The 94,324-nt window shown below is 59.0% G+C and carries 90 protein-coding genes, 1 tRNA gene and 3 pseudogenes; 59 read left to right on the plus strand and 35 right to left on the minus strand.

Annotated features, from left to right (window positions below; translation table 11 throughout):
• Positions 1–795 precede the first annotated feature (795 nt).
• A complete protein-coding gene (locus AC1Q6J_RS17415; RefSeq protein WP_492280472.1) occupies positions 796–2,067 on the plus strand; it encodes a hemolysin family protein in 1,272 nt (423 codons plus the stop codon).
• 15 nt (positions 2,068–2,082) lie between these two features.
• Here AC1Q6J_RS17415 and AC1Q6J_RS17420 read toward each other — a convergent pair whose 3' ends face one another.
• The gene (locus AC1Q6J_RS17420; protein ID WP_492280473.1) at positions 2,083–2,853 is read right to left on the minus strand and encodes an anti-sigma factor family protein; all 771 of its coding nucleotides are present in this window, start codon (positions 2,851–2,853) and stop codon (positions 2,083–2,085) included.
• A gap of 217 nt (positions 2,854–3,070) precedes the next feature.
• A complete protein-coding gene (locus tag AC1Q6J_RS17425; protein WP_492280474.1) occupies positions 3,071–3,562 on the minus strand; it encodes a sigma-70 family RNA polymerase sigma factor in 492 nt (163 codons plus the stop codon).
• Between the two features lie 340 nt (positions 3,563–3,902).
• Here AC1Q6J_RS17425 and fabI point away from each other — a divergent pair, with 340 nt between their 5' ends.
• The 3 genes from fabI to aroC all read left to right on the plus strand — a co-directional run bounded on the left by fabI (position 3,903) and on the right by aroC (position 6,669).
• Positions 3,903–4,724, plus strand: coding sequence for an enoyl-ACP reductase FabI (fabI, locus tag AC1Q6J_RS17430; protein ID WP_492280475.1), 822 nt, complete (start codon positions 3,903–3,905; stop codon positions 4,722–4,724).
• 146 nt (positions 4,725–4,870) lie between these two features.
• A complete protein-coding gene (locus AC1Q6J_RS17435) occupies positions 4,871–5,470 on the plus strand; it encodes a histidine phosphatase family protein (RefSeq protein WP_492280476.1) in 600 nt (199 codons plus the stop codon).
• A 116-nt stretch (positions 5,471–5,586) separates the two neighbouring features.
• The gene (aroC, locus tag AC1Q6J_RS17440; protein ID WP_492280477.1) at positions 5,587–6,669 is read left to right on the plus strand and encodes a chorismate synthase; all 1,083 of its coding nucleotides are present in this window, start codon (positions 5,587–5,589) and stop codon (positions 6,667–6,669) included.
• A gap of 40 nt (positions 6,670–6,709) precedes the next feature.
• Here aroC and AC1Q6J_RS17445 read toward each other — a convergent pair whose 3' ends face one another.
• Positions 6,710–7,219 (minus strand): MarR family winged helix-turn-helix transcriptional regulator, encoded by a 510-nt coding sequence (locus tag AC1Q6J_RS17445; protein ID WP_492280478.1) that lies wholly within the window; start codon positions 7,217–7,219, stop codon positions 6,710–6,712.
• Between the two features lie 94 nt (positions 7,220–7,313).
• Here AC1Q6J_RS17445 and AC1Q6J_RS17450 point away from each other — a divergent pair, with 94 nt between their 5' ends.
• From AC1Q6J_RS17450 to AC1Q6J_RS17460, 3 genes are all read left to right on the plus strand, one after another.
• The gene (locus tag AC1Q6J_RS17450) at positions 7,314–8,510 is read left to right on the plus strand and encodes an FAD-dependent monooxygenase (protein ID WP_492280479.1); all 1,197 of its coding nucleotides are present in this window, start codon (positions 7,314–7,316) and stop codon (positions 8,508–8,510) included.
• A gap of 130 nt (positions 8,511–8,640) precedes the next feature.
• Positions 8,641–9,807, plus strand: coding sequence for a GNAT family N-acetyltransferase (locus AC1Q6J_RS17455; protein ID WP_492280480.1), 1,167 nt, complete (start codon positions 8,641–8,643; stop codon positions 9,805–9,807).
• 55 nt (positions 9,808–9,862) lie between these two features.
• Positions 9,863–11,089, plus strand: a complete 1,227-nt coding sequence (locus AC1Q6J_RS17460; RefSeq protein ID WP_492280481.1) for an adenylate/guanylate cyclase domain-containing protein — start codon at positions 9,863–9,865, stop codon at positions 11,087–11,089.
• Here the strand turns inward: AC1Q6J_RS17460 and AC1Q6J_RS17465 are convergent, their stop codons facing one another.
• From AC1Q6J_RS17465 to AC1Q6J_RS17475, 3 genes are read right to left on the minus strand one after another with little or no spacing between them, the layout of a single operon-like run.
• Positions 11,090–11,518 (minus strand): globin family protein, encoded by a 429-nt coding sequence (locus AC1Q6J_RS17465; RefSeq protein ID WP_492280482.1) that lies wholly within the window; start codon positions 11,516–11,518, stop codon positions 11,090–11,092.
• Between the two features lie 33 nt (positions 11,519–11,551).
• Entirely contained in the window at positions 11,552–11,788 is a 237-nt protein-coding gene (locus tag AC1Q6J_RS17470; RefSeq protein WP_492280483.1) for a YjiS-like domain-containing protein, read from the minus strand.
• On the minus strand, positions 11,785–12,030 hold the full coding sequence (locus tag AC1Q6J_RS17475) for a hypothetical protein (RefSeq protein WP_492280484.1): 246 nt from the start codon (positions 12,028–12,030) through the stop codon (positions 11,785–11,787). Before AC1Q6J_RS17475 ends, AC1Q6J_RS17470 begins: the two co-directional genes overlap by 4 nt.
• Positions 12,031–12,142: 112 nt before the next feature.
• Here AC1Q6J_RS17475 and AC1Q6J_RS17480 point away from each other — a divergent pair, with 112 nt between their 5' ends.
• A complete protein-coding gene (locus AC1Q6J_RS17480; protein ID WP_492280485.1) occupies positions 12,143–13,003 on the plus strand; it encodes a LysR family transcriptional regulator in 861 nt (286 codons plus the stop codon).
• A gap of 48 nt (positions 13,004–13,051) precedes the next feature.
• Here the strand turns inward: AC1Q6J_RS17480 and AC1Q6J_RS17485 are convergent, their stop codons facing one another.
• The gene (locus AC1Q6J_RS17485; protein WP_492280486.1) at positions 13,052–14,743 is read right to left on the minus strand and encodes a methyl-accepting chemotaxis protein; all 1,692 of its coding nucleotides are present in this window, start codon (positions 14,741–14,743) and stop codon (positions 13,052–13,054) included.
• 297 nt (positions 14,744–15,040) lie between these two features.
• Positions 15,041–16,723, minus strand: a complete 1,683-nt coding sequence (locus tag AC1Q6J_RS17490; protein WP_492280487.1) for a methyl-accepting chemotaxis protein — start codon at positions 16,721–16,723, stop codon at positions 15,041–15,043.
• A 331-nt stretch (positions 16,724–17,054) separates the two neighbouring features.
• On the opposite strand from AC1Q6J_RS17490, the gene AC1Q6J_RS17495 reads away from it, so the two are divergent.
• Positions 17,055–17,888 (plus strand): DUF1194 domain-containing protein, encoded by an 834-nt coding sequence (locus AC1Q6J_RS17495; protein WP_492280488.1) that lies wholly within the window; start codon positions 17,055–17,057, stop codon positions 17,886–17,888.
• A 195-nt stretch (positions 17,889–18,083) separates the two neighbouring features.
• Here AC1Q6J_RS17495 and AC1Q6J_RS17500 read toward each other — a convergent pair whose 3' ends face one another.
• From AC1Q6J_RS17500 to AC1Q6J_RS17525, 6 genes are all read right to left on the minus strand, one after another.
• The gene (locus tag AC1Q6J_RS17500) at positions 18,084–19,322 is read right to left on the minus strand and encodes a class I SAM-dependent RNA methyltransferase (protein WP_492280489.1); all 1,239 of its coding nucleotides are present in this window, start codon (positions 19,320–19,322) and stop codon (positions 18,084–18,086) included.
• Positions 19,323–19,483: 161 nt separating this feature from the next.
• A complete protein-coding gene (locus tag AC1Q6J_RS17505) occupies positions 19,484–20,215 on the minus strand; it encodes a TlyA family RNA methyltransferase (RefSeq protein ID WP_492280490.1) in 732 nt (243 codons plus the stop codon).
• 105 nt (positions 20,216–20,320) lie between these two features.
• Entirely contained in the window at positions 20,321–22,255 is a 1,935-nt protein-coding gene (gene dxs / locus AC1Q6J_RS17510; protein ID WP_492280491.1) for a 1-deoxy-D-xylulose-5-phosphate synthase, read from the minus strand.
• Between the two features lie 396 nt (positions 22,256–22,651).
• Positions 22,652–22,903 (minus strand): exodeoxyribonuclease VII small subunit, encoded by a 252-nt coding sequence (locus AC1Q6J_RS17515; protein ID WP_024576130.1) that lies wholly within the window; start codon positions 22,901–22,903, stop codon positions 22,652–22,654.
• A gap of 237 nt (positions 22,904–23,140) precedes the next feature.
• Positions 23,141–24,070, minus strand: a complete 930-nt coding sequence (locus AC1Q6J_RS17520) for a histone deacetylase family protein (RefSeq protein WP_492280492.1) — start codon at positions 24,068–24,070, stop codon at positions 23,141–23,143.
• Between the two features lie 41 nt (positions 24,071–24,111).
• The gene (locus tag AC1Q6J_RS17525; protein ID WP_492280493.1) at positions 24,112–24,876 is read right to left on the minus strand and encodes a crotonase/enoyl-CoA hydratase family protein; all 765 of its coding nucleotides are present in this window, start codon (positions 24,874–24,876) and stop codon (positions 24,112–24,114) included.
• 138 nt (positions 24,877–25,014) lie between these two features.
• Here AC1Q6J_RS17525 and AC1Q6J_RS17530 point away from each other — a divergent pair, with 138 nt between their 5' ends.
• Together AC1Q6J_RS17530 and AC1Q6J_RS17535 are read left to right on the plus strand one after the other, a co-directional pair.
• Positions 25,015–25,962: a ring-cleaving dioxygenase gene (locus tag AC1Q6J_RS17530; RefSeq protein ID WP_492280494.1), complete on the plus strand. Its 948-nt coding sequence runs from the start codon at positions 25,015–25,017 to the stop codon at positions 25,960–25,962.
• 160 nt (positions 25,963–26,122) lie between these two features.
• The gene (locus AC1Q6J_RS17535; RefSeq protein WP_492280495.1) at positions 26,123–26,371 is read left to right on the plus strand and encodes a hypothetical protein; all 249 of its coding nucleotides are present in this window, start codon (positions 26,123–26,125) and stop codon (positions 26,369–26,371) included.
• A 71-nt stretch (positions 26,372–26,442) separates the two neighbouring features.
• Here AC1Q6J_RS17535 and AC1Q6J_RS17540 read toward each other — a convergent pair whose 3' ends face one another.
• On the minus strand, positions 26,443–28,227 hold the full coding sequence (locus tag AC1Q6J_RS17540; protein ID WP_492280496.1) for an acyl-CoA dehydrogenase family protein: 1,785 nt from the start codon (positions 28,225–28,227) through the stop codon (positions 26,443–26,445).
• 524 nt (positions 28,228–28,751) lie between these two features.
• On the opposite strand from AC1Q6J_RS17540, the gene AC1Q6J_RS17545 reads away from it, so the two are divergent.
• Positions 28,752–28,826 (plus strand) — tRNA-Gln (locus AC1Q6J_RS17545).
• A gap of 256 nt (positions 28,827–29,082) precedes the next feature.
• Here the strand turns inward: AC1Q6J_RS17545 and AC1Q6J_RS17550 are convergent.
• The 4 genes from AC1Q6J_RS17550 to AC1Q6J_RS17565 all read right to left on the minus strand — a co-directional run bounded on the left by AC1Q6J_RS17550 (position 29,083) and on the right by AC1Q6J_RS17565 (position 33,436).
• Entirely contained in the window at positions 29,083–30,942 is a 1,860-nt protein-coding gene (locus tag AC1Q6J_RS17550; protein WP_492280497.1) for an adenylate/guanylate cyclase domain-containing protein, read from the minus strand.
• A gap of 13 nt (positions 30,943–30,955) precedes the next feature.
• On the minus strand, positions 30,956–32,173 hold the full coding sequence (locus AC1Q6J_RS17555) for an MFS transporter (protein WP_492280498.1): 1,218 nt from the start codon (positions 32,171–32,173) through the stop codon (positions 30,956–30,958).
• Positions 32,174–32,276: 103 nt separating this feature from the next.
• A complete protein-coding gene (locus tag AC1Q6J_RS17560) occupies positions 32,277–32,759 on the minus strand; it encodes a cupin domain-containing protein (RefSeq protein ID WP_492280499.1) in 483 nt (160 codons plus the stop codon).
• 194 nt (positions 32,760–32,953) lie between these two features.
• Positions 32,954–33,436 carry a DUF302 domain-containing protein gene (locus tag AC1Q6J_RS17565; RefSeq protein WP_492280500.1) on the minus strand — a complete coding sequence of 161 codons (483 nt, stop codon included), beginning with the start codon at positions 33,434–33,436 and terminating at the stop codon, positions 32,954–32,956.
• Positions 33,437–34,171: 735 nt separating this feature from the next.
• Between AC1Q6J_RS17565 and AC1Q6J_RS17570 the strand changes: the two genes are divergently transcribed.
• A complete protein-coding gene (locus AC1Q6J_RS17570; RefSeq protein WP_492280501.1) occupies positions 34,172–35,167 on the plus strand; it encodes an integrase core domain-containing protein in 996 nt (331 codons plus the stop codon).
• 34 nt (positions 35,168–35,201) lie between these two features.
• On the opposite strand, the pseudogene AC1Q6J_RS17575 reads toward AC1Q6J_RS17570, so the two are convergent.
• Positions 35,202–35,327: pseudogene (locus AC1Q6J_RS17575) on the minus strand (transposase); the annotation flags it as partial.
• Between the two features lie 447 nt (positions 35,328–35,774).
• Here AC1Q6J_RS17575 and AC1Q6J_RS17580 point away from each other — a divergent pair.
• From AC1Q6J_RS17580 to AC1Q6J_RS17590, 3 genes are read left to right on the plus strand one after another with little or no spacing between them, the layout of a single operon-like run.
• Complete coding sequence (locus tag AC1Q6J_RS17580) at positions 35,775–37,793, plus strand: flavin-containing monooxygenase (RefSeq protein ID WP_492280502.1); 2,019 nt, start codon at positions 35,775–35,777, stop codon at positions 37,791–37,793.
• 41 nt (positions 37,794–37,834) lie between these two features.
• Entirely contained in the window at positions 37,835–38,605 is a 771-nt protein-coding gene (locus AC1Q6J_RS17585) for an SDR family NAD(P)-dependent oxidoreductase (protein WP_492280503.1), read from the plus strand.
• 25 nt (positions 38,606–38,630) lie between these two features.
• Positions 38,631–39,371 (plus strand): alcohol dehydrogenase catalytic domain-containing protein, encoded by a 741-nt coding sequence (locus tag AC1Q6J_RS17590; RefSeq protein ID WP_492280555.1) that lies wholly within the window; start codon positions 38,631–38,633, stop codon positions 39,369–39,371.
• Positions 39,372–39,450: 79 nt separating this feature from the next.
• On the opposite strand, the gene AC1Q6J_RS17595 is transcribed toward AC1Q6J_RS17590, so the two are convergent.
• Positions 39,451–40,245, minus strand: coding sequence for an SDR family NAD(P)-dependent oxidoreductase (locus AC1Q6J_RS17595; RefSeq protein WP_492280504.1), 795 nt, complete (start codon positions 40,243–40,245; stop codon positions 39,451–39,453).
• Positions 40,246–40,661: 416 nt separating this feature from the next.
• Here AC1Q6J_RS17595 and AC1Q6J_RS17600 point away from each other — a divergent pair, with 416 nt between their 5' ends.
• The 8 genes and pseudogenes from AC1Q6J_RS17600 (at position 40,662) to AC1Q6J_RS17635 (ending at position 48,492) form a co-directional block, all read left to right on the plus strand.
• Positions 40,662–41,954, plus strand: a complete 1,293-nt coding sequence (locus AC1Q6J_RS17600) for an ABC transporter substrate-binding protein (protein WP_492280505.1) — start codon at positions 40,662–40,664, stop codon at positions 41,952–41,954.
• A 55-nt stretch (positions 41,955–42,009) separates the two neighbouring features.
• Positions 42,010–42,891 carry a branched-chain amino acid ABC transporter permease gene (locus tag AC1Q6J_RS17605; protein ID WP_492280506.1) on the plus strand — a complete coding sequence of 294 codons (882 nt, stop codon included), beginning with the start codon at positions 42,010–42,012 and terminating at the stop codon, positions 42,889–42,891.
• Complete coding sequence (locus AC1Q6J_RS17610) at positions 42,888–43,904, plus strand: branched-chain amino acid ABC transporter permease (RefSeq protein WP_492280507.1); 1,017 nt, start codon at positions 42,888–42,890, stop codon at positions 43,902–43,904. The genes AC1Q6J_RS17605 and AC1Q6J_RS17610 overlap by 4 nt, the downstream gene beginning before the upstream one ends.
• Positions 43,904–44,671 carry an ABC transporter ATP-binding protein gene (locus tag AC1Q6J_RS17615; protein WP_492280508.1) on the plus strand — a complete coding sequence of 256 codons (768 nt, stop codon included), beginning with the start codon at positions 43,904–43,906 and terminating at the stop codon, positions 44,669–44,671. The genes AC1Q6J_RS17610 and AC1Q6J_RS17615 overlap by 1 nt, the downstream gene beginning before the upstream one ends.
• Entirely contained in the window at positions 44,668–45,378 is a 711-nt protein-coding gene (locus tag AC1Q6J_RS17620; protein WP_492280509.1) for an ABC transporter ATP-binding protein, read from the plus strand. The genes AC1Q6J_RS17615 and AC1Q6J_RS17620 overlap by 4 nt, the downstream gene beginning before the upstream one ends.
• 365 nt (positions 45,379–45,743) lie before the next feature.
• Positions 45,744–46,345 (plus strand): annotated as a pseudogene (locus tag AC1Q6J_RS17625) (alpha/beta hydrolase fold domain-containing protein).
• Between the two features lie 60 nt (positions 46,346–46,405).
• Complete coding sequence (locus AC1Q6J_RS17630; RefSeq protein WP_492280510.1) at positions 46,406–47,539, plus strand: alpha/beta fold hydrolase; 1,134 nt, start codon at positions 46,406–46,408, stop codon at positions 47,537–47,539.
• Positions 47,540–47,562: 23 nt separating this feature from the next.
• A complete protein-coding gene (locus AC1Q6J_RS17635) occupies positions 47,563–48,492 on the plus strand; it encodes a LysR family transcriptional regulator (protein WP_492280511.1) in 930 nt (309 codons plus the stop codon).
• 688 nt (positions 48,493–49,180) lie between these two features.
• On the opposite strand, the gene AC1Q6J_RS17640 is transcribed toward AC1Q6J_RS17635, so the two are convergent.
• Complete coding sequence (locus tag AC1Q6J_RS17640; protein WP_492280512.1) at positions 49,181–49,825, minus strand: TetR/AcrR family transcriptional regulator; 645 nt, start codon at positions 49,823–49,825, stop codon at positions 49,181–49,183.
• 104 nt (positions 49,826–49,929) lie between these two features.
• Between AC1Q6J_RS17640 and AC1Q6J_RS17645 the strand changes: the two genes are divergently transcribed.
• The 11 genes from AC1Q6J_RS17645 (at position 49,930) to AC1Q6J_RS17695 (ending at position 63,034) form a co-directional block, all read left to right on the plus strand.
• The gene (locus tag AC1Q6J_RS17645) at positions 49,930–50,490 is read left to right on the plus strand and encodes an FAS1-like dehydratase domain-containing protein (protein ID WP_492280513.1); all 561 of its coding nucleotides are present in this window, start codon (positions 49,930–49,932) and stop codon (positions 50,488–50,490) included.
• A gap of 14 nt (positions 50,491–50,504) precedes the next feature.
• Positions 50,505–50,951: a MaoC family dehydratase gene (locus AC1Q6J_RS17650; protein ID WP_492280514.1), complete on the plus strand. Its 447-nt coding sequence runs from the start codon at positions 50,505–50,507 to the stop codon at positions 50,949–50,951.
• A 123-nt stretch (positions 50,952–51,074) separates the two neighbouring features.
• Entirely contained in the window at positions 51,075–52,616 is a 1,542-nt protein-coding gene (locus tag AC1Q6J_RS17655) for a class I adenylate-forming enzyme family protein (RefSeq protein ID WP_492280515.1), read from the plus strand.
• Between the two features lie 105 nt (positions 52,617–52,721).
• Positions 52,722–53,894 (plus strand): ABC transporter substrate-binding protein, encoded by a 1,173-nt coding sequence (locus tag AC1Q6J_RS17660; protein WP_492280516.1) that lies wholly within the window; start codon positions 52,722–52,724, stop codon positions 53,892–53,894.
• 6 nt (positions 53,895–53,900) lie between these two features.
• Positions 53,901–54,779: a branched-chain amino acid ABC transporter permease gene (locus AC1Q6J_RS17665; RefSeq protein ID WP_492280517.1), complete on the plus strand. Its 879-nt coding sequence runs from the start codon at positions 53,901–53,903 to the stop codon at positions 54,777–54,779.
• Entirely contained in the window at positions 54,776–56,494 is a 1,719-nt protein-coding gene (locus AC1Q6J_RS17670; RefSeq protein WP_492280518.1) for a branched-chain amino acid ABC transporter ATP-binding protein/permease, read from the plus strand. The genes AC1Q6J_RS17665 and AC1Q6J_RS17670 overlap by 4 nt, the downstream gene beginning before the upstream one ends.
• Positions 56,487–57,200 carry an ABC transporter ATP-binding protein gene (locus AC1Q6J_RS17675; RefSeq protein ID WP_492280519.1) on the plus strand — a complete coding sequence of 238 codons (714 nt, stop codon included), beginning with the start codon at positions 56,487–56,489 and terminating at the stop codon, positions 57,198–57,200. Before AC1Q6J_RS17670 ends, AC1Q6J_RS17675 begins: the two co-directional genes overlap by 8 nt.
• Positions 57,201–57,595: 395 nt before the next feature.
• Positions 57,596–58,765 (plus strand): acetyl-CoA acetyltransferase, encoded by a 1,170-nt coding sequence (locus AC1Q6J_RS17680; protein ID WP_492280520.1) that lies wholly within the window; start codon positions 57,596–57,598, stop codon positions 58,763–58,765.
• A 228-nt stretch (positions 58,766–58,993) separates the two neighbouring features.
• Positions 58,994–60,112 carry a phosphotransferase family protein gene (locus tag AC1Q6J_RS17685; RefSeq protein WP_492280521.1) on the plus strand — a complete coding sequence of 373 codons (1,119 nt, stop codon included), beginning with the start codon at positions 58,994–58,996 and terminating at the stop codon, positions 60,110–60,112.
• Positions 60,113–60,132: 20 nt separating this feature from the next.
• Complete coding sequence (locus AC1Q6J_RS17690) at positions 60,133–61,311, plus strand: acyl-CoA dehydrogenase family protein (RefSeq protein ID WP_492280522.1); 1,179 nt, start codon at positions 60,133–60,135, stop codon at positions 61,309–61,311.
• Positions 61,312–61,384: 73 nt separating this feature from the next.
• Positions 61,385–63,034 carry an acetate--CoA ligase gene (locus AC1Q6J_RS17695; RefSeq protein WP_492280523.1) on the plus strand — a complete coding sequence of 550 codons (1,650 nt, stop codon included), beginning with the start codon at positions 61,385–61,387 and terminating at the stop codon, positions 63,032–63,034.
• Positions 63,035–63,072: 38 nt separating this feature from the next.
• On the opposite strand, the gene AC1Q6J_RS17700 is transcribed toward AC1Q6J_RS17695, so the two are convergent.
• Together AC1Q6J_RS17700 and AC1Q6J_RS17705 are read right to left on the minus strand one after the other, a co-directional pair.
• Entirely contained in the window at positions 63,073–63,810 is a 738-nt protein-coding gene (locus AC1Q6J_RS17700) for an SDR family NAD(P)-dependent oxidoreductase (protein WP_492280556.1), read from the minus strand.
• A gap of 99 nt (positions 63,811–63,909) precedes the next feature.
• Positions 63,910–65,115, minus strand: coding sequence for an ABC transporter substrate-binding protein (locus AC1Q6J_RS17705; protein WP_492280524.1), 1,206 nt, complete (start codon positions 65,113–65,115; stop codon positions 63,910–63,912).
• Positions 65,116–65,240: 125 nt separating this feature from the next.
• Here AC1Q6J_RS17705 and AC1Q6J_RS17710 point away from each other — a divergent pair, with 125 nt between their 5' ends.
• Together AC1Q6J_RS17710 and AC1Q6J_RS17715 are read left to right on the plus strand one after the other, a co-directional pair.
• Positions 65,241–65,999 (plus strand): FadR/GntR family transcriptional regulator, encoded by a 759-nt coding sequence (locus AC1Q6J_RS17710; RefSeq protein ID WP_492280525.1) that lies wholly within the window; start codon positions 65,241–65,243, stop codon positions 65,997–65,999.
• Between the two features lie 27 nt (positions 66,000–66,026).
• Entirely contained in the window at positions 66,027–67,178 is a 1,152-nt protein-coding gene (locus AC1Q6J_RS17715; protein WP_492280526.1) for an iron-containing alcohol dehydrogenase, read from the plus strand.
• A 213-nt stretch (positions 67,179–67,391) separates the two neighbouring features.
• On the opposite strand, the gene tnpC is transcribed toward AC1Q6J_RS17715, so the two are convergent.
• The 3 genes from tnpC to tnpA all read right to left on the minus strand — a co-directional run bounded on the left by tnpC (position 67,392) and on the right by tnpA (position 69,862).
• Positions 67,392–68,933 carry an IS66 family transposase gene (tnpC, locus tag AC1Q6J_RS17720; protein WP_492280527.1) on the minus strand — a complete coding sequence of 514 codons (1,542 nt, stop codon included), beginning with the start codon at positions 68,931–68,933 and terminating at the stop codon, positions 67,392–67,394.
• Positions 68,934–69,005: 72 nt separating this feature from the next.
• On the minus strand, positions 69,006–69,365 hold the full coding sequence (gene tnpB / locus AC1Q6J_RS17725) for an IS66 family insertion sequence element accessory protein TnpB (RefSeq protein ID WP_024922028.1): 360 nt from the start codon (positions 69,363–69,365) through the stop codon (positions 69,006–69,008).
• On the minus strand, positions 69,362–69,862 hold the full coding sequence (gene tnpA, locus AC1Q6J_RS17730; protein WP_062315319.1) for an IS66 family insertion sequence element accessory protein TnpA: 501 nt from the start codon (positions 69,860–69,862) through the stop codon (positions 69,362–69,364). The genes tnpB and tnpA overlap by 4 nt, the downstream gene beginning before the upstream one ends.
• Before the next feature lie 742 nt (positions 69,863–70,604).
• Here tnpA and AC1Q6J_RS17735 point away from each other — a divergent pair.
• On the plus strand, positions 70,605–71,729 hold the full coding sequence (locus AC1Q6J_RS17735; protein WP_492280528.1) for a recombinase family protein: 1,125 nt from the start codon (positions 70,605–70,607) through the stop codon (positions 71,727–71,729).
• Positions 71,726–72,424, plus strand: a complete 699-nt coding sequence (locus AC1Q6J_RS17740; RefSeq protein WP_492280529.1) for a hypothetical protein — start codon at positions 71,726–71,728, stop codon at positions 72,422–72,424. The genes AC1Q6J_RS17735 and AC1Q6J_RS17740 overlap by 4 nt, the downstream gene beginning before the upstream one ends.
• On the opposite strand, the gene AC1Q6J_RS17745 is transcribed toward AC1Q6J_RS17740, so the two are convergent.
• Complete coding sequence (locus AC1Q6J_RS17745) at positions 72,393–72,623, minus strand: hypothetical protein (protein WP_492280530.1); 231 nt, start codon at positions 72,621–72,623, stop codon at positions 72,393–72,395. The genes AC1Q6J_RS17740 and AC1Q6J_RS17745 overlap by 32 nt on opposite strands.
• 290 nt (positions 72,624–72,913) lie before the next feature.
• Here AC1Q6J_RS17745 and AC1Q6J_RS17750 point away from each other — a divergent pair, with 290 nt between their 5' ends.
• On the plus strand, positions 72,914–73,318 hold the full coding sequence (locus AC1Q6J_RS17750; protein WP_492280531.1) for a type II toxin-antitoxin system RelE/ParE family toxin: 405 nt from the start codon (positions 72,914–72,916) through the stop codon (positions 73,316–73,318).
• Entirely contained in the window at positions 73,257–73,607 is a 351-nt protein-coding gene (locus tag AC1Q6J_RS17755; protein WP_492280532.1) for a helix-turn-helix domain-containing protein, read from the plus strand. The genes AC1Q6J_RS17750 and AC1Q6J_RS17755 overlap by 62 nt, the downstream gene beginning before the upstream one ends.
• A gap of 317 nt (positions 73,608–73,924) precedes the next feature.
• Here the strand turns inward: AC1Q6J_RS17755 and AC1Q6J_RS17760 are convergent, their stop codons facing one another.
• Complete coding sequence (locus AC1Q6J_RS17760) at positions 73,925–74,218, minus strand: LysR family transcriptional regulator (protein ID WP_492280533.1); 294 nt, start codon at positions 74,216–74,218, stop codon at positions 73,925–73,927.
• Positions 74,219–74,568: 350 nt separating this feature from the next.
• On the opposite strand from AC1Q6J_RS17760, the gene AC1Q6J_RS17765 reads away from it, so the two are divergent.
• From AC1Q6J_RS17765 to AC1Q6J_RS17790, 6 genes and pseudogenes are all read left to right on the plus strand, one after another.
• Complete coding sequence (locus tag AC1Q6J_RS17765) at positions 74,569–74,889, plus strand: DUF485 domain-containing protein (RefSeq protein ID WP_492280534.1); 321 nt, start codon at positions 74,569–74,571, stop codon at positions 74,887–74,889.
• Entirely contained in the window at positions 74,886–76,409 is a 1,524-nt protein-coding gene (locus tag AC1Q6J_RS17770; protein WP_492280535.1) for a solute symporter family protein, read from the plus strand. The genes AC1Q6J_RS17765 and AC1Q6J_RS17770 overlap by 4 nt, the downstream gene beginning before the upstream one ends.
• Positions 76,410–76,493: 84 nt before the next feature.
• Entirely contained in the window at positions 76,494–77,234 is a 741-nt protein-coding gene (locus tag AC1Q6J_RS17775) for a haloacid dehalogenase type II (RefSeq protein WP_492280536.1), read from the plus strand.
• An 89-nt stretch (positions 77,235–77,323) separates the two neighbouring features.
• Positions 77,324–78,394 (plus strand): ketopantoate reductase family protein, encoded by a 1,071-nt coding sequence (locus AC1Q6J_RS17780; RefSeq protein WP_492280537.1) that lies wholly within the window; start codon positions 77,324–77,326, stop codon positions 78,392–78,394.
• 55 nt (positions 78,395–78,449) lie between these two features.
• On the plus strand, positions 78,450–78,680 hold the full coding sequence (locus AC1Q6J_RS17785) for a DUF2798 domain-containing protein (protein WP_492280538.1): 231 nt from the start codon (positions 78,450–78,452) through the stop codon (positions 78,678–78,680).
• A gap of 25 nt (positions 78,681–78,705) precedes the next feature.
• Positions 78,706–78,801, plus strand: a pseudogene (locus AC1Q6J_RS17790) (SOS response-associated peptidase); the annotation flags it as partial.
• 130 nt (positions 78,802–78,931) lie between these two features.
• On the opposite strand, the gene AC1Q6J_RS17795 reads toward AC1Q6J_RS17790, so the two are convergent.
• Together AC1Q6J_RS17795 and AC1Q6J_RS17800 are read right to left on the minus strand one after the other, a co-directional pair.
• Positions 78,932–79,108 carry a hypothetical protein gene (locus AC1Q6J_RS17795; RefSeq protein ID WP_492280539.1) on the minus strand — a complete coding sequence of 59 codons (177 nt, stop codon included), beginning with the start codon at positions 79,106–79,108 and terminating at the stop codon, positions 78,932–78,934.
• A gap of 301 nt (positions 79,109–79,409) precedes the next feature.
• Positions 79,410–79,694 (minus strand): TetR-like C-terminal domain-containing protein, encoded by a 285-nt coding sequence (locus tag AC1Q6J_RS17800; protein ID WP_492280557.1) that lies wholly within the window; start codon positions 79,692–79,694, stop codon positions 79,410–79,412.
• A gap of 418 nt (positions 79,695–80,112) precedes the next feature.
• On the opposite strand from AC1Q6J_RS17800, the gene AC1Q6J_RS17805 reads away from it, so the two are divergent.
• The 9 genes from AC1Q6J_RS17805 to AC1Q6J_RS17845 all read left to right on the plus strand — a co-directional run bounded on the left by AC1Q6J_RS17805 (position 80,113) and on the right by AC1Q6J_RS17845 (position 89,169).
• Positions 80,113–81,309, plus strand: a complete 1,197-nt coding sequence (locus AC1Q6J_RS17805) for an ABC transporter substrate-binding protein (protein WP_492280540.1) — start codon at positions 80,113–80,115, stop codon at positions 81,307–81,309.
• 34 nt (positions 81,310–81,343) lie between these two features.
• Complete coding sequence (locus AC1Q6J_RS17810; RefSeq protein WP_492280541.1) at positions 81,344–82,258, plus strand: branched-chain amino acid ABC transporter permease; 915 nt, start codon at positions 81,344–81,346, stop codon at positions 82,256–82,258.
• Positions 82,255–84,063: a branched-chain amino acid ABC transporter ATP-binding protein/permease gene (locus AC1Q6J_RS17815; protein ID WP_492280542.1), complete on the plus strand. Its 1,809-nt coding sequence runs from the start codon at positions 82,255–82,257 to the stop codon at positions 84,061–84,063. Before AC1Q6J_RS17810 ends, AC1Q6J_RS17815 begins: the two co-directional genes overlap by 4 nt.
• 9 nt (positions 84,064–84,072) lie before the next feature.
• Positions 84,073–84,801 (plus strand): ABC transporter ATP-binding protein, encoded by a 729-nt coding sequence (locus tag AC1Q6J_RS17820; protein ID WP_492280543.1) that lies wholly within the window; start codon positions 84,073–84,075, stop codon positions 84,799–84,801.
• 141 nt (positions 84,802–84,942) lie between these two features.
• Positions 84,943–85,863 (plus strand): ketopantoate reductase family protein, encoded by a 921-nt coding sequence (locus AC1Q6J_RS17825; RefSeq protein ID WP_492280544.1) that lies wholly within the window; start codon positions 84,943–84,945, stop codon positions 85,861–85,863.
• Between the two features lie 61 nt (positions 85,864–85,924).
• Positions 85,925–86,962 (plus strand): enolase C-terminal domain-like protein, encoded by a 1,038-nt coding sequence (locus AC1Q6J_RS17830; RefSeq protein WP_492280545.1) that lies wholly within the window; start codon positions 85,925–85,927, stop codon positions 86,960–86,962.
• 4 nt (positions 86,963–86,966) lie between these two features.
• On the plus strand, positions 86,967–87,737 hold the full coding sequence (locus AC1Q6J_RS17835; RefSeq protein WP_492280546.1) for a 2-keto-4-pentenoate hydratase: 771 nt from the start codon (positions 86,967–86,969) through the stop codon (positions 87,735–87,737).
• A gap of 168 nt (positions 87,738–87,905) precedes the next feature.
• Positions 87,906–88,487: a TetR/AcrR family transcriptional regulator gene (locus AC1Q6J_RS17840; protein ID WP_492280547.1), complete on the plus strand. Its 582-nt coding sequence runs from the start codon at positions 87,906–87,908 to the stop codon at positions 88,485–88,487.
• A gap of 451 nt (positions 88,488–88,938) precedes the next feature.
• Positions 88,939–89,169 carry a pentapeptide MXKDX repeat protein gene (locus tag AC1Q6J_RS17845; protein ID WP_492280548.1) on the plus strand — a complete coding sequence of 77 codons (231 nt, stop codon included), beginning with the start codon at positions 88,939–88,941 and terminating at the stop codon, positions 89,167–89,169.
• A gap of 183 nt (positions 89,170–89,352) precedes the next feature.
• On the opposite strand, the gene AC1Q6J_RS17850 is transcribed toward AC1Q6J_RS17845, so the two are convergent.
• The gene (locus tag AC1Q6J_RS17850; protein ID WP_492280549.1) at positions 89,353–89,511 is read right to left on the minus strand and encodes an NrsF family protein; all 159 of its coding nucleotides are present in this window, start codon (positions 89,509–89,511) and stop codon (positions 89,353–89,355) included.
• Positions 89,512–89,517: 6 nt separating this feature from the next.
• Complete coding sequence (locus AC1Q6J_RS17855) at positions 89,518–90,180, minus strand: TetR/AcrR family transcriptional regulator (protein ID WP_492280550.1); 663 nt, start codon at positions 90,178–90,180, stop codon at positions 89,518–89,520.
• Positions 90,181–90,356: 176 nt separating this feature from the next.
• Between AC1Q6J_RS17855 and AC1Q6J_RS17860 the strand changes: the two genes are divergently transcribed.
• The 3 genes from AC1Q6J_RS17860 (at position 90,357) to AC1Q6J_RS17870 (ending at position 92,515) form a co-directional block, all read left to right on the plus strand.
• A complete protein-coding gene (locus AC1Q6J_RS17860; RefSeq protein ID WP_492280551.1) occupies positions 90,357–91,292 on the plus strand; it encodes an alpha/beta fold hydrolase in 936 nt (311 codons plus the stop codon).
• The gene (locus AC1Q6J_RS17865) at positions 91,289–91,693 is read left to right on the plus strand and encodes a hypothetical protein (RefSeq protein WP_492280552.1); all 405 of its coding nucleotides are present in this window, start codon (positions 91,289–91,291) and stop codon (positions 91,691–91,693) included. The genes AC1Q6J_RS17860 and AC1Q6J_RS17865 overlap by 4 nt, the downstream gene beginning before the upstream one ends.
• 162 nt (positions 91,694–91,855) lie before the next feature.
• A complete protein-coding gene (locus tag AC1Q6J_RS17870; RefSeq protein WP_492280553.1) occupies positions 91,856–92,515 on the plus strand; it encodes a glutathione S-transferase family protein in 660 nt (219 codons plus the stop codon).
• Positions 92,516–92,553: 38 nt separating this feature from the next.
• On the opposite strand, the gene AC1Q6J_RS17875 is transcribed toward AC1Q6J_RS17870, so the two are convergent.
• Both AC1Q6J_RS17875 and AC1Q6J_RS17880 read right to left on the minus strand, forming a co-directional pair.
• Positions 92,554–92,862: a fumarylacetoacetate hydrolase family protein gene (locus tag AC1Q6J_RS17875; protein WP_492280558.1), complete on the minus strand. Its 309-nt coding sequence runs from the start codon at positions 92,860–92,862 to the stop codon at positions 92,554–92,556.
• A 748-nt stretch (positions 92,863–93,610) separates the two neighbouring features.
• Positions 93,611–94,324, minus strand: a 714-nt coding sequence (locus AC1Q6J_RS17880; protein WP_492280554.1) for an anti-sigma factor, incomplete at its 5' end; no start/stop codon positions are given.

Here is a 94,324-nt window from a genome sequence, read left to right on the forward strand (position 1 = left end):
GCGAACCACATCGCGCAGGCGCCGCATCCTGCTCCGCTTCACAAGCGCCCTCGAGAAGCGCCCCTCGCGACCAGGACAACAAGAATATATTCCTATGTAAAAGAATGTCAAGTATCGCGTCATCCTGAGGTGCGAGCCGCGTTTGCGACGAGCCTCGAAGGATGCACGGCGAAGCACGCGGACGTCCCCGTCCTCCTTCGAGGCGCGCAAGCGCGCGCACCTCAGGATGACGATCACGCGTGTGGAGACATTACGCACAATCTCACCCACGTCGTCCCCGCGAAAGCGGGGACCCATACTCCCTGAGCGATCGATGCTGTCGCGATAGCGGGTCAACTCTTTCCCCGGTTCTCAGTGAGGACGGTGGTTATGGGTCCCCGCTTTCGCGGGGACGACATCGCGTGTGTGGCGCTGTCTGCTTCATCCGGGCTACGCTTCATTACGCGCGCTCAATATTACCCGCCGTCATTCCGGGGCGCGCGTCTTCGCGCGAACCCGGAATCCACGATCGCGACAGGAAGATGGATTCCGGGCTCGCGCTTCGCGCGCCCCGGAACGACGGAGGGAGGAAATCGCGCTGCCGGTCAGGCTTCGGCGCATCCCGGAATGACGCGTGGAGAAATTGCTGCGCTCCATCCGGGCCACCCATGAGCGAGACGCGGTAAACCATGACAGCGGTATTTCCACGGTGCGGCCAGACGCAGCAGTTCGGCAAGTCTGTGTCACCTATCGTTGCACTGTAAACGCCGATAGACTTCGGCATCCGTCAGGGCGCGCTGCCACAGAAAGACTCACTTGTTACTGGAACTTGGAATCGTCACGGTTCTCATCGTGATCAATGGTCTGCTCGCGATGTCGGAGCTTGCCATCGTCTCATCCCGTCCCGCACGATTGTCCGCTCTGGTTGAAAAGGGCGTCAGCGGCTCGCGGCGTGCGCTGGCTCTGGCCTCTGATCCCGGAAAATTTCTCTCCACCGTCCAGATCGGCATTACACTCGTCGGCGTGCTGTCCGGCGCGTTTTCCGGCGCGACGCTCGGCGCGCGCCTGTCCGCATGGTTCGTGAGCAACGGATTGTCGCAAGGCGTCGCCGATGCCGTTGGTGTCGGCGCGGTTGTGACCCTGATTACCTATGCCTCTCTCATTGTCGGCGAACTGGTGCCGAAGCAGATCGCGCTGCGCGATCCCGAAGCAATCGCGGTGAAGGTCGCGCCGGCGATGGTCATACTCGCGAAAGTGTCGCTGCCGCTGGTGTGGATATTGGATCGCTCCGGCAAGGCGCTGCTGTGGGTACTCGGCCAGCGCGGCGAGGCCGAAGAAAAGGTCAGCGAGGAGGAAATCCACACGCTGGTCGTGGAAGCGGAGAATGCCGGCGTGCTTGAGCCGGGTGAAAAAGAAATGATCGCGGGCGTGATGCGGCTCGGCGATCTTCCGGTCGGCGCGGTGATGACGCCGCGCCATGAAGTCAGCACGATCAATCTGTCGGACCCGCCGGAGGCGATCCGGCTTGCGTTCAGGCACAGCTCGCATTCGCGGTTGCCGGTATTCGACGGCGAGGAAACCCTCGGCATCGTGCAGGCCAAGGACATGCTGGATGCGTACTTGTCCGATGAAGAGCCGGACATCCGGGCGCTGATCCGCGACGCGCCGGTGATTCCCGAAACGGTCGATGCGCGGGACGTGGTCGCCATCCTGCGCGACTCGCCGGTTCACATGGGGCTGGTCCACGATGAGTACGGCACGTTTCAGGGCGTCGTCACCAGCGCCGATATTCTCGAATCCATTGTGGGGAGTTTTCACACCGAGGAAGGGCCCGCCGAACCGGCGTTCGTCAGGCGCGACGACGGATCGTTTCTCATTTCCGGCTGGATGCCCGCGCTCGAATTCGCGCGCCTGCTCGACATCGCGTTGCCGTCGTCGCGGCCTTACCAGACATGCGCAGGATATCTGCTGGAGAATTTCGGCGCGATACCGTCAGTCGGACAAAGTATCAGCGCGGACGGCTGGCGGTTCGAGATCGTCGATCTCGACGGGCGCCGCATCGACAAGGTGCTGGCCACGAGGGAGTAAGAGAGATGGCAGGGCTTACAGCCCCGCCTTCTCGTTCTGGTCATAGACCAGCCGTGCGACGTGTTCGAGGCGGGTGCGATCGGAGCCGCCGCTGACGACATAACCCACGCCACGATCGGCCCAGAACAGCGCGCCGGTGCCGTCATGAGTGGCGTAGCGCATCTGCGTCGCTTCGGTGGCCGCGCGCGACGCATAGACCGTGAAGCGTTCGCCCGATGCATTTTCATACATCAGGAACGATGCGGGTCCGGTGGGGCCGGGGAGCAAACGCCCGCCGACAAGTTTGAGTCCCGTGGCGTCGAGTTCGGGCGCACGAACCTCCCAGCCGCAGCGCTTGGTGAGCCATTGCTGCAAATGCGCGCGTTCGCTGCCAGCCACATCGACCGGATGGCGCACCTCGACCACATAGAGCTTGTGCGCCTCCAGCGCATCGCCGGTGAAGCTCGCGAATGCCGACGGCCTGGCATTCGCGCCATGCGCCATCCAGCCGACGCTGCCGCCGGCGGCGAACGCCAGCAGCGACGCGGCGACGGCGCCCATCATCCAGCGGCGCGGCGTCCGCGACAACCGATCGACCGAGAGGCGGTGCGGCACCGGCTCGTCCGCGACGGAGTCATACTTCGCATGCAGCGCGTCACTCATCGTCCGCCATGACGTCACCCGCTGGGCGTCATCAGGATGCGCCGCGAGCCAGGCCTCGACCGCCGCGCGGCGCTCCACGGGGAGTTCGTTGTCCACGTAGGCGTGGAGTTCGTCCTCGGTCACCGGAATGTTGTGGTCGGTCATCAGCGTTGTCTCTCGAATTCGAAGTCTTGCAGCGGCAATGGCGTCAAGTTTGTGCGGAAGGTGGGGTGGAGGTTACGCATGGTACAGAATTGACCTCCACCCCGCGCGCCGATCGCGTGGCTCTCAGCGCGCCACCCTCTCCACGAGGAAGAGGGAGAAGAAGCGAGTCTCCCCGGTTGTCGCGCATCGATTCCATCTCGTATCGTCCCCTGCCGTTTCATTTCACCCGCCGCAGCATCGGCCGCTCTCCTTCCAGCGCGGCTTTCACATGCGCCCGCGCGCGGGCGAGGCGCGACATCACCGTGCCGATCGGCACGCCCTGAATGTCGGCGACGTCGCGGTAGCTCAGGCCTTCCAGCACCACCAGCAGCAGCACCGCGCGCTGGTCTTCCGCCAGCGTCGCGAGCGCGCGGGAAATGTCGCGGCCTTCCGCCTCGGTGCCGGAGGCGTCGGCGGTGGTGTCGTGCAGTTCCATCATCGCCGGCTGCCGCGCCAGCGAGCGGCGGCGGTTGCGGTTCAGGTTGGTCAGGATCGTATAAAGCCAGGCGCGCAGGTCGCCGCCGAGAAACAGCTTCTCGGAGCGCAGCGCCCGCACCAGGGTGTCCTGCACCAGGTCGTCTGCGATGTCGGTATCCCGCGCCAGCGCCCGTGCGTAGCGCCGCAGGGCCGGAATCATGGTCTCGACGCTGTGGCGGAAATCGTTGCTCATTCAGTTCGTCCGGTCCGGCGGCCCACAGGCCGTTCTACCCTGAAAAACACCGAAAACGCGGGAGTATTCCGCCGTTTCCACCCGTTATGGTTAGGGCCTTGCGCCGCTTGTCCGGCTTGAACGGCCGGGGGGGCTATGTCATGAGGGGCCTCCTTTCCCTCGGCAATCTGGACTAGTGATCCGGTTCTGACATTCGTATCGTATCCTTCGCAGGCGCTTTTACGAATGTCAGAACCGGAGGATCACTAGAATCATAGTTTGCTAGTGTCCTTTCGTATCCGGCGTTCGCTCGGAAGGTGCTGCTAAATGAAGCGAACGTCGGATACGGGACACTAGGTTTATGGCTGAAAATATGGGCCTGATGCGCGGCAAGCGCGGTGTGATCCTCGGCGTGGCGAACAACCGCTCGATCGCCTACGGGATCGCGAAAGCGTGCCGCGATCAGGGCGCGGAACTTGCGTTCACCTGGCAGGGCGATGCGCTGAAAAAGCGCGTCGAACCGCTGGCGAAAGAACTCGGCGCGATCACCCTCGGCCATTGCGACGTCACCGACCCCGCCACCATCGACGCGGTGTTCGCCGAGGTGAAGAAGCAGTGGGGCAAGATCGACTTCGTGGTCCATGCCATTGCGTTTGCCGACAAGGACCAACTCGACGGCCGCTACATCGAGACCACGCAGGACAATTTCACCAACTCGCTGCTGATCTCGTGTTACTCGCTGACCGCGATCGCGCAGCGCGCCGAACATCTGATGACCGACGGCGGCTCGATCCTGACGCTGTCCTACTACGGCGCCGAGAAGTGGATGCCGCATTATAACGTGATGGGCGTCGCCAAGGCCGCGCTCGAGGCCAGCGTGCGCTATCTCGCCGCCGACCTCGGCGAGAAGAACATCCGCGTCAACGCGATTTCGGCTGGACCGATCAAGACGCTGGCCGCGTCCGGCATCGGCGACTTCCGCTACATCCTGAAGTGGAACGAGGCCAACGCGCCGCTGCGCCGCAACGTGACGCAGGAGGAAGTCGGCGACAGCGCGATGTATCTGCTGTCCGATCTGTCGCGCGGCGTCACCGGCGAAGTGCATCACGTTGATTCCGGCTATCATGTCACCGGCATGAAGAACCCGCACGCGCCGGACATTTCGTTCGGCGGGAAGGAATAGCGCCAGGATTCCTGAACATCCATTCGTCATGCCCGGGCCTGTCCCGGGCACCCACGTCTTTCATAACGATCGCGCAACAGACGTGGATGGCCGGGACAAGCCCGGCCATGACAAGTTGAAAGTCTTTCGAGTAAACTGGACTCCTCATGCCATCTCCCACCGTTTACTTCGTCCGCCACGGCCAGACCGAATGGAATGCCGCGGGCCGCTTTCAGGGCACGCAGGACATTCCGCTGAACGATCTCGGCAAGGAGCAGGCGGTCCGCTCCGGTGAGCTGCTGACCGATATCCTCGCGCGCGACGAACATGATCCGGCCAAAGTCCCGTTCGTGTCGTCCCCGCTCGGCCGCGCGCGCAACACCATGGAGTTGCTGCGCGGTGTTCTCGGCGTGCCACCGCATGACTACGAATTCGACGATCGTTTGAGGGAGATCGGCTACGGCCACTGGGAAGGCTCGACCTTGCCGCAGATGGAGCTGTCGCATCCCGAGGTCTTCGCCGAACGTCAGATCGACAAGTGGGGCGTGCCGCCGCCGGGCGGCGAAAGCTACGCCTCGGTGACCATCCGCATGCGCGACTGGTACGACTCGCTGATTCAGGACACCGTGGCGGTGTCGCATGGCGGCTCGATGCGCGCGCTGCTGGTGGCGCTCGATGTCGAGACCCCGGTCGGCGCCGCGGAGCTGACGGTGGAGCAGGGCGTGGTCTACGTTTTCGCCGGCGGGCAGGTCACAAAACATAGTTAACGCTTCGTTAACGTGGCACTTTAAGCGCCTCAGATTTGACCCTAACAGGCCCGCGCGTTACGACTTTACGTCAATTTTGGCGAATAGGGGCCCGGCGGCCCGTCGGGTAATTTCCCATGTCCTTCAACACCTTCGGCCATATGTTTCGCGTCACGACCTTCGGCGAAAGCCACGGGCCCGCGCTCGGCTGCGTGGTCGATGGCTGCCCGCCGCGGATCCCGCTGACGGTTGAAGAGATTCAACTGGATCTTGATCGCCGCCGTCCCGGCCAGTCGCGGTTCACGACCCAGCGTCAGGAAGCCGACCAGGTCAAAATCCTCTCCGGGGTCATGGACACCGACAAGGGCCAGGTCACCACCGGCACGCCGATCGCGCTGATGATCGAGAACACCGACCAGCGCTCGAAGGATTATTCCGAGATCAAGGACAAGTTTCGTCCCGGCCATGCCGACTTCACCTATGAAGCCAAATACGGCCTGCGCGACTATCGCGGCGGCGGGCGCTCCAGCGCGCGCGAGACCGCGGCGCGTGTCGCCGCCGGCGCGGTGGCGCGGAAGATCATTCCCGATGTGAAGGTGCGCGGCGCGCTGGTGCAGATGGGGCCGCACAAGATCGATCGCGCGGCGTGGGACTGGAATGAAGTCGGACGCAATCCGTTCTTTTGTCCCGACAAGGCCAAGGCGGAATTCTTCGCGGAATATCTCGACGACATCCGCAAGCGCGGCTCGTCCATCGGCGCGGTGATCGAGGTTGTCGCCGAAGGCGTGCCGGCCGGCTTGGGCGCGCCGATCTACGGCAAGCTCGACAGTGATCTCGCGCTGGCGCTGATGACCATCAACGCGGTGAAGGGCGTCGAGATCGGCGCGGGTTTTGGCGCGGCTGAATTACATGGTGAAGAAAACGCCGACGAGATGCGCATGGGCAACAACGGCCCGGTGTTTCTGTCGAACCATGCCGGCGGCATTCTCGGCGGCATCTCCACCGGGCAGCCGGTGGTGGCGCGCTTCGCTGTGAAGCCGACGTCGTCGATCCTGACGCCTCGCCGCACCATCGACAAATCCGGCGCGGACACCGACATCATGACCAAGGGCCGTCACGATCCCTGCGTCGGCATCCGCGCGGTGCCGGTGGGCGAGGCGATGATGGCCTGCGTGATCGCCGATCACCTGCTGCGTCATCGCGGACAGGTCGGAAGCTAGTGGCCCGCTGAAACGGGATGCGAATGCCAGAATCGGACCGCTAGCCGCCGGTCTTCGAGGTTTTCTTTTTCGGCGTCGGCGTTTTGGCCTGTTTCATTTCTTCGGTCGCGGCCAGCATCGTTTCGTAGCCCAGCATCGTGAAGCGAACCAGAAATCGCAATTCATCGTCGGAATATTTCGACCACGCCTTGTGGATCGACTGCTGCAAGGATTCGTAGAACTTCCCGATCTTCGCCTCGCTCTCCGGAACGACCGTGATGAAGACCTTGCGGCGGTCGCTGTCGTCGCGTTCGCGGCGCACGAGACCGGCTTTTTCAAGGCGATCGATGACGCCCGTGATGGCGCCCGTGGTCAGGCCGGTCACCTCGGCCAATCGCCCTGCGGTCACGCGGCTCTCCAGATTCAAGAAATCCATGCATTCCAGATCGGAGCTGCTGATCCCGACGCGGCTGGCGACGGTCTGGCTGAAAATGACGCCCTGGGCGGACGAGCGCCGGGCGGCGTGTTCCAGTTCCTGTATCAGCGCGGCGCGCGCCTTCGATCTTGACAAGGCCGATCCTTTATCTTAGCGAGATAATATCTCAGAGACTAAGATAATTAGTCTCCGTACCTTTTTAGCACTGTGCCAACCGGCGGAGCAAGGCATGATCAGACGCTCACGCAAGGCCATTATCATCGGCGCCGGAGTAGCCGGCCCCGCCACCGCGATGCTGCTGCGGTCCGCGGGTTTCGAATCGCAGATCTTCGAGGCGCGGCCGCGTGCTGCCGGAATCGGCGGCGGTTTGCAGATCGCGCCCAACGGCATGCATGCGCTGGACGAACTGGGCCTTGCCGATGAAATGGTTCGCATCGGCGCCGTCGCGGAATCGATGCTTTTCAGCAATCAGAACGGACGCTTTCTCGGCAGCATCAACCGGGACATGCTTGAGCGCTTTGGACAGCCTGCGGTGAACGTCTCGCGGGCCGTGTTGAATGACGCGATCATGGCGCAGGTCCGCTGGGCCGGAATCGAGGTCGGCTATGGCAAGCGGCTGGTCAGGATCGAGGACCTGCCTGACCGTCCGATCACTGCGCATTTCGCCGACGGCACCACGGCCGAAGGCGATCTGCTGATCGGCGCGGATGGTGTTCACTCCGCGGTGCGCGCGCATGTGAATCCCGGCGGCTCGATGCCGTTCGATACGGGACTGGTGGGCTTCGGCGGCTTCATTCCGAGATCGGTGCTTGAGAAGGCCAAGGCCGGTCCGCATGTCATGATGACGCTCGGACAACGCGGCTCGTTCGGTTACGGCTATTGCAGCCGTGACGAAGAGGACGGAGCGATGTGGTGGGACACCCAGTCCTCCAATGGCCTGGATGCCGCCGCCTTCCGCGCGATGAGCCAGGACCAGATCAGGCAGCACATCCGCGCGTTTCATGCCGGGTGGCACGATCCGATTCCAGAGATCATCGATCACGCGCGGGATATCATCGTGACCGATACGCTCGATATCGCAACGCTGCCGCAATGGTCGCGCGGGCGGGTGGTGCTGATCGGCGATGCTGCGCATGCCACGACGCCGCATGCGGGACAGGGCGCGTCGATCGCGCTGGAAGATGCGCTCCGGCTGTCGCGCCTGCTGCGCAGGGGCGAAGAGTTCGGCGTCACCTTCGCGAAGTTCGAGGCCGAGCGCCGGCCGCGGGCCGAGCGGATTGTCGCGGCGGCCCGCCGCAACGGCGGCAGCAAGGGCGACATGAGCCGTGCCGGCGCACTGATGCGCGACATCGCGATCAAGCTGCTGTTGCCGATGTTCGCGCGCGGACAGGACTGGATGTATCAGTACAATCCGCGCGTTCGCTAACGGCGGCGGATGCGGACAGGCGGCTGACAGTCCGGCTTGCTGCCGCGAATAATTGAACCGGACTGAGGAAACAAGCCCGGCCCGCGGCGTTGATGTCTGACCAGTCTTGCCGTTGCCGATGGACACGGTCATGGACACGCGTGCCGGCTCGAGCATCACGCCGTTGACGGTGGAGGTTGTCTCCCGCGCCGAACTGGAATCCTGCGCGGTGTGGCGCGCGATGTTTGCCGATCAGCGCAAGGATCACCGCTATTACGAGATCGTCGAGGACACGCTTCGCGAAGGCATCGAATACAAGTACTTCGCGATCCGCGACGCGGCCGGCGCTGTCCAGGCGATCCAGCCGTTCTTCCTGATCGATCAGGATATCCTCGAAGGGATCAGGCCGGAACGGCGGCTCTGGGCGCCGGTGATCCGCCGGATCTGGCCGCGATTTCTCAAACTGCGGACCCTGATGGTCGGGTGCGCTGCGGGCGAGGGGCATCTTGCCCATGCCGACGGTTTGCCTGCCTCCTCCGTCGCGGCGGTGCTGGCTCACGGCATCGTGTCGCACGCGAAGACACTCGGCGCAGGGCTCGTTCTTCTGAAGGAATTTCCCGCCGCCGAGCGCGACGCCCTTGAGTGTTTCCTGAAAGCCGGCTTCTGCCGCGCGCCGAGCATGCCGATGACCGTGCTCGACATCGATTACGACAACTTCGATGCCTATGCGGTGAGCGCCATGAGCGGCAACGCGCGCAGGCACTTTCGCAAGAATCTCAAAGCCGCTGGCGGTGAGCGTTTGCGGATGAGCGTCACCAGCGATGTCGCCGGTCTGATCGACGACATCTATCCGCTCTATCTGCAAGTGTATCAGCGCTCCGGTCAGCATTTCGAGAAACTGACCCGGGACTATTTCCGTCTGCTCGGCGAGCGGATGAGGGACAAGGTTGTCTTCCATCTCTGGCACCGCGGAAACAGGCTGGTCGCCTTCAGCATGTGCATGGTGCAGGGCGACCGGCTGGTCTCGGAATATCTCGGTTTCGATTATGCGGTGGCGCTGCAACTGCATCTTTATCATCGCGTGGTCCGGGACGTCATCGCCTGGGGCATCGAACGGGGCTACAAGAGCATCGGCAGCAGTGGCCTCAACTACGATCCGAAGCTGCACATGGGACACCGTCTCGATCCGATCGACCTCTATGCCCGTCATGTCTCGCCGCTGGTCAATACCGCTTTCAGGGTGGTCCTGCCGTGGCTGCAGCCGGTGCGCTACGATGCGACGCTGAAGAAATTCCCGAACTATCGCGACCTGTGGTGAACACGGCCGGCTGCCGAGCTTGACCCGGTCAAGCCGCCGTCGCAAAAGTGAGGTGATGTCCGGCAACAGCCTCCAGAGCGTGATCGACTGGCTGATCGACGGGGCGCGGTCGGCGTCGCGCGTGGATCTGTTCATCGCTGAAACCTGCGAACGAATGGTCGCTTGCGGGATTCCGCTGTGGCGCGTCGGTGTCTTCGTCCGCACGCTTCATCCCAATATGCTCGGCCGCAATTTCGTCTGGCGCAAGGATGGGAGCGTGACCATGGGCGCGATGCCCCATGGCGATCAGGACGAAGATTACTTTCTCTCCAGTCCGCTCGCCATTGTGTTCGAGCAGGGGCAGGAAGTCCGCAGGCGGCTTGTGGATGCCGGTGCGGGCAATGTGCCGTTCTTCGCCGAAATGCGCGGCGAGGGCGCGAGCGACTACATCGCACTTCCGCTTCTGATGTCGGATGGAACGATCCATGCGGTGAGCTGGATCACGCAGCACCCGGACGGTTTTTCCGAGGCGCAGGTTGGCGACATCAGGGCGATGATGCCGGCGCTGACGCGCATGATTGAAGTGTGGCTGCTGCGGCGGACCGCTGCGGGACTGCTCGACAACTATGTCGGCGCGCGGGCCGGCGCGCGCATTCTCGCGGGGCAAATCCGCCGCGGCCATACCGAGACCATGCATGCCGCGATCTGGCTGTCGGACCTGCGCGGCTTCACGCCGCTGTCGGACCGGCTGTCGTCCGAGGCCGTGGTCGATGTTCTCAATACCTACTTCGACTGTCAGGTGCCCGCGATCCTGAATCACGGCGGCGAAGTCCTGAAGTTCATGGGTGACGGCCTGCTCGCGGTGTTTCCGATCACCGGCAAGGAGGGGGACACGGAAACGGTCTGCAAGCGCGTACTCGAAGCGGCGCGGGAGTGCAGCGCCAACGTGGCGGCGATGACCTACGCCTACGAGTCCGAGACGCTGCGCGACTTCCGGTTCGGTCTCGCGCTGCATATCGGCAAGGTTCTGTACGGCAATATCGGCGGCGGCGACCGGCTCGATTTCACCTGCATCGGGCCCGCGGTGAATCTCGCCGCGCGCATCGAGAAGATGACCAGCCGCCTCAACCGCACCGTGCTGGCGTCCACCGAATTCGCCAGCCGTGTCGATACCGGCTGGACCGATCTCGGCCTGTTCTCGGTGGCGGGCTTTGCCGCGCCTGAGCGTGTCTACGGCCTGCCGGATGAGGCCGCTGCGGCGGACACAGCGCGCCGGCCGGACTCTCCGGCCAGCGCGGGTTAGCTACTCGGCCGCGACCGCGACCGATTGCGCGGCGTTGCGCATCACGCCCGCCACCGCACCATAAGCAGCGGTCCACGCATCTCGCGCTTCCCGCGTCCAGTCATCCTTCAGTCCACGCTCGAGCGTCCACAGCAGGGCCGCGCCGACCGAGTCATAGTGCTTATCGGTGACGCCGTAATGCATATGATTGCGGCCAAGTTTCTCAAGAGCCGGAATGAGCGGCGCGAGATTGTCGAGGCCGTTGACGACGGCTGCCAGCGCCTGCATCAGCTTGCGCCGTTGCTCCACCATGTCGGTGTTTTTGAACATCGGACGGGTCGAAGCATCGATGTCGAACAGGCGTTCGTAAAACAGGCCTGCGGCGGCATCCGCGATGGGGACGACCTTGGCCCAGGTTGTCTGGACGAGATTCTTCTGATCGGGGGACATGCTTTGCTCCGTGGGAGGAAAATGGCGTGAACGTTAGACGTCTGCTTGAGCCTGATGGTTCACGGGAAAACGAACCTTTCCCGCGATCTCGCATCGGCCGATGCCGATATCCGCCAGCGCGCGGTCGCTGAATGTCATCAGCTCCGCGGCGGCCGCCGCTTCGCGATGTTCGCGCTGATACGTTGACCAGAGGCCGCGCAATACACCTGCGATGCGGGCGATGTGCCATTTGTCGTCCGGTCGGCCGATATGCGTGGTGAGATTGCTCATGACGCCCTCACACGCCGATCGAGTTCGTATGCGGACTTGTCCGCTGCTCCTGGAGCCGGACGCCTCACGGCGATGCGGCAAAGCCGCGTGACGCCCGCCACCAGCCACACCAGCGCGGTCCTGACGGCCTTTGCGCGCTCGGCCTGCGCCTGCCGGACAATCCTGGTCTTGAGCGCGGCATAGTCCACGGGCGACAGCGACGCTCTGTCGAATGAACCAATATCGAAGCGATCGGTCTGCATCGAAGCCTCCTGCGACAGCCCCGGTGGGGCGTTGCGATGGGGAAGCTTTACGCCGGGTCGGTCATCATATAAAATGAATAATAATGATATTTATGATCTTTAGGAGAGATGGATGGATCTGGCCGCGCTTCGAATATTTTCGGCCGTCGTCCGCGAAGGCGGCGTAACGCGCGCCGCGGAGCGGCTGCATCGTGTGCAGTCCAATGTCACCACGCGGATTCGCCAGCTTGAAGACGAACTCGGCGTCGAGCTTTTCATTCGCGAGGGCAAGCGGCTGCATCTGGCTCCGGCGGGGCAGGTGCTGCTCGGCTATGCGGATCGTCTTTTGGCGCTGGCGGACGAGGCGCGCATGGCGGTGCAGGACCCTCGGCCGCGCGGTGTGCTGCGCCTCGGTGCGATGGAAAGCACGGCGTCGGTGCGGCTGCCGGAAACGCTCAACGAATATCATCGGCTGTATCCGGATGTGACGCTGGAATTGCGCACCGGCAACCCGCCGATACTCGCTGCGGCGATCCTCGCCGGCGAACTCGACGCGGCTCTGGTCGCAGAGCCGATCGCCGATGCACCGTTTGAGAAAGTGTCGGTGTTCGACGAAGAGCCGGTGATCGTATCGTCGGCCACGCAGCCACGGCTCGACCGCAACGGCGAGCTTCCGCGCACCATGATTGCCTTCGAGCACGGCTGTCCGCACCGCAAGCGGCTGGAGACGTGGTACGAGCGCCGCGGACAAATGCCGGAACGGATCATCGAACTCGGCTCCTATCACGCCATGCTGGGCTGCGTCGCGGCCGGCATGGGCATTGCGCTGCTGCCGCGCAGCGTGCTTGCGACGTTCCCGGAAAACATGCGCCTGAAGGTGCATAAGCTGCCGCCCGGAGAGAACCGCGTCGAAACGGTGATGATCTGGCGCAAGGGAGCAGGTTCGCCGAACATCATGGCGCTCGAAAAGTTGCTGTCCGGCCGCCGCAAATGAAAACGGCGGCTGAGCCAGCCGCCGTTCCGGTAAAACGATGCGCGGGCTTTAAGCCGCGCGCACCGTGGTCAGGAATTTCTCGACTTCGATCTTGAGGCGGCTGCTGTCGCTGGACAGCATCTGCGCCGCCGACAGCACCTGGCCGGAGGCGGCTCCGGTTTCGCCTGCGCCGCGGCTGACATTGGTGATGCTGGCGGCGACTTCACCGCTGAGTGCCGCGGCCTGCTGCACATTGCGGGCGATTTCCTGCGTCGCCGCGCCCTGTTCTTCCACCGCCGCCGTGATGGTCGAGGAGATTTCCGAAATCAGGGTGATGGTCTTGCCGATCTCCTTGATGGTAGCGACCGATTCCTGCGTCGCGGTCTGCATGCCCGCGACCTGGGCGCTGATCTCGTCGGTGGCCTTGGCGGTCTGCGCGGCGAGGGCCTTCACTTCGGAGGCGACCACGGCGAAGCCGCGGCCAGCGTCGCCCGCACGGGCGGCCTCGATGGTGGCATTGAGCGCGAGCAGGTTGGTCTGCTCGGCCACCGCTGTGATCAGCTTCACCACGTCGCCGATGCGCGCGGCGGCCTGCGACAGTTCGGTGATGCTGGCGTCGGTCTTTTGCGCCTGACGCACGGCCTCATTGGCGACGCGGCTCGATTCCTGGACCTGACGGCCGATCTCGCCGACCGACGAGGTGATCTCTTCAGTCGCGACCGCGACCGACTGCACGTTGCTGGAGACTTCCTGCGAAGCACCGGCGGCGCTCTCGGAAGTCTTGCCGGTGACTTCGGCGGTGGAGGTCAGCGTGTTGGCGGCGGCCTCCAGTTCGGTCGACGAGGACGACAGCGAACCGACCAGTTGGCCGATCAGCGCTTCGAATTCGCGGGTGATGCTGTCCACGCGCTGGCCGCGCTGGATCTTCGCATCGGCTTCGCGCGAAGCGGCTTCGTCCGCCGCCTTCTTGGCGATCAGGGCGTCCTTGAACACCTGCAAGGTGTCCGCCATGGTTCCGATTTCGGTCTTCTCGCCCTGATGCGGCACGGTGGCGGTGAGATCGCCTTCGCCGAGCGCCTTCATCGGGGTTACGATCGAGGCGATGCCCGTCGTCACGTCACGGATCAGGTAGAATCCGGCGGCAAGGCCGAGAGCGATGGCCAGACCCAGCGAAATGACGACCATCCGGAATGCGGCATTATAGCCGTCGGTGGCGTTCTGGCCGGCGGCGTCCGCGCCCTTGTTGTTGAATTCGATGTCCTTCTTCAGGATGTTGTCGGACTTGATCCCGATCAGGTTGACGGTCATCGTGTTCAGATCATGCGCTTCGCGCGGGTAGGAGCCCGCAGCCTTGCGTGACAGCGCCATGACCTCCTGGGAGCCCTTCTTGTAGCTTTCCCACACCTCAACCCACTCGTTGTAAAGAGCGCGCTCTTCCGGCGACGTAATCATCTTTTCATAAAGATGCCTTGCCTTCATGTTGGCTTCGACGACCGTTTCCAGCGTTTTTTCCTGCGCCAGCTTTTCCTCAAGCAGCTCCGACAACATGTGCTCGCGGATCACGTTGCGATAGGTGATGACGCCGGCGCGCAGATCGCCGAGCGCGCGGATGCTGGGTAGCCAGTTCGTCTGGATTTCGGAGGCGCTGGCGTTGATCGTCTGCATCTGCCTGATGGAAAGCAGGCCCATGGCGGTCATGGCGACGAGCAGGAATGCGATCACGAGGGTGAGCTTGGCGCGGATGGAAATCCTGGAGAGCATGATGGACCTTGAGTCTTTCTGACCGGGGGCTGATGGCTGGTTGGCGACGAGGGCGATGAGGGAATGCCGACCCGCCTTCCGGCGCTTCGGATTCGTGGTTTCTAATTTCACGACGTGAAGTGAAATGTTCGTAAAGGTATTTCGCGCCGCTTTCCGAAATGCGCGCTTCACGCACGGCGTTTATGCCGATGCCTGCTGCACCGGATGCATGCGTGCATCATCCCTGTTACAGACATGAAAAAAACCGGCGGTGCTTTCGCGCCGCCGGCTTTCAAAATGTTCGCTGGGCGAATCGCGTCAGGCGGCGCGGATCGTCGCCAGGAAGTTATGCACTTCGGTCTGAAGATGCGTGCTTTCCTTCGAAAGCGACTGGGCGGCCGTGAAAACCTGGGCCGATGCGGCGCCGGTCTCGCTGTTGCCGCGGTCGACGTCCGAGATATTGGCCGCAACGCGCGCGCTCAGCTCGGCGGCCTGCTGGACATTGCGGGCGATCTCCTGGGTCGCGGCGCCCTGTTCTTCCACCGCGGCGGCGATCGTCGATGATATCTCCGAGATCAGGTTGATGGTGCTGCTGATCTCCTTGATGGTCGTGACGGAGTCGCTCGTCGCCGACTGCATGCCGGAAATCTGGGTCGTGATCTCGTCGGTCGCCTTGGCGGTCTGGGAGGCGAGCGCCTTGACCTCGGAGGCGACCACGGCGAAGCCGCGGCCAGCTTCGCCGGCACGGGCGGCCTCGATGGTGGCATTGAGCGCGAGCAGGTTGGTCTGCTCGGCGATCGCGGTAATCAGCTTCACCACGTCGCCGATGCGGGCGGCGGCCTGCGACAGCTCGCTGATGCAGGAATCGGTCTTCTCGGCCTGCTGAACGGCGAGTTGCGCGACCCGGCTCGATTCCAGAACCTGACGCCCGATTTCATTGACCGAGGAGGTGATTTCCTCGGTGGCGCTGGCGGTCGACTGGATGCTTTCCGAGACCTCGCGCGAGGTGTTCGCGGCGGAGTTCGACAGTTGCCGGGTGACATCAGCGGCGTTGGTCAGGGTGCTGGCGGTGGCTTCCATTTCGGTGGAGGCCGATGACAGCGAACCGATCAGTTCGCCGATCATGCCCTCGAAGCTGCTGGTGGCCTCGTCCAGCGTTTCGGCGCGGCGCATCTTGACGCCTGCTTCGGCCGCGGCGGCTTCGTCGGCGGACTTCTTGGCAATCATGGCATTCTTGAAGACCTGTACCGTATCGGCAATCTGGCCGACCTCGGTGCTTTCGCCCTGATGAGGGACGTCGGCGGCAAGGTCGCCGTTCGCCAGCGCCCGCATCGGGGTCAGGACCGAGCCGATGCCGCGGGCAACATCGCGCACGATCAGGATCGCGGCGCAGAGGCCGATCAGCACCATGACGGCGAGAGCCGCCACGACGATGCGAAATGCCATTTCATAGCTGTTTTCGGCGTGCTGTCCGGCGGCGGCGGCGCCCTTGTCGTTGATCTCGACGATCTTGGCCAGTACGCCGTCCATTTTGCGTCCGGCGATCGTTGCGCGCTGGGCATTGACGGCGCGCGCCTGTGCGACCTCGCGCTTGCGGGCATGAGCGACGACTTCGTCCGCAGCTTCGCGGAAGGTCTTCCAGGTCACCGACAGCTCCTTATAGAGCGCGGCTTCTTCCGGGGAGGAAATCAGCGGCTCATAGGCTTTGTTCGCGGTTTCGTAGTCCTTGGCGCGGGCATCGAGATTGCGCTGGATATCGGCCATGAACGCCTCGTCCGGCTCCGTCAGATAGTCGCGCAGTACCGCCCGGTAGCGCGCCGACTGGGTGCGCAGTTCGCCGACCAGGCGAATACTCGGCAGCCAGCTTGTCTTGATGTCCTGCGCGGAGGCGTTGATGGCGCGCATTTCGACGATGGCAAAGGCGCCCATGGCGGTGAGGGCGATGAGCAGGAGGGAGACGAGGGCGATGAGTTTGCTGCGAATGGAGAGCCGGGAGAGCATTGAAACGATCCTCTGAGGTCTTTCTGACCCCGTTCAAGACACACGGGCGAAACCAAACGCGGGAGCTTGGCCGCCGAAATGATTTCGACGCCTGGGTGGGCGTGGGTGGTGTTGGCAATTTCCAGTCGGAGACCCGTTCAGCAACGGAGCGTCCGCTTCGCGAACGTAAATAAATTCAGTGAAATGTTGGTAAATGCCCGCCGCGCAGGCAACCGGCCCGAAAAAGGGCCCGAATCTCCGGGCCTCATAAGGAGTGGGGATGGCTCAGGTTCCTGCTTTCCGTGCCGCGCGGGCCGTGTCACCATCCCGGCGTGAACGACGGAGGTCCGCCATGCGCTGGTGTGTCTCGATCGGAGCGGTGCTTGTCGCGGGCGCGATTGCCGGCGGCGATGTTCCCGGGCTGGCTGCGCCGGCCACGACGCCTGCGCCAGCCGCGACCGAGGCCAAGGTCGATGTCGAACTGATTCTCGCGGTCGACGTCTCCTACTCCATGGACATGGATGAACTGGCGCTCCAGCGCGAAGGCTATGCGCTCGCCGTCACCTCAAAGGAATTCTTGCAGGCGCTCAAGACCGGCCCGGCCGGCAAGGTCGCGGTGACGTATTTCGAATGGGCCGCGTCGAGCGACCAGAAGATCATCGTGCCATGGCGTGTGATCGACGGCCCGGAATCGGCTGGCGCGCTGGCCGAGGAAATCCTGAAAGCGCCGCTGCGCCGCGCCTCGCGCACCTCGATCTCCGGTGCGATCAATTTCGCCATGCCGCTGTTCGAGGCCAACGAATATCAGGGCCTGCGCCGCGTCATCGACATCTCCGGCGACGGGCCGAACAACAACGGCGAGCCAGTGACGATTGCGCGCGATGAGGCGCTGGCCAGGGGCATCACCATCAACGGCCTTCCGATCATGTCGAAGGAAACCAACTACGCGACCATGGATATCGAGAATCTCGACTGGTACTACGAGGACTGCGTGATCGGCGGCGCGGGATCATTCGTGGTGCCGATCAAGATCAAGGAGAAGTTCAAGGAAGCGATCCGTACCAAGCTGGTGATGGAGGTCGCGCACCGTGTGCCAGAGCTGCGTGTCGTACCGGCTGCCGCGCGCGAGCCGCGGGTGTCGTGTCTGATCGGCGAGAAGATCTGGCAGGAGCGCTGGGGGCGGTAGTGCGTCTTGGTTAGCGTTAAGCGGGACCTGTGCGAAACATTCGATGTCGTCCCCGCGAAGGCGGGGACCCATACTCTCTGAACTCTCGATTTGAGAGATGCTGGAGCGACCTTCCTGCTATCATCGCATTATTCAGTGGTTATGGGTCCCCGCCTTCGCGGGGACGACATCCCGGAAGCCGCCTGCGAGAACCGCTTACCGCGTGAATCTTGCCACCAGCTCCACATGCGGCGTGTGGCGGAACTGATCGACCGGCGTGACGCTGTCGATTTTAAATCCGCCATCGATCAGGGTACGGGCATCGCGCGCGAAGGTCGCCGGATTGCACGACACGGCAACCACTCGCGCGATCTTGCTGGCGGCGAGTTGCTGCGATTGCGCGTGCGCGCCCTGGCGCGGCGGATCGAACACCACGCAGTCGTAGTCGCGCAGTTCCTGCGGCATCAGCGGACGCCGGAACAGGTCGCGGGCTTCGGCCTTGATCGGCTTCAGGCCTTGTGTGAGCTTCACCGCGTTTTGCAGTGCCGTCACAGCGCCGGCATCGCTGTCGAACGCCGCCACCTTGAATTTCTCGGCGAGGCGGAACGCGAACGGCCCGAAGCCGCAAAACAGATCGGCGATGTGTTTCGCGCCCTTGCAGCGCTCGAACGCCAGGGCGGCAAGGGTTTCTTCGCCCAGCGCCGTCGGCTGCATGAATGAGCCCGGCGGCAGCGTCACCTGCGCCCTGCCGACGCGCACCACCGGCGGCTCGCGCATGATGACGAGTTCGCCGTGGCGCGTCAGCCGCGCGAGATTGTGCTTTTCGGCGAGCTTGGAGAGCGCCGACAACAGCGCTGTGCCGAGCGGACCCGAGCCGCGCACATCGGCGTCGAGGCCGTTATCCGCAGCCGTGATCTGGATATCGAGCGGCTTGCTCACCGGCTTCAGCAGTTCGGCGATCTCGTTCGCCGCTTCGATGGCGCCATGCATCGCCGGATCGAGGATCGGGCAGTGATCGATGGCGACGATCTCGTGGCGGCCGGCTGCTGCGAAGCCGACGCGCAGAATGCCCTGCTGGCTCTGCCGTGCATGCAGCGTCATGCGGCGGCGGCCGGTGCCGTGGGCATCGATCAGCTCAAAGACCTCGCAGCCGATACCGGCATGTGCAAGCGTGTCGACCACAAGTTGCCGCTTCCAGTTGCGGTAAGCATCCGATTGCCAGTGCTGGATGGCGCAGCCGCCGCAGATGCCGAAATGCGGACAGAACGGCGTGATGCGCTGCGGGCTCGGGGTGACGACATGGGCCAGCGCGCGGCGATCGGGATGGCCCGGCGAGGGCAGCACGTCCACGGTCTCGCCGCCCAGCGCATAGGGCACATAGATGGCTTCGCCGCTGGACACGGCAACGCCGTCGCCGAAATGGCCGACATGATCGATGGTGAGGCGCTCGGTCATGGACAACCAGAGCAGGGTGGTCCGTCATCCTGAGGCGCGAGCCCTTGCGAGCCTCGAAGGACGACGGAGTGTGATGCGCCGTCGCCCTTCGAGGCCTGCGCTTCGCTTCGGCACCTCAGGATGACGGCGTTCCTCGTGTTTCGGCTCGAAGCGATCATGCTTTATCCCCGCCTTGCGCCGATGAAGAATTCGGCGTTGCCGTCGCCGCCGGCAATGGACGAGGGGAACACCTTGATATCGGTGCAGCCCAGGGATTCCGCGAAGGCGGCGATGTCGTCGCAAACGGCCTTATGCACCGCCTCGTCGCGAATGATGCCTTTCTTGGAATGTTTCCGCTCGGCCTCGAATTGTGGCTTGATCAGCGCCAGCAGATGCGTCGGCGCGGCGGCCAACGGCAACACCGCGGGCAGCACCAGTTTCAATGAAATGAAGCTGACATCGATCACCACGATATCGGGGCGGATCTCAAGCCGCCGGCCCGCGAGCGAGCGGATGTCGGTTTCCTCCATCGAAACGATCTTCGCGTTGCCGCGCAGGCTCGGATGCAACTGCCCGCGTCCGACATCGATGGCGTAGACGAGGCTGGCGCCGTTGGCGAGCAGCACCTCGGTGAAGCCGCCGGTCGATGCGCCGACATCGACGCAGACATGATCCTCGATGTCGATGGGATATTGCTCCAGCGCGCCGCTGAGCTTGACGCCGCCGCGCGACACCCAGGGATGCGCAGGCTCGGCGGAGATGTCGGCATCCGCCGGAATCACCTCCGACGGTTTCAGGACCGGTTTGCCGTTTGCGGTGACGCCGCCAGCTTCAATGGCCGCCTGCGCGCGGGCGCGGCTTTCGAACAGGCCGCGCTCAACGAGAAGAACATCTGCGCGTTTGCGTGAGGTCATGTGTTGAGCTCTTTTCCCTCACCCCCAGCCCTCTCCCCGCCGGGGAGAGGGAGCGCATCGCATGCGGTGTGACAGCACGTATCTGCAGTGACAGCCGTGTTGCCGTCAGGCCAGCTTCGCCGTCTCGGACTTTCGATCCTTGCCGAGCGCCTCGAACACTTTCGCGACGATGCCCTTGGCGTCGAGGCCGGCCTGTTCGTACATCTTGGCCGGTGAATCGTGATCGAGGAAGGTGTCGGGCAGCACCAGCGTGCGCACCCGCAGGCCGCGGTCGAGCGCGCCGTGATCGGCCAGCGCTTGCAGCACATGGGTGCCGAAGCCGCCGATGGAGCCTTCTTCGATGGTGATCAGCACCTCGTGCTCGCGCGCGAGCTTCAGGATCATGTCGAGATCGAGTGGCTTCATGAAGCGCGCGTCGGCGACGGTGGCGGACAGACCCAGCGTCTCGAGTTCGTCGGCGGCCTTGAGACATTCGCCGAGCCGCGCGCCGAACGACAGCAGCGCGACCTTCGAGCCTTTTTTGTCCCCCTGCCGCATGATGCGGCCCTTGCCGATTGGCAGCGGGACGCCGGCTTCCGGCATTTCGACGCCGCGGCCCTCACCGCGCGGATAGCGCAATGCGCTCGGCGCGTCGTCGATCGCGACCTGCGTCGCGACCATGTGAACCAGATCGGCTTCATCCGCCGCCGCCATGATGACGAAGCCGGGGAGACAGCCGAGATAGACATTGTCGAACGAGCCGGCGTGGGTCGGGCCGTCGGCGCCGACAAGACCGGCGCGGTCGATGGCAAAGCGCACCGGGAGATGCTGGATCGCCACATCGTGGACGACCTGATCGTAGCCGCGTTGCAGGAAGGTCGAGTAGATCGCGCAGAACGGCTTGAAACCTTCGGTGGCGAGGCCAGCCGCGAAGGTCACGGCGTGCTGCTCGGCAATGCCGACATCGAAGGTGCGCTCGGGGAACGCCTTGCCGAAGATATCGACGCCGGTGCCGCCCGGCATCGCCGCAGTGATGGCGACGATCTTGTCGTCCTTCCGCGCTTCCTTGACCAGGCTTTGTCCGAACACGGCGGTGTAGGACGGCGCGTTGGATTTTGCCTTGGCCTGTGCGCCGGTTGCGACATCGAACTTGGCCACGGCGTGATATCTATCGTCGGACGCTTCGGCGGGCGCATAGCCCTTGCCCTTCTGCGTGACCACGTGAACCAGAATGGGCCCGGTCGGCGCATCGCGTACATTGGTCAGCACCGGCAGCAGATGGTCGAGATTGTGGCCGTCGATCGGCCCGACATAGAAGAAGCCGAGTTCCTCGAACAGCGTGCCGCCCGTGACCATGCCGCGGGCATATTCCTCGGCGCGCAGCGCGCGGTCCTCGAAGAACTTCGGAAGCTTGTGCGCCAGATTTTTCAGCGCCTCACGCGCCGACGCATAGGTCTTGCCGGAGAGCAGACGCGCGAGATAGGCCGACATCGCGCCGACCGGGGGCGCGATCGACATATCGTTGTCGTTCAGAATGACGATCAGGCGCGAGTGCATGGCACCGGCATTGTTCATCGCCTCATAGGCCATGCCGGCGGACATCGAGCCGTCGCCGATCACCGCGATCACATTGTTCTTGCCGCCGGTGAGGTCGCGCGCCACCGCCATGCCGAGGCCGGCGGAAATCGAGGTCGAGGAGTGCGCCGCGCCGAACGGATCGTATTCGCTCTCGGCGCGCTTGGTGAATCCCGACAGGCCATTGCCCGTGCGCAGCGTGCGGATGCGGTCGCGGCGGCCGGTCAGAATCTTGTGCGGGTAAGCCTGATGGCCGACGTCCCAGATGATGCGGTCGTCCGGAGTGTTGAACACATAGTGAAGCGCGGTTGTCAGTTCGACCACGCCGAGACCGGCGCCGAAATGGCCGCCCGTCACCGACACCGTGTTGATGGTCTCCAGCCGCAGCTCGTCGGCGAACTGGCGCAGTTGCTCGGGCTTGAGCTTGCGCAGCAGGTCCGGCGTCGGCGCGGCGTCGAGGAGGGGAGTCTTGCTCGAATTTGACACTTGAATGATCCGCAATGATTTGGGGGCGTCCGGCCCGGCATGGAAAGATGCCCGGAAAGGTCCGAAACGGTCCCGTGGCTTATACCAATTCCAAAACGATGCCAATCCGTTGGGCGGTGGCGGAAAATCCCACGTTTTGGGCATGAGGAGGATGGGAAAGCTTCAAAATTGCTGAAATAAGCCCGTTGCGGGTTCCAGAGGCGTCGTCCCCGCGAAGGCGGGGACCCATACTCTCTGAGTTCTCGATTTAAGGAGAATGCTGGAGCGATCTTCTTGCCGTTATCACTATGCGCGGTGGTTATGGGTCCCCGCCTTCGCGGGGACGACCGCAGTGAAATTGTGCGTGACATCGCACAAGTTCTTGCGTGTTAATTCTGCGTTAGCCTGCGATTCAAGTCACTGAACGTCGAGCGGCTCGGTGCCGGCAGCCTGACCAGACGCGTCGGTGGTGATCTTGTCGACACGCGCCTCGGCCTGGCGCAGCAGTTCTTCGCAGCGGCGCTTCAGGCTCTCGCCGCGCTCATAGATCGCGACCGATTCCTCGAGCGGCACCTTGCCGTCCTCGAGGCGCTTGACGATGGATTCCAGTTCCTCGATCGCGCGTTCGAAGCTGAGCTTCTTGACGTCCGCATGGGGCGTGTCGGCCATGGTCGTTTTCCGAATCCTGAATCGATGGGTGCGCCGCGGAATCTAGAAACGATTTGCGGGCGCAATATGGCGGCAGTGTAGCGTGATTTACCGCAGTGAGGAAAGAGGTTCGCGTAGCGTCATCCTGAGGTGCGAGCCGCACTTGTGGCGAGCCTCGAAGGATGCTCGTTGCTGGTTTTCTCCATGAAGCTGTCGCCCTTCGAGGCGCGCAAGAGCGCGCACCTCAGGGTGACGACTTCAGTTGTTCATCAGCGCGGCGACGTGAACGGCGACCGAATCCCGCAAGCCTTGCAGGTCGTAGCCGCCCTCCAGCACGGAGACGATTCGTCCCTCGGCGGACTTGTCGGCGATCTCCATCAGCTTGCGCGTGACCCAGGCGTAATCCTCTTCGCGCAGTTCCAGACTGCCGAGCGGATCGCGCCAGTGCGCATCGAAGCCTGCCGAAATCACGATCAGTTCGGGTGCGAACGCTTCCAGCCGCGGCAGGATCGCGAGGTCGAAGGCTTCGCGGAATTCGCGGCTGCCGTTGCCGGCGTGCAGCGGTGCGTTGACCACGGTGTCCTGGTCGCCACGTTCCTGTGTGCTGCCGGTGCCGGGAAACAGCGGCATCTGATGTGTCGAGGCATACATGACGCTCGGATCGGCCCAGAAGATTTCCTGGCTGCCGTTGCCGTGGTGGACATCGAAGTCGACCACACAGGCGCGAGCGATACCGTACTTGCGCTGCGCGTAGCGCGCCGCGATCGCAGCGCTGTCGAAGAAGCAGAAGCCCATCGGCTTTGAGGTTTCGGCATGATGTCCCGGCGGGCGGGCGCCGACGAAAGCGTTGGTCCGCTTGTTTTTCATCACCGCATCGACGGCCGCGACCGCGCCGCCGGTGGCGCGCAACGCCGCTTCCCATGTGCCCGGTGACATCGATGTGTCGCCGTCGAGATAGACGATGCCGTCCTTTGGCGCGATATGGCGCAACTCATCGATGTATTCGTTGCTGTGGCACAGCGCGACGACGTCAAGATCGGCTTCCGGCGCTTCGACGCGCACCAGCGATGTGAAGGGCTCCGCCGACAATCCCTGTTCGATCGCACGCAGACGGTCCGGTCGCTCGGGATGGCCGGGGGCCGTGACGTGATTGAGGCCCGCAGCGTGGTGATAATAAAGTGTCGGCATGGACGGATCGATCTTTCCGTGGTCGGCGATGGCCTATTTAATCAGGCTTTTTTCTTGCGCGCAAAGAATGCGCTGAACGCGTTCCGGGCTTCATCCGATTTCAGGCGTTCGCCGAAATGATGCGATTCTTCATCCATTCTGCGCAACACGTCTTCCCGTGCGGGTTTCAGCAGCTTGCGGGTGAGCGCCACGGCATCCTTCGGCAGCGCGCCGATCTCGCGTGCAACCTTGCGCGCCTCGACTTCGGTATGTCCGGGCGCAACCACCGCATTGACGAATCCGGCTTCGCGGGCTTCTTCCGCGGTCACCGTCCGGCCCATCACCAGCATCGAGAACGCGCGATGATGTCCCATGGTGCGCGGCGCGAGCAGGCTGGAGGCGGCCTCCGGAACAAGGCCGAGGTGAATGAACGGCGTCGAGAACGTCGCGGTGGTCGAGGCGAGAACATAGTCGCAGTGAAACAGCATGGTGGTGCCGACGCCAACCGCGATACCATCGACCGCGCCGATCAGCGGCTTCTCGTTATAGGCGAGCGCCTTGAGAAACTGGGTCGCGGCCATCGGACGCGAACTATCGTCATTCGCGGTGTTGGCCCTGGCGAAATCCTCGAGGTCGTTGCCCGCGGTGAAGACGCCGGAGCCGCCGGAGATCACGATGCTGCGGATGTCCGGATCGCTCTGCGCGGATTTGATCGCGTCGGCCATCGCAATGTACATGCCCTGCGTCAGCGCGTTCTTCTTGTCCGGGCGGCGCATGGTGATGATGCGCGCGTTGTCTTCGTCGGTGACAATTACGTGGTCGGTCATTGGGCGTTCCCTGAGAATAGCGAAGGCGCTGCAGCATGGAGGCGGCTGGCGCTGCCGGTTGGTTCATCCTACATCATTGGCCAGAAACGGAATAATGGCCATTCGATTTCGGCCCTCACTTCGGGAAGGGATACTGCCATGCAACTCACCGGCATCCATCATCTGACGGCGATTTCCGCGAACGCCAAGGGAAACCTGGCGTTTTATACCGGTGTGCTGGGCATGCGGCTGGTCAAAAAGACCGTCAATCAGGACGATGTCAGCGCCTATCACCTGTTTTATGCGGACGGGAAGGCCAACCCCGGCACCGACCTGACCTTCTTCGACTGGCCGGCGGCGCGGGAACATCGCGGCACCCGCAGCGTGTCGCGCACCGGCCTGCGGGTCAACGGCGAGAAGGCGCTGGCCTTCTGGCAGGACCGTCTGATCAAGCTCGGCGTCCATGTCGGCAAGGTGACGGAAATCGATGGCCGCCTGACCCTGCCGCTGGAAGACCCCGAAGGCCAGCGGCTGGTGCTGGTCGACGACGGTGGCCGCGGCGAGGCGCACCCTTGGGAGAAAAGTCCGGTGCCGGCCGAACACCAGATCCGCGGCCTTGGCCCGATCGTGCTGAACGTGCCTGATCTGGCGCGCACCGAACACGTGCTTGTGGACGTGATGAACATGACGCAGGTCCGCGATTACGCCTCGCCGGATGGCGAGCATCGCATCCATGTTTACAGGATGGGTGAGGGCGGCCCGGCGGCGGAATTGCATGTGCTCGAGCAGAAGGATTTGCCCGCCGCGCGTCAGGGCGCCGGCGGCGTGCATCATGTCGCGTTCCGAACGCCCAATGAAGAGCAGTATCACGCCTGGACGGCGCGGCTCGCGGAGCTTGGCATTCATTCGAGCGGCGAAATCGATCGCTTCTATTTCCGCAGCCTGTATTTCCGCGAGCCGAACGGCATCCTGTTCGAGATCGCGACCGACGGGCCGGGCTTCGCCGCCGATGAGCCGATGGAAAAACTCGGCGAGAAACTGGCGCTGCCGCCGTTCCTCGAATCTCGCCGCAGAGAGATCGAGGCGGGGTTGAAGCCGCTCAATTGAGCAGTCTTTCGAATTGATGAATTGTCAAGCAGTGACACGTGCGGTCGTTGCCGGTCCTCACCTGTGCGTGATGGCGTAATATTCGCGCCCGGTGATCCGAACCTGTGAGCATGACGGAGGGCATCGTGCTTTCCGTTGGAAACACTCACTGGAGAAGATCATGAAAATCTCGGTCAGCAAGTTTGCAACCGCGGCGTTTGTTGCCGCGTCAATACTCACTGTTTCGGGCGCGGCTTTCGCCGGTGCGACGATTACTGATCGGCAGTCCTGGCCGAACGAAATTCATGCATCGAGCGTGCGTGCGAACGGGTCTGTATTCGATGCGCAGGCAAGCGCGAATTATTCTGCGCCGGTCATTGCGGCAAATCCGGTCATGTATCGCGGCGGCCCGAAGAGCGGTACGCGCTGAACCCCGGAACATGAAAAGCCCGATCGCCTGTTATGCGAGGCGACCGGGCTTTTTCCTGCCGTTCAGATGAATCAGGCGGTCAGTACCGTATCCGCGCCGGTGGTCGCCGTCGCCGCATCCATGATCGTGCGCTCCAGCGCGCCGGATTGCACGGTGACGTTCTCCGCGAAGAAGCGCGCCAGCGCGACATAACGCTGCGCGTCGTTGTGGAGCGCTTCGTCGGTGCGCGCGGCCAGTGCCTCGTTCGCCAGCATGCAGCCGCCGAGCGTGGTGGAGAACATGCGCAGATAAGGCGTCGCGCCCGCGAGCGCTTCCGCCGGCGAGCTTGCGATCTTTTCCAGAAGCCACTTGCTGCTGCGCTCCACCGACGCAACCGCATCGCGCAGCTTTTCGCCGGTGGTGCCGAAGGCCGGATCGTTGGAGGCTTCGACCTTCGAGACGATATCTTTCAGTTCACCCAGCAATTCCCACACCGCTTCGCCGCCGGACATTTGCAGCTTGCGCATCAAGAGGTCGTTGGCCTGCACGCCGTTGGTGCCCTCATAGATGGTGAGGATGCGCGCATCGCGAACATACTGCGCTGCGCCGGTTTCTTCCATGAAGCCCATGCCGCCATGGACCTGCACACCGATCGCCGCGACCTCGTTGCCGATGTCGGTGGAGAAGGCCTTCGCCATCGGCGTCAGCAATGCGCCGCGTGCCGCGGCCTTCGCCTTCGCCTTCGGATCGGTGGCGCGATGCGACACGTCGATGGCGACCGCGGTCGCGTAGCAGATGGTGCGTGCCGCCGCCGTCATGCCGCGCATCAGCATCAGGTTACGCTTCACGTCCGGATACATGATGATCGGATCGGAGCCGGTGTTCTGGCTGCCGAGAGCCTTGCCCTGCTTGCGCTCCTGCGCATAGGCCAGCGCGCGCTGATAGGCGCGGTCCGCGATGCCGACACCCTGAAGGCCGACGCCGAGGCGGGCCTGATTCATCATGGTGAACATCGCGGCCATGCCGCCGTTTTCCTTGCCGACAAGATAGGCAATCGTGCCGCCCTTGTCGCCCATGGTCATGGTGCAGGTGGGAGAGGCGTGGATGCCGAGCTTATGCTCGACGCCGCTGGCGTAAATGTCATTGCGCGCACCGAGCGATCCGTCGGCATTGACGAGATATTTCGGCGCCAGAAACAGCGTGATGCCTTTCGAGCCCGCGGGCGAGCCGGGCAGGCGCGCCAGAATGAAATGAACGATGTTGTCGCTCATGTCGTGGTCGCCGTAGGTGATGAAGATCTTCGAGCCGAACAGGCGATAGGTGCCGTCGTCCTGCTTTTCGGCGCGCGTGCGCAGCGCGCCGACGTCGGTGCCGGCCTGCGGCTCGGTGAGCTGCATGGTGCCGGGCCATTCGCCGGAGATCAGTTTGCCGAGATAGATGTCTTTCAGTTCCTTGCTGCCATGGGCATCGAGCGCGTCGATCGCACTCAGCGTCAGCAGCGGGCAGAGACCGAAGGCGAGGTTCGACGCGCTCCAGATTTCATTGACGGCGGAATGCACCGCGAGCGGCAGACCCTGTCCGCCGAATTCCTCCGAGCCGGACACCGCATTCCAGCCGCCTTCGCACCAGCGCTTGTAGGCATCGGGCCAGCCTGAAGCCGTGACGACGCCCTTGTCGGTGAGCTTGATGCCTTCGCGGTCGCCGGTCTGATTGAGCGGCTCGAGCACATCGGTGGCGAACTTGCCCGCTTCCTCGATGACCGCGGCGGAGAACTCCGGATCGTAGCCATTATAATGTCCTGCCTCCACGGCGGCCAAAAGGCCGGCGCCGTGATTGAGGGAAAGCAGAATGTCGTTGATCGGCGCGCGGTAGGTCATGGCTTGATCTCGCTGTTCGGCTGGCCTCGGGCGTCGCTCGTTCCGCTGCATGGCGCTGGGCCAGGGCGGGATGCGCGCGCAAGTCTTGCTCTGATAAATCGTTGTTCGGCGGTCTCTTTCCTCGCGCATGCGGTTTCTTGTGCGGGTCCGCCTGGCGCCCCGTTGTCTTCCCACGAAAAAGACCAGCCCTCAACTGCCGTGCGAGGAGATCTCAGGTATGCCACGCAGCCTGAGTACAAGCTGGAACGCCGAGGCCTGCCCTGATCCGCCGCCGTTCCCACACCTGTCGCGCGCAATGGATGCGGGTCCGGTCACCCGGAATCGGCGCGAATCTTCCTTTTCTGGCAGCATTTTCCCGCCAAAAAGCGGGTTTCCACTTTGCCCGAAAATGCTCTAAGACCTCCGCAGCCACGGTGAATCGGTGCGGCTCAGGACTTCCGGAAGGAAGCCGGCCGGGCCACCTTCCGACAACGAGCGGCGCGAGGCGGCGAGACCGGGTCCCGCCGCGAACCGTTCAGCGCTATTGGGGCGTCGCCAAGTGGTAAGGCAGGGGATTTTGATTCCCCCATACGGAGGTTCGAATCCTCCCGCCCCAGCCAGCCAGTGCGGATTTTAGAGAATTTCTTTCCCGAGCGTAAGAAAGGCCCGCCAATGGTGGGCTTTTTAAACGCGCTAAGTCTCTACAGAGACCGGAATCGAACCGTCACCTTCCCAAATTGGTCGACATTCTCTGGCCAACCACTGAAGAATTCCCGTTTTCTGAAGTCGCGCGCAAGAGACTGGAGAATAAAACCACTGCGTGCCTGTGGCGGCACTCGTGTTCGCAACAGAGACCGTAAAGGGGCATCAGCGAAATCAGTGAGACCGATCTCCTTCCGCGTCAGTCATTCCCAGCAACTCATAGACCTCCATTCCGCCCAGCCGTCCGCGCACTTCCAGATGGCCTAACTCACGCACACGGATACGGTCTCCAGCGAGACGACGCGTTTCGGGACCGATGATGATTTCTGTCCCAAACTGTTTGTTCGCGCTCTCGAGCCGGCTCGCGACATTCACAGCGTCGCCGATCACGGTGTAGTTCAGTCGCACGGCAGAGCCGATATTGCCCACCAGCATGTCGCCTGAATTAATGCCGATCCGGATTCGCAGCGGTTCCCCGTTGTCGTCCCGGATTCGCGACTTGTGCATTGCGCGCTGGCAGGCAAGCGCCGCACGACACGACCGGATAGCGTGGTCCGGGTCGGCGGCAGGTGCTCCCCAGAACGCCATAACGGCGTCGCCGATGAATTTGTCGATGGTGCCGCCCTGTGAACTGATCTCGGTGGACATTGTGTCGAGGTAGCAGGCGAGCAGGGGAATAATGCGATCGCCCATCCTCTCCGAGAGCCCGGTAAATCCAGCGATATCCGCAAACATCACGGTCATGGAGCGAATTGTGCCGCCAGGGCGTGGTTCGACGCCTTCCTTGACAAGCGAGCGGACGAGATCGGCTGGAATGAACTTCCGGAACGCGGCGAGTCCGCCGGCCATGTCGGCGATCGCGCGGGACAGATTTTCGATCTCAGCAACTTTCGACGAATGCCGTTTGACCTGGTCGAGATCGAAGCGCTCCACATGACGGATTTCGCTGACCACCTTGATCAGCGGAGCCGCCAGGATGCGCTGCGCAAGCCAGGCTGACAGTAATCCCGCTCCGACGATCATCGCCACCAGGCCTGCGAGCAATTGCCGTATCGTGGTGTTCACTGGTCCCAAAAACTCCGCTTCCGGTATCACGGTGGCCAGTGACCATCCCGGGAAGGAGAGCGGTGTTATCGTTACCTCATAGGCTTCTCCGTCGCGGGTTGTACGGGCGCGATATGGCAAGCCCTTATCGGGATCGTACCGGCCGTCGGCCTGCCGGGCGGTTACTTTTGCGACCGGCAGCAACGGCTGATCGACACGCTGCATGTTGACTTCGTCAGCGTTGGCATCAGGTGCGGCAATCATCTCGCCGCGGCGGTCGAGAATGAAGGCCGCGCCTGATTTTCCGACCGCAAGCTGAGCCAGAAATTTGGCCAAACGCGTGTATTCAATAACGATGCTGAGGACACCCTGACGTTCCTGATAGACATCGATAGGTCCGGCGAACGCGATGGAGCGGCGTTCACCGATCGGATGTCTGGTGACGTTGAACCAGCGCGGATCCTCCGATTGCAGGCTGCTCCGAAACCACTCCTGATCGATCACCGAATAGGCTGTATCTTCAAATCGTCGATTTTCGAACTGAATGTCGCCGGTCACCATCTCGTAGCGATCGACGCGCCGCTGGAGCTTTCCTTCTGTGTTGGCGATCTCCATCATCTCCAGACCGCCATCCCCCAGTTTGTGGGCCGCAAAGAACGTGCCGTCCGGCCAACCGAAGGCGACCCATGAAATCGTTGATTGTGACTGCAACTGGGAGAGAAACACAAATTCACGTTTGTCCGCTTCGCGGGTCTCCAGCACGTTCTGCAGAAACAGGGTGCGGATTGCGGTGTGCGCGGATTGGGCTTCCGTTGCGATCGACGTCAGTTCCTTGCTGACCGCGGATACGATCTGTTCGTTGATCGTTTTGGCGAGAGTCTGACTGGTTTGCTCTGCTGTCCGCCACCAGAGAATATGCACGCTGGTAGCGCTGGCGACGATCGAAGTCAGGACCAGTGCTGAAACGGCGAAGCGGATTCCAATGCGCATGTTTCCAATCCAGCTAGGATGCGGACGGCAGCTTGAGGCGAGCGGTCAGCAGGCCAGCGACGATGAGGGATAACGCGATACCGGCCACGCAAACATTCCATCCGAAGCGGTCAAACAGCTGGCCGAGAACGGCGCTGCCGACGAGCCCCCCGAAGAAGTAGCACGCGAGGTAGAAGCCGCTGGCAACACCGCGGTTTCCGAGTGCTGCGCGCCCGACAAAGCCAGTTGCCGCGGCCTGAGCGAAGAATGTTCCGATGCCGACCATCACCATTCCACCGAGTACCGCAAGGAGATGAGGCGAGAGCAGTAATGGCAAGCCGGCGCCAGCGAGCGCGAGTGCGCCCCATAACGCGGGACGGGTGCCGAATCGTTGTGAGGCTGCACCGGCCATCAATGTTGTGATGATGGAGGGGACGAAAACGAAATAGACAAGGCCAAGTTGCATGCGGTCGAGCGACAGCGGTGCGCGAACGAGCATGAAGTTGACGTAGGTGAAGGTACCGATGAATGCGAACAGGACACAGAAGCCGATTCCAAAGGCCGCGCGGAGGGCAGGGTCGCGCAGATGGTCTGTTAAGGCGCACCAGGGCGATCGAACCGGAGCCGCATCGGGCTGCATCGGCTGGGCACGCTGGATAGTGTAGTAGACTAGCACGGCTCCAGTGAGGTTCAGCAGCGCAAAGAAATAAAAGTTGGAAGCGATGCCTAGATTGTCGGCAACTGCCGCTGAGACCAGCCGGCCAATCAGGTTACTTGCGACATTGCCCGTGATGTAAGCGGAGAAAGCGCCGCCGGAATCCATCGCGCTGCACTGTTCACCCAGATAAGCCAGCGTCAATGTAAATGCTGAGGCCATGCAAAGACCTTGCGCGATGCGCAGCAGTGTAAATACCAGAAGGTTTGGAGCCACGGCGAGTAGCGCCGTCGGGATCGAAAGCAAGCCGAGGCTCACGAGTATTCCCATGCGCCGGTCGATCTTTTGGCTGAAGAGGCCGACCGTCAACCCGGCGATTGCCATGCCCATGGTACTCGCGTTCACGGCGAAGCCCATCGCGGCGGGGGTGACGTTGTAGTGCCTTGTCAGAGTCGGAAGAATGGCCTGGGTTGCGAATAGATCAACGACTGTCAAAAACGCGGTCAACCCGATGACGAGCGAGCGCAGCAGGACACCCGGCGAATGATTGGCGGCTGTCATGCCTTGCACCGAGCGAGTGCTGGATATCTGATGCATGGTGCGTTCCTCGGATGACCGTAACGGGGATGTGACGCCCCGTAGCCTGTTGGGGCGGGGCAACGGGACGTCACATCGTGCGACGAAGCGTGGGGCGCGCTCGTCACATATGGTGGTCGTCGGGATCTCGGCGGACATCGCCGACGAAGAGCACGACGGTTTTGTCGCCAAGGTTCTTCCACCAATGCGATGTTCCGCTCTTTTCAGGGCGGATTTCGCCGGCCTTGTGGACGATCGGCGCCGCGCAATTGCTGGCGTATTCGATGATCTCGCCTTCCGCGACATAGATCAGTGCCGGACGGTCGCCGTGGCTGTGCCAGGGCACAATCCCGCCGGGTTGAATCACGAGCTTGCGGAACCGCAGCTCACGTCCCTTGATGTTGGCCGGCTCTTTTTCGAGATCGATCGAGCCGAGTGTCGTGTCGGTTACGCCGACGGCTTTGAAGTCGACCTTGTCTCGCACGTCGGGCTTGAATTTGTCCGCGGGGCAATCGCCGGCTGAAGCGGCCGAAGCGGTAGCCAGGACAATGCCGGCAGCAGCGAGGCCCTGCCAAAGTGAGCGGGTTTTGATCTTGATGTTGAACATGTGCTTCTCCTGTGAAGGCCCGGCCCTTGAAAGCAGCCGCAGCAACAGGCGCTACCATCGGCTTGCCGGATTGAATGTGGAAATGCCGGGTTGCTTCCAAGTCGATAGCAGGCCGCTATACTGTATCGAGGACGCCACCAGAATTTTTACACCCCAGGAATGTATTTCGAAGCAGCTGCCGGTAGCTAGCAAGCTCACTTGTGTCGAATTGTCGATGTGATCGACTGAACGACCGCCGTCGCCATGTTGAACTGCGCATCGCGATCCTTGATGCCGTGGCGCTTTGCGATCCAGTCGAAGTCGGTCCACACAGCCCAGATGTCGCCATTTGCGTCCTGGGTCAGCAGCAGGCGGACCGGCCAGTCGAGCCCGGCATTGGGATTGGAAGTGATAAACTGCGTGCCGAGCGGTGGATTACCAAAAACCAGAAGCGTCGACGGCTGCAGCTTGATCTTGGCATCGGCAGCCAGTTTCGACTGGTCGATCTCCATGAAGAACTTGATGCCCTTGCTCGCGATGTCTTTCTTGATCCGCGCAACGGCCACCGGGATGGACACTGCGCTTTTGACTTTGACGATTCCGTCGTCGCCTTCGGCCCTGGCGGCGGATGTCACTGGTAGCGCAAGCAGCGCCGCGGCGATGAAGGCTGCGCGGAAGTTTAGGGTGATTGCAGTCATTGGGAATCTCCGGAGTCACGCGTGTAAAAGCTGACGTCAGGGTGCTGCTGGATGCGCGGGATCAGAAATACTGACTGGCTTCTATCTCCATAGCCGCGCGCTATTGCGAGTAGCTGTCTGAAATCCTGCGAGTTTTGCCTGTCCCTGTCGCAAACCTCATCCGGCTGGCGGTTGACCGAGAATCGGGCGATGCTGTCGTGTCATGAGAGACCTTTTCAGGTTCATTGGTTGGACGGTTGTCGATCTATTTCGGTCGCGGGCAGCGCTCGAGGCCGAGATTTGGACATTGCGGCAGCAAATAAACGTTCTGCGGAGGACTACTCCTAAGAGACTCTCTTTCAGCGCCATCAACCGATTGGTATTAGTTGGTCTCTATCGATTGTTCCCTAACGTTTGCGATGCGCTGGCTATCGTGAAGCCTGACACTATTGTTCGTTGGCATCGCGCGGGTTTCCGGTTGTACTGGTGCAGGAAGTCGAGACGCCGTGGTGGCCGGCCGACGGTGCCGCTGGAAATCCGAAAGCTGATCCGAGAAATGAGCATCGCCAATTCGCTCTGGGGAGCGCCGCGGATCCACGGCGAGTTGCTCAAGCTCGGCATCGATATCGGTCAGACCAGCGTAGCCAAGTATATAGCTAGGCGAAGAGGCCCTGTCCCTCTCGGAAACCTCATCTGGCTGGCGGTTGACCGAGAATCGGGCGATGCTGTCGTGTCATGAGGGATCTTTTCAGGCTCATGGGTTGGACGGTTGTCGATCTGTTTCGATCGCGGGCAACGCTTGAGGCAGAGATTTGGACATTGCGGCAGCAAATAAACGTTCTGCGACGGACTGCTTCAAAGAAACACGCCTTCTGCGCTGTCGACCGAATGATATTCGTCAGCCTCTATCGGTTGTTTCCCAAAGTTTGCGATGCGTTGGCGATCGTCAAGCCAGACACCATTGTCCGTTGGCATCGCACCGGGTTCAGATCCTACTGGCGCTGGAAATCTCGACCTCGTGGCGGCCGGCCGACGGTGCCGCTGGAAATACGCGAGCTGATCCGCGAGATGAGCATTGCCAATCCGTTGTGGGGAGCACCACGGATCCATGGCGAACTGCTCAAGCTCGGCATCGATATCGGTCAGACGAGTGTGGCCAAGTATATGGCCAGGCGAAGAGGCCCGCCGTCTCAAGGCTGGAAGACATTCCTCCGCAACCATGCCGACGGCATCGCGGCGATGGATCTGTTTGTTGTGCCGACAATCTCATTTCATCTGCTCTATGGCTTGTTGATCATGGGGCATGGTCGACGACAGATCCTCTGGTTTGGCGTCACATCGCATCCGACCGCAGAATGGATTGCAAATCAGCTCACGGAAGCTTGCGGCTGGGAACAAGTCCCGCGCTATCTAATCCGTGATCGGGACGGTGCCTATGGTGAGATCTTCCGCCAAAGACTTCGATCAATGGGCATTCGCGATCGACCGACGGCGCCACGTTCCCCATGGCAAAACGCATTTGCTGAACGATTGATCGGTTCGATCCGACGGGAGTGCCTTGACCATGTCGTTGTGTTCGGCGAGCGGCATCTCCGTCACGTGCTGCTGTCGTATATGAAGTACTATAATGAAACGCGCACGCACCTGTCCTTGGATAAGGATGCGCCGGTATCGCGCGCCGTCAATCGCGCCGGGCACATTCTTTGTCGCTCAATCCTCGGCGGACTGCACCACCAATATGTCCGGATTTGATTTTCGACAGGCACAACGGTACCAGACCGATTCAGGCCGCGAAGTGACGGCCGGACTTGAACACACCAGCGTCGGCGGTGGTGGCGGCGATAGCGGTTGCCGTGATCATGCCGATATCGGAGATGGTTTGAAGCCTCAGACTGATTTCGCTGGCGCGGTGACACTCAAGGGCCGCCTTCTCGATTGCCTTGCGGCGCGACTGCAAATCCTCGGTCTGGCCCATGATCAAGCCGGACAACCCCATACCACTGAGGTCAGATAGGAAGCGGGACTAGCTTCTGCAAATCTATGCAAATTTCGGCGCCATTTCAGTTTAGCCCACCCCAATCGTCTGTTAGGCAACGGTGTGCTGGGAGCCCCGAATGATGACGATGCCAATCCAATCGCGACGGTTTGAGACGGACAGCGGTCTTGTTGGGCTCATCCTGTTGCTCCGCGCCAACCGCAGCCGTGAGAGCCTGACCCTCCGTGTCGCGTCGCCGCCAAGTCAGATTCGCTGAACCTGCGGATCAAGCGATGTTAGTTTTCCGCTCTTCGTCACCCTCCTATCTTCAGTCGCGCAATCAGCGCGATTTGCGCCAGAGTTGCCTGGAGAGGGACGATCGGGATGCAGGAGTTATTTCGCAAGGCCGTGCGGGATGAGAAGGTTCTGGAAGCGGCTTTAGAACACGCCGATATTTCGCCCACGCTAATGGTGCTGGTGCAGCTTACCGGTGACATAGATATCCTTAGCGAGGTCGCACCGCACATCAAAGGCCCGTGGAGCTTCATGGAGAGTGTGCCCCAAGAGCTCAAGGCGAAAGTGCGCGGTCTGCTAATAGCAGCCTTGAAGGAGCATGCGGCGTCCGATCGGACGCCAGATGTTCCTGCTCCCGACGTTTTACGGCAAATGATGACCGTAGCCGTGGGCGAGGCGGTATCAGAAGACTATGTACCTCTGCTACTGGAGGAAATGCGCTTTGACGGTAAATCGTCGCGTACCGTCGGGTGGCGGCGTGATTCAGAATCGCTGCAGAGAGATAAATATCGCGTGACGATCATCGGAGCTGGTCTCGCCGGAATATGCGCGGCTGTCCAGTTAAAGGAGGCTGGCATTCCTTTCGTAATTCTCGAGAAGAATGCAAGCGTCGGAGGGACTTGGTTCGAAAATACCTATCCGGGTTGCGGTGTCGATACGCCCAATCATTTCTTCTCGTATTCCTTCAATCCGCACAACGATTGGTCGCACCATTTTTCCAAGCAGGGAGAAATTCTGCAGTACATCGAGAGGACCGTTGAGAAGTATGGACTCCTCGAAAACATCCGTTTCGGCGCCGAGGTATTCAAGGCGTCGTTCAATGAGGGCACCAATACTTGGGATGTCGAGTACATCGACAACCAAGGTGTCCGCGAGCGGCTTACCTCCCACATCCTGATTTCGGCGGTCGGGCAACTCAATCGGCCCTCAGTTCCAAAGATCGAGGGATTGGAATTGTTCGAGGGGCCGAAGTTTCACACGGCGCGCTGGAGGAATGATTTCGATCCCTGCGGGAAGCGGGTTGCGATGATCGGCACCGGTGCCAGCGGAATGCAGGTCGGTCCCGCCATCGCGCCTGATGTGGCCGAGCTGACAATCTTCCAGCGATCCCCGCATTGGACGATGCGGAATCCGAACTATCACCGAGAGGTAAGCGAAGGCCAAAAATGGGCACTCAAGAATGTTCCATTTTTCTCTGAATGGCTGCGCTTTCAGCTTTTTTGGTCGTCGGCAGAAAGCTTTCACGACACTCTGCGTGTGGATCCGAATTGGCCTATGGCCGAAATTTCCCTCAACAAAGAGAACCATGCGGTTCGCGAGTCCCTCATCGCGTACATCCGCAGTGAAATCGGTGATGACGAGGCCCTCATTGCTAAATGCATTCCGAATTATCCGCCCTATGGCAAGCGGATGCTGCGTGACAACAACTGGTACCGCTTGCTCAAGCGCAAGAATGTAAATCTCGTGAGCGATCGCATCTCGCATGTGACCCGCAACGCGATCGTGATGGACAATGGCGATCGGCATTTTGTCGACGCACTGATATTTGCAACAGGGTTTCAAGCGGCGCGTATCATGTGGCCTATGGACATTCAGGGTCGGCACGGAATCTCGATTCGGCAGGTTTGGGGAGATGATGACCCGCGAGCTTACAAAGGCATTAGCGTTCCTCAGTTTCCGAACATGTTTGTTATGTACGGCCCGAATACCAATCCAGGCCCAGGTGGCAGTACCATCTTCTACTTCGAATGCCAGATGCGCTACATCATGCAGGCCGTGCGTGAGATAGTAGAGGGCGATCACGCGGCGATTGAGGTTCGTCAGGACGTTCATGATCGCTACAACGAGATTGTAGATGATCGTTGCCGCAACATGGTTTGGTCTCATCAAGGGGTCCGCAGTTGGTACAAGAATGCGGCCAATCGCATCACGGTCAACTCACCGTGGCGCCAGCTCGAATACTGGCAGTTGACGCGCGCATTCGACCCAGCGGACTACCACATTACAGCCCGTGCAGCCGCTCGCCTCACACAGCAAGTCTCGGTTGACTCCGCACGGAACGAGGCGTCGATGCAAGGGCAGCGGCGCAGGGTCGAGGCCGACACCTAGCCAACATCTGTGACGTGCCCTATTGCGTCGAGAGGATACGAATGGACTTGGGTATTAAGGGGTGCGTTGCGCTAATTACGGGGGGCGCGAGAGGGTTAGGTTTGGCGGAAGCAGAGGCGCTCGCTGCGGAGGGGGTCGCGATTGCCGTTAATGATGTCGATCGTGACGCAGCGGAACAGGCTGTTTCGCGTTTAAAGGAACTTGGCGTAGATGCGGCGCAGTTCGTGGGCGACGCGGCTGACGAGGTCGCGGTCCGTGAATTGACAAAGGCGATCGTCAATCGGCTCGGTCGTCTGGACATTCTGGTCAACAATGCGGGTATCGGCGTGCGTCCTTCGTATCAGATCGCCGATATGCCGGCGGATGCTTGGGATCTAATGGTCCATGTCCATATGCGAAGCACGTTTTTGTGGACCCGCGAGGCGATACCGTTCATGCGGTCGCAAGGATGGGGGCGGATCATCAATACATCATCGATGAACTATACGGGCGGCGGACGTCCAGGTGCGTCCCATTATGTGGCCGCCAAAGCTGGCATCGCGGGTTTTACGCGGACGTTGGCCAAGGAAGTCGGGTCCTACGGCATCACTGCCAATGCCATCGCGCCGGGATACGTGGAGACCGATCTCATCGGCGGTTTCACGACGGAGATGCTGGCGATCATTCGTGATCAAAATCCTGTTCGGCGACTATGCACGCCGCACGAAATCGGAAGTGCCGTGGCATTTCTGGCATCGAGAAACAGCGGGTTTATCAACGGCGAGTTGCTTTGTATCGACGGTGGTCGGCGCGAATTTGACTGGGGCGAATAGCATACGTGGCGCAGTCGTGGAGCGAGTGGGGTACCCCCTTGAGGTTCGCAATCTGCGAATTGCAAACCTAACGGGAGACGATGTCGTCGTGCGCATATGTGCAACGAGTCTCTGCCATACCGACTTGGAAGCGGTGGCTGGTCAGCTTGGCACGCCGCTCCCCTTCATACCGGGGCACGAGGCCGCAGGCACTGTGGAATGGACCGGAGCCTCCGTTGAGCGGTTGTCAGTCGGCGACCATGTCGTTCTTTCTTGGAATCCGCATTGCGGACATTGCTATTACTGCGCCCGCGAGCAATCGATTCTATGCGAGCAGTATCGAGCGAATGCAGTGCAGTCGGTACACTTCGACGGAAAGGCCCGAATTTTTGACGGCGAACGGCCCATTCATCAGTTGATGTACGCCGATCTCACGCACGGGCGCGGTGCGGACTACGTTTTCGAAGCGGCCGGCAACGAAGTGGGGTTCCAGACCAGCCTGGAGGTCGTGAGACCGGGAGGGCAGGTCGTTTGGCTCGGAAAGGTCGCCCAGCAGCAGCAGGTAAGCTTTCGTTGGGGTTCGCTGATGGGTGAAAAGAATATCGTGCGCTCGAGTTATGGAGGCAGCCGTGCGCAGGACTTCTTTCCTTCGCTTGCGGAAGCCTATTTAAACGGTGACTTGCTGCTGGACGACTACGTGACTAGCCGCATCTCACTCCCCGAGATCAACAGTGCTCTCGATCGCTTGCGGCAAGGTCTCGAAATTCGATCCGTTATCGAATTCTGATGCTTCGTTTGTGTCGCGTGCGCGTGACGAGTGGAGCCGGGATGGGAGATTTATCCACGCCATCCCGGCCAACCCTGCATCAGAACGTGTTGACTTCGCCCGATCCGCCATAGGCGGACCATCCGCCGTCTACGAAAAGCTCTGCGCCGGTAATGTAGGACGCCCAGTCGGAAAGCAGAAACGCGGCGGCTTGAGCGATCTCTTCCGGTCGCGCCATGCGTCCCAGCGGCGTTCTGTTTATAATGCGTGTCACGTCAGTTGCGCCGCCATTGATAATAGCTTCAGCCATCGGTGTGAGGACATATCCCGGGCCGATGGCATTGACACGAATTCCCGATTGGCCCCACTCAGTCGCAAAACACCGGGCGAGGTATCCGACCGCAGCCTTGGATGTGCCGTAGGCGCTGCGCCGTGGTTGGCCGTTGTATCCTGCGATGGATGTTACGACCACCATTGAACCCGAACGTTGGGCCTCCATTTCCCGTGCGGCGAGACTGCAGACGAGTTGGGTGCCGCGCAAATTGACGTCGATAACGCGTTGCCATACATCGATATCTTGTTCCGTCGCTTTTCCGAGATGATGGATTCCGGCGCAGTGAAATAGGCCATCCAAGCCACCGAGCTTGGCAACGGTTTCGCTGATCAGCCTTTCCGCTTGAGCTGGGACAGAGATATCAGCCGAGACGTGGCCCCGAGCTCCGGTTTCCTTGGCGGCTTCCGCAATCGCGTTGCTGTTGACGTCGGAGAGAAGAACTTCGGCTCCCAATTCGGTGAAGAGCTTGCAGGCAGCGTTGCCGATGCCGCTTGCTCCGCCGGTAACGAGGATTCGCTTTCCAGATAGTCCGAACGGCGGTGTTGATGATGATCCCTGCATCTTGTCCCTGAGTCCCTTTTTTGCGAGGAGGCCACCTCCAGGCGGATTTCCCCGTCCATTGAATGGCGCAAACCTGATTTGCCCGCGCCTTGGCGGCGATAGTGATACGGCTTGCCGTCGGTGGACCGACGTAATTTCGGCTGACGCGCGACGTCAGCGAAGATGAACGGTCAGGCACCGCATAAAGACTAGGCAATAGGTGCGTCGACCATGCCATTTCATGCCTTCCCGTTTCATCAGTTTTCCTGAAGTCAGAAGTCAGGCGATGTTGCTATTCTCCCAGTGGTGGCTCTCCTAGGGTTATTGGGCAGGATAGCAGGTGCCGGAGAGATCGCCCTGGAACTCCATATGGGGTGACAGGCGGATCCAGAGAGCACCGCGATCCGGATGGAATTTTCCATTTTGGGGAGAGAAACATGCGCGATATCAGTTTTTCCGCGAGCCGTAGGCGTATCTTGAAGACAGCTAGTGCGACCGCCGCGTTGGGCGCCACCGGCTTGTTGGCTGCACCTGCGATTGCACAGAATACCCCGTTGCGGATCGGTATTATTGCTCCTCGAGGCGGAATGGCTGGGACCGCAGGCGAGTGCGGCATTCGTGCAGTCGAGTGGTCGGTGGCACAATTGAATGCCGGGGACGGGATTGGCGGTCGAAAGATCGAGCTTGTCGTTCAGGAAGAAACAACGCCAAAGGAAACCATCGACCGCTATCGCAAACTGGTGTTGCAAGACAAAGTCGACAGCGTACAGGGCATAATCTCGTCGGGCGTAAGCCTGGCGCTGGCGCCGGCAGCCGAACAATCCAAGATGCTGACTCTGCTTTGGGACGGCACGACACAGGATGGCGTCAAGGAGATGATGCCGAATCCGCAATACGTGTTCCGCGCGATCGACAATGAGGTCGACGCCGTAATGTCGTCGTTGCTCGCGATCCGGCATTTCAAGGGAAAGTTCGCGCGGATCGCAGGCATCAACGCCGACTATACCTATGGCCGCAATACTTGGACCACGTTTACCGCACTGCTGAAGAAATTCGGCATTGAGCATACCGTAGTCGCGGAACAATGGGTGAAGGTCGGAACGATGGACCTCACTTCCAACGTGACTGCTCTGAAGGCCACCAATCCTGACCTGATTTTCACTTCTATGTTGTTTGCGGATTTGCCAGTGTTCATGCGTCAGGCGCACAATGTGGGACTGACAGATGGTGTCAAGTTTGTGATGCCTGCAGCGGGATGGCAGCAGACCGCTCTCAAGAAGGAGTTTACGCCCGAGAACATCGTATTCGGTCACAGTACGATGTACTTCGATAACCCAGCAGCGTCGGCTCTACAGAAAAGCTTCGTGAAATGGTACTACGAAAAATATAAAGACTATCCGCATTGGGAAGCGGATCGGGCATACTTCTGTCTTCATCTGTACAAAGCGGGCATTGAGAAGGCGATGGCGGCGAAGTCCGGATTGTGGCCGACGTCCACCGAGATCGCGGAAGCAATGCCGGGTCTGAAGATTGAATCGCTAGGCGGCCCCGCATCGATGCGGCGTGATCACATCCCCAACCAGATTATTTTCCAAGGGCTGACCACGCATAAGAACGACTATGATTTCGTAACGCTCGCCGCAACCGAGACGATGTCGACGGAGGAAATCCAGAAACCCGCCGGCGCGGACTTCTGGGAATGGTTGCAGACGAGCAATCTGAAAATCTAGTCGCATTCTTTAAGGGGGGGGGCGCGGACCGCGGTTTGCGTCGGCGAAATAATCCATGGTTACAGCGCTTAGTATCCTGATGGCAGGGCTCTTTCACGGTGCAGCGCTTTTTTTGCTGACCTCGGGATTGCAACTGATCTTTGGTGTCCAAAGGATCGTCAATCTTGCATGCGGCTCGATATATGCCCTTGGCGCGTATGTAGGCGTGTCTGCGACGACGTGGGCTTTAGCGAACGGGCTTCCGGTTCCGCTATTCCCTCTCGTGCTGTTGGCGTCCGGATTAGTGGCGGGATTGATAGGACTGCCGTTGGAGCGTGTCTTGAGCACGATCTATCGGCGACCCGAGTCATTCCAGTTGCTGCTAACGTTCTCGCTCATTCTGGTTTTTCAGGATGCAATCCGTTTCTTCTGGGGAGCGGACCCGCGCCAGTTGCCGAACGTAGCGATGATCTACGGCTCCATCCACGTCGGCGGCGTGCAGATGCCAACCTATAATTTCTTGGTTATTTTCGCCGCCATTGCTGTCGCGGCTGGTCTGACATGGTTCTTAAACCACACGACCTCCGGAAAGATTCTGCGTTCCACCGCCGAAAACCGCGAGGCAAGCGCTGCTATGGGTGTAAACGTTCGGCTGATCTATCTCCTGGTATTCACCATGGGTACCATGTTGAGCACTGTCGGCGGAGCGCTTGTTGTGCCGACCGCAGCAGCATCTCTGCAAATGGGTGTCGAACTGGTCGTTGATGCCTTCGCAGTCATTGTGATTGGCGGCCTCGGGAGCATGAAGGGCGCTGCCGTGGGCGCGCTTATCGTCGGGATGATCCGCGCTGGCGCGCTTTTCATCTATCCGGAGGTGGATATTTTGGCGACATACGCGATCGTTCTGATCGTGCTGATTTGGCGACCGACCGGCCTGTTTGGAAAGGCCGTAGCATGAAACCAGTTACATCGGCACTAAGTGCAACTGCGAAGTCAAAAGAGTCTGCGGTTCACCCCGGAATGCTCGCGAAGGTCGCTCTGTTGGTAGTCGTGGTGGGGCTAAGCGCGGCGCCTTTCGTTGCTGATGTCTACTACGTCAGCCTCGGCATCCCTTTCATGGCGTACGGAATCGCCTTGCTTGGATTCAACCTGCTCTTTGGATATGGCGGCCAACTGTCTTTCGGCCACGCACTGTTCCTGGCCATTGGGGCATATTCCGCCGCATTGGCAGTGCGGTTCACCGGCATCGCGGCATTCGAATGGATGTTGTTTTGCGCCGTGGTTGCTGCGGTGGCGGTGTCGGTGCCGTTGGCATGGATTGCAAGCCGATTTACTGGAATTTTCTTTGGAATGCTCACGCTCTCGTTTGGCATGCTGTTCTATTCGTTTCTCAATAAGTTCTACGATTTGACAGGTGGAGACAGCGGCATGAATGTTCTCCAGCCGTCGCTTCTCGGCATCGACTTCTCGCAGACCAATAAGATGGGATTTTTGGCGGGCCCATTTTATTACTATTGCTTAGCTCTATTACTCGTAGGCGCATGGATTATGTGGCGCATTGTTCGCTCGCCCTACGGTCTTCATCTTCAGGCCTCTCGCGACAACGAGGTGAAAGCAAACTATCTTGGTGTGAAGATTCGCCAGGTGCGCGCGGTCGCCTTCGTGATTTCTGCGATCTATGGTGCGGTCGGAGGCGTCATACTTGGCATAAACACGGGCCTTGCTGATCCGGAGCTTTCCTATTGGCAGCAATCCGGTCATCTCGTTTTTATGGCGGTTCTGGGCGGTTACCAGGAGTTTATAGGCCCTATCGCAGGTGCCTTGATCTTCATCCTGCTTCAGGACGAGTTGCAGGCCGCCACTCAGTATTGGCGGTTTTTTCTGGGTGTGGTGTTGGCATTGCTCGTGATTGGGATGCCGGGAGGCCTTTTAGGTACAGCGAAGCTGATTTGGGCGAGATGGAGGCGGTGATGTCCAAAGATCATCTGCTTGTCGCTGAGTGTATCTCCAAATCATATGGAAGCTTTGTTGCCATGCAGGGTGTGGACCTGCACCTCTCTGAGGGTGAGTTCGTGTCCGTCGTTGGGCCTAACGGAGCCGGTAAGACCACGCTCGTCAACGTACTTACAGGACTGCATGCACCAACTGAAGGCCGAGTTCGGTTCATGGGTCGCGATATATCCGGGCATAGTTCCGTGGATCTTTCAACTCGAGGTCTCGCGCGCGCGTTCCAGCTCGTGAGCGTATTTCCCGACATGACGGTGAGAGAGACACTCACTGTTGCGGCCTGTTCCCGTCTCGGCCTGCGCTGGAAGTTATTCGCAGATGCTTCGCGTAACCTTGGCGTCCAAGAGGTGGTTTCGGCGATCGCCGCTGCGTTTCGACTGACGAATTCGCTGGATAATCGCGCAAATTCATTGCCGCACGGCAAACGAAAGTTGCTTGATGTCGCGAGTGCTTTTGCGTTGCATCCGAAAGTGATCTTGCTGGACGAGCCGACGGCAGGTGTCTCGACCGCCGACAAGCACGGGGTGATGGAAACGCTGTTGTCGGCTGCACGCGAGATGGGAATCGGCGCCATTCTCTTGATTGAGCACGATATGGATCTCGTTCGGCGTTATTCGTCGCGGATCGTCGCCATGCAGGGCGGACGCAAGATCGCCGATCTACCTACTGAGCAATTCTTCGCCGACGACGCCGTTCTTTCCGTTGTGATCGGCAAGGAGGCGCATTCATGACTCTGCAGATCGAGGGTCTGAATGTATCGATCATGGGAAATCGTGTGCTGCACGATCTCTCGTTGCGGGTATCGCCCGGAGAACTGGTATGTCTTGTTGGTCGTAATGGTGCAGGAAAGACTACGACGTTTCGATCGGTCATGGGATTCGAGTCGATCGGAAGCGGGCAAGTATCATGGCGCGGCCAGGTATTGAACCAACTTGCAACGCATCGCATTGCTGCCGCCGGGTTAGGTTACACGCCCGAAGGCAGCGATGTGTTCGGCGATCTCACTGTTAAGGACAATATCGCGTTGCCGACTTGGACCCGCAAGTCGAATAGATCGGCGGAGGATCGGATCGAGGCGGCCTATGCCATATTTCCGAAGCTGAGATCCTATGCTCATCGAGGAGGCCAGCAGTTGTCCGGGGGGGAACGTAAAATGGTGTCCATCGCCCGCGCGCTTGCGCTAGATCCGGAGTTGCTTTTGCTGGATGAGGCATTTGAAGGACTTTCGCCGGCGATTTTACCCACCATCAGCAATGGTCTGCGAAGCATTCTCGAGCAAGGCCGCTCGGTACTGCTCGCTGAATCGAATTTCTACCATCTGCCTCGTTTTGCGGATCGCCTCTATGTGATTGAACGTGGCGCGATTGTTTTCGAAGGTACACGTGAGCAGGCCGAGGCCGATCCAGCAACCATGAGGGTTATCAAGGGAGTCGAGTAAATCGGATGGGATATCCGTCACAGCCTCCCTTAGAAGCCGTTTCGCCGAGCGGGATTGATCGGTTACTCGCTCCAGGCATGTTGCCAATTGTCGACGCCATCCGGGCCGCGAACCGCTTGGGAGTGGATCTGGCAAGCTTGCCGATAGAAGAGGCCCGCGCCAAATATGCTGCGGTTCAAAGGGGCTGGAAGCCTACCCTGCCTTTCGACGTGACAATCGAACGTTTCTCGATCCCCTGCGGCAGCTTTAGTCTTTCGGCGATACGGATAGTCCCGGCGGCGAAGGACAGCGAGCCACCGGCGCAGCTTCTCTATCTTCACGGCGGAGGATGGGTTTTCGGATCTATAGATACTCATCTATCTCCAATGGCCCATCTAGCTGCACGAGCCGGAGTGGAAGTCGTCGGGATTGACTATCGGCTTGCTCCCGAAGCGCCGTTTCCCGCCTCTTTGATTGCGTGGAGGCATGGCGCTGGTTGTACTCGACGAAGCCTATCCGTTCGGCACCGCTGCGGTTTGTCGGAGGTGATTCTGCAGGCGCCAACCTGGCGGTGGCGCTGATGTTGAATTTGCGGGATGCGGGAGCGCTGCTGCCGGACGCTGCGCTGCTGTTTTACGGTGCCTATGCGGCCGACGAGGACACGCCATCGCATCGGACGTTTTGCAATGGAGACTACGGGCTTTCCAGTGGCCGTATGGCTTGGTTCCGGAAACTATATCTTGAACGCTCGAGTACTCCGGTTGAGGCAACTGATCCGCTTGTATCTCCGCTGCATGCGGACCTTCAGGGTCTGTCACCACTCTTTATTTTGTCGGCGCAGTGTGATGCTCTTTGCAGCGAAGGCGAGTTGTTTGCGCAGCGGGCGAGAGGCTGGCGTCGCGGTTCAGGCTTCAATTCAGCCGGGGTTGATCCACGGTTTTCTGCAAATGGCGGGGATTGTCCCCGAGACGATGACGGCCTTCGATAAGGCGGCTGCTTTTATGCACTCGCAACAGCGAGCCCACGCCCAGCCGTCAGTTTGACGCGCGTGGGTAATCTCGCCAAGTCGCTCCCGCTGCTCACTGCCGCTGAGCAGCTGCAGCATCCGCCGTTGCAGCCCGATTGGGTCGACGCGCCACACTACCTCGTCAGTCTCGGAGATTTTCCGCTTGAATCCGGAGAAGTCATTGAGGAATTCATCATATCGTTCGCCGCACACGGTGATCTTTGCGACGATCGATTGCCGATCGCACTCACGCTCTGCGCCATCGGAAGCACCCATCATCGAATGGATTTCATGATTGGCGCCGGACGAGCGCTCGATCCTACTCGCTTCCGCATACTCGCTGTTGATGCCATCGGAAATGGACTGACGACATCGCCATCAACCTCGAGAACCCAACGAGGATACTCCTTTCCTCAATTTTCGATCAGCGACATGGTCCGCAGCCAAGCTTTCCTGGTGGAACGGCTCGGCATTGGACCGGTCGATCTCGTCGTTGGCGCATCGATGGGTGGAATGCAGGCACTTGCGTGGGGTGTAATGTACGCGCGTGTCGTGCGCCGGATTGTTGCCTTGACGCCCATGGCAAGGACCGCACCTTGGGCCCGCCTTGTAAACACCACAGCACGCTCAGCGCTGGAGAATGGAATACGGCGTCGGATGCACGATGATCCGTCTTCGGACCCTTGGTATGACTGGGTTCCTCTCATGCAGGCATTGGCGATGCGCACTCCTGGTCAGTTCGATGCTGAGATTTCGGGTTGCCCCGGCGATCGGGACGGTCAGGCAGCCGACCCTGGTCCATGGCTCGACCTCCGACGGTCTTGGTGGCGATCACAGGGCTTCGATCCGATAGACTGGATCTATCAATCAAGAGCCTATGATCAGCATGATGTCGGAAGGCTTGGCTCCTTCAATGGAGATACAGTTGCCGCTCTGCGCTCTATTCGTGCTCCAACCTTCATAGCTGCGCCCGCGCTAGATCTCTATAACCCGGCGGACGCGGCGATCTGGGCATCGCGCCATATTCCACATTGCTGCTACATGGAGATCGATAGCGAGTTTGGGCACATGGCCGCGACCGGTCTTGACCGGAGAGCATCCCGGGATCTGAACGATGCGGTCGCCAAGTTTATCACCAAGCATATCATGCGTCCTAGTTTGCCCGCGGAGAAATGAGGCATAACGGCGGAGAGGGTTGAATGGACATTCGTCTGATACACTATTTTATGAGCGTCTATGAAGAACGCAGCTTCGTGAAGGCTGCGGAGCGCATGCATGTCGTGCCATCGGCACTAAGTATGCAGATACGCAATCTTGAAGATGAATTGGGAACGGCTGTGTTCGAGCGCACGAAAAAGGGCGTAGAAGCAACGGTAGCGGGCCGGCGGTTCTATGAACTCTGTCAGCCAATAGCTCGCACGTTGGCCTTCGCGAAGCAGGAAATGCGTGACCTAGTTCAGGGTAACAGCGTATCCGGCTCCCTTCGCGTGGGGCTACCTTCGGCAACGAGCTTTGGAATTCTCGGCGATCTGCTCAACGAGTTTACGAGCTTGTATCCTAACGTCGATGTAACCGTCGTCGAAGCGTTCAGCCGCTATGTGACCGAACAAGTACAATCGGGTTTTCTTGACGTGGCCCTAGGTGCGCTGCCGGTGGATCATAGTGGCTTGGCATGTCGGCCAGCCCATCTAGACCACTTCGTGTTGATCTCTGGAAAGCCGATCAACGGCGCACAATTCACACCCATCGATTTGGCAGCAATGAAGGAACTTAAACTTGTCGTGCCCTCTGAACGACATCTGATGGGGGCCACGTTATTGGACTACATCACCGGGGGCGAAATTGTCGTAAAGCGCGTCATGAAAGTGGACGGATTTGTGGGAACAATCGAGAGCATCAGGCGCTCCGATTGGGGAGCTGTATGTCAGGCTATCGGGGTCATGCAATACTTGGACAGAAAAGACCTGTTTATCTATCCGATCTACAAGCCGGTCATGCAGCTTGAGTCGTATTTTCTACATCATCCCAGCCGTCCATTGACGTTGGCCGCGCGCTGCTTTGTCGAAATGCTAGAACGAAGGTTGCTCGATGTTCGCACCGCCTGGGCGAAAATTTATTCTTGGACGTGAAGGAGATAGTCAGCCCAATTTTCGTGCTTCGGCAAACAAACATTATTCATGAATGGATGCTTTCGCATTCTGGTGAGGGATTGAAACCGTCGGCACTAACGTATGTGAACTTGAGCGTACGGGGTAAAATCTTGATTTCTTTCAGGCGGTGTGAAAGCTCGGAGATCGAATGTCTCCCAATTGCGCCTGTTCGAGGCAGCATCCAACGCCTTCCGAACGTGCTGCCGCGCTCCGTCAGGCGCTACGTAGCCAGATTCGGAATTGGTCTCTCAGCCATTCGCAATAACCGGGTGTTGTTCGTCCCGATTTGATCCTGTCAGCGGTCCGGGTTTGCTGCCTCCGGCGTGTAAAGAAAATGATATTGCAATTTCAATTACATACGAGTTCGCAGTTTTATTCTGAATGGCGCGCCACTACTCATCTGCGAACCCGGATTAGGCCCATTCCGGCTAGCCAGGACCGCTCTTTCGGTCACGTCCTTGCTGCTTGATCCAGATGTCCGCGACTATGGAGCTGATACAGCCTCATCTTAAGGATTAACAATGATTGCGTGATGAACGTCTGCATCTGGTGCTGAGCGCTCCGCGAGCGGGTTAAACGTTTGACGCCGGCAGAAACGGTGTGCGCGAAATGCGTCGCTTCTGGCGCAAAAAGCGACTTGATCGCCTGATGCAGGCATCATCACGATCTATGCAGGTTTATCGACGCCGGTCCGAAGCATTGTCAAAATTTGCCGCGCTATGGATGCTGGCGTATCACGGTCTTTCTTAAACCAGAACAACGACCAAGAAAGTGCGCCAATCAGGGTAAGCCGGAGATAGCGCCGGTCCACTTTGTTGCGAAGTGGTAGATCGTCGATAAGGTTTATGAAGATCTTCTCATAATCGTCCCGCAGGGCGATGACCCGCGTCTTGATGCTCTCCGGATAGTGCCAGGGCGGCATCACAAACAGAACCTGATTTGCGCGCCGCCAGTCGAGCAGACCAGTGATATGGGCGACGCATGCAGTTTCCATCCGCAGCCAAGGATCGGTCTTGAGCGCGATCGCGTCGTTGACGCTGTTGAGTAACTCGACGCCGCCTTTCTCCCAGACTGCCCACAGCAGTTCTTCCTTTGAGTCGAAGTGATAGTACATCGATGCTGGCTGCATTTTCGCAGCCGCAGCAATGTCGCGCATCGATGCACCGTCGACCCCTTGTTTGTTGAAGAGGGTTTCCGCGACGGAAATAATTCGCTCCCGCGCCTGTTTTCCTTTTGTCAGCCCCGGCTTGTCACCTGGCATCCTCTTGTCTGCTTTAGCTTTTTTGGCTTTCGCCAATGTTATCGATGCCATCTATGCGCCTCGCTCTATAGCACTTGATTTTCTAACGATCGTTCGGTAAATGAAATTATCTAACGCTCGTTCGATAATAACACTCAACTTTCGATGAGGAAGCCATGTCGATCCCCGCTCGCCTAAATAGACTGATAAAGACCGAAAAACAGCGGCATTTCCCCAAGGATTTTATGGCCGGTTGGGAAGATTATGAGACTTGGGAAAACGCCACAGTTGGCCAGTCGGGTCCGGCGCAGCGCACGTTCGCAATCACCGAGGAAGACATTCTCGACTACAACAAGGCGTGTGGCGAGACCGATCCGCTCATGGTCGACCCGGAGTATGCGCGCAAGAACTCTCCAACTGGAGAACTGCTGCAGCATCCTGTGTTCGTAACCACGATTGCCTTCTACAGCCTCGGTGAGAAGGGTATAGGAACCTGGATCCGCACGCCGGGTGCGCGAAATCCACAGCAGCGCATCGAAATTCTCGAGCCGTTTCGGTACGGCGAGACAATTACCACGACAGTGACGACGTCTCAGAAATTCATTCAGCGTGGCAAGCCCTACCTTCAGATGTTGCTCGACTTTCATAACGAGAAGGGGGGGCTCAAGGCGCGCTGGTTGTGCTCGCTGATTCTTCCCGAGACGCAGGCGGATGTCGCCCGCTTCGCAAACGCTTGATCGAGGAGTTCTTCATGACTGTTCCGACTTTCAGCAAAATTGAAGCCAGCTATACCTTTCCGCCCGTTACGCAGTCCTATGCACAGTCCGCGATCGATCACTACGCGCTTGCCTCGCTGGATATGAATCCTGTTCACACCAACGAGGAATGGGCGTCGCGAGCCCAGGTGTTCGGGATGCCCGTCACGGTGGGGCACGGTATGATGACGATGTCCACGCTGGCCTCCGTCGTTACGCGTGCCTGGGGTGCCGTCGGTAAAAACGGCGGCTCCATTCGTTACGTCGATTCCAAGTTCACCAAGCCGGTCAAGGTCGGTGAAACCGTAACCGCCACCGGAAGGTTGAAGCAGAAGCACTTCCACGGACCAGGCAAGAACTGGGTGCAGGTGGTAATCGAGGGTAGGGACTCAACCGGTGATCTGATCGGTATTTCCGAGGTAGGTTACAATCTTCCCGATTGATTAGAACAAGGGGTCGGAATCCTTTCCGACCCCTTTCCGTTATGCGCCGTTTCATTGACACCAAAAATAACCAAACGTACGATCGTTTGAAATAAAAAGCGAATGTCGAGGGGAGAGAACGCCATGCCAAGCCGTATTGGCGACGCGTTGCACTGGTATGCGACCTACACGCCTGAGAAGACCGCCATCATTTCGAGCGCTGGATCGCAAACATACAGGCAGTTGTGGTCGCGTGTACGCCGCCTCGCGAACTCATTCGCGAAGGTCGGAATCAAGCCGGGTGACCGTGTCGCTCTCCTGATGCAGAACAGCAGCCGTTATCTCGAGCTTTACCATGTCGCCGCGCTGATGGGCGTTGCCGTGGTGCCACTAAACTTTCGCTTCGTTGCAAGCGAAATCGAATATGTCGTCAATCATTCCGGTGCGAGTTCTTTGGTGTACGACGCGCCGTTCGCCGACACTGTCAACGCGCTTCGCGACAAGATGCCGTCGATAGGCGATCGTTACATTGTCTCGGACGGTCCGGGAGCAAACGGGGTGCATTCGTATGAAGCCTTGGTAGAGGCCGGCAACGAATCCGGACCTGATGTGCTGGCCGATCTCGATGCCTGTTACTTTCAGGGTTACACGTCTGGTACGACCGGGTTTCCAAAGGGATGCGTCAATCCACACCGGGCATTTGCCGATTGCCTGCGTCGTATGGCGACGATCTACGGCATTACCGCGGAGGATCAAGAATTCGTTGCAGCGCCATTGTTTCACGAGGCGCCGGCGCTATTTGCTCTGCTTCAACTGTTCTGCGGCGGTACCGTCATCGTCTCCAGTGATAGTACTCCGGCCAATGTTTTCGGCCTGATTGACCGCTACAAGGCGACATGGGCTTTCATGGTGCCGACCATGTGGGCTGCGATGATGACGAGCGAGGAGATCGATACATTTGATCTTGGGTCGCTACGTATCGTCATCAGTGGCGGTTCGCCGCTGCTTACACACATCAAGGAGTCCATTCTCAAGAGGCTTCCCGACGCAGGTCTCAACGAGTTCTATGGCGGTACAGAAGTCGGGCTGGTCACGAATCTCGGTCCGGCCGATCAGCAACGCAAGGTGAGGTCCGTCGGTCGTCCGGTTGTCGGGATGTTCGTTGAACTGCGCGACGAGCACGGCAAGTCCGTCCCGCAAGGCGAGGTCGGCGAGATTCATATCGGCGGCGCCACGCTTATCCGCGAGTATTTCAACAATCCGGAGGCGACGGCCAGCGCCCGTAGCGGCAGCTTCTTTACGCTCGGCGACATGGGACGATTCGATGAGGAGGGGTGCCTCTACATCGTCGATCGCAAGAAGGACATGATCATCAGTGGCGGCGAAAACATCTTTCCTAACGACATCGAAGATGTCCTGCACAAGCATCCCGCGGTGAACATGGTCGCGGTTGTCGGTGCGCCCGATCCAAAGTGGGGTGAAATCGTTGTGGCTGCCGTCGTGCTGAAGCAGGGGCATTCCGCGACGGAGGCGGATCTGATTGCGCACTGCAAGGCCGGGTTGTCGAACTTCAAGGTGCCTAAGAAAATCGACTTCCGCGACGAACTCCCAATGTCTTCGTTCGGAAAAATCCTGAGGCGTGATGTCCGGCAAGCCTACTGGGAGAAGCAGGACATCCAGGTCTGACGACCCAACGGCCGCGAGACAGAGATCAAAAGCAGCACCCCGAAAGCTGCAAACAGTCTCAAAAGAGCTGAGAAACAGAAAACATACCGGAGAGGAACAATCATTATGAAGCCATCACACTATTTTCGCGGCGCGGCTTTCGCGCTCGCTGCGGCGGCGGTTACGGCTTTCGCGCAACCTGCTATAGCGCAGCAGCCTTACAAGATTGGTGCGATGCTCGACGTTACCGGTGGTGCGTCCTTCCTGGGCAAGCCCGAACACAACGCCGTCATACTTGCGGTGGAAGAGGCTAATCAGGCTGGTGGAATTCGCGGCAACAAGATCGAGTTGGTCTTCGAGGACACCAAGAGCACCGAAACCGATACCGTTCTTGCTGCTCGCAAGTTGATCAATCAGGCGAAGGTGCTGGCCATTGTCGGACCAAGTCGGACGGGCGGCGCGATGGCTGCGATACCAATCGTCACTGAGGCGGAAGTCGCACTGTTGTGCCCGGTGTCGGGTGTCGGCGTGATTCAGCCAATCGCCGAACGCAAATGGGTATTTCGCCCTGGCCAAGGCGGCGATCTTTCCGTGGCCAAGGTGCTCGATTACGCCCGGCGTGCGGGATGGAAGAAGCTCGGAATTCTCTATTCAGCGGACGCCTATGGCGAGGACGGGCGCGACAACATGCGCAAGCTCGCCACAAGCGCAGGCGTATCTCTCGATCGCGAGGAATCGTTTCCAGCCAACTCGACCGATCTTAAGCCGCAACTCGCTAAGCTAAAATCGGCTGGGGTGGACGCGATCTTCATGCATGGTCTCGGCGCGCCATCGGCCATCGTTTACAAGAATGCTCGCGAGCTCGAATTGGCGACCCCGATCATCTCGGGTCATGGCCAGGCAAACAACGCCTTCCGTAGCGCGGTCGGAGATGCAGTGATCGGGCAGCCGATCGTGGGAGCTCCTGTTTTGGTGTGGAGCGAACTGCCGAACACGCATCCCCAGAAGAAGGTATCGGAATCGTATGTTACCAAATACCAGGCGAAGTTCGGTATGGCTCCGGACATGTTCGCCGGCGTGGCCTACGACTCCGCCAACATGATTCTGCAAGCGATTCGCGAGACCAATGGCGAGCGCGCACAAATTCGCGACTGGCTCGAGAACAAGGTGAAGAACTATGTCGGCGTCACCGGTGTCTTCAACTTCAGCGCCCAGGATCACGGCGGATTGAAGAGCGACGCGCTCGTAATGATGATCGCTGGCAAGGACGGCTGGCGTCTCGCCGATTACGAGAAGTAAGCCGCCATGGATTGGGGTGCAATTCCGCAGTTCCTCGCTGGAGGACTTGCCATCGGTGCCGTCTACGGGCTGATCGGCGTTGGATTCAGCCTGATCTACAGCACAAGCAAGGTCATCAATTTTGCGCAGGGCGAGTTCGTCGTTTACGGCGGACTCGCCACCGTATCGTTGACCATATTCGACATTCCGGCGGCCGTCGCCCTCCCGCTGTCGCTGGCTGCGAGCATCGTCATGGGAGGGGCCTTGCAGGGGCTACTTTCAACGGCACGGAAAGGCAGCAATGAACTGACCTACATCATGACCACAATCGGCGTGGCTATAGCCCTGCAAGGGCTCGCTCATCAGATATGGGGTACCGACTACAAGACATTCGCGCTCTATCCGCAGGGCGCAATCAAGGTGCTCGGAGCCAGCGTCAACTATGCGACCATGACGATCCTGACCATGACTGCCGTCGTGTGCACAGTGTTGTGGGTCTTCCTGTTTCGAACGATGGTGGGCAAAGCAATGCGCGCTTGCGCCAACGACAGCCGAGCGGCCCAGACCGTCGGTATCCGGCCGCGTCGGATGGTTCTGCTTGCCTATGTGGCCAGCGCTGCCATCGGTGGCCTGGCTGGAATGCTCATCACGCCGTCGCAGATGATGTCGTACGACAATGGTGTCATTCTGGCGATCAAGGGATTTACCGCCGCCATCGTCGGCGGACTGGCCAATCCGTTCGGTGCGGTGATTGGCGGACTGGTATTGGGACTACTCGAAGGACTGGGCGTCGGGCTGATATCATCCGACCTTCAAAATGCGTACGCTTTCTTCGCGCTTCTGTTGATTCTTCTGGTTAGGCCTCAAGGTCTGTTTGGTCGAACCGAGCCGGGATCGGCCCGATGAGTGCGCGGTCTTATGCGGCTGCCGAGTGGATGAAGCAAGGGCCTGCGCTCGGCATTTTGGCGACGTTCGCCGTCATCCCGTGCGTTTCGCAGGATTCCTACGTCCTCGGTGTGTGGACGTTTCTGCTTCTCAACATTCTCGTGGTCATCGGGCTCGATCTTCTGCTCGGATATGCGGGGCAGCTCTCGCTCGGCCATGGCATCTTTGTTGCGATCGGCGCCTATGCGTCCGGCCTCCTCACCACGAAGGCGGGCTGGTCCGGCTGGGCGGCGATGCCCGTCGGCATGCTCGCTGCGGCATTGCTGGCTGCAATCGTGGCAGTGCCGACGCTTCGCCTGCGCGGATACTATCTGGCGATGGCGACGCTGGGCTTCCCCGTGATGTTCGATGCGGCGATCCGTGTCACGTCGCAATGGAGCGGCGGATCTTCCGGCGTAATCTCTATCCCTCGGCTTAAAGTCGGCAGCTACATCCTGCGCGACCCCCTCGTTTATTACTATCTTGTGCTCGCCGTTGTTGCCGTCGTTCTTCTGTTGGTCTGGAATCTGGCAAACTCCCGTCTGGGATTGAAGCTGCGCGCGATCCACGCGGACGAAACGGCAGCTTCGGCGCGGGGCATTGACGTGACCTTACTTAAGGTCGCAGTGTTCGTTGCAAGCGCCTCGATCGCCGCATTGAGCGGAAGCCTGTACGTTCACAATGTTCAGTTCGTGGCGCCCGATACGTTCGGCCTGAACTATTCGCTGACGATCGTCATTATGCTCGTTGTTGGCGGGATGGGACGCATCTGGGGCGGCATTCTCGGGGTCGTTTTGCTAGGCTGGATGCCGGAGTTGCTGCGCGAAGCTGCGACGTGGCAGCCGGTGATCTTCGGATCGATCCTCGCCATCATCATGTTATTTGCACCGAGCGGCCTTGCCGGCTTTGTCCGCAGGCGCTCCTTGCTCACCCCCGTCGACGCGACACCCGTCACACGGGTGAAATCTTCCGATGGAGAACGCGTTCTCTCCGTCAAGGACATCGAAAAGGCCTTTGGTGGCGTGCAAGCAGTCAAGGGTTTGGGCTTTGATGTCAGCGCGGGCGAGATCAAATCCATCATCGGCCCCAACGGCGCAGGAAAGTCCACCGCGCTGGCGATAGTCTCGGGTGCCATCGCAGCCGACCGTGGCAAGATCGAGTTTTGCGGGCATGCTGTTGAGGGGGAGCCGGCCTACCAGCGCGCCCGTCGCGGACTGGGGCGCACATTCCAGCACGCCCGCCTGATCCCGACGCTAACCGTCTACGAGAACATGCTGTTGGGTGCTTCCATCCACGGCCGGTCCGGCGAGATTGAAGCGAGCAGGGTTCTGCGCCAGCTTGATCTTGTGAGCGTGGCGCAAGCTTTCCCGGAGAAGACGAATCAATACGAGCGCAGGCTCACCGAAATCGGCATCGCGCTGGCGGCCGACCCGCGCCTGCTGCTGCTGGATGAGCCCGGCGCGGGCCTGTCGTCCACGGAGATTGAGTGGTTGGCCAATCTATTGCGCGAGGAGAAGCAGAAGGGGCGCGCGATCGTTCTCGTCGATCACATCATGAGCCTGGTTCTTCCGCTATCCGACAGTATCTTGGTCCTGAACAGCGGCACACCGATCATTGATGGCAGTCCAGCAACGGTGATCGCCGATCCTGCGGTCCGGAGTGCGTATTTGGGCGAGAGGAGCGACGTGCATGCTTGACGTCAGGGGACTGCAGGTCCGTTACGGCGCGCTCCTCGCAGTGGACAATCTCGATCTTCACGTTCCTGAGGGTGAGATTGTTGTTCTGATTGGCGCGAATGGCGCAGGTAAATCCAGCACGGTGAATGCTATTGCCGGGCTTATACGCCCGGAGAAGGGCGAGATCAGATTCGCTGGTGAGGATGTCTGCCGTCTCGATGCTGCGGGGCGGGTTCGGCGAGGGCTCGCCCTGGTGATCGAGGGGCGCGGCGTCTTTTCGGAGATGACGGTTCGGGAGAATATCGAGCTTGGCGCTTACTCAAAGTCGAGGTTGCGGGCAGCTCTCTTGCAGTCCGCCATCGACGAGGCGGTTGCGATGTTCCCGCGGCTGGGCGGCCGTTTCGATCAGGTTGCCGGTACACTCAGTGGAGGTGAACAGCAGATGCTGGCGATCGCACGCGCGTTGATGAGTTCGCCGCGCTTGTTGGTTCTGGATGAACCGTCCCTTGGTCTCGCTCCGCGCATTGTGGACGAAATCGCCGAACGGCTGGTTCAGCTTGCCCGAAAATCCGGCGTGACTGTGCTTGTCGCGGAGCAGAATGCAGCCCTTGGACTGGATATCGCTGATCGCGGCTATGTTCTGCAACAGGGGCGAGCGGTGCTTGACGGAACTGCATCGGAGTTGCGGTCGAATAGTGATCTGGTGCGGCTGTATCTGGGGAGCTAAGGGAATCTAGCTGCTCCTTTTAGGTAGTCGAACGTCACGTCTGCCGCCTTTGCTTGGGCGGCCGCATTTCTGCGCTTCGTCGTTTAGCTTGGGCCTGTCTAGTTGGTAGATCGGCGGACGGCACGCCGTTCGGCCGTCGTAGTAGCGTCGCCATTTCCCTCTTCGGGCTTAGAAACTCCCTGCTCTTCGAAACAATTTCCATTGATAGGAAAATAGCCGAAACGTTGCGTGGTGGCGCGAGGCCTCAGTTGGAAAGCTGACTAGGATCGCAGACGGCATCTGTAGCCGAGAAAAATCGGCGCATCCTGATTCGGACGCTTGAGTTGATTATCGTATAGAACCGAGCGAGAATGCTCGAGGCATCCCCGCAACATCTCGTAACTTTGGGTGAAACTATGACTGCATCGATCGTCGGTTGGGCGCACACGCCATTTGGGAAAATGGATGCGGAAACGGTCGAAAGCCTGATTGTCCGCGTTTCAACCGATGCGTTGGTCGACGCGGGTATCGCTCCTGGTGACGTCGATGAAATCATACTCGGGCATTTCAACGCGGGATTCTCGCCGCAGGATTTTACCGCCGCACTGGTGCTGCAGGCAGACCCCGCGTTACGATTCAAGCCAGCCACACGTGTCGAAAATGCTTGCGCGACCGGATCGGCGGCGGTTCATCAGGCCATCAAGACAATTCAGGCGGGCGCTGCCCGTGTTGTTCTGGTGGTTGGCGTTGAGCAGATGAGCCGAACGCCAGGTCCCGAGGTCGGCCGCAATCTGCTGAGAGCGTCGTATCTGCCCGAAGACGGTGAGATCGCTGGAGGATTTGCCGGCGTATTCGGTAAAATTGCCGAACAGTACTTCCAGCGTTATGGCGATCAGTCCGATGCGTTGGCGATGATCGCCGCGAAAAACCACAAGAACGGCGTAGCCAATCCATATGCCCAGATGCGCAAGGATCTCGGTTTCGAATACTGCCGTTCGGAGGGCGAGAAGAACCCATTCGTCGCCGGGCCGCTGAAGCGTACGGACTGTTCGCTGGTGTCCGATGGCGCGGCCGCGTTGGTGATAACTGATGCAGAGACTGCAAAGACAATGCGCAAAGCTGTGTCCTTCAAGGCAACGGCGCATGCACAGGACTTTCTGCCGATGTCGAAGCGTAACATCGTCGATTTCGAAGGCTGCTCTGTGGTCTGGGCGCGGGCATTGCAGGCGGCGGGTGTCGGGCTTTCGGATCTATCCTTCGTGGAAACCCACGACTGTTTCACAATCGCCGAACTGATCGAGTACGAAGCAATGGGGCTGACGCCGAAGGGGCAGGGTGCGCGCGCGATCAAGGAAGGCTGGACGCAAATTGGCGGCAAGCTGCCAATCAATCCGTCCGGCGGATTGAAGGCAAAGGGCCATCCGATCGGTGCAACCGGTGTGTCCATGCACGTGATGAGCGCGATGCAACTCACCGGCCAGGCACCTGAGGGGATGCAGCTGAAGAACCCTCAGCTTGCGGGCATCTTTAATATGGGCGGCGCGGCGGTCGCGAACTACGTCTCGATTCTTGAGCCCGCGCGCTAGGCACGGCAGGTCCAGCGGGTTTCAGCTTGCGGTTGAAATCCTATGGGCCTAAGCGCCGCGACTGTCAGTTCAGGGTTGCCGCGGAAACACCGTGGGTAATTCAGCCTAAAATTGTCGGACAATAAATAGGGAATTCCTGTAGTTCTCGCAAATTTTGCGCCTTGACAGGGAGTCTGGTGGCAGATTTAGATATTATTGTACGACAATAATATCAAGGATGCCTTTCGCATGCGCAGCGAACGCGCGGACGATTTGCAGATGAGCGTCCTGAAATCGACCGCAAATCGGGAACTCCTGGCACCGTGGGATGCTGCTCCAAGCGATTGGGGGGCGCTCGCGCGCTATCTCTCCGCGCATGGGATGAGCTTCGATCCGACAGAACCGGCGCGCCAGTTTGCCGGTGGTCTCGCAAACCGCAATTATCTGCTCACGATTAACGATCAGCCGACGGTTTTTCGTCGTCCGCCCGATGGCGAACTTCCTCCGGGTGCCCACGACATGGCCCGTGAGCATCGCATTCTATCGTGCCTGTCTCATGCGCTGTCGTTTGTTCCGAAAAGTCTGCACTACTGCGGTGACAAAGGCGTCATCGGTGTACCGTTTCAGTTGATCGAGTATCGGCCTGGCCTTGTTGTGCGCGGTGCCGATATGTCACTGCTCCAGTCCTATGCAAACGCTCCTACGATTTTGAGCGAAACCCTGGTGTCGACCCTGGCTGCGCTGCACGACGTCGATGCGCGAGCCGTTGGTCTGGAAGATTTGGGTCGCCCTCAAGGATTTGTGGCCCGCGCGATTGCCGGGTGGTCGAAAAGGGGGGCGCTCGTTGCCGGCGATACCGGCGCGCGCAAGCTTGTCGATGACATCTCGGGCTGGCTCACTCGGCAACGCTTTCGCGAGCGGCCACCGACGATCCTTCACTGTGACTTCAAGCTCGATAATTTGATCCTCGATCCGGCGACGCTTGCACCGGTCGCGCTGGTTGACTGGGACATGGGCACACGGGGGGACCCGCTGTTCGATCTCGCAACGCTTCTGAGCTACTGGGTTGACCCCGACGATCCCGCCGCCCTGTTGCAACTCAAGCAGATGCCCACGTCGCTGCCGGGGTTCTGGCGCCGTGATGACGTGGCGAAGCGCTATGCCGCGCTGACGGGTATCGATCTCGACGGCCTTCCCGCGATGCGCGTTCTTGCTCTCTTCAAGCTGGGCGTCGTTTTTCTGCAATTGCATCGGCAATTTTTGAATGGCGCTGTCAATGACGCGCGGTATGCAGACTTCGCTCATGTTGGTGAAGCACTGTTGCTCCTTGCCAAAGACATCGCTTCTGGATCGACGAAAGGAATCTGATGAATCCGCGAGACCTTGATATGAATTTCTCCGTTCCGGCGCAGGTGTTGGAACTTGCGTCCCGCGTGAAGGAATTCGTCCGCGATATTGTCGTTCCCTATGAGAAGGATGAGCGCTGGACGTCGCACGGTCCGACGGACGACCTGCGCCGCGAGCTGAATGATCTGGCACGCAAGGCGGGCGTATTCGCGCCGCATGTTGCAAAGGAATATGGCGGCCAAGACCTGTCACATCTCGGCCAAGCCGCGGTTTTTACGGCTGCGGGATACTCCATGCTGGGACCGGTCGCTCTGCATTGTGCGGCCCCTGACGAAGGCAATATGCACTTGCTTGATGTCGTCGCGCGTCCTGATCAGCGCGAGCGCTATCTGAGGCCGCTCGCCACCGGGGCTGGCCGCTCATGCTTCTGCATGACGGAACCTTCGCCGGGGGCAGGCTCCGATCCAAGTCAGCTCCTTACGACAGCGCGACTCGACGGCAATACATGGGTGATCGATGGGGAGAAATGGCTGATCACGGGAGCCGAGGGCGCAGCGTTTGCCATCATCATGGCCAAGGTGGTCGGTGGGGAAGCCGATGGCCGGGCAACCATGTTCCTCGCCGACATGTCCGATGATGCAATCAAGATAGAGCGGACGCTCGATACGATCGATTCAAGTTTCACGGGCGGTCACGCCGTGGTCCGGTTTGACCAACTGCGCGTTCCATCAGACGCTATCCTTGGAGAAATCGGCGAAGGATACAAGTACGCGCAGATTCGTCTTGCGCCCGCACGGCTGACGCACTGCATGCGCTGGTTAGGCTCTGCGATCAGAGCGCAGGAAATCGCTACCGAGTTTGCGCGTCGTCGGACGGCATTCGGAAAAGTCCTCGGGGAACATGAAGGTGTATCCTTCATGCTCGCGGACAATGCCATGGACATCCATACCTCACAGTTGACGATCTGGCATACCGCCTGGTTGCTCGATAAGGGCGAGAAGGCCTCGGCAGAAAGTTCGATGGCCAAGGTTATCTGCTCGGAGGCGATCGCACGCGTCGCAGACCGCTCGCTCCAAATTCTCGGCGGCCTCGGCACAACGCGGGATACAATCGTCGAGCGATTTTATCGCGATGTGCGTGCCTTTCGAATTTATGACGGTCCGTCGGAAGTGCATCGATGGGCGATCGGGCGCCGACTTGTGCGAGGCCATGTGAAATAGTCCGAGATAGGTGAGCGCAAAAAGGTCGCGACACAGCGGCCGATGCCAAAAATTGAAAGGCAGGGAGAAAGCGATGCGTGATGTATGGGCGTCCGAAAAGCATTCGGAGCAAAGCTACGACGCGATGTGTGCCGCCTTCCGATGGGATATACCCGAGACCTTCAACTTCGGTATCGATGTTATCGACCGTTGGGCGCGTGAGCGAAATGGCCCAGCGCTGATCTGGGAGAACGAAGCAGGCGAAGAGCAAGCGTACAGCTATTCGGACCTCTCGCTGCTGTCGAACAGGCTCGCCAACGTATTGCGCTCCCGCGGTGTGACCAAGGGCGATCGCGTCATCGTCATGTTGCCGCGCTTGCCTGAATGGTTCATCTCCATAATCGCGGTGATGAAGATTGGCGCGGTTCCCATTCCCTGCATCGAGATGCTGACGGCGCGCGACATCGAGTATCGCGTCAAGAACGCTGAAGTTAAGGCTGCGATTTGCAGACCCGAGCATGCAAGGAAGTTTGATGGGGTAGAAGCAAGTATTCCGGTGCGGCTCGCAACGGGCCAGGCGCAGGGTTGGCTCAACTGGCAGGTGGAGTGCGAACGCGCGTCGAAGACGATCGATGCGCCAATCGTCAACGCGGATGATCCCGCGATTATGTATTACACATCGGGATCGACCGGCCATCCGAAAGCCGTCGTTCACGCGTCGAGGGCTATTTACGCCTGGCGTGTTTCTGCCATCTATTGGCTGGATCTGCGCCCTCAGGAGACCATCTGGTGCACTGCTGATACCGGATGGGCAAAGGCCGGCACCAGCATTCTCTTCGGGCCGCTGAGCTGCGGTGCCTGTTCTTTTTTCTATGATGGCCCGTTCGTACCCAAGGAGCGCCTCCGCCTTTTGCGTAAACACAACATTACGGTGTACTGCGCACCTGGGACGGAACTGTCGCGCGTCGTCGATGAGGTCAGGGGCCGCGACATCGGCTCCTTGCGCCGCGTGGTGACCGCTGGCGAGGCCATGAACCCGGTGATCGCCTCGCGGTGGGAAGACGCGACAGGTATCCGCATTGACGAGGCATACGGACAAACCGAAGCGCTGATGGTTGCGTTGAACTACACGACCGAAGCTGTGCGCTATGGGTCTATGGGGCGGCCCTCGCCCGGATCTGACCTCGACGTTATTGATGCGCAAGGGCAGCGGCTGCCGCCTGGCAGCGAGGGTGATTTGGCGCTCCTGCTTCCAAATCCGCAGGTGATGCTGGAATACTGGAAGGATCCGGAGAAAACCGAAGCATGCATTCTCAACGGCAGCGATGGGTGTCGCTGGTATCTGACCGGTGATCGTGCGGAAAGGGATGCCGACGGGTATCTTTGGTATCGTGGCCGCTCCGACGACATGATCAATTCGGCCGGTTACCGGATCGGCCCACTCGAGGTCGAGAATGCGTTGTTCGAGCACCAAGCGGTCCAGGTTTGCGCCGTGGTGGGGAGCCCGGACGTCGAGCGAGGTGAGATCGTCAAGGCGTTCGTGGTGCTGCGTGACGGCGTGGTGCCGTCACCGGAACTGACGCGCGAACTGCAGGACCACGTTAAGTCCGTGACGGCTCCCTACAAGTATCCACGTGCGATCGAGTATCTTTCCGAACTTCCAGTGACGATTACAGGAAAGATCCGGCGGCGCGACTTGCGGGATCGCGAACTGGCCCGCGCGCAGCACAGCGCGGGCACTTGATGGAAAACCCTGATTGAGGCCTGCGACCGCGATGGTGATCAGGCGAGCGTCAAACCGCCGTCGACAATGATGGTCTGTCCAATGATGTAGGAGGCAAGGGGTGAGGCGAGGAACAGCGCTGCGCCCGCAATGTCCTCGGGCCGGCCCAAGCGTTTCAGTGGTACTTTCTGTTCCACGCCTTCGCGCCGCTTCGGGTTTGCGGTCGTCACCTTGGTCAGTTTTGTATCGACAAGGCCTGGTGCTATTCCGTTGACCCTGATGTTGTCTTCCGCCCACGCTTCGCCGAGTGTGCGGGTCAAGCCGTACGCCCCGGTCTTGGAGGCGTTGTAGGCAGGATTTCCTTTCGTCGAGCGAAAGGCGGCCGTTGAGCTGATGATGATCAGCGATCCGCTGCTGGCCTTGAGCATGTCGTGGAATTTCAGGCTGCACGCCATCAGGCTGTTGAGATTGACGTCGATGATTTTCTGAAATCCGCCCATCTCGAACTCGCGGCGCCCATACAGAACGGTGCCCTGAGAGAGAACCAGAATATCGAGCCGGTCAAAGTCCGGTTTGAACTGTTCAATGGTGCCGAAATCGGAGACGTCGACCTGCGAATAGTGCAGACCGCCCAGATTGGAGCCTTCTTCGGTATCGTAGTCAGCTGCATGTGGCCTCGTGCCCCAGACATGCACATTTGCGCCTTTCGCTCTGAACGATTGCGCAACGGCATTTCCGATTCCGCTAGATCCTCCAACGACGAGCGCATTTTTGTTGCTGTAGTCCAATTCGTTCATCGTCTTCTCCACGAGGCTAACGTTCGGATTGCTATGTCCCCAACGATCATAGCTTAGAGGGGCGCGAGACATTGAGTCTCGCGCCCCCGCGGACATGATTTACTTCACAAGAGGGCATTTTCCATCGGCCATCGGCCGATAAGCCTCATCGCCGGGAATCCGGGCCAAAATCTTGAACACATCCCACGGCTCTTTCGACTCCGCCGGGGTTTTTACCTGCAAGAGATACATGTCTCGCACCAGCCTTCCGTCCTGTCGGATCTTGTAGTTGTCGCTGAAGAAATCATTGACGGGCAGTTCTTTCATTTTTTTGGTGACGGCTACCCCTTCATCCGAGCCGGCCGCCTGGATCGCTTTGAGATAGTGCCCCACGGCGCTGTAGACACCGGCCTGTGCTGAAGTCGGCGCTCGGCCGCCATGCAGCTTCATGAACCGACGGGACCATGTGCGGGTGCGCTCATCCGCATCCCAATAGAAAGCGTCGGTGATGATCAAGCCCTTGGCTTGCTCGAGCCCGACCGCCTTGACGTCGCTGATAAACATCAGGAGGCCTGCAAGCTTCTGACCACTCGCGGTCAAGCCGAATTCATTGGCTTGCTTGATCGCGTTCACCGTGTCGCCGCCGGCGTTCGCAAGACCGATCACCTTGGCCTTGGACTGCTGGGCTTGAAGCAGGAATGAGGAAAAGTCTGAGGTGTTGAGCGGATGTCGGACGTTGCTGACGACGGTTCCTCCCGCTTTCTGAACGAACGCCATGGCGTCACGCTCCTGCGAATGGCTTCCGGCGTTGTCGCCGGTCAGAAAGAACCAGCTGTCGCCGCCCTGTTTAACGACGGCGCGTGCCGTACCGTTCGCCATTGCGTAACTGTCATAGGTCCAGTGGACTGTCGTAGGAGCGCACTGTGTTCCGGTGAATTCCACATAGGCTGGGCCGGACAGCAGCAGGACCTTGTTCTTTTCCTTTGTAACGCTCAACACCGCAAGTGCGGTCGCCGAGTGAGGGACGTCGACGATGACATCGACCTTCTCGTTATCGATCCAGCGTCGCGCAATGGCGTTGCCAATGTCGGGCTTGTTTTGATGATCGCCAGAGATAACCTCGACCGGCACGCCCAGCACTTTCCCGCCGAAGTCTTCGACGGCCATTTTGGCTGCAAGTGTCGATCCCGGCCCGCTGATGTCGGCATAGAGGCCGGATTGATCGTTCAGGACGCCGATTTTCACAACGCCGTCGGAAACTTGCGCAAGCGCCGGTGTGGTGAGGCACAATGCGGCGGCGAAGCCGAGCTTTCTAAAAACTGTCATTTACTCCTCCCAATTTATTGTCGGACAATAATGCCTCTGAACGAGCGTTTGTCAAACCAACAAGTCTGGAAAAGTGCGCAGTTTTGCTCTATAGCTGTATTCTCATGCGGGAGTTGTCGGACAAAATGTCCCTTTTAGATGTTGAAATTGTTCCCGTGTCAAACGAGCCGGCCTATCGATCGGTGGTGCGGCGCATCGAAACAAAAATCATGTCAGGGGAGTGGGCTGTTGGCGATCGCGTGCCGGCAGAGACCACCTTGGCTCAGGATCTTGGCGTTCACCGGTCAACCATCCGGGAAGCCATTCGTGTCCTTGAGCAGAACGGATTGGTTCGGCGGCACGACGGCGGAAAGCTTCTCTACGTTACGGCACCCCGCGAAGCCGATATTTCATCGAAGATAACCGCGGCCATCGTGCTGCAGGAGGTTACCTTTTTCGAGCTGTGGGAAAGTATGCGCTGCATCGAGCCAGCGCTTGTCGAAGGCGCCGCGTCACGCATCTCGGAAGATACCCTCGACGCTCTGCAGGAGAACGTTGAGAAGACGCGCGTGGCTTACGCAGACAAGAAGAGCCTGGTGCAACTCGATATCGAATTTCACCAGTTGATTGCGACAGCATCTGGCAACCGGGCGCTTCAGCTTTGTCGCCAGCCGATTAGCCAACTCTTCTACCCGGCATTTTTGAACGTATTTTCCCGGTTGAACGCGGGAGAACGTCTTGTTTTTGCCCACGAGAAGATTTTGCAGGCGCTCCGAAGCCGCGATGCGGCAGTTGCGCGTGAGTGGATGGATAAGCACGTCGTTGATTTTCGTCGCGGATATGAGCTTGCAAGTCTGGATATCGATGCGCCGGTCGGTTGGCCGGGCAAGATCAACGCTGCCTGAAGCGACCTGGGAAAGAGGCCACTGCCGATGCGATTCTTCGACTATATCGACCAGAATCGCATTGTATTCGAGGCCGCCGCTGCCGAAGCGGTCATCGCCGAAGTCGAGCGAAGAAGGGCCACGCGGGTCTTCGTCGTTTCAACGCGCAGTCTCACAGAATCCACCCAGGTCCAGGACATCATTTCGATGTTGGGGGCTGTGTGCGTCGGTCATTCCGATTTGATCGAAGCCCATGTGCCGCTGCCATTGGTCGCCAAACTGGCGCAAATCATCGGACCAGCGAGGCCTGATCTCGTTGTCGTCATTGGCGGTGGAAGCGCCATCGATTCAGTCAAGATCGCGACCCTTGCCCTGACACATGGTCTCTCCAGTGAAGGCGAGCTCCTGCGCCATACAGCGGTGCAAATTGGAAGCTCCGACAAATTGCCGCCGTACCGGACAATTGCAATTCCCACCACGTTGTCCGGGGCGGAGTTCGGCGTCATTGGCGGAGGCGTCGATCCGGAAAGCGGAATCAAGCACATGTTCCGCGCTCCATATTTTTGCGCAGCCACCGTGATTTACGATCCTTATCTCGCAACACGCACGCCGCCTTGGTTGTGGCTATCGACAGGCATGCGCGCCATTGATCATGCGGTAGAAGGGTTTCTTTCGCCGGATGCAAATCCCTTCAGCGACGGGACCGCGCTGCATGGTCTGCGACAACTTGCGCTTGGCTTGCCAAATTCAAAACTAAACCCGGAGGACTGGCGCGCTCGCTCCGAGGGGCAGATGGGTGTCTGGCTCGCTGCAGCGGGTCTTGGCCGGGTGCGCTACGGCGCGTCTCACGGCATTGGTCATCAACTGGGAGCGTTGGGGGGTGTGCCGCATGGCTACACTTCCTGCGTCTTGTTGCCGGCTGTGCTGGCGTACAATTTTCCCGCTGTGGGAAACAGGTACGCCGAGATTTCCAGCGCGCTCGGCGGGGCTGGTGAGAGTGCCGTGGCGGTTGTTGCCGGTCTCGTCGCACGGCTTGGTCTGCCGCGGAATCTTCACGATCTCAAAGTTGAAAGATCATTGCTTCCGAAGATTGCACAAAGTTCGCTCGCCAATCCGTTTGTTCAGGCAAATCCGCGTACCATCGCCACAGCTCAAGAGGCGATGCAAATTCTTGAAATGGCCTGGGATGGAAAGTACTGAACGCGAAACGCTTGGGCGTGATCGGTGCGTTCTGACGCCGTTGTTGTGACGTTGATCCAGACGAGGTCTTTGCGGTCGGGCGCGTCATACGGCTCTGATCTGCACACCGTAATAGTTGGCGTTGAATTACCTGTGCTTATCGAAAACCTTATCCGCCGGCGATCTCGATTATGCGTTGGTAAGATTGTAAGCGTTGAATGCTGACACGTAGCCTCAGTTGAGGGCGGCGTTTGGCCGCCAATTCCATGGAAGCAGCTCGTCGATCCGGCTCATGGGATGTCCGGCGGACATGCGTTCAAGGATGTCCTTGAGATAGGCGAAGGGCTCGACATTGTTGAGCTTGGCGGTTGTGATGAGCGAGCAGACGGTCGCCCAACGATCAGCTCCGCCATCTGACCCGGCGAATAGGTGATTCTTCCTTCCGAGTGTAATGGGCCTGATTGCCCGTTCGACGGTATTGGTATCGAGTTCAATACGGCCATCGTCGAGGAATCCGCACAGGGCATCCCAGCGAGTGAGGCTATAGCGGATTGCATCGGCGAGGCCGCCGCGGGGCGGGAGTCGAGCGAGCTGCTGGTCGAGCCAGGCCTTTAGATCAGCAACCAGTGGCCGCGACGCTGATTGACGCATGCTCTGCCGCGCAGCGGCGGGTTGGCCGCGGATGGACGTCTCAATTGCATAGAGTTCGGCGATGCGCCGCAGCGCCTCGGCTGCGACCGGCGACGCGGTCGCCTGTTGCACCTCGTAAAATTTTCTTCTGGCGTGCGCCCAACAACCCGCAAGCTGGATGCGACCGCCTTCGCGGAGCCGATCGAAGCCGGGGTACCCATCGACCTGCACGACGCCACTGAACGTCGTCAGATGAGAAGCGGGACGCTCAGCTTTGCGATCGGAGCTATAGAGATAGAGGGCGGCCGGCGGGTCAGGTCCATTCCAGGGCCTGTCATCGCGAGCATAGACCCACAGTCGACCCGTCTTGGTGCGCCCGCGGCCGGGATCGAGCACCGGGATCGGCGTGTCGTCAGCAAATAGTTTCCCGGAAGCGAAGATGTGCTCGGCGAGCTTTGCCTGGAGAGGCTCAAGCCACCAGCAGGCGCCACCGACCCAGTTTGCCAAGGTCGAACGATCCAGCTCGACGCCCTGCCGGGCGAAGATCTGGCTCTGCCTGTAAAGCGGAAGATGATCGCAGTATTTGGAGACGAGCACATGAGCCAGAAGAGCCGGGGTCGCGAGGCCCTTGGCGATCGGGCGCTCTGGAGCCGATGCCTGATGGATGGTCCCGCAGGCCCGGCAGCCGTAACGTGGCCGGCAAATGCGGATAACTCGGAGCCGTGCCGGCACGTGGTCAAGCATCTCGCTCGTCGTCTCGCCGATCAGGTGTAGATTGCCTCCGCAGCAGGTGCAGGTCTGGTGGTCGATATCGAGCCGGACATCTTCGCGCAGCAGGTGCGCCGGCAGGCTCGGCCGCTCGCTTTGCGTCTTCGTTGTCTTGCTAGTAGTGGACGAAGGCAGAAGCCTGGCTTCCATCCGTGCAAGATCGACATTGAGATCCTCGAAGCCGAGCTGCAACTGGTCGTCATCGAGCCGCTCAGCCCGCCGGCCGAACTGACTGTGCTGGAACTTCTTGATGATGAAGTTAAGCCGTTCGATCTCGGCATTCGCCTCGCGCAAACTGGTACGCTGGGCTGCGAGCGAGCGCACCAGCTGCTGCAGCGTTTCCACATCGTCCGGTAGAGCGGCGAGATCGATGTCCATGACGATAGAGATTAACTGACTCGCCGCGTTCTCGCTGCACCGCTTGTCTCATCGAGTCAATCAGTCGCAGCGTCAGCCCGCGATTGCTGGACGCCACCTTTGCTCCGGCGCGCGCCAGTCGACGCCTTCGATCAGCAGCGACAACTGTGCCGAGGTCAGCGACAGCGTTTCGTCCGCCTTGATGCTCGGCGGCCACAGGAAGACGCCATGCTCAAGCCTCTTGGTGAACAGACAAAAGCCGGTGCCATCCCAGTGGATGATCTTGATGAGGTTGGCTCTGGTGCGGCCGCGGAACACGAACAGGTGGCCCGTAAACGGATCCTGACGCAGCACGCCCTGGACCAGCATGGCGAGGCCGTCGATGCCTTTCCTCATATCGATGAAGCCCAGGGCCAGATGGACCTTCACGTTCGGGGGAAGCAAGGTCGTCATGACAGAGCCTCCGCATCGGCGACTTCTACCGTGACAAAGGTTGGCGCCGTCACGCCTGCCAGCTCCTGCTTCCAGCGGCGCAGAACACGGCTGTCGATACCATACCGCCGTGCAACCTCCGCAGCACTCGTTCCCTGCAACGTCTCGTCGAGAATTCGACGTTTGTCAGTCTCGTTGAAGCGTCGTCGATGGCCTTCACGCGGCCGCGCCACGATCGGCGCTCCCGACCACGAGGAGGGATAAGCCCCCGGACTAACGAGAGGACTAAGCGGCGGACTAAAGGGAGGACTTAAGTTGCGCCGCCGGTAAAGCAGCTTGCGTTCCGGAGGCTGCGGCTCAGTCTTAAAAATCGCGCGCCAGTTCTCGAAGGCCTTGCGCGGAATACCCTCCGCCTCGCAATACTGCCGTTGGTTCAAGTCACTACGCTTCCACGCCTCATGGTGTGCCCGCCAGAAAGTCTCGCCCTGACGTCTCCACACTCCGTTCTCGCTCGCCATCTCGCTCTCCTCATCTACAAATCGAGAGCGAGAACAGATCGCGTCCGCCAAAGCCTATTCAAGCGTGTAAGAATTCAGCGCTTACCCCGAAAGGCCCAATTCGCTGTTCCTGTTGCAGAGTTCCCTGATCTATCAAGTTACATTCCCTGTTATTTTTCTTAGGGAATTCTCGGAAAGTCGCTGCCACGCAGCAGTTTCTTGCTCAGAAATCGTCCTTGTTGACCGGGAAATCGCATATTTCCCTGTAAAATTCCCTGTTAGCAGGGAATTCATGTGGAGACCGGTCCGATCACCACTGCGTCGCCAGCCAGCCAGTGTGTGATTTAGAGAATTTCTCTGTTAGTTGCGAAAAAGGGCCGCCAATGGTGGGCTTTTCGCGCCAGGGCATTCTCTGCAGAGACCGATTTTCCGCCAGCCCGACTGAAATCGGCCGGTATTCTCCGCCCCTCTCACAAAATATTCCCGTTTTCAGAGGAGTTGGGCCAGAGACCGGTTCGATCACACTGAGTGCTGGCCAGAACACGAGAAATTTCCGTCTCTACTGCGCTTGCTTTCATTGAATCTCAGCAATTTGCTCCGCGGCGGGCAAGCTTATTGGCATGATGGAACGCTCGAAGTTTGCGCAATTGCTTCGCAAATACCGCGCAATATCTTATTCGGCTGTAAGGAGGTAATCCTCTAATTGCTCATTTGCGTAGGGTGTCGGCGGCTGCTTCGGCACCCCCTCGGTCGGTTCTCTGTTGTGGCAACGCGTCGACGCGCACATCCCAAGGTTTCGCCTGCGCGTGTTGGCGCTGCGATCCGCGCCGCGCAGTATGTCCGGATGTCTACAGAGCATCAGAAGTACTCGACCGAAAACCAGTCGGACGCGATCGCGACGTATGCAGTGACGCACGGCATGACGGTCGTACAGACCTACGCTGACTCTGGGAAGAGCGGTCTACGAGTTGATGGGCGCGAAGCGCTGAAGCGTCTGATTGCCGACGTCGAAAACGGAAAGGCGGATTTCGAAGCAATTCTTGTTTTCGATGTCAGCCGTTGGGGACGTTTTCAGGATACTGACGAAAGCGCCTACTATGAATTCATCTGCAAGGAAGCAGGTATTAAAGTTCACTACTGCGCTGAGCAGTTTGAAAACGACGGTAGCCTTGCTGCGACGATCATAAAAAACATGAAGCGCGCGATGGCTGGTGAGTATAGTCGAGATCTTTCAGCGAAGGTTTCCGCGGGTCAATGTCGTCTCGCCACTCTAGGCTTTCGGCAGGGCGGGGCGCCAGGTTATGGTCTTCGGCGTCAATTGATCGACGATTGTAGAGAGCCGAAGATGGTTCTTCGTCGGGGTGAACACAAAAGTCTACAAACGGATCGCGTGATCCTTGTCTCGGGCCCTCCAGAAGAAGTCGCAACGGTCAAGCGTATCTATAGACTGTTCGTTCTCAAACGAATGTCGGAAGTTGAAATTGCTGCGCTGCTGAACGATGAGGGTATTGTTAGCGATCTCGGTCGCTCGTGGACGAGGGGCACTGTCCATCAAATTCTTTCGAATGAAAAGTATATCGGAAACAATGTCTATAACCGCATCTCCTTCAAACTGAAGCAGCAACGGACGGTGAACGATCCGTCCGCATGGGTTAGAGCTGACGGCGCCTTCGCAGCAATTATCGATTCCGATTTCTTTGAAGCGGCACAGCACATTATCGCCGAGCGCACCAAACGGCTTTCTGATCAGGAAATGCTCGATCGATTGAGCCATCTGCTGGTGCAAAAGGGCTGGTTGTCTGGATTGGTGATCGACGAATCGAGGACATGCCGTCCAGTTCGGCGTATCGTAGTCGCTTCGGAAGTCTGCTTCGCGCTTATCAAATGATTGGTTTCACACCGTCGCGCGATTATCGTTATGTTGAGACCAACCGGGCCCTGCGCACAATGTACCTGGCGATTGTGTCGGAGGCGACGCGAACGATCGAATCGTTGGCAGGTACGGTTGTCTGTGACCCGTTGACAGATCTCCTCACCGTGAACGATGAATTCACTGCATCGGTCGTCATCGCGAGATGCCTGCGTACGCCCGGCGGCCACCTGCGCTGGAAAATACGCATCGATGCGAGCCTACAGGCGGATATTACGGTCGCGATACGCATGGACGGGAATAACGTTGATGCGTTCGATTACTACCTGCTGCCGCGGATCGACATTGATGGGAATCTTCTAAAGCTCACCGAGGATAACGGAATATATCTCGACGCCTACCGCTGCGACTCGATGGACTCCTTTTACGCCCTTGTTGTTAATGGCCTAACGGCATTTTGCGCTCGTGGGCGCTTTGCCTTCGGCGAGCAAGCGTCTTTTGCAACCTTCGATGGCCGACGTGCTGCTACGATCGGTTTGCGTTTTGCACCGGCTTTGGTCTTCTTGAGTTTCTGGATGTTCATGGGGCTCCTTCGGGACGAGTGCAACATCAGCGTTGCACTGACCCAACCCGCCGACCGCAATGCGGGGCGGGGAGGAGCCGACGCGGGCCCGGTCAGAACTAGATGGTGTCGGCAAGCAGGTTACGCTTGATCGCAAGAGCCGCCCTGAACAGGTCCTGTGCCTCGTGCCCGAGTCCCTCAAAATCCGCCAGAATCTGCACCGCGCGGCCTACATTGCCAGCGCGGGCGCAGATTTCGGCAGCTTGCGCGATGCTGTGGGCTTCTTCCAGCTTGGCCCGGACTTCTGATATGAGCGCTGCGACGACGTGATTTTCTGGGATGCCGGTCATGGGAGCTCCTTTACGGACCACCACACATGCTTCCTGTGCTGCTGAAGTCGAGCAGATTGTGAGCAATCTTATGGCGTTGTTGGGCGGATACGGAGCATCTTGTGATGCTGAGTAGCCTCCAATGCCAGTAAGGGGCCATGCTGAATGGCACTGTTATCCCCGCCGGGCCGATGGAGTGCTACTACAAGCTTCCTATTTAACGGTTTCGATGAGATTGCGACCAGCAAGTGCGCATAGCTGTCGTGTTCGATTGACTTCCGATCAGTTATAGTATAATTACTATATTCGAAATGAGTGATAGCGATACTCCGATCGAATGGGTCGGATCCTCTAGGGATGACCTGTCTGCCTTTCCAAGGAAGGTGAAGGAGACTATGGGCTTTGCGTTGCGCACTGCCCAGAAAGGCGGCAAGCATATCGATGCAAAGCCGCTGAAGGGGTTCGGCGGAGCAGGTGTTCTCGAAATCATTGAAGACTTCGATGGCAACACCTATCGAGGCGTCTATACCGTTAAGATGAAAGGCGTGATCTATGTTCTGCACGCGTTTCAGAAGAAATCGAAAAGCGGCATCAAGACGCCGGAATTCGAGATCAAGAAAATTCAGCAGCGTCTAAAAATGGCGGAGCAGGCTTATGCAAGTAGAAAAAAAGAAGACGGCGAAAAGCAAGGCAAAGGTCGTAAAAAGCAGCGGTAACGTATTTGCTGATATTGGGTTGTCGAACGCTGAAGCTCATTCGGTCAAGGCCGATCTTGTGATCGCTATCGGTGATATTATTCGAGCCAAGGACCTGACCCAGGCCCAGGCGGCCGCTCGTCTTGGTCTGGCTCAGCCTGATGTCTCAAAGCTCCTGAGAGGGCAGTTTAGCGGATACACCTATGACCGGCTGTTTTCTTATTTGAACGCTTTGGGTGAGAAAGTGCGCATCGAGGTGTCGGAAGCCAAAACCAAAAAAGAGGCGCGCCTGGAGCTGGAGCTTGCCTGAAGGTTTTTGGTTGCATTGTGTGTGCCTGTTAACTTGTCGGAAATCTCAATAATTTACCCAAACAGTTAGGTATAATAATACTGGAGGAAACCTTCCTCATCGTCCTGCATTGGAACCAGCATAAGCGGCCCAAACGGCCTCTGTCTTACTGGACTCTGGATCTGATCTGACGGGACCCTAGGTCTGGACGAGCTGTATTAGCCAGAGTTCTGAACCAGGCCTTCAAGTCGCCGGTTCTGCTCCCGAACAACCCCATCCTGTTCCGCTGTACCCGACTTAGCAAACGCTCGGGGCCATGGCCGTATCTGTTACGGACGTTATGGAGACGCATTAGCGCAGCTCACGATCTCGGGCAGCGCAGGCAGATAGGCCTCGTCGTTCAACTGCATGATGCGCCGCGCATATTGAAGGAGCTTTGTGCCTTCGGATGTCAGTTCAAGCACGCGCCCCTTGCGTCGGCCGAGCAGGCTCTTGCCGACCTGAACTTCGAGCTTGTTGATTTGCTGACTGACGGTGGATTGCGAACGACCGACTGTCTCGGCTGCGCGAGAAAAGCTCATGCTGTCGGCGACCAGCACGAATGCACGCAGGCAATCGATGTCAAAATTCATCGCCGCTTTCTCCATCATTATAAAATACGATTGAGACCATCGCTTTAATTAATTTTGTCACTTTGCAGGATGCTCGTAAAGACGAACTAGCCGATCCTCGCAATCGTGAAGGCCGGTTCAATCCGCTGCAATGCGGCACGAAAATTTTCTAGGGAGCGAGCATTCCGGCGGTTTCGACATCCACGCCGGACTTATCGCCACTGCGATCAAGCTTTGGTTCGCGCCAAGCAAAGCCCGATTTGTGCCTCGCCCCCGTGGGCAGGCGCGCGTCCGTCTTTCGCTGCCACGCACCAACATTGCACAGGCCGAACGCTGAAACGCCAAACCAAATACAACCCGGGGGAAACTTCATGGCTGCAAATGCAAAATCGGTTGAGGCGGCGCACGCTTCAATCAGGGCGCTAATCGCCGAAAAGCTAAAATACCTTGTGCCGATGACGATTATCTTCATGGTCGGTTACATCGGTCTCACCGTGCTCGCCGGATTCGGCAAGAGCATCATGGGCATCAAGGTCGCCGGAGCATTCAATGTCGGATACCTCCTTATCACGCTCAACTATGTGCTCTCGTGGGTTCTCGCGATCGTCTATGTCCGCGTCGCCAACAACGTTTTCGATCCGCTGGCCGCCAAGGCCGCCGCTGCCATCTCCGGCACGGGAGCCTCGCGATGAGCACGACACTTTCGATTTTCATTGTCATCCTCCTCATCACGCTCGGCATCACCTACTGGGCAGCCAAGCGCACCAAGACGAGAAGTGATTTTTACGCCGCCGACAGCCAGCTCACCGCAGCCGAAAATGGCTTCGCTCTCGCCGGCGATTGGTGCAGCGCCGCGGCTTTTCTCGGCTTTACCGGCTTGACCGCGCTGTTCGGCATGGATGGCGCATTCTACGCGCTCGGTCCATTGGTCGCCTTCTGCACGGTGCTCTTCCTCATTGCGGAGCCGCTTCGCAACAGCGGCAAATACACGCTTGGCGATGTCATTCAAAGTCGGATGAAAACCCGCACCTCGCTGCTGGCGACCATCGTCGGTACCGTCGTCGTCAACTTTGCTTATCTAATGCCGCAAATGGCCGGAGCTGGTGTGCTGGTGAAATTGCTAACCGGCATTTCCTACGACTGGTCGATTATTTTCGTCGGCGTCTCGATGATCGTTTACGTCGGCTTTGGCGGCATGATCGCCACGACTTGGGTTCAGATCGTCAAGGCCGTGCTGATGCTCGCGGCAGGTGCCATCATTCTGGTGATGATCTTGATGCTGGTGAAGTTCAATCCGCTGACGCTGTTTGATAATGCCGAGGCGAAAGTCGGTGCGACCTACATGTTGCCCGGCAATTATCTGAAAAATCCGTTCGATCAGATTTCGCTGGGCCTCGGCTATGTGCTCGGCCTTGCCGGATTGCCGCACGTCATGACGCGGTTCTACACGGTGCCGGACGCCAAGACTGCGCGCCGCTCAGTCGTCTGGGTGATGTTCCTTGCCGGTTCGTTCTTTGCCGGAACGACGTTATTCGGTCTCGCCGCCGCAACCTATGTCGGACAGGATGCGATCAAGGCCGCCGGTGGCGGCGGCAATCTGACGCTGCCGCTGCTTGCGCAATTTCTCGGCGGCGGCAAAGGTACCTTCGGCGGTGATCTTATGCTCGGCTTTGTCGCGGCGGTCGCGGTCGCGACCATCCTCGCGGTCGTCTCGGCGCTGACGCTGTCGACATCGGGCGCTATCGCGCACGATTTCTACGCCAACTGGATGATGCAGGGCAAAGCCGACTCCAACAAGGAAGTCTTGATCGCACGCTGGGCGGCGATCGCCATTGGTGTGTTGGCGATGGTGCTCGGCGTTCTCGCACAGGGCGTCAACGTCGCGGTGCTGGTGATTCTTGCGATCTGCGTTGCTGCAAGCGCCAACTTCCCGGTGCTGATCTTGTCGCTGTTTTGGCGGCGCTTCAACACCGGTGGCGTGGTCGGCGGCATGACCTTCGGGCTCGCCTCGTCGGTGGCGCTGGCCATGATCGGGCCTGCAATGCGGGGAGCGGACGCGTTGTGGCCCCTGGTCAATCCGACGGTCGTCTCGTTGCCGCTCGGCTTCCTAGGCTGCTATCTCGGCACCATACTCTACGGTCGCGATTCCGATAACGAAGCGCGTTTCGACGACTTCTCGCTGCAGGTTCACACCGGCGTCGCGCCGAAGTAGATCACGTCTCGTTCCGGCTGCCTGGTGCAGCCGGAGCGTTTCACTCAATCATCGCGTTTCGTTTCTTCAGGATGGACGGCATTCATGACGATCAAGGCTCTGGTATTCGACGCTTACGGTACGTTGTATGATGTACAATCGGTGGCTGCAGTGACCGACGAGGCCTTTCCCGGTCATGGCGAGATGATTAGCCAGATCTGGCGGATGAAGCAGCTCGAATATACATGGCTGCGTTCACTGATGGGGCGCTACGAGGATTTCGAAGTCATCACGCGCGACACGCTAACCTACACGTTGGGTGTATTGGGTCTGAAACCGAGCGCCGGCATTTTCGACCGCATCATGGATAAGTATGTCCATCTCGATCTCTATCCCGACGCGAAGGATGCGCTTGCAGCCCTCAAAGGCTACAAGCTCGCGATCCTGTCAAACGGTTCGACTGACATGCTCAATGCGCTGGTCCGCAACACCGGGCTCGATAAGATTCTCGATGCCACCATCAGCATCGACTCGAAAAAAATCTTCAAGCCGAGCCCGAACGCTTACACGCTGGTCGAGGAACAGCTCGGCGTGAAGCCGAACGAAGTTCTGTTTGTGTCATCCAACCCTTTCGACGCCTGCGGCGCGAAGGCATTCGGGCTCAACGTTGCGTGGATCGAGCGCGTGACACCCGAAGCGATGGCTTCGGAATGCAAGACCACCGACATGGTGCGACCGCTAACGATGTTTCGCGCCATGCGCATGCAAATGGATCGATTTGGACTCGAACCGGATCACCGCGTGAAAGGCCTGAACGGATTGCCGGGGGTGCTCGGCGCGAAGTGAGCCAAATCCGAGACAACTTACGAATTCTTTCGTGACTGTGCGGCTGCCAATCCGCCCGTGATACAATCAACAGAGAAGGCGGAATAGCCATGCCAAAATACAACATTCTCATTCTCGGCGCGTCGTATGGATCACTGCTGGCATCCAAAATGATGTTTGGCGGACACAACGTCACGCTGGTCTGCCTGCCTGCCGAGGCCGATCTCATCAACGCGGAGGGCTTTCGTGTTCGGATGCCGATCCGCGGGCGCAAAGATCCGGTCGAGATCGATTCCCGCAAGCTGCCGGGGAAGGTGTCGGCGACCGGACCGGTTGATGTCGATCCGAATGACTACGACCTGATCGGGCTTGCAATGCAAGAGCCGCAGTATGGGTCGAGCGGATTGCGTGAACTTCTCGATGCAGTGGCCAAATCGCGCGTGCCGTGCATGTCGATCATGAACATGCCGCCTCTACCTTATATGAATCGCATTCCTGACCTCGATAGCGAAGCACTGAAACCCGCCTACACAAATCCGGCCGTGTGGGACAATTTCGATCCGGGCACACTGACCTTGTGTAGCCCCGACCCGCAGGCCATTCGTCCACCAGAGGAGAAGGTCAATGTGCTGCATGTCACGCTGCCGACCAACTTCAAGGTCGCGCGTTTCGATAGCGAAGCGAGTAACCAGATTTTGCGTAACATCGCCGCGGACATCGATGCGGCGAGGTTGGAGGCGCCCGAGGGCAAGATCGAGCTGCCGGTCAAGCTGCGCTTCCACGACTCGCTGTTTGTGCCACTTGCGAAATGGCCGATGCTGATGGCGGGTAATTATCGCTGCATCACCAAGGACGGAATGCGAACCGCAAAGGAAGCCGTGCATACCGATTTGGCGGAATCGCGCGCAATCTACGATTTCGTGATAGATGTCTGCGTCAAGCTCGGCGCCACACGTGACGAACTTGTGCCGTTCGAGAAATACGCGGCGGCAGCCGAGAGCCTGCCGCGCCCGGCGTCGGCGGCGCGGGCGCTCAATAACGGTGCGTCGAATATCGAACGTGCCGACAGGCTGGTGCAGCTCACAGCCCGACAGAAAGGCATGAGCAACCCCATCCTCGATGCCATCGTCGCGCTCGTCGATGCAAGGCTCGACGCAAATCGGAAGAAAGCCGCCGCGTGAAAACGGATCACGTAATGTGTTGAGCTAATTTGCGTCGCTAGGTTATTTTTCAAAGATGATTGGAATTTCACGACGCTACAGTCATTACGTGTACGGTGTCATTCAATCGGGATTGACCTCGACTGTCGCGGCGGCTGTTGCTAGCGCGTCATTTTACAAGGAAGGTTTATTTTTGTCATATTGGCTGAGAGCCTCGCTTTTAGCGTGGCTCATCATGTTGCCGGTTGTTATTTTTGCGGCACCCGCTATTCGGCGTTTAACAGAAATGCTCACGCGTGAAGATTGAGTTCAGTTCTGGATTGACTTTCTGAGCTGGGCTGCGCGCCTCTTGGGATGAAGCCAAAGCGCTGCAACGGCCGCTGCCCGATGGCGCACTGATTGTTGGGGCCCGTGGAGCAAGCAAATAAGACGGGCCCGATCCAACACAGCCACCTCCCGAGCAGAATTACGGTGGCGGCGACTTTGCATCGTTAGATGAAGAGCCTTCAACAGACGACGATCAGCCGCTGTAGAAAGAGACCACCAACTAAGGCGGCCTTACTCCTTTTCGTCGTGTAGAAGTCTTTTCACCAAGCCCTGCACCTGAGGCGACTTAAGCGGGTCTGGCCGGTCGCAACGGATGCACTGATAGGTGCGCGGGCCTTTGCCGCCGGGCGGCAGCATTAACTTCACGGCCCGTCCGCACTTCGGACAAACGCGCTCGTCTTTGGTCATCACGGTCATCCTGCCAAGGATAGACCTATGTTAGTTCCGGCGTTGGATGAGAATCGAGTCAGATTTTCCAGGGCCTGCTGTTCAAAATTAGCGCCACGGCAGCTGCCCAAGGTGCCTGCCGTGAGGCGCCATGCTCTCGGAAGCGTACGGAACATCCCTACAACTTGCGGCTAGGTCGGACTTGGGCTGTAGTCTGCAGTGCAGAGTACAAAATGCTCCATGGCAAAGACCCCCTGTACTGTACCAAGGCATTTGAGCACCGGTAATCAGCAGAAACTCGAGTTAATTAGTCCGCGCGTATTTAAGCAGGTAGCTTGTAAAGTCCTTTAAGCGGGATCGCGATCACTTTGCCCTCGTCATTCACCGGAATGGGTTCACCGGTAACAAGTTGGCGATACCACTTGCGGCCTATCAGCATGTCAATGGCGGTTTGACTATCGCAGCTTTTCGATATCTCGCCTCGTTGCTTGGCCCTTTCGAGCATTGCGATCGCGATACGCCGTCGAGCAAGAATGAAACGCTTGTGTACCAGGGACGGGAGTTGGGGGTTTTGCACTCCTTCCGCAATCAGCTTATGGACCGCCAGACAAAACGCTTAAGTCCTCCCGCCGCAGTGCATGCGTCGACCCTGTAACAGACCAACTTCGTCCGCGAATTAAATTGACGGGGCAAAATTTGCACGCTAGCTTTCTTGAACAAACATTCAAGAAAGTGATGGGAAAGATGCTGGCAGTCTTAGACACCGGGATGTGAGAAAAACCGGAGCGGAAAGGCCTGATGGCAGCTGGAAATTGCCACCATGCCCCATGATCTTGCTGCCATGGCTGCTCGCGTTTCGGCGTTTCGGCCAATGCATTCTATAGCTGCGTCCGCTTGATCGCATCATGCTGCGTAAGGAAATACGCGCTGTTATCGTTCGGCCATTTCGTGAGTGAGTTTTTCAAGGAGAGAAGCGGGAGGTTTCCTCCATCTGCAGCTAAAAAAAGGTACAGGGAGAGTCGACAATGTTTCAATCGATGAAGACCGGACTAACCGTGGTGGCTGGCGTGATATTGTGTGCCGCCGTTGCTCCATGCGCGGCTCAGGATATCAAGGTCGGTTATAACAGCGATATGTCTGCAGGAGGCTCGTCGGAGTTCGGGATTTCCGGCTTATACGGGTTGGAAGAAGCCGCGGAGGAGATCAACAAGTCTGGTGGCGTGCTTGGTCGAAAGATCGTCATAGTTGCCCGCGACGACACCGGCCAACCGCCTAAGGCGATCCAGAACACAAGCGAACTGGTCGATAGTGAGAAAGTGATCGCTATGTTCGGCGGCGCCAATTCCGGCACCGTGCTCGCGTGGATGCATATTCCGCAGCAGAAGCAGATTCCGGTTATATCCCCGATTGCGACCGCGACCGAAATCACCAAGCGGTACCAAGCCGCTGATGCGAATTATATGTTTCGAATCTCGATGGTCGACCGTGAGCAAATCGCGCTGCTGATGGCCTATGCTATCCGCGCAACAAAGGAAAAGAAGATTGCGTTCTTGGTCGATTCAACCGGATATGGCCAGCAGGCCTTGAAGGATCTCAAGAGCGTTATTGCCTTGCATGATATGTCGGCGGTCGCCGAGGAGAAATTCGGGCCGAAAGACACCGACATGACATCGCAGCTCAACAAAATTCGCTCCGCCGGAGCGGATGCCGTCATCGTTATCGGGCTTGCTGATGCGAACGCTCAAGTGATGCGCAGCATGGAGAAGATTTCCTATTTTCCTGTGACGCTCGGATCGTGGGCCAACATCAACACGCCGCTGAACACCATTGCGGGGCAGGATCTCGCGGGGCGCATCATCTTCACCGCGTCGGTGACGCCCGACAGCACGCCGAAGGCGGCCGCGCTTTATAGTCGCCTGATCGCCAAGCATCCGAATATGCCGACCTTCATCACCGCTGCGCAATCCTACGACAGCCTCATGGTGCTCGCGCAGGCGATCAAGCAGGCTGGAGGAACGGATGGCGCAAAAATACAGGACGCGCTCGAGAATCTGCAGAAAGTGGAGGGGGTCATCAAGACATACGACAAGCCTTTCAGCAAAGCGAATCATGAGGGCATGTCCGTGAACGATTTTCATCTTGCTAAATGGCAGGACGGCAAGATCGTGACTTACGCCGACGACTTCACGCGAGCGATCCAGCCTGCCGACTTGAAGCGATAGTCGTCATCATTTCTCCAGGCAGCACGGTCCTTTCATGCCACTTCTTCAGGCGATCTTTAGCGGTCTGGCGCTCGGGAGCATTTATGCCCTGATCGCCTTTGGCTTCAGCGTAACTTATACAACGACAAAAACGTTCAATTTCGGACAGGGCGAGTTTCTCGCGCTTGGCTCGCTGGTAACGGTGAGTTGCGTGCTGATGATCAGCCGGGGCACTTTCCTCGGGAATCTCGTAACCGCCGACGTGACGTGGGTGGCTTATGGCGCTGCGCTGCTGTTGAATGTTTTGTTGCTTGGCGTGATTGGATCTGCACTCTACTTCCTCGCGGTGAAGCGTTTCCTGGGACAGCACGGCCTGTCCTGGGTCATGAGCACGCTTGGCTTCGGAATTATCATTCAGAATATGTGTCTGGCTGTCTGGGGCCCGGCGCCGATCGCGCTGCCGTCTCCGTTGGGCGATCATGTCATCAGCGTTTTCGGCGGGGGCGTGCGCCCGCAGGAAATATTGATCTTTGTCGTCGCGTTGATCCTGATGGGCCTGCTCGACTGGGCTCTGCATCGAACCCAGCTTGGCAAGGCGGTCAGGGCCGTTGCTCACAGCAAGCCTGTAGCCTCGCTGATGGGCATCAACGTTGAAGCGGTTTCAATCGGCGTGTTCGTATTGAGTTCGGTTCTTGCAGGCGTTGCAGGACTGCTTGTCGCGCCGATCACGACCGCTTCTGTTTTCATCGGATTTGCGCTCGCCTTGAAGGCGTTCTCGGCCGCCATTCTTGGCGGCCTCGCAAATCCGCGGGGCTGCATTTTCGGCGGATTTCTGCTCGGTCTGATCGAGTCGCTGGCGGGCATGTGGCGTGCTGAGTTGCGCGAGATCATCATATTTGTCCTCATCATTGCCGTGCTTTGTGTCAAGCCGGCCGGTCTTCTCGGTGCGACGCACGGAGAAAAAGTATGAGACAGAGCGGATCGCTGTTTGTCGCGCTTGCGCTTTGTGCTCTGGCGCTCGTCGCCACACAAATCACAAACGACTTCTATCTTCGTGTCGTTTTTAACATCGGGGTGTATTTCATCGCGGCGTCGGGGCTGAATGTGCTGGTGGGACAGACCGGGCAGAAGTCGCTTGGTCATGCCGGGTTGTTCGCGGTGGGCGCCTATACTGCGGCTTTGTTGACGGTCAACTATGGCGTGGGGCCGTGGGCGGCGCTGCTGGCGTCCGCCGTGACGGCAGGCGTTTTTGGCATCGTTATCGCCCTGCCGGCATTGCGCGTGCGTGGTCCCAACCTCTCCATGGTGACGATCGCATTCGGCATCGTGATAGAAAAAATCGTATCTGAATGGACCGATGTCTTTCGAGGACAGGAAGGTATTTATGACGTTGTGCCGTTGCAGTGGCAAGGCGTGCCGCTGACGGCGCAACAGTGGGTGATCGCGGTCTTCGCGATTGGGCTTGTGGTGCATCTGGGCATCTCGCAATTGTTGAGCGGACGTTTCGGCCGGGGCTTTCAGGCGGTCAATACGTCCGAGATTGCGGCCGAGAGCGTCGGAATTAGTGTCTATCGCTTCAAGGTTCTTGCGTTTGTCATCAGTGCGGTGACCTGTGGCATCGCGGGAGCGCTTATGGCGCAGCAAAATCAGTACATCAATTCCGACTTCATCAACTTCAACTTGTCGGTGTTCTTTCTTGTGCTGGTTCTGTTCGGTGGGCCTTCGCCGATGGGGTCGTTTCTGGGAGCTGTGTGTCTCACGCTTCTGGATGCCTTCCTTGCCCGCTGGCCGTACATTCAGCATTTTGTTTACGGAGCGTTGCTTCTAGTATCGTTGCTGGCGATGCCGCAGGGACTGTCAGGATGGATCGAGCAGGGAATTCGAAAATGGTTCCCTCGCAAGCCGGATGAGAGAAGTGGCGAAGAATGGCACGCGGTTAAAAGAGATGATGAATCCGCTCAAAAGGTCATTCTTGAAGCAGATGACCTTGTCAAATCATTCGGCGGTGTCATGGCGACGCGAAACATTTCGCTCCAGCTCCAACGCCATTCCATCACGTCCCTGATCGGTCCCAATGGTGCGGGAAAGACCACCCTGCTCAACATTCTTTCGGGAACGATTGGCTGCACGTCGGGACGGATTTCTTTCGATGGCAGGGAAATCCAGTCGATGGCTCCGCACGAGATCGCGCACATTGGAATCGCCCGGACCTTCCAGAATTTGAAGCTGTTCTCCGGCATGACCGTGCTTGAGAACGTTATTGTCGGCGGCTATTCGGCGCAGTCCAGCGGCTTGTTCGCCAATCTTTTCGGTGCTGGATCCGTCAGGCGTGAGGAGCGGGATCTGCGGACAGAGGCGATGGCCATTCTTCGTTTCGTCGGGCTTGATCATTGCGCAGACGAATCCGCGATTGGTCTGCCATACGGCCTGCAGCGAAGGCTCGAGATCGCGCGCGCCGTCGCATCTCGTCCGTCGCTATTGCTGTTGGATGAACCCGCGGCCGGTCTCAATCCTGCGGAAACCGAGCAATTGATGGAGTTGATCGTTCGTCTCCATGGTCAGGGAATCACCATTCTGCTGATCGAGCATCACATGGAATTGGTCATGGCCATATCGGATCACGTTGTCGTTCTGGATTATGGAGTCAAGATTGCGGACGGCATCGCCTCTGACATTCAGAACGATCCGTCCGTCATCAAGGCTTATCTGGGCGAGCCTATTCCCGAGATGGAGTCGGAATACGACGGTCCGCTTGCATCGCTGACGCCAGGTTGAGACGATACAATGCTGAACATCGAACATATTTCGGTAAGTTATGGCGCGGTCCGCGCACTGCGTGATGTTTCACTCACCATCAGGGAGGGGGAGGTCGTTACCATAATAGGGGGCAACGGCGCCGGAAAAAGCACGCTCATGCGGGCGATTTCGGGGCTCGTCTCGGTTGATGGAGCTATCACATTTCAGGGGTCGGATGTCGTCAGCGTGCCGTCCTACCGTCGTATCGGCCTCGGCATCGCTCATGTGCCGGAGGGGCGGCAAGTGTTTCCGGACCAGACCGTCGAGGATAACCTTCTGCTGGGGGCGTATTCGTTGGGGCTTGATCGTCAGCAATTGAGTACCGATCTTGACCGGTACTACGATCTGTTTCCCCGGCTGCGCGAGCGATGCGATCAATTCGCCGGCACTCTCTCGGGAGGCGAACAGCAGATGCTCGCGATCAGCCGTGCGCTGATGGGGCGGCCGAAGCTTCTGCTTCTTGACGAGCCTTCACTTGGTCTTGCGCCTCTCATCGTCGCGGAGATCTTCCGGATAGTGCGACGCCTGAAGTCGTCCGGCATGACCATTCTCCTCGTCGAACAAATGGCACATCAGGCCCTGGCGGTTTCTGACCGGGCCTACGTTCTGGAAACAGGGCAGATCACGCTGGAAGGTTCTGGGCGGGAGTTGCTGAATTCGGAAAGCGTGAAGCAGGCATATCTCGGCAAAGTCGGAAAGACGCCTCCTTCTTCCTAGGGGCATGTGTCGGTGTCATCGCGTCGTGCGGTGGGACGATGCTCCAGGACGGGTGTCCGGGTAGTGCGTACCAATTGACGGTATAAACGACGTGCAATAGTATCTTGAACAAGCATTCAAGTAAATCATGAAGGAAAGAGAATGAAAATCGTCGTCCTAGGATCGGGAGGAGTTGGTGGCTATTTCGGTGGTCGTTTGGCGGCGGCTGGCAGTGACGTGACCTTCGTTGCGCGGGGAGCCCATCTTGAGGCGCTTCGCCGCGACGGACTGAAGATCACAAGCGCGCTGGGCGATCTGCATATTCCGAAGGTCAATGCCGTCCAGACGATCGACGAGGCCGGCGCCGCGGACCTGGTCATGGTCGGGGTCAAGCTTTGGGACACCGAGGATGTGGCCGCTACTCTGAAGCCGATTGCCGACAAGGGTGCTGCGATCATATCGTTCCAGAACGGAGTTCAGAAGGACGACATCCTGCGCAAATACGTCCCGGCGGAGGCTGTGATGGGCGGTGTCTGCTATATCGCGGCCACCATCGCCGGGCCCGGCGTCATTGCACATGCTGGAACGATGCAGCGCATAGTTTTCGGCGAATATGGCGGGCGAACATCGGCGCGGAGCGAGGCCTTCCTGGCTGCCTGCAAGACGGCAGGAATCGACGTCGAGCTCAGCGATTCGATCGAGCGGTTGATCTGGGAGAAATTTGTCTTCCTCGTCGGGCTGTCAGGGACGACGTCGAAGTTCGGCACCCCGATCGGCCCGATTCGTGAGGACGCGGAAAAACGGGCGATACTGCTTGAGACCATGCGAGAAGTCGTGGCGGTGGGCTGTGCCAAGAACGTGCCACTGCGTCCTGATTTCGCAGAAGATAGGCTCGCGTTCTGCGATACGATACCTGCCACCATGACGTCATCAATGCAGGTCGATCTGGTACGGGGTAATCGGCTGGAACTGCCTTGGCTGAGCGGCGCCGTAGTTGATCTTGGTGCCCAGCTTAAGGTTCCGACACCGGTCAATAGCGCGATAGTGGAGGCGCTGAGCCCTTACGCATATGGAAAGAGATAACACGATGACGTGTCATGCCCTTACACTCCGGTCCCTTTCGGCGACCGCGGTGACATTGCCGATGAAGCGTCCGCTTGGCACCAGTGCCCAGACCATCGACAGGGCCTCGCTTCTTCTTGTCGATCTTCATACCGAGCAAGGTGTCACGGGCCGGGCTTATGCGTTTTGCTATCTGTCGTCGATCGCCCGTTCGCTGGTGCCGGTCGTCGCCGAGTTGAGCGCTGCGCTGGCGGGACAGCCGCTGGTGCCGTTCGATCTGGCAAATCGCATCAACCGGCATTTTAAGCTGCCCGGCGTGGTTGGTCCGTTGGCGATGGTCGCGTCGTCGGTCGACACAGCGATGTGGGATGCGCTGGCTATCGCAGCCGATATGCCGCTTGCTACCTTCCTCGGCGCGGCTCCGCAGCCTATTCGGGCCTACAACAGCAATGGCCTCGGATTAATGTCTCCGCAAGCGGCGGCAGACGAGGCGGAGGCACTGCTGGAGGATGGATTCCGCGGCGTAAAGCTGCGGCTGGGCCGTGGCGACATCGCTCTCGATCTTGCGGCGGTGCGCGCGGTGCGCAAGCGCCTTCCCGATCATGTGCATCTAATGGTCGATTTCAATCAGGCGCTGACCTTCGCCGACGCCATGCAATACTGTCTCGCGCTTGACGCGGAAGGGGTCTACTGGATCGAGGAACCGATCCGGCATGACGACTATCACCACACCGCCCTGATCGCGCAGGCCGTAAAGACGCCGATACAGATCGGAGAGAACTTTGCGGGGTTGCCGCCAATGGCAGCCGCGCTCGCTGCCTCGGCCTCTGATTATGTGATGCCGGATCTCGATCGGATCGGTGGTGTGACGGGATGGCAGCGCGCGGCCGGACTTGCCGCAGCTTACAACCGTGAAGTCTCCTCTCATCTTTTCCCCGAGGTCAGCGCGCACCTGCTGGCGGCGACGCCGGGCCGGCACTGGCTGGAATACGTGGACTGGGCGATTCCGCTTCTTCAGGAACCGATGCGGATCGTCGACGGCATGGCGATCATTCCCGACAGGCCCGGCAACGGGATGCGTTGGGACGAAGCGGCCGTTGCCAAATTCCGGTTGGATTGACGACATGGCCGCGCAAAAAAGTTTGATTGTTACGAATGAACTGCGGGAATTGGCGGCGCGCCAGTGGCAGGACTATCGGCTGCGGACGCCAGGGACATATTTCGGCGAAGGCCATCGTGCGCTGAATCTCTACCAAGCCTACGCGGTACAGGCCGAAGTTGCTCGACTGCGGTGCGAGGCCGGCGATGCGGTCGCGGGATATAAGGTCGGCTGCATCGGCCCGGGCGTGGTCGAACAGTTTGGTATGAGCGGACCGATCCATGCCCGTATTTTCAGCAGCGAACTGAAAGTGGCGGGCGACACGTTGCAGCATTCCGCTTTCGCTAATCTGGCGATCGAAGGCGAGATGGCAGTGCGGATCGGTGCCGACGGCAAGATTGCCGAGGTCTTTCCCGTCATTGAATTGCACCATTTCGTTTTCCGGGGCGTGCCGAAAACCCTCGCCGAGCTTGTCGCGAACAACGGCATAAATGGGGGAGCGGTCATTGCCGATAGCGCGGCAGCTGCCCCTCTCAAGGAATGGACGTCCGCCCGTGTGTTGAAGGTGTCGGTCAATAAAAAAGAAATCGATTCCGGAGATCTGTGGGCTATGACAGGCGGGGCCGTCGAAGCGGTCGGTTGGCTTAGCGACGATCTTGGCCGATACGGCCTGTCGCTGTCTCCGGGCGATCTGGTTTTGACCGGCACGCCGCTGGGCCTTCATCCTGTTCGACCCGGCGACGAGGTTTGTGTATCGGTAGATGGTCGCGAATTGGTTACGTGCCGGGTTGAATAAACCGAGAGAGCAAGCTGGCTTCCCGCAAACTGGCCGATAATAAATCCTGAGACCGCGGTGCTGCCCACGGTTTTGATGAAGCCGAAGGCCGAAGAGGCACCTCTTTCCAAAGGTGCGGTTAATGTCTAGATGCTGCTGTTTACCGGGAACCGCAGGATAGGAAACAAGATGGGACAGGCCAAGCATTTCGATCCGGAGGAGCGGCTGGATCGTGCGGTCAATGCCTTTTGGAAAAATGGCTTCGAGGGTCTCAGCATCCAGCAACTTTGCAAGGCCATGGGCCTTTTTCCTGGGAGTGTCTATGGGACCTACGGCGACAAGCGTCAGCTCTTTATCAAGGCAGTCGATAGATACATAACGACATATTCCGCTGAGGCTGTGGAGATGCTTGGGCAGGATACCTCCGGGTTAACGGCCTTGCGGAATTATTTCGACCGGCTCATTGACGGTATGATCGACGGAAAACGCCGATGGGGCTGCCTCATCACAAATTCCATCGTCGAGATGGCGCAACATGAGCCAGCGATTCGCGCGAAGATTGATGTTCATCTCGTACGATTGGAGACGGCTTTCGCGGGTGCCATTGCACGCGCCAGGCAAGCTGGTGAAATCCATGAAGATACGTCGTTGGACAGCGCGGCGTTTCTGGTCTGTGTGGTGCAGGGATTGAATGTCCTTGCGAAGACCAAGCCGTCCCGGCAAAAACTGGAACTCATCGTGTCGAATGCGTTGTCTTCGCTTGCGGCGTAGGCGGAGACTGGCTCTTCTGCAAACATGGCTATAAAGTATCCGGGTGATAACGTAAGCCTTGGAGCGCACTGCGAGTGCGGTTCATGGCTCTCCATGTGTTCGGCCACATAGCGCGATCGGCAACAAAGCGCCGATATCGCTGTTGAATGGCTCATCGGCGCCCGGCCGACATGAGCCCTAACCCCGGAAAACTCCGGCGCTAGCTGGCCTAGATTCGGGGAGCACTTCAGTTTGTGAGTCTATCAGACGGCAGTCGAATGGCCCTCTGAAAGATTTGGCCGGTGCCTTATCGCAGATTGCCGTATGTATCTCGGCCCGGCTGTTTCATGCGCGCGAAAGCAATTTCCCGCTGTATGTAACGCAGGGTCTTTCGGCTGCGTACTATGTAGGAGACATTTGTCGTCTCATTCTCAGTTCTGAAAGGATAAAGGCTATGAGAGTAAATCCCCGCATGTTGCTTCTCGCTTCGACCGCTATCATTTCATTTGGGCTTCTTTCTTCTCCTGCGGCATTTGCACAAGACAAGATGAGCAAGGATGGAATGAAAAAGGAGGACGCGATGTCCAAGGATGGCATGAAGAAGGAGGACGCGATGTCCAAGGATGGCATGAAGAAGGAGGACGCGATGTCCAAGGATGGCATGAAGAAGGACGGCATGAAGAAGGACGAGATGAAGAAGTAAGCAACTCCATCTCTGGTTGGCGCGTGAAGGAGCCCCAAAACACTTCGCTCGCTGCGACAGGCCCGTTCGGCACCCCGGACGGGCCTGTTCAACTTATCGCGTCAGAAGGCAGGTAAGCGAATATATGAATGTTCAAGTAGGCTCTTGCCTGCAAACCTGATGCTCCTAGGTCGCCAGCGGCTTCTACCATCGTAGATATCGAAGGCGGGCTAGGTAGCCGATCGTTACCACAATGCCTGTCGCCATTAGATGCCGGGCGGCAACAAACAGCGGGCTGTCATCAATGCAATTCGTTGCATAGAAGGTCACGGCGATACCGCTCGCTGTTCTCGGTACACACAAGCAACGTCAGTGCCGCACGACCTTCTTTTTCTTCGTCGGCTGCAGCGTTGCAATTGCGGGGCGAGCGAGGCCCTCGAGTAAAGTTCGCTCCGGCCTTGTGCGGGCGAGAACGCGAATCCCTAAGACGATCCCAAGAAAGAGTCGTGCCAAATCATCTGCGGGCTGGAGAGCGATGGTGCCGTCCCGCTGCCCCTTGGTCACGCATCTTCGAAAGAATACTTCAATCTCCGTGAAGGCCCGCGCGACCACGCGCTGAAATTCACGATCGTGTGGCGCAAGCTCGATCGCTGAATTGACCAGCATACAGCCGCGCCGCTGCTTGTCGGTGAGCGAGCGTTCAATAATCTCCTGCAGGAACGCGACAATGGCATCCCGTGGCGGCAAGCTGCTTTCGAGGCGCTCGATGCGTTCGCGCACCGACTGGTCGAGATAGTGATCTAGAGATCGCTGATAGAGGGCGCGTTTATCACCGAAGGCGTTGTAGAGGCTTGCTCCCGTAAGCCCCATCAGACTTGCGAGATCGCGGACCGAGGTCGCTTCATAGCCGTGTAGCCAGAATTTCTTAACTGCTGCGTTTAAAACGGTCGCCTCATCGAACTCTCGCGGTCTCGCCATCGTCGTTGATGCCCTTTTTGTTCGGCGGCCACATGGCACACCCGGCATAATCATACTGTTAGCTCTAAGAATGCGTCATCTCCAGCGATTTCTGTTGGAAATCGTCATGGGGCTGGGAACCCAGGCTCTTGCCGAGAAGTGCATCTATCTATATTTTGGAACGATCGTTCCATAACTAATTTCGTCCGCGCGTTGCCGCGCGAAGAGACGGAGTAATCTTGCGAGGATAGATGGCGTTCGCCGATGTTCTTAAACTGCCCGCCGCCATCCGCGCACAATGGCCTTACAAGCCGAAATTCGCGAGCGTGAACGGCTGGCGCATGCATTATGTCGACGAGGGCAAGGGCGATCCCGTCGTACTCCTGCACGGGAATCCGACATGGGGCTTCCTCTATCGCGACGTGATCGGACCACTTGTGCAGGCCGGTCGACGTGTCATTGTCCCGGACATGATCGGCTTCGGCCTTTCCGAAAAGCCGACACACGAACAGGCTCATACGCTTGATGGCCATGCGGCAAACCTGACCGCGCTGATGCGCCAACTCGACCTGCGGCGGATTGCGCTGGTCTGTCATGACTGGGGCGGCCCGACCGGGCTTTCTTTTGCCATGCATAATCCGGAGCGGATTCTAGCGCTAACGGTGATGAGTACCTGGGCGTGGCCGTCGCCGCCGGCGGAATTCCACACGCGTGTTTTTCCATGGCGAATGATGCACGCGCCCTTGGTCGGTCCCTATTTGCTCGGCCGACACAATGTGCTGGCCGGGCGCGGCATCTATTTGTCCGTCGTCGATCGCGAAAAATTCCGCCGTACGGCGAAGGCGGCCTATGAGGCGGTGCTTCCTGACCCCGCAACGCGTCTTCTGACATGGGCTTGGCCTAGGTGGATCCCGCTCGATCGCGGGGCGCGCGGGTTCAACCGCTTTGAATGGCTTGAAGAGCAGCTCTCCAGGTCAGAACTACCTACGTTGATCATTTGGGGTCGGGAGGATGATGTGTTCGATGCGGAGACGTTTTCGGGCCGCTTTAAGAAGCTCCTTCCTCATGCAGAAGGGCCGTTTTTAGTAACGGGTCGCCACTTCTTGCAAGAAGACTCCGGGCCAGAGATCGCGCGCCTCATCCTGTCCTTCCTCAATCGGCTTGATGGAACGAGGATCCCGTCATGACGAACGTCACGGTTGTTGAAACACCAGATCTTTGGGGCAAGCGGTTTGCCTTCTGCCTCGCCGAGGATCGGGTTGGACATTATTCCGAATTTCGGGATTTCTTCGCTCGCATCTTCGAACTTGATCGGAATGGATTGAAAGTTCCCGGATACGTTCGGGCACCTTCCGGCTTAATCTATGCGCTGATTTTCATTGGACGCAGCGGCGAGCCGTTTCCGTCCGGGGTAGAAGTGAGCGCCGTGGTTGATGCGCTGGAGCCCATCGAGACTGCCACGCTCGACACCGATCTTTGGGCTATCCTTCGATGGATGGTCGCGGGGGTGGGAGAGGGATGGACGATTGAAGATCTCGATTCGACCGGCCGTCTTTATCGGATACCGGCCGCGGTCGGAGATCGATAGAGGGCAAGGGCGCAAGCGAGCATGCCGCGTCAGCAATAGCGGGCGACACGATGTGCGGTGAAAATCTAGGACACCGAGTGTCGGGCACACGCAGCAGAATTGCGCGCGGTCGCGCGTGAGATTCGGCGGTCAATGGTTGGTAGCGCGTAACGATGAGGTAGAATGGCGATGAATTCAAGTCAGACGGCTAATAGTACGTCGCGGTCACTCACGCTCTGGGGGCGCGCAAATTCGATCAATGTGCAGAAGATCCTCTGGTGCTGCGGTGAACTCGGACTGGCCTACGATCAAATCGATGCGGGCGGTGGATTCGGCGTGACCGATACGCCTGAATACGGTTCTATGAACCCGAACCGGTTCGTACCAACAATTGAAGACGGCGGATTTCAACTTTGGGAATCGAACGTCATTGTCCGATATCTTTGCCATAGGTATGGATACGGTCTTTGTCCCGCTGATGTAGAAATTAGGTTCGATGCTGAACGATGGATGGACTGGCAAGCGACGGTTTTCTGGCCGGCGTTGCGTCCGCTGTTCATCGCACTGATCAGAACTCCGCTTCACCAGAGGGACCAAGGTATCATCGCAAAGGCGGAAAGCCTTTGCGCATCGGCGGCATCTATCCTTAACGATCGTTTTGCCGATCGGCCATTCTTGGGCGGCGCGGCGTTTTCAATGGGTGACATTCCCATCGGAGTCACCGTGCATCGATGGTATGCTCTGGACATTGCCCATCCTCCGCTCCCCCATTTGCGCCGCTGGTATGACAAATTGTGTGGGCGACCAGCTTTTCGATCCGGTGTCATGACGCCGCTGAGTTGACACGCGGCGTTAGGCCATCTGGGATGATGCCCGCTCTTTCATGCGACGTTGCAAAGCACTGAAGTCGTGCCATCGATTAGGATAGCGACATAATCGCCGGGCCTGACAGGGTGCAGTCCGAGCGGCGAACCCGTCAACACGATGTCGCCTGGCATCAGCGAAACACCGAAGCGACGTAAGTCCCCGCTTGGCCACTGCATGGCTTCCTCGGCTCCACCCGGCATCGCCCAGAGCAGCTCGGAATCAACCGGTTTGCCGTTGACCTCGACCGTGAGGACGCGTGCAGCTGCCCAATCGACGAACACCGTAGAACTGAGCGGCTGAGGAATGACGGCACCGGCGTTGATGTCGTTGTTAGCGACAAGTTCAGCGAGCGTCTCGAAGCCCCCTGAAACACAAAATGGTGCAGTTCGATCACTGGAAAAGCGACCTCGATCCGACCATCTGCTCCGATGCGGACCGCCATCTCACCCCCGATCGCGAGGTTCGCATAGAGTCTGGCAGACAGAGTGTCTCCCGATGCACGCAACTCGCTGCGAGACACCCGCCCGTGGATCGGGCCGCTCATTCCGAATTGCTCGACGACGCCAGGCCCATGCAGCCGACCTTGTAACCGGCCACGGCATCACTCGACGCGTTACGCAAGCGACCTCATTTGCACAGTGTAGGCATCTTCGAACGCCAGGCTGGACCCCGCTTCACCCAAATACGTTCCGGGAGTACGCGCCTGGTAGTCGCGCAGTTGCCGGTTGGCGAGGTCACGAAGCGCAGGTGCCAGCACGGTAAGTCTCCCCTCTTGCCGATACAAAACCGGGCGGGCTTTCTTATCCCAGTCGAGTTAATCCCCGACCGGGTCGCTATCGCCGCCATGATTGACCCCGGCTTGGCCCTCCGTCCGTACCCTGCATCAGAATGAACGCCTTCCGGGTCTCTGAAAATTTCGATACCTTCATCGTTGTCAGCTCCTTCACGAGAAGAAGTCTAGCAGAGAACACTAGCCAAAAGCGATCCGGTTCGACGACCTCGGATCATTCGCAATTATCTCAAGTGTTTCGTAGACCAACTGATCCCGGCGAGACCGCGGCTTGCAAAGAATCATTTTGTGGTCTGGCCGGAAAGCGCTTGGCGAAGTCTGGCAACATCGTCAGCGCTGGCATCCGATACAGCCCAGAAATTCAGCCCGTCCTTGCTCCAGTTCGCTATGTTGTATCCGTCCCGGGTTACAAGGTTCGTCACGATATGCGGTGCGGGCCAAACAAATACATTGATGGGATGTCCGTGCCGCCGGTAAATCAGAGCGGCCACGACCCGCCCACCAATGTAATCGATGCGGCCACCCACCAGAGGAAACCCTTGCGAAGCCAAGTCAACCACCGGTGGAGAGAAATCAACCTTGCCGTTGAACCATGGCTTGACGGTGTGCTGATCTGACGTTGCGATATCCGTCAGGTGACTCGCCAGAAGCGACCGGATGTGGCTTGCCAAGACTTCATCCTGAACTGATGAACGATCCTGAATGGGCGCTATCACCAAAAACAAGCTTGCCGCAAGAGCCGCGAGCGACGGCACAAAAATCCATCGTTTGAGAAATTCGAAAGCTTTGAATTTCTGGTCATTGTCTTTGTTTGTTCGTCCGGATAATGACCGTGCTTGTGTTGCTGCTTCGCTTGAAATGACGGCCAGAACTTGTGCGCGTACATGATCCGGCGTCCGCCAGCTCACGCCTCTTTGCGAGACGATTTTTTTCTGCGCCTGAAACGCCGCCAACTGGTCAACGCAATGTGAACAGGTTGCGAGATGTTTCTCGAG

The organism is Afipia sp. MLSD5-FHT05B12 (assembly GCF_058793355.1).

What these genes read in the sequence shown, in the direction of transcription:
- AC1Q6J_RS17420 (WP_492280473.1), bottom strand. Translation starts at nt 2,853, where the DNA reads ATGACCGACCACAACATTCCGGTGACCGAGGACGAACTCCACGCCTAC.
- AC1Q6J_RS17425 (WP_492280474.1), bottom strand. Translation starts at nt 3,562, where the DNA reads ATGAGCAACGATTTCCGCCACAGCGTCGAGACCATGATTCCGGCCCTG.
- fabI (WP_492280475.1), top strand. Translation starts at nt 3,903, where the DNA reads ATGGCTGAAAATATGGGCCTGATGCGCGGCAAGCGCGGTGTGATCCTC.
- AC1Q6J_RS17435 (WP_492280476.1), top strand. Translation starts at nt 4,871, where the DNA reads ATGCCATCTCCCACCGTTTACTTCGTCCGCCACGGCCAGACCGAATGG.
- aroC (WP_492280477.1), top strand. Translation starts at nt 5,587, where the DNA reads ATGTCCTTCAACACCTTCGGCCATATGTTTCGCGTCACGACCTTCGGC.
- AC1Q6J_RS17450 (WP_492280479.1), top strand. Translation starts at nt 7,314, where the DNA reads ATGATCAGACGCTCACGCAAGGCCATTATCATCGGCGCCGGAGTAGCC.
- AC1Q6J_RS17455 (WP_492280480.1), top strand. Translation starts at nt 8,641, where the DNA reads ATGGACACGCGTGCCGGCTCGAGCATCACGCCGTTGACGGTGGAGGTT.
- AC1Q6J_RS17460 (WP_492280481.1), top strand. Translation starts at nt 9,863, where the DNA reads ATGTCCGGCAACAGCCTCCAGAGCGTGATCGACTGGCTGATCGACGGG.
- AC1Q6J_RS17465 (WP_492280482.1), bottom strand. Translation starts at nt 11,518, where the DNA reads ATGTCCCCCGATCAGAAGAATCTCGTCCAGACAACCTGGGCCAAGGTC.
- AC1Q6J_RS17470 (WP_492280483.1), bottom strand. Translation starts at nt 11,788, where the DNA reads ATGAGCAATCTCACCACGCATATCGGCCGACCGGACGACAAATGGCAC.
- AC1Q6J_RS17475 (WP_492280484.1), bottom strand. Translation starts at nt 12,030, where the DNA reads ATGCAGACCGATCGCTTCGATATTGGTTCATTCGACAGAGCGTCGCTG.
- AC1Q6J_RS17480 (WP_492280485.1), top strand. Translation starts at nt 12,143, where the DNA reads ATGGATCTGGCCGCGCTTCGAATATTTTCGGCCGTCGTCCGCGAAGGC.
- AC1Q6J_RS17485 (WP_492280486.1), bottom strand. Translation starts at nt 14,743, where the DNA reads ATGCTCTCCAGGATTTCCATCCGCGCCAAGCTCACCCTCGTGATCGCA.
- AC1Q6J_RS17490 (WP_492280487.1), bottom strand. Translation starts at nt 16,723, where the DNA reads ATGCTCTCCCGGCTCTCCATTCGCAGCAAACTCATCGCCCTCGTCTCC.
- AC1Q6J_RS17495 (WP_492280488.1), top strand. Translation starts at nt 17,055, where the DNA reads ATGCGCTGGTGTGTCTCGATCGGAGCGGTGCTTGTCGCGGGCGCGATT.
- AC1Q6J_RS17500 (WP_492280489.1), bottom strand. Translation starts at nt 19,322, where the DNA reads ATGACCGAGCGCCTCACCATCGATCATGTCGGCCATTTCGGCGACGGC.
- AC1Q6J_RS17505 (WP_492280490.1), bottom strand. Translation starts at nt 20,215, where the DNA reads ATGACCTCACGCAAACGCGCAGATGTTCTTCTCGTTGAGCGCGGCCTG.
- AC1Q6J_RS17515 (WP_024576130.1), bottom strand. Translation starts at nt 22,903, where the DNA reads ATGGCCGACACGCCCCATGCGGACGTCAAGAAGCTCAGCTTCGAACGC.
- AC1Q6J_RS17520 (WP_492280492.1), bottom strand. Translation starts at nt 24,070, where the DNA reads ATGCCGACACTTTATTATCACCACGCTGCGGGCCTCAATCACGTCACG.
- AC1Q6J_RS17525 (WP_492280493.1), bottom strand. Translation starts at nt 24,876, where the DNA reads ATGACCGACCACGTAATTGTCACCGACGAAGACAACGCGCGCATCATC.
- AC1Q6J_RS17530 (WP_492280494.1), top strand. Translation starts at nt 25,015, where the DNA reads ATGCAACTCACCGGCATCCATCATCTGACGGCGATTTCCGCGAACGCC.
- AC1Q6J_RS17535 (WP_492280495.1), top strand. Translation starts at nt 26,123, where the DNA reads ATGAAAATCTCGGTCAGCAAGTTTGCAACCGCGGCGTTTGTTGCCGCG.
- AC1Q6J_RS17540 (WP_492280496.1), bottom strand. Translation starts at nt 28,227, where the DNA reads ATGACCTACCGCGCGCCGATCAACGACATTCTGCTTTCCCTCAATCAC.
- AC1Q6J_RS17550 (WP_492280497.1), bottom strand. Translation starts at nt 30,942, where the DNA reads ATGCGCATTGGAATCCGCTTCGCCGTTTCAGCACTGGTCCTGACTTCG.
- AC1Q6J_RS17555 (WP_492280498.1), bottom strand. Translation starts at nt 32,173, where the DNA reads ATGCATCAGATATCCAGCACTCGCTCGGTGCAAGGCATGACAGCCGCC.
- AC1Q6J_RS17560 (WP_492280499.1), bottom strand. Translation starts at nt 32,759, where the DNA reads ATGTTCAACATCAAGATCAAAACCCGCTCACTTTGGCAGGGCCTCGCT.
- AC1Q6J_RS17565 (WP_492280500.1), bottom strand. Translation starts at nt 33,436, where the DNA reads ATGACTGCAATCACCCTAAACTTCCGCGCAGCCTTCATCGCCGCGGCG.
- AC1Q6J_RS17570 (WP_492280501.1), top strand. Translation starts at nt 34,172, where the DNA reads ATGGGTTGGACGGTTGTCGATCTGTTTCGATCGCGGGCAACGCTTGAG.
- AC1Q6J_RS17580 (WP_492280502.1), top strand. Translation starts at nt 35,775, where the DNA reads ATGCAGGAGTTATTTCGCAAGGCCGTGCGGGATGAGAAGGTTCTGGAA.
- AC1Q6J_RS17585 (WP_492280503.1), top strand. Translation starts at nt 37,835, where the DNA reads ATGGACTTGGGTATTAAGGGGTGCGTTGCGCTAATTACGGGGGGCGCG.
- AC1Q6J_RS17595 (WP_492280504.1), bottom strand. Translation starts at nt 40,245, where the DNA reads ATGCAGGGATCATCATCAACACCGCCGTTCGGACTATCTGGAAAGCGA.
- AC1Q6J_RS17600 (WP_492280505.1), top strand. Translation starts at nt 40,662, where the DNA reads ATGCGCGATATCAGTTTTTCCGCGAGCCGTAGGCGTATCTTGAAGACA.
- AC1Q6J_RS17605 (WP_492280506.1), top strand. Translation starts at nt 42,010, where the DNA reads ATGGTTACAGCGCTTAGTATCCTGATGGCAGGGCTCTTTCACGGTGCA.
- AC1Q6J_RS17610 (WP_492280507.1), top strand. Translation starts at nt 42,888, where the DNA reads ATGAAACCAGTTACATCGGCACTAAGTGCAACTGCGAAGTCAAAAGAG.
- AC1Q6J_RS17615 (WP_492280508.1), top strand. Translation starts at nt 43,904, where the DNA reads ATGTCCAAAGATCATCTGCTTGTCGCTGAGTGTATCTCCAAATCATAT.
- AC1Q6J_RS17620 (WP_492280509.1), top strand. Translation starts at nt 44,668, where the DNA reads ATGACTCTGCAGATCGAGGGTCTGAATGTATCGATCATGGGAAATCGT.
- AC1Q6J_RS17635 (WP_492280511.1), top strand. Translation starts at nt 47,563, where the DNA reads ATGGACATTCGTCTGATACACTATTTTATGAGCGTCTATGAAGAACGC.
- AC1Q6J_RS17640 (WP_492280512.1), bottom strand. Translation starts at nt 49,825, where the DNA reads ATGGCATCGATAACATTGGCGAAAGCCAAAAAAGCTAAAGCAGACAAG.
- AC1Q6J_RS17645 (WP_492280513.1), top strand. Translation starts at nt 49,930, where the DNA reads ATGTCGATCCCCGCTCGCCTAAATAGACTGATAAAGACCGAAAAACAG.
- AC1Q6J_RS17650 (WP_492280514.1), top strand. Translation starts at nt 50,505, where the DNA reads ATGACTGTTCCGACTTTCAGCAAAATTGAAGCCAGCTATACCTTTCCG.
- AC1Q6J_RS17655 (WP_492280515.1), top strand. Translation starts at nt 51,075, where the DNA reads ATGCCAAGCCGTATTGGCGACGCGTTGCACTGGTATGCGACCTACACG.
- AC1Q6J_RS17660 (WP_492280516.1), top strand. Translation starts at nt 52,722, where the DNA reads ATGAAGCCATCACACTATTTTCGCGGCGCGGCTTTCGCGCTCGCTGCG.
- AC1Q6J_RS17665 (WP_492280517.1), top strand. Translation starts at nt 53,901, where the DNA reads ATGGATTGGGGTGCAATTCCGCAGTTCCTCGCTGGAGGACTTGCCATC.
- AC1Q6J_RS17670 (WP_492280518.1), top strand. Translation starts at nt 54,776, where the DNA reads ATGAGTGCGCGGTCTTATGCGGCTGCCGAGTGGATGAAGCAAGGGCCT.
- AC1Q6J_RS17675 (WP_492280519.1), top strand. Translation starts at nt 56,487, where the DNA reads ATGCTTGACGTCAGGGGACTGCAGGTCCGTTACGGCGCGCTCCTCGCA.
- AC1Q6J_RS17680 (WP_492280520.1), top strand. Translation starts at nt 57,596, where the DNA reads ATGACTGCATCGATCGTCGGTTGGGCGCACACGCCATTTGGGAAAATG.
- AC1Q6J_RS17685 (WP_492280521.1), top strand. Translation starts at nt 58,994, where the DNA reads ATGCGCAGCGAACGCGCGGACGATTTGCAGATGAGCGTCCTGAAATCG.
- AC1Q6J_RS17690 (WP_492280522.1), top strand. Translation starts at nt 60,133, where the DNA reads ATGAATTTCTCCGTTCCGGCGCAGGTGTTGGAACTTGCGTCCCGCGTG.
- AC1Q6J_RS17695 (WP_492280523.1), top strand. Translation starts at nt 61,385, where the DNA reads ATGCGTGATGTATGGGCGTCCGAAAAGCATTCGGAGCAAAGCTACGAC.
- AC1Q6J_RS17700 (WP_492280556.1), bottom strand. Translation starts at nt 63,810, where the DNA reads ATGAACGAATTGGACTACAGCAACAAAAATGCGCTCGTCGTTGGAGGA.
- AC1Q6J_RS17705 (WP_492280524.1), bottom strand. Translation starts at nt 65,115, where the DNA reads ATGACAGTTTTTAGAAAGCTCGGCTTCGCCGCCGCATTGTGCCTCACC.
- AC1Q6J_RS17710 (WP_492280525.1), top strand. Translation starts at nt 65,241, where the DNA reads ATGTCCCTTTTAGATGTTGAAATTGTTCCCGTGTCAAACGAGCCGGCC.
- AC1Q6J_RS17715 (WP_492280526.1), top strand. Translation starts at nt 66,027, where the DNA reads ATGCGATTCTTCGACTATATCGACCAGAATCGCATTGTATTCGAGGCC.
- tnpC (WP_492280527.1), bottom strand. Translation starts at nt 68,933, where the DNA reads ATGGACATCGATCTCGCCGCTCTACCGGACGATGTGGAAACGCTGCAG.
- tnpB (WP_024922028.1), bottom strand. Translation starts at nt 69,365, where the DNA reads ATGACGACCTTGCTTCCCCCGAACGTGAAGGTCCATCTGGCCCTGGGC.
- tnpA (WP_062315319.1), bottom strand. Translation starts at nt 69,862, where the DNA reads ATGGCGAGCGAGAACGGAGTGTGGAGACGTCAGGGCGAGACTTTCTGG.
- AC1Q6J_RS17740 (WP_492280529.1), top strand. Translation starts at nt 71,726, where the DNA reads ATGATTGGTTTCACACCGTCGCGCGATTATCGTTATGTTGAGACCAAC.
- AC1Q6J_RS17745 (WP_492280530.1), bottom strand. Translation starts at nt 72,623, where the DNA reads ATGACCGGCATCCCAGAAAATCACGTCGTCGCAGCGCTCATATCAGAA.
- AC1Q6J_RS17750 (WP_492280531.1), top strand. Translation starts at nt 72,914, where the DNA reads ATGAGTGATAGCGATACTCCGATCGAATGGGTCGGATCCTCTAGGGAT.
- AC1Q6J_RS17755 (WP_492280532.1), top strand. Translation starts at nt 73,257, where the DNA reads ATGCAAGTAGAAAAAAAGAAGACGGCGAAAAGCAAGGCAAAGGTCGTA.
- AC1Q6J_RS17760 (WP_492280533.1), bottom strand. Translation starts at nt 74,218, where the DNA reads ATGAATTTTGACATCGATTGCCTGCGTGCATTCGTGCTGGTCGCCGAC.
- AC1Q6J_RS17765 (WP_492280534.1), top strand. Translation starts at nt 74,569, where the DNA reads ATGGCTGCAAATGCAAAATCGGTTGAGGCGGCGCACGCTTCAATCAGG.
- AC1Q6J_RS17770 (WP_492280535.1), top strand. Translation starts at nt 74,886, where the DNA reads ATGAGCACGACACTTTCGATTTTCATTGTCATCCTCCTCATCACGCTC.
- AC1Q6J_RS17775 (WP_492280536.1), top strand. Translation starts at nt 76,494, where the DNA reads ATGACGATCAAGGCTCTGGTATTCGACGCTTACGGTACGTTGTATGAT.
- AC1Q6J_RS17780 (WP_492280537.1), top strand. Translation starts at nt 77,324, where the DNA reads ATGCCAAAATACAACATTCTCATTCTCGGCGCGTCGTATGGATCACTG.
- AC1Q6J_RS17785 (WP_492280538.1), top strand. Translation starts at nt 78,450, where the DNA reads ATGATTGGAATTTCACGACGCTACAGTCATTACGTGTACGGTGTCATT.
- AC1Q6J_RS17795 (WP_492280539.1), bottom strand. Translation starts at nt 79,108, where the DNA reads ATGACCAAAGACGAGCGCGTTTGTCCGAAGTGCGGACGGGCCGTGAAG.
- AC1Q6J_RS17805 (WP_492280540.1), top strand. Translation starts at nt 80,113, where the DNA reads ATGTTTCAATCGATGAAGACCGGACTAACCGTGGTGGCTGGCGTGATA.
- AC1Q6J_RS17810 (WP_492280541.1), top strand. Translation starts at nt 81,344, where the DNA reads ATGCCACTTCTTCAGGCGATCTTTAGCGGTCTGGCGCTCGGGAGCATT.
- AC1Q6J_RS17815 (WP_492280542.1), top strand. Translation starts at nt 82,255, where the DNA reads ATGAGACAGAGCGGATCGCTGTTTGTCGCGCTTGCGCTTTGTGCTCTG.
- AC1Q6J_RS17820 (WP_492280543.1), top strand. Translation starts at nt 84,073, where the DNA reads ATGCTGAACATCGAACATATTTCGGTAAGTTATGGCGCGGTCCGCGCA.
- AC1Q6J_RS17825 (WP_492280544.1), top strand. Translation starts at nt 84,943, where the DNA reads ATGAAAATCGTCGTCCTAGGATCGGGAGGAGTTGGTGGCTATTTCGGT.
- AC1Q6J_RS17830 (WP_492280545.1), top strand. Translation starts at nt 85,925, where the DNA reads ATGAAGCGTCCGCTTGGCACCAGTGCCCAGACCATCGACAGGGCCTCG.
- AC1Q6J_RS17835 (WP_492280546.1), top strand. Translation starts at nt 86,967, where the DNA reads ATGGCCGCGCAAAAAAGTTTGATTGTTACGAATGAACTGCGGGAATTG.
- AC1Q6J_RS17840 (WP_492280547.1), top strand. Translation starts at nt 87,906, where the DNA reads ATGGGACAGGCCAAGCATTTCGATCCGGAGGAGCGGCTGGATCGTGCG.
- AC1Q6J_RS17845 (WP_492280548.1), top strand. Translation starts at nt 88,939, where the DNA reads ATGTTGCTTCTCGCTTCGACCGCTATCATTTCATTTGGGCTTCTTTCT.
- AC1Q6J_RS17855 (WP_492280550.1), bottom strand. Translation starts at nt 90,180, where the DNA reads ATGATTATGCCGGGTGTGCCATGTGGCCGCCGAACAAAAAGGGCATCA.
- AC1Q6J_RS17860 (WP_492280551.1), top strand. Translation starts at nt 90,357, where the DNA reads ATGGCGTTCGCCGATGTTCTTAAACTGCCCGCCGCCATCCGCGCACAA.
- AC1Q6J_RS17865 (WP_492280552.1), top strand. Translation starts at nt 91,289, where the DNA reads ATGACGAACGTCACGGTTGTTGAAACACCAGATCTTTGGGGCAAGCGG.
- AC1Q6J_RS17870 (WP_492280553.1), top strand. Translation starts at nt 91,856, where the DNA reads ATGGCGATGAATTCAAGTCAGACGGCTAATAGTACGTCGCGGTCACTC.